This window comes from uncultured Roseivirga sp. (assembly GCF_963973945.1).
In the GTDB taxonomy this organism is placed as follows: Bacteria; Bacteroidota; Bacteroidia; order Cytophagales; family Cyclobacteriaceae; genus Roseivirga.
Genome location: NZ_CAXBBV010000005.1, coordinates 1 through 115,343, shown reverse-complemented (window position 1 = coordinate 115,343; position 115,343 = coordinate 1). Strand labels below are relative to the sequence as shown.

112 protein-coding genes, 1 tRNA gene and 1 riboswitch (1 of these 114 running past the window's edge) are annotated in these 115,343 nt (G+C 38.3%); of the genes, 69 read left to right on the top strand and 44 right to left on the bottom strand.

All coding sequences use genetic code 11. The features are described 5' to 3' along the window. The 9 genes from AAC026_RS10335 to AAC026_RS10295 form a co-directional block, all read left to right on the top strand. Window positions 1–370, top strand: partial view of a hypothetical protein gene (locus AAC026_RS10335; RefSeq protein ID WP_339608039.1) — the 3' portion only. The gene continues 65 nt to the left of window position 1, outside the view; 370 of the gene's 435 nt are visible here — the last part of the coding sequence; its start codon lies beyond the left edge, outside the window; the stop codon is at window positions 368–370. A gap of 178 nt (window positions 371–548) precedes the next feature. Next, window positions 549–1,190: a DUF6266 family protein gene (locus tag AAC026_RS10330; protein WP_339697608.1), complete on the top strand. Its 642-nt coding sequence runs from the start codon at window positions 549–551 to the stop codon at window positions 1,188–1,190. Window positions 1,191–1,900: 710 nt separating this feature from the next. After that, window positions 1,901–4,963, top strand: a complete 3,063-nt coding sequence (locus AAC026_RS10325; protein WP_339697606.1) for a type I restriction endonuclease — start codon at window positions 1,901–1,903, stop codon at window positions 4,961–4,963. Beyond that, window positions 4,960–6,588, top strand: coding sequence for a class I SAM-dependent DNA methyltransferase (locus AAC026_RS10320; RefSeq protein ID WP_339697604.1), 1,629 nt, complete (start codon window positions 4,960–4,962; stop codon window positions 6,586–6,588). The genes AAC026_RS10325 and AAC026_RS10320 overlap by 4 nt, the downstream gene beginning before the upstream one ends. Then, entirely contained in the window at window positions 6,578–7,957 is a 1,380-nt protein-coding gene (locus tag AAC026_RS10315; RefSeq protein ID WP_339697602.1) for a restriction endonuclease subunit S, read from the top strand. Before AAC026_RS10320 ends, AAC026_RS10315 begins: the two co-directional genes overlap by 11 nt. Before the next feature lie 11 nt (window positions 7,958–7,968). Further along, complete coding sequence (locus AAC026_RS10310; protein ID WP_339697600.1) at window positions 7,969–8,661, top strand: hypothetical protein; 693 nt, start codon at window positions 7,969–7,971, stop codon at window positions 8,659–8,661. 6 nt (window positions 8,662–8,667) lie between these two features. Beyond that, window positions 8,668–9,192, top strand: a complete 525-nt coding sequence (locus tag AAC026_RS10305) for a hypothetical protein (protein ID WP_339697598.1) — start codon at window positions 8,668–8,670, stop codon at window positions 9,190–9,192. An 81-nt stretch (window positions 9,193–9,273) separates the two neighbouring features. After that, window positions 9,274–9,633, top strand: coding sequence for a hypothetical protein (locus AAC026_RS10300; protein WP_339697596.1), 360 nt, complete (start codon window positions 9,274–9,276; stop codon window positions 9,631–9,633). A 4-nt stretch (window positions 9,634–9,637) separates the two neighbouring features. Further along, window positions 9,638–10,636: a type II toxin-antitoxin system antitoxin SocA domain-containing protein gene (locus AAC026_RS10295; RefSeq protein WP_339697594.1), complete on the top strand. Its 999-nt coding sequence runs from the start codon at window positions 9,638–9,640 to the stop codon at window positions 10,634–10,636. A 141-nt stretch (window positions 10,637–10,777) separates the two neighbouring features. Here the strand turns inward: AAC026_RS10295 and AAC026_RS10290 are convergent, their stop codons facing one another. Continuing rightward, window positions 10,778–11,764 (bottom strand): hypothetical protein, encoded by a 987-nt coding sequence (locus AAC026_RS10290; RefSeq protein ID WP_339697592.1) that lies wholly within the window; start codon window positions 11,762–11,764, stop codon window positions 10,778–10,780. Next, window positions 11,751–12,356 carry a nicotinamide riboside transporter PnuC gene (gene pnuC, locus AAC026_RS10285; protein ID WP_339697590.1) on the bottom strand — a complete coding sequence of 202 codons (606 nt, stop codon included), beginning with the start codon at window positions 12,354–12,356 and terminating at the stop codon, window positions 11,751–11,753. The genes AAC026_RS10290 and pnuC overlap by 14 nt, the downstream gene beginning before the upstream one ends. A 47-nt stretch (window positions 12,357–12,403) precedes the next feature. Beyond that, window positions 12,404–12,512: riboswitch (TPP riboswitch) on the bottom strand. A gap of 440 nt (window positions 12,513–12,952) precedes the next feature. Between pnuC and AAC026_RS10280 the strand changes: the two genes are divergently transcribed. Continuing rightward, on the top strand, window positions 12,953–14,005 hold the full coding sequence (locus AAC026_RS10280) for a hypothetical protein (RefSeq protein WP_339697588.1): 1,053 nt from the start codon (window positions 12,953–12,955) through the stop codon (window positions 14,003–14,005). Window positions 14,006–14,035: 30 nt separating this feature from the next. Next, a complete protein-coding gene (locus tag AAC026_RS10275) occupies window positions 14,036–14,419 on the top strand; it encodes a hypothetical protein (protein WP_339697586.1) in 384 nt (127 codons plus the stop codon). Between the two features lie 3 nt (window positions 14,420–14,422). On the opposite strand, the gene AAC026_RS10270 is transcribed toward AAC026_RS10275, so the two are convergent. The 3 genes from AAC026_RS10270 to AAC026_RS10260 form a co-directional block, all read right to left on the bottom strand. Then, on the bottom strand, window positions 14,423–15,718 hold the full coding sequence (locus AAC026_RS10270; RefSeq protein WP_339697584.1) for a type II toxin-antitoxin system HipA family toxin: 1,296 nt from the start codon (window positions 15,716–15,718) through the stop codon (window positions 14,423–14,425). Between the two features lie 2 nt (window positions 15,719–15,720). Continuing rightward, a complete protein-coding gene (locus tag AAC026_RS10265; RefSeq protein WP_339609274.1) occupies window positions 15,721–16,029 on the bottom strand; it encodes a helix-turn-helix domain-containing protein in 309 nt (102 codons plus the stop codon). 533 nt (window positions 16,030–16,562) lie between these two features. Then, a complete protein-coding gene (locus AAC026_RS10260) occupies window positions 16,563–17,465 on the bottom strand; it encodes a hypothetical protein (RefSeq protein ID WP_339697582.1) in 903 nt (300 codons plus the stop codon). A gap of 375 nt (window positions 17,466–17,840) precedes the next feature. Here AAC026_RS10260 and AAC026_RS10255 point away from each other — a divergent pair, with 375 nt between their 5' ends. Then, a complete protein-coding gene (locus AAC026_RS10255) occupies window positions 17,841–18,557 on the top strand; it encodes a DUF4397 domain-containing protein (RefSeq protein WP_339697580.1) in 717 nt (238 codons plus the stop codon). Window positions 18,558–18,630: 73 nt separating this feature from the next. Here the strand turns inward: AAC026_RS10255 and AAC026_RS10250 are convergent, their stop codons facing one another. The 5 genes from AAC026_RS10250 to AAC026_RS10230 all read right to left on the bottom strand — a co-directional run bounded on the left by AAC026_RS10250 (window position 18,631) and on the right by AAC026_RS10230 (window position 23,145). Beyond that, on the bottom strand, window positions 18,631–18,951 hold the full coding sequence (locus AAC026_RS10250; RefSeq protein WP_339609268.1) for a hypothetical protein: 321 nt from the start codon (window positions 18,949–18,951) through the stop codon (window positions 18,631–18,633). A gap of 80 nt (window positions 18,952–19,031) precedes the next feature. Then, on the bottom strand, window positions 19,032–20,081 hold the full coding sequence (locus AAC026_RS10245) for a hypothetical protein (protein WP_339697578.1): 1,050 nt from the start codon (window positions 20,079–20,081) through the stop codon (window positions 19,032–19,034). Window positions 20,082–20,219: 138 nt separating this feature from the next. After that, window positions 20,220–21,536, bottom strand: a complete 1,317-nt coding sequence (locus AAC026_RS10240; protein ID WP_339697576.1) for a hypothetical protein — start codon at window positions 21,534–21,536, stop codon at window positions 20,220–20,222. Between the two features lie 202 nt (window positions 21,537–21,738). Next, a complete protein-coding gene (locus AAC026_RS10235; protein ID WP_339697574.1) occupies window positions 21,739–22,662 on the bottom strand; it encodes an SRPBCC family protein in 924 nt (307 codons plus the stop codon). Window positions 22,663–22,749: 87 nt separating this feature from the next. After that, window positions 22,750–23,145, bottom strand: coding sequence for a hypothetical protein (locus AAC026_RS10230; protein WP_339697572.1), 396 nt, complete (start codon window positions 23,143–23,145; stop codon window positions 22,750–22,752). 208 nt (window positions 23,146–23,353) lie between these two features. On the opposite strand from AAC026_RS10230, the gene AAC026_RS10225 reads away from it, so the two are divergent. From AAC026_RS10225 to AAC026_RS10215, 3 genes are read left to right on the top strand one after another with little or no spacing between them, the layout of a single operon-like run. Continuing rightward, a complete protein-coding gene (locus tag AAC026_RS10225; protein ID WP_339697570.1) occupies window positions 23,354–24,100 on the top strand; it encodes a YHYH protein in 747 nt (248 codons plus the stop codon). A gap of 5 nt (window positions 24,101–24,105) precedes the next feature. Beyond that, window positions 24,106–24,702 (top strand): toxin-antitoxin system YwqK family antitoxin, encoded by a 597-nt coding sequence (locus tag AAC026_RS10220; protein WP_339697569.1) that lies wholly within the window; start codon window positions 24,106–24,108, stop codon window positions 24,700–24,702. Then, the gene (locus AAC026_RS10215; protein ID WP_339697567.1) at window positions 24,668–25,330 is read left to right on the top strand and encodes an SCO family protein; all 663 of its coding nucleotides are present in this window, start codon (window positions 24,668–24,670) and stop codon (window positions 25,328–25,330) included. The genes AAC026_RS10220 and AAC026_RS10215 overlap by 35 nt, the downstream gene beginning before the upstream one ends. On the opposite strand, the gene AAC026_RS10210 is transcribed toward AAC026_RS10215, so the two are convergent. Continuing rightward, window positions 25,305–25,763 carry a hypothetical protein gene (locus tag AAC026_RS10210; protein ID WP_339697565.1) on the bottom strand — a complete coding sequence of 153 codons (459 nt, stop codon included), beginning with the start codon at window positions 25,761–25,763 and terminating at the stop codon, window positions 25,305–25,307. The genes AAC026_RS10215 and AAC026_RS10210 overlap by 26 nt on opposite strands. Window positions 25,764–26,140: 377 nt before the next feature. On the opposite strand from AAC026_RS10210, the gene AAC026_RS10205 reads away from it, so the two are divergent. Together AAC026_RS10205 and AAC026_RS10200 are read left to right on the top strand one after the other, a co-directional pair. Further along, entirely contained in the window at window positions 26,141–26,722 is a 582-nt protein-coding gene (locus tag AAC026_RS10205; RefSeq protein WP_339609528.1) for a TIGR00730 family Rossman fold protein, read from the top strand. Between the two features lie 147 nt (window positions 26,723–26,869). Beyond that, window positions 26,870–29,359: an ATP-binding protein gene (locus AAC026_RS10200; protein ID WP_339697563.1), complete on the top strand. Its 2,490-nt coding sequence runs from the start codon at window positions 26,870–26,872 to the stop codon at window positions 29,357–29,359. Between the two features lie 28 nt (window positions 29,360–29,387). Here AAC026_RS10200 and AAC026_RS10195 read toward each other — a convergent pair whose 3' ends face one another. Then, window positions 29,388–30,038, bottom strand: coding sequence for a CoA pyrophosphatase (locus AAC026_RS10195; protein WP_339610051.1), 651 nt, complete (start codon window positions 30,036–30,038; stop codon window positions 29,388–29,390). A gap of 138 nt (window positions 30,039–30,176) precedes the next feature. Here AAC026_RS10195 and AAC026_RS10190 point away from each other — a divergent pair, with 138 nt between their 5' ends. The 3 genes from AAC026_RS10190 to AAC026_RS10180 all read left to right on the top strand — a co-directional run bounded on the left by AAC026_RS10190 (window position 30,177) and on the right by AAC026_RS10180 (window position 32,628). Beyond that, entirely contained in the window at window positions 30,177–30,839 is a 663-nt protein-coding gene (locus AAC026_RS10190) for a DUF4159 domain-containing protein (RefSeq protein WP_339697561.1), read from the top strand. 109 nt (window positions 30,840–30,948) lie between these two features. Then, on the top strand, window positions 30,949–31,317 hold the full coding sequence (locus tag AAC026_RS10185; RefSeq protein ID WP_339610047.1) for a BlaI/MecI/CopY family transcriptional regulator: 369 nt from the start codon (window positions 30,949–30,951) through the stop codon (window positions 31,315–31,317). Window positions 31,318–31,329: 12 nt separating this feature from the next. Further along, complete coding sequence (locus AAC026_RS10180; protein WP_339697559.1) at window positions 31,330–32,628, top strand: M56 family metallopeptidase; 1,299 nt, start codon at window positions 31,330–31,332, stop codon at window positions 32,626–32,628. Here AAC026_RS10180 and AAC026_RS10175 read toward each other — a convergent pair. Continuing rightward, a complete protein-coding gene (locus tag AAC026_RS10175; RefSeq protein WP_339697557.1) occupies window positions 32,625–33,095 on the bottom strand; it encodes a hypothetical protein in 471 nt (156 codons plus the stop codon). The genes AAC026_RS10180 and AAC026_RS10175 overlap by 4 nt on opposite strands. Window positions 33,096–33,164: 69 nt before the next feature. Here AAC026_RS10175 and smc point away from each other — a divergent pair, with 69 nt between their 5' ends. From smc to AAC026_RS10120, 11 genes are all read left to right on the top strand, one after another. Further along, the gene (gene smc, locus AAC026_RS10170) at window positions 33,165–36,695 is read left to right on the top strand and encodes a chromosome segregation protein SMC (RefSeq protein WP_339697555.1); all 3,531 of its coding nucleotides are present in this window, start codon (window positions 33,165–33,167) and stop codon (window positions 36,693–36,695) included. A gap of 37 nt (window positions 36,696–36,732) precedes the next feature. Then, entirely contained in the window at window positions 36,733–37,434 is a 702-nt protein-coding gene (locus AAC026_RS10165; protein ID WP_339697553.1) for an SGNH/GDSL hydrolase family protein, read from the top strand. Beyond that, on the top strand, window positions 37,431–38,285 hold the full coding sequence (locus tag AAC026_RS10160; protein ID WP_339697551.1) for a cyanophycinase: 855 nt from the start codon (window positions 37,431–37,433) through the stop codon (window positions 38,283–38,285). Before AAC026_RS10165 ends, AAC026_RS10160 begins: the two co-directional genes overlap by 4 nt. Window positions 38,286–38,424: 139 nt before the next feature. Continuing rightward, complete coding sequence (locus AAC026_RS10155) at window positions 38,425–39,255, top strand: DUF6503 family protein (RefSeq protein ID WP_339697549.1); 831 nt, start codon at window positions 38,425–38,427, stop codon at window positions 39,253–39,255. A 169-nt stretch (window positions 39,256–39,424) separates the two neighbouring features. After that, window positions 39,425–40,045 carry a sigma-70 family RNA polymerase sigma factor gene (locus AAC026_RS10150; RefSeq protein ID WP_339697547.1) on the top strand — a complete coding sequence of 207 codons (621 nt, stop codon included), beginning with the start codon at window positions 39,425–39,427 and terminating at the stop codon, window positions 40,043–40,045. Window positions 40,046–40,064: 19 nt separating this feature from the next. Next, window positions 40,065–40,808: a hypothetical protein gene (locus tag AAC026_RS10145; RefSeq protein WP_339697545.1), complete on the top strand. Its 744-nt coding sequence runs from the start codon at window positions 40,065–40,067 to the stop codon at window positions 40,806–40,808. Window position 40,809: 1 nt separating this feature from the next. Next, the gene (locus AAC026_RS10140) at window positions 40,810–41,418 is read left to right on the top strand and encodes a hypothetical protein (RefSeq protein ID WP_339697543.1); all 609 of its coding nucleotides are present in this window, start codon (window positions 40,810–40,812) and stop codon (window positions 41,416–41,418) included. Between the two features lie 25 nt (window positions 41,419–41,443). After that, entirely contained in the window at window positions 41,444–42,772 is a 1,329-nt protein-coding gene (locus tag AAC026_RS10135; protein WP_339697541.1) for a hypothetical protein, read from the top strand. A gap of 562 nt (window positions 42,773–43,334) precedes the next feature. After that, complete coding sequence (locus AAC026_RS10130) at window positions 43,335–44,522, top strand: MFS transporter (RefSeq protein ID WP_339608809.1); 1,188 nt, start codon at window positions 43,335–43,337, stop codon at window positions 44,520–44,522. Continuing rightward, window positions 44,515–45,600, top strand: a complete 1,086-nt coding sequence (locus AAC026_RS10125) for an aminotransferase class V-fold PLP-dependent enzyme (RefSeq protein ID WP_339697539.1) — start codon at window positions 44,515–44,517, stop codon at window positions 45,598–45,600. The genes AAC026_RS10130 and AAC026_RS10125 overlap by 8 nt, the downstream gene beginning before the upstream one ends. A 104-nt stretch (window positions 45,601–45,704) precedes the next feature. After that, complete coding sequence (locus AAC026_RS10120; protein WP_339608807.1) at window positions 45,705–46,628, top strand: universal stress protein; 924 nt, start codon at window positions 45,705–45,707, stop codon at window positions 46,626–46,628. Window positions 46,629–46,701: 73 nt separating this feature from the next. On the opposite strand, the gene AAC026_RS10115 is transcribed toward AAC026_RS10120, so the two are convergent. Next, window positions 46,702–47,112 (bottom strand): heme-binding domain-containing protein, encoded by a 411-nt coding sequence (locus AAC026_RS10115; RefSeq protein ID WP_339608806.1) that lies wholly within the window; start codon window positions 47,110–47,112, stop codon window positions 46,702–46,704. Window positions 47,113–47,229: 117 nt separating this feature from the next. Next, the gene (locus tag AAC026_RS10110) at window positions 47,230–47,691 is read right to left on the bottom strand and encodes a MarR family transcriptional regulator (RefSeq protein WP_339697537.1); all 462 of its coding nucleotides are present in this window, start codon (window positions 47,689–47,691) and stop codon (window positions 47,230–47,232) included. 158 nt (window positions 47,692–47,849) lie between these two features. Here AAC026_RS10110 and AAC026_RS10105 point away from each other — a divergent pair, with 158 nt between their 5' ends. The 8 genes from AAC026_RS10105 (at window position 47,850) to dapA (ending at window position 54,483) form a co-directional block, all read left to right on the top strand. Further along, window positions 47,850–48,389 (top strand): RNA polymerase sigma factor, encoded by a 540-nt coding sequence (locus tag AAC026_RS10105; RefSeq protein WP_339697535.1) that lies wholly within the window; start codon window positions 47,850–47,852, stop codon window positions 48,387–48,389. A 31-nt stretch (window positions 48,390–48,420) separates the two neighbouring features. Then, window positions 48,421–48,966, top strand: a complete 546-nt coding sequence (locus tag AAC026_RS10100) for a hypothetical protein (RefSeq protein ID WP_339697533.1) — start codon at window positions 48,421–48,423, stop codon at window positions 48,964–48,966. 10 nt (window positions 48,967–48,976) lie between these two features. Next, window positions 48,977–49,462: a hypothetical protein gene (locus AAC026_RS10095; RefSeq protein WP_339610167.1), complete on the top strand. Its 486-nt coding sequence runs from the start codon at window positions 48,977–48,979 to the stop codon at window positions 49,460–49,462. Window positions 49,463–49,523: 61 nt separating this feature from the next. Next, complete coding sequence (gene xseA, locus AAC026_RS10090) at window positions 49,524–50,861, top strand: exodeoxyribonuclease VII large subunit (protein WP_339697531.1); 1,338 nt, start codon at window positions 49,524–49,526, stop codon at window positions 50,859–50,861. After that, window positions 50,854–51,051, top strand: coding sequence for an exodeoxyribonuclease VII small subunit (gene xseB / locus AAC026_RS10085; RefSeq protein WP_339609953.1), 198 nt, complete (start codon window positions 50,854–50,856; stop codon window positions 51,049–51,051). The genes xseA and xseB overlap by 8 nt, the downstream gene beginning before the upstream one ends. A gap of 17 nt (window positions 51,052–51,068) precedes the next feature. Next, entirely contained in the window at window positions 51,069–53,123 is a 2,055-nt protein-coding gene (gene ligA, locus AAC026_RS10080) for an NAD-dependent DNA ligase LigA (RefSeq protein ID WP_339697529.1), read from the top strand. Beyond that, window positions 53,123–53,617 (top strand): hypothetical protein, encoded by a 495-nt coding sequence (locus AAC026_RS10075; RefSeq protein WP_339697527.1) that lies wholly within the window; start codon window positions 53,123–53,125, stop codon window positions 53,615–53,617. The genes ligA and AAC026_RS10075 overlap by 1 nt, the downstream gene beginning before the upstream one ends. Window positions 53,618–53,622: 5 nt before the next feature. After that, window positions 53,623–54,483: a 4-hydroxy-tetrahydrodipicolinate synthase gene (dapA, locus tag AAC026_RS10070; protein WP_339697525.1), complete on the top strand. Its 861-nt coding sequence runs from the start codon at window positions 53,623–53,625 to the stop codon at window positions 54,481–54,483. Window positions 54,484–54,556: 73 nt separating this feature from the next. Here dapA and AAC026_RS10065 read toward each other — a convergent pair whose 3' ends face one another. Both AAC026_RS10065 and AAC026_RS10060 read right to left on the bottom strand, forming a co-directional pair. Then, entirely contained in the window at window positions 54,557–54,733 is a 177-nt protein-coding gene (locus AAC026_RS10065; RefSeq protein WP_053224355.1) for a hypothetical protein, read from the bottom strand. Between the two features lie 98 nt (window positions 54,734–54,831). Further along, a complete protein-coding gene (locus AAC026_RS10060) occupies window positions 54,832–56,082 on the bottom strand; it encodes an aminotransferase class I/II-fold pyridoxal phosphate-dependent enzyme (protein WP_339697523.1) in 1,251 nt (416 codons plus the stop codon). A gap of 165 nt (window positions 56,083–56,247) precedes the next feature. Between AAC026_RS10060 and AAC026_RS10055 the strand changes: the two genes are divergently transcribed. The 4 genes from AAC026_RS10055 (at window position 56,248) to cls (ending at window position 61,117) form a co-directional block, all read left to right on the top strand. Beyond that, the gene (locus tag AAC026_RS10055) at window positions 56,248–57,738 is read left to right on the top strand and encodes an acetyl-CoA carboxylase biotin carboxylase subunit (protein ID WP_339698009.1); all 1,491 of its coding nucleotides are present in this window, start codon (window positions 56,248–56,250) and stop codon (window positions 57,736–57,738) included. 5 nt (window positions 57,739–57,743) lie between these two features. Continuing rightward, window positions 57,744–59,042, top strand: coding sequence for a DUF1015 domain-containing protein (locus tag AAC026_RS10050; protein WP_339697521.1), 1,299 nt, complete (start codon window positions 57,744–57,746; stop codon window positions 59,040–59,042). Continuing rightward, window positions 59,008–59,574, top strand: coding sequence for a Maf family nucleotide pyrophosphatase (locus AAC026_RS10045; RefSeq protein ID WP_339697519.1), 567 nt, complete (start codon window positions 59,008–59,010; stop codon window positions 59,572–59,574). The genes AAC026_RS10050 and AAC026_RS10045 overlap by 35 nt, the downstream gene beginning before the upstream one ends. Window positions 59,575–59,659: 85 nt before the next feature. Then, complete coding sequence (gene cls, locus AAC026_RS10040; RefSeq protein ID WP_339697517.1) at window positions 59,660–61,117, top strand: cardiolipin synthase; 1,458 nt, start codon at window positions 59,660–59,662, stop codon at window positions 61,115–61,117. Here the strand turns inward: cls and AAC026_RS10035 are convergent. Next, window positions 61,114–61,878 (bottom strand): MerR family transcriptional regulator, encoded by a 765-nt coding sequence (locus AAC026_RS10035; RefSeq protein WP_339697515.1) that lies wholly within the window; start codon window positions 61,876–61,878, stop codon window positions 61,114–61,116. The two genes, cls and AAC026_RS10035, sit on opposite strands and share 4 nt — an antisense overlap. Before the next feature lie 148 nt (window positions 61,879–62,026). On the opposite strand from AAC026_RS10035, the gene AAC026_RS10030 reads away from it, so the two are divergent. From AAC026_RS10030 to AAC026_RS10010, 5 genes are all read left to right on the top strand, one after another. After that, entirely contained in the window at window positions 62,027–63,835 is a 1,809-nt protein-coding gene (locus tag AAC026_RS10030) for an acyl-CoA dehydrogenase (protein ID WP_339697513.1), read from the top strand. A 138-nt stretch (window positions 63,836–63,973) separates the two neighbouring features. Then, window positions 63,974–64,546, top strand: a complete 573-nt coding sequence (locus AAC026_RS10025) for a hypothetical protein (protein WP_339697511.1) — start codon at window positions 63,974–63,976, stop codon at window positions 64,544–64,546. Window positions 64,547–64,846: 300 nt separating this feature from the next. Beyond that, window positions 64,847–66,091, top strand: a complete 1,245-nt coding sequence (locus AAC026_RS10020; RefSeq protein WP_339697509.1) for an ectonucleotide pyrophosphatase/phosphodiesterase — start codon at window positions 64,847–64,849, stop codon at window positions 66,089–66,091. Between the two features lie 41 nt (window positions 66,092–66,132). After that, a complete protein-coding gene (locus AAC026_RS10015; RefSeq protein ID WP_339697507.1) occupies window positions 66,133–66,684 on the top strand; it encodes a hypothetical protein in 552 nt (183 codons plus the stop codon). Between the two features lie 80 nt (window positions 66,685–66,764). Beyond that, a complete protein-coding gene (locus AAC026_RS10010; RefSeq protein ID WP_339697505.1) occupies window positions 66,765–67,817 on the top strand; it encodes an aromatic ring-hydroxylating dioxygenase subunit alpha in 1,053 nt (350 codons plus the stop codon). Window positions 67,818–67,823: 6 nt separating this feature from the next. Here AAC026_RS10010 and AAC026_RS10005 read toward each other — a convergent pair whose 3' ends face one another. The 3 genes from AAC026_RS10005 to AAC026_RS09995 all read right to left on the bottom strand — a co-directional run bounded on the left by AAC026_RS10005 (window position 67,824) and on the right by AAC026_RS09995 (window position 69,650). Next, window positions 67,824–68,351 carry a hypothetical protein gene (locus tag AAC026_RS10005; RefSeq protein ID WP_339697503.1) on the bottom strand — a complete coding sequence of 176 codons (528 nt, stop codon included), beginning with the start codon at window positions 68,349–68,351 and terminating at the stop codon, window positions 67,824–67,826. Between the two features lie 94 nt (window positions 68,352–68,445). Next, window positions 68,446–68,916 carry a DinB family protein gene (locus AAC026_RS10000; protein WP_339697501.1) on the bottom strand — a complete coding sequence of 157 codons (471 nt, stop codon included), beginning with the start codon at window positions 68,914–68,916 and terminating at the stop codon, window positions 68,446–68,448. Window positions 68,917–68,942: 26 nt separating this feature from the next. After that, window positions 68,943–69,650, bottom strand: coding sequence for an SDR family oxidoreductase (locus AAC026_RS09995; RefSeq protein ID WP_339697499.1), 708 nt, complete (start codon window positions 69,648–69,650; stop codon window positions 68,943–68,945). Between the two features lie 153 nt (window positions 69,651–69,803). Here AAC026_RS09995 and AAC026_RS09990 point away from each other — a divergent pair, with 153 nt between their 5' ends. Further along, window positions 69,804–70,538 (top strand): ABC transporter permease, encoded by a 735-nt coding sequence (locus AAC026_RS09990; RefSeq protein ID WP_339697497.1) that lies wholly within the window; start codon window positions 69,804–69,806, stop codon window positions 70,536–70,538. Next, window positions 70,535–71,284, top strand: coding sequence for an ATP-binding cassette domain-containing protein (locus tag AAC026_RS09985; RefSeq protein ID WP_339697495.1), 750 nt, complete (start codon window positions 70,535–70,537; stop codon window positions 71,282–71,284). Before AAC026_RS09990 ends, AAC026_RS09985 begins: the two co-directional genes overlap by 4 nt. Before the next feature lie 23 nt (window positions 71,285–71,307). Here the strand turns inward: AAC026_RS09985 and AAC026_RS09980 are convergent, their stop codons facing one another. Continuing rightward, window positions 71,308–71,973: an RNA polymerase sigma factor gene (locus AAC026_RS09980; protein WP_339697493.1), complete on the bottom strand. Its 666-nt coding sequence runs from the start codon at window positions 71,971–71,973 to the stop codon at window positions 71,308–71,310. 103 nt (window positions 71,974–72,076) lie between these two features. Between AAC026_RS09980 and AAC026_RS09975 the strand changes: the two genes are divergently transcribed. From AAC026_RS09975 to AAC026_RS09915, 13 genes are all read left to right on the top strand, one after another. Then, window positions 72,077–72,493 (top strand): hypothetical protein, encoded by a 417-nt coding sequence (locus tag AAC026_RS09975; RefSeq protein WP_339697491.1) that lies wholly within the window; start codon window positions 72,077–72,079, stop codon window positions 72,491–72,493. 169 nt (window positions 72,494–72,662) lie between these two features. Continuing rightward, on the top strand, window positions 72,663–73,097 hold the full coding sequence (locus AAC026_RS09970; protein WP_339697489.1) for an Rrf2 family transcriptional regulator: 435 nt from the start codon (window positions 72,663–72,665) through the stop codon (window positions 73,095–73,097). Between the two features lie 42 nt (window positions 73,098–73,139). Then, window positions 73,140–74,945, top strand: a complete 1,806-nt coding sequence (locus AAC026_RS09965; RefSeq protein ID WP_339697487.1) for a cbb3-type cytochrome c oxidase subunit I — start codon at window positions 73,140–73,142, stop codon at window positions 74,943–74,945. Window positions 74,946–74,956: 11 nt separating this feature from the next. Then, entirely contained in the window at window positions 74,957–75,967 is a 1,011-nt protein-coding gene (locus tag AAC026_RS09960) for a cbb3-type cytochrome c oxidase subunit II (RefSeq protein WP_339697485.1), read from the top strand. 3 nt (window positions 75,968–75,970) lie between these two features. Next, entirely contained in the window at window positions 75,971–76,240 is a 270-nt protein-coding gene (locus AAC026_RS09955) for a hypothetical protein (RefSeq protein WP_339697483.1), read from the top strand. After that, window positions 76,224–76,664 (top strand): cytochrome C, encoded by a 441-nt coding sequence (locus tag AAC026_RS09950; RefSeq protein ID WP_245620824.1) that lies wholly within the window; start codon window positions 76,224–76,226, stop codon window positions 76,662–76,664. The genes AAC026_RS09955 and AAC026_RS09950 overlap by 17 nt, the downstream gene beginning before the upstream one ends. After that, a complete protein-coding gene (locus AAC026_RS09945) occupies window positions 76,664–77,050 on the top strand; it encodes a group III truncated hemoglobin (RefSeq protein WP_339697478.1) in 387 nt (128 codons plus the stop codon). The genes AAC026_RS09950 and AAC026_RS09945 overlap by 1 nt, the downstream gene beginning before the upstream one ends. After that, window positions 77,047–77,505 carry a hypothetical protein gene (locus AAC026_RS09940; RefSeq protein WP_339697476.1) on the top strand — a complete coding sequence of 153 codons (459 nt, stop codon included), beginning with the start codon at window positions 77,047–77,049 and terminating at the stop codon, window positions 77,503–77,505. Before AAC026_RS09945 ends, AAC026_RS09940 begins: the two co-directional genes overlap by 4 nt. Next, window positions 77,489–78,214: an iron-sulfur cluster repair di-iron protein gene (ric, locus tag AAC026_RS09935; protein WP_339697474.1), complete on the top strand. Its 726-nt coding sequence runs from the start codon at window positions 77,489–77,491 to the stop codon at window positions 78,212–78,214. Before AAC026_RS09940 ends, ric begins: the two co-directional genes overlap by 17 nt. 3 nt (window positions 78,215–78,217) lie before the next feature. Beyond that, window positions 78,218–78,541 (top strand): cupin domain-containing protein, encoded by a 324-nt coding sequence (locus AAC026_RS09930; RefSeq protein WP_339697472.1) that lies wholly within the window; start codon window positions 78,218–78,220, stop codon window positions 78,539–78,541. Window positions 78,542–78,612: 71 nt separating this feature from the next. After that, window positions 78,613–79,077 (top strand): hemerythrin domain-containing protein, encoded by a 465-nt coding sequence (locus AAC026_RS09925; protein WP_339697470.1) that lies wholly within the window; start codon window positions 78,613–78,615, stop codon window positions 79,075–79,077. 100 nt (window positions 79,078–79,177) lie between these two features. Next, window positions 79,178–80,596 carry an aminotransferase class V-fold PLP-dependent enzyme gene (locus AAC026_RS09920; protein WP_339697468.1) on the top strand — a complete coding sequence of 473 codons (1,419 nt, stop codon included), beginning with the start codon at window positions 79,178–79,180 and terminating at the stop codon, window positions 80,594–80,596. Between the two features lie 144 nt (window positions 80,597–80,740). Continuing rightward, window positions 80,741–81,664: a hypothetical protein gene (locus AAC026_RS09915; protein ID WP_339697466.1), complete on the top strand. Its 924-nt coding sequence runs from the start codon at window positions 80,741–80,743 to the stop codon at window positions 81,662–81,664. A 2-nt stretch (window positions 81,665–81,666) separates the two neighbouring features. On the opposite strand, the gene AAC026_RS09910 is transcribed toward AAC026_RS09915, so the two are convergent. From AAC026_RS09910 to AAC026_RS09815, 20 genes are all read right to left on the bottom strand, one after another. Then, window positions 81,667–82,800, bottom strand: a complete 1,134-nt coding sequence (locus tag AAC026_RS09910; RefSeq protein WP_339697464.1) for a PQQ-dependent sugar dehydrogenase — start codon at window positions 82,798–82,800, stop codon at window positions 81,667–81,669. A 61-nt stretch (window positions 82,801–82,861) separates the two neighbouring features. After that, on the bottom strand, window positions 82,862–86,260 hold the full coding sequence (locus tag AAC026_RS09905; protein WP_339697462.1) for a hypothetical protein: 3,399 nt from the start codon (window positions 86,258–86,260) through the stop codon (window positions 82,862–82,864). A gap of 56 nt (window positions 86,261–86,316) precedes the next feature. Further along, window positions 86,317–90,003: a HAMP domain-containing sensor histidine kinase gene (locus AAC026_RS09900; RefSeq protein WP_339697460.1), complete on the bottom strand. Its 3,687-nt coding sequence runs from the start codon at window positions 90,001–90,003 to the stop codon at window positions 86,317–86,319. Between the two features lie 34 nt (window positions 90,004–90,037). Then, window positions 90,038–90,421: a DUF983 domain-containing protein gene (locus AAC026_RS09895; protein ID WP_339697458.1), complete on the bottom strand. Its 384-nt coding sequence runs from the start codon at window positions 90,419–90,421 to the stop codon at window positions 90,038–90,040. Continuing rightward, entirely contained in the window at window positions 90,381–90,647 is a 267-nt protein-coding gene (locus AAC026_RS09890; RefSeq protein WP_339697456.1) for a hypothetical protein, read from the bottom strand. The genes AAC026_RS09895 and AAC026_RS09890 overlap by 41 nt, the downstream gene beginning before the upstream one ends. Before the next feature lie 26 nt (window positions 90,648–90,673). Continuing rightward, a complete protein-coding gene (locus AAC026_RS09885) occupies window positions 90,674–91,216 on the bottom strand; it encodes a DUF420 domain-containing protein (RefSeq protein WP_339697454.1) in 543 nt (180 codons plus the stop codon). Then, on the bottom strand, window positions 91,209–91,811 hold the full coding sequence (locus AAC026_RS09880; RefSeq protein ID WP_339697452.1) for a hypothetical protein: 603 nt from the start codon (window positions 91,809–91,811) through the stop codon (window positions 91,209–91,211). The genes AAC026_RS09885 and AAC026_RS09880 overlap by 8 nt, the downstream gene beginning before the upstream one ends. Before the next feature lie 75 nt (window positions 91,812–91,886). After that, window positions 91,887–92,258: a cytochrome C oxidase subunit IV family protein gene (locus tag AAC026_RS09875; RefSeq protein WP_339606194.1), complete on the bottom strand. Its 372-nt coding sequence runs from the start codon at window positions 92,256–92,258 to the stop codon at window positions 91,887–91,889. A gap of 15 nt (window positions 92,259–92,273) precedes the next feature. Beyond that, complete coding sequence (locus AAC026_RS09870) at window positions 92,274–93,038, bottom strand: cytochrome c oxidase subunit 3 (protein WP_339697450.1); 765 nt, start codon at window positions 93,036–93,038, stop codon at window positions 92,274–92,276. Between the two features lie 16 nt (window positions 93,039–93,054). Further along, complete coding sequence (locus AAC026_RS09865; protein WP_339697448.1) at window positions 93,055–93,639, bottom strand: cytochrome c oxidase subunit 3; 585 nt, start codon at window positions 93,637–93,639, stop codon at window positions 93,055–93,057. Then, window positions 93,639–94,541, bottom strand: coding sequence for a heme o synthase (gene cyoE / locus AAC026_RS09860; RefSeq protein ID WP_339697446.1), 903 nt, complete (start codon window positions 94,539–94,541; stop codon window positions 93,639–93,641). The genes AAC026_RS09865 and cyoE overlap by 1 nt, the downstream gene beginning before the upstream one ends. A gap of 4 nt (window positions 94,542–94,545) precedes the next feature. After that, window positions 94,546–95,595 carry a COX15/CtaA family protein gene (locus AAC026_RS09855; RefSeq protein WP_339697444.1) on the bottom strand — a complete coding sequence of 350 codons (1,050 nt, stop codon included), beginning with the start codon at window positions 95,593–95,595 and terminating at the stop codon, window positions 94,546–94,548. Further along, window positions 95,576–97,450 carry a cbb3-type cytochrome c oxidase subunit I gene (locus tag AAC026_RS09850; protein ID WP_339606189.1) on the bottom strand — a complete coding sequence of 625 codons (1,875 nt, stop codon included), beginning with the start codon at window positions 97,448–97,450 and terminating at the stop codon, window positions 95,576–95,578. The genes AAC026_RS09855 and AAC026_RS09850 overlap by 20 nt, the downstream gene beginning before the upstream one ends. Window positions 97,451–97,472: 22 nt before the next feature. Then, a complete protein-coding gene (locus tag AAC026_RS09845; RefSeq protein ID WP_339697442.1) occupies window positions 97,473–98,507 on the bottom strand; it encodes a cytochrome c oxidase subunit II in 1,035 nt (344 codons plus the stop codon). Between the two features lie 18 nt (window positions 98,508–98,525). Beyond that, entirely contained in the window at window positions 98,526–99,947 is a 1,422-nt protein-coding gene (locus tag AAC026_RS09840) for a quinol:cytochrome C oxidoreductase (RefSeq protein ID WP_339697440.1), read from the bottom strand. 19 nt (window positions 99,948–99,966) lie between these two features. Then, on the bottom strand, window positions 99,967–100,584 hold the full coding sequence (locus tag AAC026_RS09835) for a cytochrome c (RefSeq protein WP_339606186.1): 618 nt from the start codon (window positions 100,582–100,584) through the stop codon (window positions 99,967–99,969). Window positions 100,585–100,597: 13 nt separating this feature from the next. Then, window positions 100,598–101,131 carry a DUF3341 domain-containing protein gene (locus AAC026_RS09830; RefSeq protein ID WP_339606185.1) on the bottom strand — a complete coding sequence of 178 codons (534 nt, stop codon included), beginning with the start codon at window positions 101,129–101,131 and terminating at the stop codon, window positions 100,598–100,600. Window positions 101,132–101,133: 2 nt separating this feature from the next. Next, on the bottom strand, window positions 101,134–102,498 hold the full coding sequence (nrfD, locus tag AAC026_RS09825; protein ID WP_339606184.1) for an NrfD/PsrC family molybdoenzyme membrane anchor subunit: 1,365 nt from the start codon (window positions 102,496–102,498) through the stop codon (window positions 101,134–101,136). Window positions 102,499–102,517: 19 nt separating this feature from the next. Continuing rightward, window positions 102,518–105,634, bottom strand: coding sequence for a TAT-variant-translocated molybdopterin oxidoreductase (locus AAC026_RS09820; RefSeq protein WP_339697438.1), 3,117 nt, complete (start codon window positions 105,632–105,634; stop codon window positions 102,518–102,520). A 37-nt stretch (window positions 105,635–105,671) separates the two neighbouring features. Continuing rightward, the gene (locus AAC026_RS09815; RefSeq protein ID WP_339697436.1) at window positions 105,672–106,913 is read right to left on the bottom strand and encodes a cytochrome c3 family protein; all 1,242 of its coding nucleotides are present in this window, start codon (window positions 106,911–106,913) and stop codon (window positions 105,672–105,674) included. A gap of 610 nt (window positions 106,914–107,523) precedes the next feature. On the opposite strand from AAC026_RS09815, the gene AAC026_RS09810 reads away from it, so the two are divergent. Both AAC026_RS09810 and AAC026_RS09805 read left to right on the top strand, forming a co-directional pair. Next, window positions 107,524–107,597: transfer RNA gene (locus AAC026_RS09810), tRNA-Pro, on the top strand. Between the two features lie 238 nt (window positions 107,598–107,835). Further along, entirely contained in the window at window positions 107,836–109,854 is a 2,019-nt protein-coding gene (locus AAC026_RS09805) for a hypothetical protein (RefSeq protein WP_339697434.1), read from the top strand. A 48-nt stretch (window positions 109,855–109,902) separates the two neighbouring features. On the opposite strand, the gene AAC026_RS09800 is transcribed toward AAC026_RS09805, so the two are convergent. Continuing rightward, on the bottom strand, window positions 109,903–110,136 hold the full coding sequence (locus AAC026_RS09800; RefSeq protein WP_339697432.1) for a helix-turn-helix transcriptional regulator: 234 nt from the start codon (window positions 110,134–110,136) through the stop codon (window positions 109,903–109,905). 307 nt (window positions 110,137–110,443) lie between these two features. On the opposite strand from AAC026_RS09800, the gene AAC026_RS09795 reads away from it, so the two are divergent. The 4 genes from AAC026_RS09795 (at window position 110,444) to AAC026_RS09780 (ending at window position 113,575) form a co-directional block, all read left to right on the top strand. After that, window positions 110,444–111,097, top strand: coding sequence for a tetratricopeptide repeat protein (locus AAC026_RS09795; RefSeq protein WP_339697430.1), 654 nt, complete (start codon window positions 110,444–110,446; stop codon window positions 111,095–111,097). Window positions 111,098–111,777: 680 nt separating this feature from the next. Further along, window positions 111,778–112,713: a hypothetical protein gene (locus tag AAC026_RS09790; protein ID WP_339697428.1), complete on the top strand. Its 936-nt coding sequence runs from the start codon at window positions 111,778–111,780 to the stop codon at window positions 112,711–112,713. A 7-nt stretch (window positions 112,714–112,720) separates the two neighbouring features. After that, complete coding sequence (locus AAC026_RS09785; protein ID WP_339697426.1) at window positions 112,721–113,266, top strand: hypothetical protein; 546 nt, start codon at window positions 112,721–112,723, stop codon at window positions 113,264–113,266. A gap of 36 nt (window positions 113,267–113,302) precedes the next feature. Next, window positions 113,303–113,575: a hypothetical protein gene (locus tag AAC026_RS09780; protein ID WP_339697424.1), complete on the top strand. Its 273-nt coding sequence runs from the start codon at window positions 113,303–113,305 to the stop codon at window positions 113,573–113,575. Between the two features lie 85 nt (window positions 113,576–113,660). On the opposite strand, the gene AAC026_RS09775 is transcribed toward AAC026_RS09780, so the two are convergent. Then, window positions 113,661–114,935 (bottom strand): tyrosine-type recombinase/integrase, encoded by a 1,275-nt coding sequence (locus AAC026_RS09775; protein ID WP_339697422.1) that lies wholly within the window; start codon window positions 114,933–114,935, stop codon window positions 113,661–113,663. Between the last annotated feature and the right edge of the window lie 408 nt (window positions 114,936–115,343).

Below are 115,343 nucleotides of genomic sequence, written 5' to 3'. Positions count from 1 at the left end.
CCTGAACAAGGGATTGAACAGCGGAAAACCGCTCAACCAAGCTTGCCCGAATTGCTTTGTTTGCCTCACCGACAACCAAGAGGACAGGGAATTTCTCTTTTGGCTATGCTTTGGATTGTGGAGGTCAAAATCATTTCACTATCTCCTGAAAGGCTCCGTGATTCCATTTGTGACTATTGATGAAATCCGAAAGCTGATTCGGGAAAGCTCCACCAAAGCAAGCTGCAAAGACCAGGCATTTCAGAAGGCAATTCAAGCCCTTCAACTACTCGATACCAACGAGCAAAAAATCAAGGTCACACTAAAGATGATTGATACTGCCAGACAAGCCATATTTTATGACTTGATGAAAGAAACAGGAGCAGGATAGAATCCTGCCCTGCCAAAAAAACAGGGCAACAAAAGCAAAATAAAGTACACTACCGCAACAGCACCCAAGAGAGAACTACTGCCTAATTCTTGAAGTAATTTAGTTGGCGAAGGGCAAATCCATGGTAAGTCCGTGTCAAGTCCAAGCAAATGTTTAACTCCTTAAAAATCGTAAAGAGATGGGAAAAATTAATCAAGGTATTCTCGGTGGCGTATCAGGCCAAGTAGGGAATGTAATCGGTGGAACTTGGAAGGGCATCGATTACCTGCGCATCAAACCTTCCAGTGTAGCGAATCCAAGAACGGAAGGTCAGGTTGACCAGCGTTCGAAATTCTCAACTGTCCTAAGGTTCTTGCAGCCAATGACAGACTTCCTGAGAGTCGGTTTCAAGTTGTATGCAAACCGTATGACCCAATTCAATGCGGCTATGTCCTACAACCTGAACAATGCAGTTACTGGAGCTTATCCAAACTTCATGATTGACTATGCAAGTTCATTGGTTACTCGTGGTAACTTGACAGGTGCGGCCAACGGTGCAGCTACTTCTCCAAGTGCTGGAAACGTAGAAGCAACCTGGACAGACAACTCAGGAAGCGGAAGTGCTCAAGCAACAGACAAAGCTCTGATTGTTCTTTTGAACACTACCCGAGGAGAAGCAGTGTTCACCACTGCGGGACCAGCAAGGTCTGCTGGATCAGCGGCCATTCCAGTGCCTTCTGAGTACTCAGGAGAAGACGTTGAGGTATTCTTAGGGTTTGTATCAGAAGACGGAACTAAAGTCGCTAACAGCGTTTATTTAGGCTCTGTAACAGTTGCGTAAAGCGATTGGTATTTTCCTTGAAAACCGCTTCCTTTGTGGAGCGGTTTTTTTATGCCCGTACCCCTCGATTTTTCCTTTATTATCGCTTAGTTTGACATTCCTAAGCGTTTTTTGTTGCTAATGCGTTTCTACACTTTTAGCAACATACTGATTTACAGTAATTTAAAAGCATTTAAAATATTTTGTATCGGAAAGTAACCTCTTCTTTCTCTTCCTTTAGCTGCGAAGAAGGTTCTAAGTATAGTTCCTTCGCTACACTCAGGATAAAAAGGTCGTTATAGCAAGAACCTTCCGTTTATTGGTGAAAAACGCACAGCAAATGCGAGCTTTGGATGGAAAGAACAGCCTAGCCTCTCTTTAAGGCTACAAATGCTGTTTTCCTTCCCTGAGGCACGAAGGGTCTAAATACATTTTTACTACATTCAAGATAAAAACATGGAATGGCAAGCACCATCAATTTATTGGTGCAAACACACAACAAAGGCAGGCTTTGGGTAGAACACTCTGAGTAATCCCGAAATCCAACTAATCTGCGATACAGACGGAATGAACTGCGGTGCCGACCGTTTAACGCTCCATTTCAAAAACCACTCAACAGCGCTAAAGCATTCTTATATAATTCACATACTTCAATAAGCCAATTATAAATACATTCACTTATATTGTTGAAGAAACTACCAAAATATTATTTTTTGATATAGGTGCTCTTGATGAAATTCAACGAAGACAGCAGAGTAAAAATACCAGCCATTCTCCATTTGATGAGATTAGGCTATAATTACTTATCCCTAAAAACTAACAGTTGGGATCATGCAACCAATATTTTTAAAAGTATTTTTGATGAAAGCATCAGCCGAATTAACGCTAATAATTCAGAACTAGACCTTGAGGGCTTATATAATCAAATAGCACTAGACCTTGAAAACGAAGACTTAGGGAAAGCCTTTTATGAAAGACTGATTGACCGTTCTGGGGTTAGGCTCATTGATTTTGATAATTTCGAGAACAACAGCCTTCATGTAGTAACCGAATTACCTTACGAGAAAGATGACGACAGTTTTAGACCCGACATCATCATACTGATCAATGGTATGCCGCTTTCATTTATTGAGGTGAAAAAGCCCAATAACCTTGACGGCATACAAGCAGAGCACAAACGAATGAAGACGCGCTTTCAGAATAAAAAATTTCGAAAGTTTGTCAACCTTACGCAGTTCATGGTCTTTTCCAATAACATGGAATATGACGATGAAAATCCTATTCCAATTGAAGGAGCATTTTATGCCAGCCCTTCCTATCAAGAGTCAGTGTTCAATTACTTTCGTGAAGATGAAGGATATAAAGTAACTCCTGACTTCCGAGAGCTAAGTAATGAGCAAGAGCTTTTCATCTTAAAAGACAATAACCTCTTAAGCATAAAGGATTCATCTGAATTTGCGCTGAACAAGGATACTAATACGCCTACCAACAGAATCATTAGCTCTTTATACTCCAAAGAGCGACTTGCTTTTATTCTTGAATTCGCTTTGGCTTATGTGAAAGAGTCAACAGGAATTCAAAAGCATATTATGCGTTATCCGCAGCTATTTGCGACTCAAGCAATTGAGCGCACGCTCGAAAATGGTGGTAAGAAAGGCATTATTTGGCACACACAAGGAAGCGGAAAAACAGCACTCACTTTCTACAATGTTAAATATCTAAAGCATTATTTCGGCAAGAGAAACATTATTCCAAAATTCTACTTCATTGTGGATAGAATTGACCTCTTAATTCAGGCAGGCCGAGAATTTAAAAGCAGAGGATTAATTGTTCATACAATTGACTCAAAAGAAGAGTTTGTTCAAGACATTAAGGCAAACATTGCCTTACACAATGACACCGGCAGAGCAGAAATTACCGTTGTAAACATTCAAAAGTTCAAAGATGACCCATCGGTAGTCTCCAATAAAGATTATCAACTGAATGTACAACGGGTTTACTTTTTGGATGAAGTACACAGAAGTTATAACCCTAAAGGCAGCTTTTTAGCAAACCTTAATCAATCAGATGCAAATGCCATTAAAATTGGGCTTACTGGTACGCCACTTTTGGGTGACGATTACAACTCTCGCTCGCTCTTCGGGGGCTACATTCATAAATACTACTACAACTCCTCTATCGCTGATGGCTACACCTTAAGATTGATTAGGGAAGAGATTGAGACTTCTTATCAATTGGCTTTACAAAAGGCATTGGAAGACATTAAAATTTTGGAAGGTGAAGGTAAACGCAAGTTCGTTTATGCACACCCGAAGTTTGTGGAGCCAATGCTTGATTACATCATTGAAGACTTTCAAAATTCTAGGCTTCGCTTTGATGAGAATTCCATTGGAGGAATGGTGATTTGCGACTCTTCAGATCAAGCCAAGGAGCTTTTCAGAATTTTTCAGGAAAAGTATGAAGTCACGGAACAGTTAAACCTAGCTGCTGATGACCCTGAAAGCTATGGCAAGAAAAAAGCCCACGAGCGAAAAGTAAAAACCGCTGCGCTTATACTTCACGATGTGGGTACTAAAGACGATAGAAAAGCGAGAGTTGAAGAGTTCAAAGAAGGTAAAATTGATTTTCTGTTCGTTTACAATATGCTTTTGACTGGCTTCGATGCCAAGCGACTAAAAAAGCTTTACATCTGCCGAGTAATTAAATCGCACAACCTTTTGCAAGCCCTCACCCGGGTAAATAGAACCTACAAAGACTTCCGCTATGGCTATGTGGTAGACTTTGCCGATATTCAAAAAGAGTTCGACAAGACCAATAGAGATTACTTTAATGAACTACAGAGCGAACTGGGCGATGAAATTGAGCATTACAGTAACCTGTTTAAATCGAAGGAAGAGATTGAGTCTGACATAGAAGAGATCAAGGACACGCTCTTTTATTTTGACACCAACAATGCAGAGGCTTTCTCAAGGCAAATCAACCAGATCAACGATCGGCAGGAAATGCTGAATATTGCCAAAGCATTGAATACGGCCAAGAGTCTCTATAACCTCATTCGCCTCACAGGCAATTATGAGCTTTTGGGAAAGCTCGACTTTAAACTGTTGCACAAGCTTGCTACAGAGGCCAACAATCGACTACAGTTGATTAACCTGAAGCAGAACCTAGATGCTAACGAGGAAACCACCAACCTGCTGAATGTAGCCTTAGAAGATGTAATCTTCGCCTTTACTAAAATTAAGGAGGAAGAAATGGTTTTGGCGGATAAGTTGAAAAACACATTACAGCGCACACGTGAAATGTTGGGTGGCAACTTCGACCCAAAAGACCCTAACTTTATCAGCTTGAAAGAGGAATTGGAACGACTCTTTAAAAAGAAAAACCTGAGCGAGGTAACCAAGGAAGAAATGGAACAAAACATTAAAGCCTTGAATGCCATTTATGACTCCGCCAAAGAAATGGAGCGTAAGAACCAGCTTTTACGGGCCAAATATGCCAATGACGCTAAATACGCGCGCATTCATAAACGGCTTATGGAAAAAGACCCTTTAACTGATAAGGAAGCAAAACTTTTAGAGGTTTTGCAAAGCATAAAATCAGAGGTTGACAATCACATTATGCAAAACGCCAATATTTTAAGCAACGAAAGCTTTGCAGAGAGAATGATGGCGCGTATTGTTGTCAATCAAATCAGAAATAAGTTTAATATGGAGATCAATGCAGAACAATCAAAACGCATTTATCACATGATCGCCAAAGAATACCTCAATGAGTTTAACGGAAGAGCAGCATGACAGAAACTATCGCTTTTGAAAGCAAGACAAAGGCATTAATAGATAATTTAAAAAGCGTTTGCGCCAATTATGGCTTGGGCAACGATGGCAATGAATTCAAAATCATTACACAGACTTTCTTATATAAATTCTTAAACGACAAGTTCATTTATGAGGTAAAACAGCTCGATAATTCCATTGCCGATGCGAAAGACTGGGAAGAAGCCATTCGCAATTATGATGCAGACGAATATGAGTTGTTGATGCTACAGCTGAGCGAAAGCACAGCCCAGATAAAGCCAGATCAATTTATCTCTTCCCTATTTGCTAGGCAGAATGAGCCCAACTTTGCAGATTTATTTGATAATACCCTCATAGAAATTGCCAGAGAGAACAGCGATATATTTTCGGTAATTACAGAAGGCGGACAAAAGATTGTGCTCTTTGAAAACATCAGCAAATATGTAACCGATAAGCGTGACGATTTTTGCCGCGCCATCATCAACAAACTGGTAGGCTTTAGTTTTGAGCGCATCTTCAATGAGAAGTTCGATTTCTTCGCTACCATTTTTGAATACCTGATTAAAGACTATAATACCAACAGTGGCGGTAAGTATGCAGAGTACTTTACACCCCATGCCGTTTCTAAAATTATGGCGCGCTGCCTTGTACAAGGCGAAGTGAGTAACGCGACTTGTTACGACCCTTCCGCAGGATCGGGAACGCTGCTCATGAATTTGGCCCACCAGATTGGCGAAGACAAATGCACCATTTACTCTCAAGATATTTCGCAGAAATCTTCTAACCTGCTCAGGTTGAACTTAATTTTGAATAATCTAGTGCATTCCATCCCCAATATTGTGAAGGGCAATACCATTTCCGACCCTTTCCATAAAGAGAGTAATGGCAAACTAAAGCAGTTCGACTATATCGTTTCCAACCCGCCTTTTAAACTAGATTTTTCTGACTACAGAGATGACCTGGACAGCAAGGCCAACCATGAGCGTTACTTTGCAGGCATACCCAATGTGCCCAAGAAGAAGAAGGAATCAATGGCCATTTATCTGCTCTTTTTGCAGCACATTATGTTCTCGCTCAATGATAAAGGCAAGGCAGCCATTGTAGTGCCCACGGGCTTTATTACTGCCCAAACAGGTATTGAAAAAAAAATCAGGGAGAAAATGGTGAAGAACAAATGGTTGGCCGGAGTGGTAAGTATGCCAGGAAATATTTTCGCTGCTACCACTACCAATGTGTCAATCCTTTTTATTGATAAAGATAACAAGGAAGAGATAATACTAGTAGATGCCTCCAACCTAGGCACCAAAGTTAAGGTGGATGATAAAAACCAGAAAACCTTGCTTTCTTCCGAGGAAGAAGACAAAATCATTAACACTTTTAACAATAGAATAGCAATCGAGGATTTCTCTGTTGTAGTAAGTTATGATGAGATAGAAGCCAAGAACCATAGCCTTAGCGCTGGTCAATATTTTGAGGTGAAAATTAAATATGAAGACATATCACCGGAAGAGTTTAATGTTAGGCTTGATTCTGCGAAGAAAGAATTGAATAAACTATTCGAAAAATCTAAGGAACTTGATTCTGAAATCTTAAATAACATTACTACTCTTTCCTATGATTTATAGATCTGTTCCAATTAGTGAATTAGGGGACGTTGTGACTGGGAAAACTCCAAGTACTAGTAATGAAAATTACTATGGTAGTGATTATATGTTTCTAGGACCTAAAGATCTTCATAAACACTTTAAGATTACTGAATCAGAAAAAATGATTACTGAATCAGGTCTAAAATCTATTAAAGGAAGCATGTTAAATGGATTGAGCATTTTAGTCGGTTGTATAGGTTGGGATATGGGCAACGTTGGACTGGTTGAAGCCAACTGCGCAACAAATCAACAGATTAATTCTATTACAAATTTCAAGAAGGGAGTAAACCCATTCTACGTTTACTATTGGCTAAAGGGAAAGAAGGAGCTACTCTTTCAAAAAGCTAACGTCACACGAACTCCGATTTTAAACAAGACGGAGTTCTCCAAAATAAAGATAAACTTACCAGAGCTTTCTTATCAGAATAAGGTGGCCAATGTTCTATTAAAAATAGACTCCAAAATCGAGCTGAATAATAAAATCAATGCGGAGTTAGAGGCCATGGCCAAACTGATTTATGACTATTGGTTTGTGCAGTTTGATTTCCCTATCTCCCCTGCTACCGCAGCTTCGATAGGCAAACCCGAGTTAGCAGGTAAACCTTATAAATCTTCTGGTGGGCCAATGGTTTATAATCAAGAATTAAAGAGGGAGATTCCTGAGGGTTGGGAGGTCGACACAATATCTTCTTGGTTTGATCATGATAAAAATGGGGATTGGGGAAAGGAATCTGCTGAAGGAAACTATCAAACTAAAGTTGCATGTGTTAGAGGTGCAGATTTAAATGGATTGAATGGTACAGGTGACCTTAAATGCCCAACACGCTATATTTTGGAAAAAAATGAGCACAAAATTTTAAGTGAAGGAGATATTGTGGTTGAAATTTCAGGAGGAAGCCCAACTCAATCAACTGGCCGAATGGCGTTTATTACGAAAGAGACATTAGAGCGCTTCGAAACGCCTTTAATTTGCTCCAACTTCTGTAAGGCAGCTACGCTAAAATCAAATGAAGATCTCTTTTTCTTCGCCTATACTTGGCGTAGAATTTACGATAACGGAATTCTTTTTGGATGGGAAGGTAAAACAAGTGGCATTAAAAACCTGCTTTTCGATTCATTCGTTACGAACCATACTATCGAAAAGCCTAATAGCGAACTAATTATAAGTTTTCAAGAGTTTGCAGAACCTATGCAAGCGCAAATTCAAAAGAACCTAAAACAAAACCAAGAACTCAGCTCATTGCGCGATTGGTTATTGCCCATGCTAATGAATGGTCAGGTAACTATAAAAGAGGCTGAGGAGCAGTTTAGTATGGCTGCGGAGGCGGAGGTGGGATATGGTAAATAATTAAGTTAGACATGAAGAGATCGAACATCATTATACTCATACTTACATCAACCACTGCGGCTTTCATATTTCTTTGGCTGAAATCTCCAGAACAAAATTGGGAACCTTGGGCAACTTTGCTAAATGCAGTTGCTGTTCCTTTGGTTTACATGTTTAAAGGCAGTTTAGATGGAATTGAAAAACCAATAGAAAAAGCCAATCTAAACCTTGAATTAAAATCGGCTCAAATCAAATATTCTGAATCACGAGCTGATTACATGGCTCAGATAAACATCTGGATTGTCTCTCATAACCATAGTTCAACTATCCATTCTATATACTTGAAAAAGAATGGAAGTTTCTTTAGTGGTAATGATATAGATCCATACTCAAAGAAAGGTCAAAAAGTTAATGTGGTATATCCCGAATTAACTGACCAATTGACAGTCGATCTTGGGACTTTCATCAAAAAGGAAAAAGATAGAGAAAGATTTAATGCTTCTGCTCTCGAAATCAGTCAAGACAAGGTATTCAAGTTCAGTTTACTACTACTTATCACTGCTGAAAGATATATGGATGGTTTTGAAGAGTTTCATCCTAATGACTGGAAGCTTGTTTTTGAGTATAACCTAAATAAACAATTAGAACTCCCTTTGACTTTCGATATTCACGATTCGAATCCCAAAAGAGCCATTAAATGGGAACCTGAGGGCTTCTCTAAATAATTAGTTATGAACATACACGAATTAAAGAATGAGCTAATAGCGGATATTCTCAATATTAAGGACAAGGATTTACTTTTAAATCTCCAACATCAAATCAAGAAAAAAACGTCACACAAGAGGCTTGTTCAAGTCAGCCTTTCTGAGATACTTCAATATGATGTAAAAGACACAAATCCAGAAAAGGTATCATTGGGTAAGCACCAGTGTGAGGTCAAATCATGGAAAGATCTTTATACTACTGTTATCATTTGGGTTTTAGATGATAGAAATATCGCAGAGCTAAAAGCACCAATTCATGATCATTATGGACGTACTAAGTATGCTGTAAGCAATAGTCCTACCCATGCAGAGGGTAAGCATTTTACCTCTCAGGTACAACATGGCAAACTTTATATCGAAGGACATGGAAATACAGAACACCATCTTAAAACGTTGGTTTCTATTTTTCAACTTTTTGGAATTGCCTCAGATGATTTGTCTATTAGTTTTTGGATGAATGAAAGTGACTATGTAGTTAGTGTTACGATTTAAACACAGCACTGTATAGTTTAAGATTGATCATTTAAAATAAATTAACACAACTATATAGTTTGATTATAAAAACAATTAACTTTGCAATCCGTTACACAAAGAGAAGATGTTGAAGCTTTCCTCAAAAGCTTTAAAGAGAAGAAACAGATTTGGGGAATCTTGTTTTTAGATAGCAGGGCGAAAAACTTCAATACCTTATTAGCCCTGGATATACGACCTGTCGATAGAGAGCAGGTTTTAGATACACTTACTGTTAAAGATTACAGTCAAGGTCCTTTAGATGAAGATTGGCATGGTGGCAAAGAAATGTGGGTTTTCGGTACAAAAATGAAAGACACAGAAATCTATATTAAAATTACATTGGGTGCACTTGGCACTCAAACCATCTGCATTTCATTCCACACTGCCGAACACCCTATGCAATACCCTTTCAAAGATTAGCACTATGAAAAGCCCTATCACCGGAAAAGAGATGAAACTTTCTAACGAATGGAGAACTGTTCCGTTTCGCAAGGAGGAGTTTGAAATCAAATTTCAGTTTTACCTATGTGAAGATAGTGGGGAGCAATTCACCACCACAGCATTAGATGAGTTAAACATGCGGATGGTGTATAACCAATACCGCGTAAAACATCATATCCCCCAGCCTGATGAGATTAAAGAAATAAGAGATCAATATGATTTGTCCGCAGTACGAATGGGCGAAATATTAGGCTTTGGGCCCAACACCTATGGCCTCTACGAAAAAGGAGATTTACCGAGCTTACCCAATGCCAATTTGCTAAAAATGGCAAGTGATCCTGCTAAGTTTATGGATTTAGCCAAAGATTGGAATACAAAGTTTGTTAAAGCAAAAGAAACACTTATAAAGAAAATAGAAAGACTAACTGAAGAGCAAGAAGACGGCTTTATCAACTTTGACAACTACTTAATGGGCGGCTCAGAAGCAGATGAATTTACTGGTTATAAAAAACCCAGCCTCGAGAAACTCACAGAAATGGTGGTCTATTTTGCTCACAAGACACCGAGCTATAAAACCAAAATGAATAAGCTTTTATTTTATGGTGATTTTTGCTCCTTCAAGGAGACTGGAATGTCAATAAGCGGTTCGAAATATAGAGCAATATCCTATGGCCCGGTACACAATAAATTTGAGACCCTCTTTGAACATCTTGCAGAGAGGGACGCACTAGACAAATATTATGATGAATTGCCAGACGGAGGACAAATTGCTTTCCTAACAGCCAGAACTGATAGACCCTTTAAAAAGGAATTGTTTTCTGAAAAAGAACTGGAAATATTAGAACGAGTAGCAGATAAGTTTCAAGAGTTTAATACTAAACAGATTGTAATTGAAAGTCACAAAGAACTTGGCTGGCTTGATAACCAAGATTCTAGATCTTTAATCAGCTACCATTACGCCATAGACCTAAAAGGGGTTTAATAATAACAGGTAAAATAGCCTCTTGTAATAAACCAATCAAAATCATTCTCGGTCAGCCTCAAAACACACAACAAAGACGGGCTTAGTATCCAAATCAGCGCAATCCCTAAATCCATTCAATCTGTGATACCCACAAAAAAATCACCTCGTAAATATATGGTGCTGGGTAGCAGTAAAGTAATCTCGGAAGATCTGGTTGAGTACCGCATCCTCTCTGCTTGCATTCACCCCTAAATAGGGATGTAAACCAATAATGACTGCGGATAAGCCTTTAACTGAAGCTGAAGCGGCTTGGTGCACTTCCTGAATAAAGGATTCTGCAAACTCTGCATCATTCTCCGTCTTACTTTCCACCTGATTGGCGATTTCATAAAGCTGATCATTTGCAGAACTGGTCACTGATTTTAACTCCGCTAACCGAGATTCATCTTTTACTTGTGCCTCCTCTAAAAAATGCTCTGCCATACCAATGTAGTTTACCCAAAGGGTGAGGTCGGCAAATACTGAAAAGTGCGTTTTAAAAATGGGTTGCGGAAGATGAAACTGATTATAAACAAAGCCGTATTCTTCTCTGACTAATACATCCTTCACTTCGAAAGAATGCGTAGCTGAAGCTTTTAGCCCCATGGTGTTCCAGTCATTGATAATGCGCACTTCACTTGCTGGTATTACAAAGGAGAGAAATTTAGGCGAACCATCTTCATTCTTCTGCTCAACGCCATTTTCTACAATTTTAGCATTTAAGGTAAAGTGCGTTAAATACGGAGCGCCAGTTGCATATCGCCAGGTACCGTTCAGTCGGTAGCTGCTCCCCTCCTTTTCTGCAGTACCAAACATGCCTCCACTTCCGCCAAAAATTGCAGGCTGAGCAAAGAACTCTTTTGCTACTTCGGGTTGAAGGTTTCCAATAAAGAAATTTGCTCCGCTGCAAAGTGTAACGGTCCAACCTAAACTACCATCAGTTCTGGCCAATGATTGAAGTTGCTTTAGTCCTTCGGTTAAAGACATTTCTCTTCCCCCAAATGCCTTCGGCACCCAAATATTCCATAGGTTTTCTTTGGCAATCCAGTCAAGCACTTCTTGTCTGAAAACAGGTGCATCGCTACACCATTCTTTAAGCTGTTGCATATGCATTCCCATTTTCTTCATTCATTAGTTTGCGCCATTTCAAATAACCCGATGTACCCATGATAAACAGAAACACCGACATACCTGCATAGATATAGAGGTCTTTATAAATCAAAAGGGGAATTGAAATAATGTTGCTGATATTCAAATAAATCCAGTTTTCAATCTTGCGTTTGGCCATCAGCCACATACCCGCCCAAGCAAAAGCACTTACAGTTGCATCCCAAATCGGCACATCAGAATCCGTATGAAAATTCAGCCAATAACTCATGAGGGCAAAACATCCTAACACTATTAAAATTGCTTTTAAATGTTCTTGCTGAGAAGAATTACTAATTGGGGCTTCTGCTTTCTGTTTGCCATATTTCCAGTACAGCCAGCCATAAATACTCATAACCAAATAATACATATGCAGCAAAATATCGGCATACAGTGCGCTCTGGTAGAGTACCCACATACTCATTAGTATGGCTACTATCCCAAACAAATAGGTATTGATGTTATTCTGGCGAGCAAGTATCACCTGCACAATGCCAAAAAGTGTTCCTAGGCCTTCAAGCCAAGTAAGTTCTGTTAGAAATTCCTCTATCATTGTTCTTTATTTTCAATGAAATGAGGAGATGAACCGGGTTATTACAGACCGTAATAACCTTAAATCCCTACGCCAGCATTATCTGGATCAGGTGCGGAGCAAAACTCCTGGGTATCATCTCAGCCTGCCACTTAGCAAGCACCCCATTGAAGAGCAAATGTAGGGCTCCACCTCCAAGCAGAAAAGGATTCATGAGTTTTTATTAAGGGGGGCAAATCTACCAGTTCGGTTTTCACTTGGTTGGTAAATAACACACAACAACGGCAGTGTTTCGATATAAAAACCCGAGAATCCTTAACTATTCAACCTGTGATACTCACAGTTAAGCTACCTCCATCATATTCTTACCGCTTTGATTTAATCCACTAGTAAAAAAATTTACTCAAATTTTTATTCACAACCTAAGGGTTGAGAAAATTAATATTAAACAGTCACTAACTCTATCAAGTCGTGGATACTTATTCAGAACACAGTGGTTCTTGATCATAAAAACGCTATAACTAACAGATAACTTTCAATAAAATATTTATAACTTTATTCACTTAAATAATCCTTATTTCACAAATAGAGATAGACCATCATTAAGAGCAACAGCAATGAAAAGACTTATAGCAATATTAATCGCCATCATTTTTACTTTTAGTTGCTCTGATGAGGATAAGCAACCTAAAAATGTTGACCAAATCTTAATTCTGGGAAGGTCAACAGTTTCTCCAATGCACTCATACTATTGGAGAAATGATTATTTGGAAGAAGTTATTCTCAGCAATGGGTATGTTAATAATATTGTTGCCAAAAGCTACAGTTCTAATCAACTTCATTTACAACTAGTGGATAAAACCATCGAGGGAAATCCCTTTCGCTATGCGTTCTACAAAGATGGAAAGCAGACTGAGATAGAAGACTTAAAAGGAAGTATATTAACTGGCTATCGTCAAATAGATAACAAAGATTATATTTTCTCTTTTCGATTTGGCACCCCATTTCAATCTTTCTATTGGAGCGGTAATGAAATAGAATATTTAGCAACTCAAGACAATAATTACGCTACTGATTTAACTATCGATAATATTGGAAACACACATGTTATAGGAGCAAAAGGTATATTTAAAAGTGAGGGCAGTGTTTGGGAGCCAATTTATTGGATAAATATGATCCCACAGTCTCTAAATTTTGACTACCCATTAAATGGAGAGTTTGTCAGAATCGAGAACATTAATGATGAAATTCATATTATTGGAATTGCATATGATCACGATAATGAAAAGAGAATTATTTTCGATATAGTTAATGGGATAACAAATATCTTAATGGAAACTTCCTTTTCTGACGGGGCTCTTTCTCTAAATAATGTCACAGTTGAAGGAAACGACTTATATATTTGTGGTGCATTTAAGTCTTATAATGGAGACAGTTATGGGTTCTATATTAAAAATAATGAAGTTGTTAAGGTAACAAATCCATCTAGTAGTTATGTATTCTCTGACATAGCCGTTATCAATGACCAGATTCACCTAATTGGGTACTCTTACCCAAAAGGCAACGAAAATGTAATCTCCTCTTTGTATTTAATTGATGGCATCACACAAAGCAAATCGGGGATTCCGGATTTAGCTTTAAATCAAATTAAATTTCTTCCAAAACAATAAAAACTCAATTCATAGGCACTATTCACCCTTATGATCAATATCCCTATCCTCACAGTGAACGAAGATTTTGTTACCGTTTTTTCTGAAGAAGATTTTCCACAGCATGTTCGAGGCGGAATGAATTTAACTGAAAGAATTGATGCCTTAAACCTAAGAATCCGAACCAGTGAGGTCGGCTATGAAAGCGATTGGCATGTGGCAGAAGACCCTACGTTAATTGTAGTGCAAAGTGGTATTTTAAGGGTTACACTTAGGAATGGAGAACGTAAAGACTTTGGTGCTGGCAGCATGTTTATTGCGAAAGACTATCTACCAAAGCATCTTCCTTTCGACACGAAAAAGCATGGCCATTGTGCCAAAGTGGTGGGCAACAAAACTTTATTAGCTGTGCATATTAAGCTAGAACAAATCTAAATCCTATTTCAGCTTTCGGTGGGTTTTGCCAATTATTGAAATCCTATTTTTATCTACCCCAGTTTGGGCAGCATATTTTGGCCAATCCATCACGATGGAAGTCACTTGACCTATCATCTCCTGAGGTTTCTTGATGGAGTTTTCTTTAGCGAAAGCCAGTAGATCATCCATCGTAAAATTATCACGCTTTCCTCTAATCGACATTTGATGTTGACTAGTCCAGTCGCCCTGTGGGTTATACGCCCAATTGACATCATAAGCAGGAGAAAGCCTCCACTCACCCCCTTGAGGCAATAAAAAAGCAATGTTCTTGGTATGATCATCTTGATTTCTGGCGATTACGTTGAACACCATACGCAAATACTGTTGCTCAAAATCTTGATATGGCAACCTGAGTTCACGCATATCAGCAAAAGCATCTTCATAACCATATAGTCCCGGCATCATAAAATCGTAATGCGCCATGGCGCACAAAGTCTGCATGTGCAGCTTCTCTCCTTCTTCTCCCCGATCAAAACGCTGCGTCATAAAGTGTGCCCGGCCATTCTCTTCCAAAAGCCGACAAGGCATCATATCAATTCCGCAATCTTTCGCCATTAAATGATAGGCCATTTCTATGCGCCCATAACCAGCTGGGTCACCCAAACTTCCTTCATTTACCCCATCAAACTTCAGCATGTAATATTCAAAACCCTTCGGCAAAGTAAACTGCCCCGATTTAATCGCTTTCGTTTTGGGATTGAAACCAATAATTGCCTTAGGTCGCTGTCCACCAGCCGAAGTACCTACCCGAATCAGGTCAGTCATGGCCTGCTCCTCATCTACGGTCAGGTTGAGATTTACGGCTTGCCTTTCTTCGAGCACTTTATTGGTTAGCGAAAGCAAAGATTCTACTTCAATATCCTTTACCTGCGTTCCGAAAGGCGTAGTAGCGGGTTCAAACTCCAACGCGCCCATACCGCGAATACCTACATAACCTAATTTTTCAATGGGGTTGATTGAATTAACCGCTCGACCCTGAGAAGCCAGCCATGAACGGATGATTTGATTACCAAAAGCATCAGGTAGAGAATCAGAAAGTAGACCCGGTAAACCATTGTAGGTGGCTTTACCTAAATTAGGGAATGAAAAAATACGCTCTCCTCGCTTAATATCTTCCAAAGGCATGGTCAATGGAGCTAAGTCGGTAGTGCTTTCTGCGAATTCAGGAGCAAATTCAAAAGAAGCCAACTGCCTTTGTTCATTCCAAAGTACAGCCCCTACCAGTTCACCCCAAATCTTTACTCTTAACACTAACATGGTTATTTGTTTTTGGACTTACGTACCCGTTGCATAGGTTTGAGTTCACGCTCCATTACCATCATTGGGCTTTCTTCTACTTCAGGAATAAGGTAATCGAGCTGATCGAGAGACTTGAGCGCACGGAGTACTTGAATTAAAATAGAAAGTGTTACCGAACGGCCATATTCCAAATTTTGAATCGTATTAATATTTACCCCAGCATTTTGAGCAAGCTCTTTCTGAGTATACCTTTTCTGCAACCTTAACTGTTTGACCCGCCTGCCCATCTCATCGACAATGGCCTGATCTGTCATTCTTTTCCAGTTCATACACCTTAATTTATAGGTTTTAAGCTATCAAATAACCAATAAAACCTAAATACATAGGTTAAACAATCTAAACAAAGATAAGGTTCATTTTAACAAAACCTATTATAAAAGGTTTTAAACGTAAAAAACACACATAAAACCTATAAATATAGGTTTTATGTGTGTTACAACGAGAGGATTCATTCAGCAACTCAACGCATGAAAAACAGAAAACTAATAAAACTCAACAAAAGCGCCCCTGCAATTAAGTACCAGTTAAACTTCGTCAGTCTTATGTCTAATTTTTTATGTTTCGCCCAAAAGTTAAGCACTATAGCAAGTAACAGTGTAGGCATACTAAGCACTAGATTAAAAAGATAAAACCACATCCAGCTAGTAATCAATGACCAAATGGCCAATACAGCTATAACAAAAGGAATTGCTCGATGAATTTTGTTAGTAGCCTTTTCTGGTGCTCGAAAATAATAAACCAGCAACAGTAGTACTGAAAGCCCAACTAAAATCAATACCCAAGAGAGTATACCAGACATATCTTATTGATTAATAAGGTTTGTCTTCTTGATAAATGTATAGTCTGGTTCTAAAGAACCCGTAGGTTCCTTTCGCCATATTTTAGTTTTCTTAAAGCCATAAAGCTCTTCAATCACACTCCCTTCTTTATCTAACCTTTTACGATATACTTTGACCCAATTGTCTTGCTCATCATATTCATAAATACTCTCGGAGTTGGTGTATTGGTTTTCACCAACTTCCATCACTGATTTAACAACAGCATTATGCTCATCTCGAAATAATGTTTCCTTCCGCTCTCCAATTAGTTCATAGCTCTTTCTATATCCATCTTCATCAAACTCTATCGCTTCAGCACCAAGCTTTCGGTCGCCTTCGAAATGAGTAATATTAATACTACTCAGAACAGTACTGTTAAGATAGTACTTATGGTTTTCTACCCTCTTTCTTACCCCTTTTGAATCCAACACCATCAGCATCTTTGGGGTTTCTGGCGATCCCGTTACATACTGATATACCTGAGCAGTATCGGTACCTGATACTTCATAAGTAATCCACTTACCAGCCCTTCGTACATGATTGAATTTAGTGAACCGACTATTCTTCTCCCCTTCAAAACTGACATCATTGAGCATCTCACTTGGCGAGCCATCCACATTCCATGAGTAACTATGTTCAGTCTTTCTATCATCCGACACCTCAAAAGTCTTGTCTTGCAGTTGCCTCCCCGCCTCATCAAAAAGTGCATAAGTTTCTCTTATTTTCGTGATGGTTTTAGTCTCCTTGTCGTACCTATACCAGTGAATTTGGCTTTCCACCACTTGACCATTCAGAGAAAGGTCTGCTATGGATTTTGAAAATTGAGCAAAAGTAGGATTAGCAGCTATTACTAAAATTACTACTATAGAATTCAGTGTTCTTCTCATCTTATCTACTTAATAAATAGCCACTCCTTAATCGCAATGACCATTGTTTTATGATAGACAAACCTACAGTCCATACCCATGCACTTCAATACCAGCCCAAGGGCATTCACCATACCCTCTAGAGGGTATGGTGAATGCCTGCGACATAAATACTCCTGTTCTATTCCAACTTTTGGTTGTTGAATAATGTCTATAAACACTGTAGAAAAACCTACACGAGTTGATGTCTTCTTCTACAAAGGAAGTGGGCTCTAAATGTATTGACCTGCAAAAACATCAAAAGTCAGGTGGCATTAAACTTGTGGGATTTAACACTGAAATTCAGCTCAATACACCATTGAGCTCAACTTTATAAATAAACTAAAATTCAGAATTATGAAATTAAATGCAAAGCAAAGGATTCCATTGAGTTGGATGAGGAGTATGATGATGTTGGTTGCCACAGTATTTATACTTTCAAGCTGTAATATGGATGACGGGGACAGCCTTCCTGAAAACGTGGCATATGTATCGCTCTATCAAGCATCTCCAAATGCTCCAGCCATGGACATTCAAATTGACAATAGACAATTGAACATCTACCCTTTTGACTATACTGATTACACAGGGTATTTAAGATTCTTTACAGGGAGTCGTAACTTTAAATTCACTCCTGACAATGCTAACAATGTAGTTGCTGATACTACTTTAGCCCTGGGCGCTGGTAGAACTTACTCCATATTTACCGTAGGTGATTATAGTGACCTAAAGGTACTCAAGCTAGAAGACAACGCAGATGCTCCAAGCGATGGAAAGGCAATGGTGAGGTTGGTTAACTTATCTCCTGACGCGCCTACTTTAGAAGTTTCGGCCAGCGGTCAAAACGACCCATTATTTAGTGACTCAAACTTTATGGATGCTTCTGATTTTATGGAGCTTACAGCTACTGAGTATGATCTAATTGTTACTTCTCCTGATGACAATAGTATCCAACTCAATGTGCCTGACATCAAATTCCAGAATGGGTATTATTACACCATTATTCTGAGAGGCTACCATACTCCGCCAGCAGGAAACAACAATAATTTGAGTGCAGAAATTATAGTAAACTAAATTAGCGCAGCTAAATGAATATAAAACAGAAAAGCAATCCGTTTGGATTGCTTTTCTGTTTTATAGCTATTGCTTAAAGTATAATAATCAGTAGGAGAATGATAATAATTGCTCCAGAAGAGATGTAAAGACCTCCTCCTCCACTATCACGAATATCTCTTTTCATGGTGCGCACTTCTTTACGCAATTCTTTTCTTTCTTCTCTTGTCAGGCTGGACTTATCCATGTCCTTGATTTCATTCAACCTAACCACCATGGCTTGCATTTCTTCATGTGTGAGTTTTTCGGCTGAATCCGTAGTAACTGGATCATTTACTGGTGCTGCATTCATTTGGCTTGGAACAAACATTAACAGTATTATCCCAAAAGTGATATAGACAGATAACTTCTTCATTGCTTAAAATTTAATGTTTCAAGAATAACCTCAAAGTATCTTAAAATGTTTGCAATCGCAATTTTGTAACCTCCCAAGCTTTATTTTTTATTCAGTTTCGCTTCACTCTTTACCTCATAAAGCTGATTATCGGAAGTCATAAAACCAAACACCCACCCCGTAGCTTTACCCTTAAACACCATAATTAAATCACCAATCTTCATTTGTTCATAGCTATCTTCTCTTATGCTGATCAATTGATTATTCGTACGAATCATAAAACCTCTGGTATTCCCAGTTTGTCTAAACTTATCTAATACCAATTCAGAATAAACCACTTTCAGCCCAGAGTTAACTTCCTTTCTATAGGCTAGCAAATATTTTATCATTTTTCTCAACACCGCAAACCACCATATGGTAAAAGGAAAGAGCATGATTGGCAAAAACCAAAGTCCCGAAAATAAAGGGCCTATAACCACCCACCCTAAAATAACAAGTACCCAAATACGATTCTTTATAGCACGATTCCTGGCTTTCTTAAGCAGTTCAAAATCATCTTTGGTCATTTGTAGTTCTCGTTCCTTCGGTATGAAATTTTGGTTCTTGTCAACATCAGGAACAATGGCCTTGATTTTATCTTCGCTGATTTCCGCTTCGGCAATTATCTCACTATGAAAAATAGATTTAGAATACTTAGAGTAATGAATTTCTACCTCCATACCCACCGACATACGACCATATATAATTGCATCAACTGGTAACTTTTTATCATCAAAATAAAGGTAATACGTTCTCCGCGTAGTGGTCTTACTCCCATTGCTGCCTCTGCTCCCTCCGCTAGAACTGTGCGATGTGGTAATGTCTATTTGCTTGTCTGTAATCGTACCAGTAAGAATTTGCTTCTTCTTTTTAATAAAATCCAAAATGAAGCCTCTCATTATATAGCCTAATACCGCCAAAAACAAGAGGAAGAACACCCCAAACATAATTATCGGGATCATTTCATCAATATCAGAAAGCAGCTTATCCCAAAAAAAGAACTTAATGAACGCGAAAAAAATGAGCATAAAAATTAAAACCCCTATTAAGTTGGTTTTAGCTTTCTTTAGTTCTGCTGGAAGTAAGTCCACTTCCACTTCTGTATAAGCCATACGTTCTTTTTTGGGGTTCAATTTCTTGAAACTACACCCAAAACACTATACCATGCTGCGGGTATATTCTTATACCCTTAAAAGCAAAAAAGCGCATTCAGATCACTCTGAATGCGCTTTTTTTAATAGATTTTACTTTTATAAAATCACCTGACCACCAAGTACAACTCCGTGACTAAATGAGCCTCTTACACTATGTGTTTCCCCTGGCGCTAAATTTCCGCCACTCACAAAATTCAAAGGCACATAACCATCCGTTCTGAATGCTTCGAAAAATAGTTTGCAAGAACGATTGATCATACCAGCAAAACCAAGAACAAATTGATTCTGTCTTTCCCAAGAGGCTCGTTCAGGCCCAGCAATATATTTAGAAAACTCACCAGAAACTGTGTAAACCACATTGCTCTCTGGATTGAAATTATATTTTGCGCCAATGTCAAACGCAGAAACTTTAGATGCTGGAAATGCATCTAACGGAGGGTTTGGGTTGAAAGTACCTGGCCAAACTTTCAGAGTTTTAGCAAAACTACCTTGTACTACAAATTTATCGCTCACTTTTAGGTTACCATAGGCAGCATACGCTGGGTTATTATCCTGACATGGGTTGAAGTGCGTTACAGGGTAAGCATGACAGTAAGCACTGCCAAATACAAAAGATCCTCCTACATTGAGCTTGGTTTCTTCGGTCAAATTCATTGTGTAATTAACGTCCGACACAAAGTTGTTGATTTTAGAAGGTACATTAGAGCCATTTCCCACTGGAGTGGCCAAGGCACGAAATTGGCTACCGCCTTGTACAGCCATGAATTTGGCATGAAGTCCGCCTTTTCTATAGCCTACCTGCAAACCATAACCTAAACCTCCGAAGGCATGCCATGTGGTAGAATTAGAAAATGGACTAACACTTCCCACCTGTCCAAAAGGCGCATCCATTTTACCAATAGCACCATACACCGGAGACTTGTTTAAGTCGCCCAATACTAAAAATGCTTTGTAAAGTTGAATCTGATTCCTTGTTAGTGTAGTAATAGTTCCGGCACCGAAGCTTTGTTCTGGATTGTACAATAGTTCAGCATGTACCGTAATCCAATTGTTAATGGCTCCTGTAGACGAAATTTGAAATGAATGTATTACCGCCTCAGTAACGGTTTTTCCAATCTGATTAGATGAAGTTGGATGACGCATGAGGTAAGCAAACTTCGAATCTTCATTCGATCTTTGGTAATCAAATATTGAAATGAGAGAAGTGCCTATTGTTAAGCTTCTGTCCTTTAAAGCCCCTTTTTGTCTTTCTTCCAATAGAATATTTACTTTCCTTAAATTCTGGCTCGGATCGAGCATTTTGTAGGAAAATTGGGAATTGATTCCAATTGTTCCTTTAGGCTCTTCTTCAATACTATTTTGAGCAACAGCCCAATTACACAATAGCATCATTGCAAAAAATACTTTCTTCATGGTTCTTTTTGAAAATTATGTAAAAACGAAAACTAAGTGGGAGGTCTATAAATAAGGCAAGTCAGTTACCTGACTTAAAAAATCATGCAAGGTTAACGCATTCACTTAAAAAGGCCAAACCTGATAGGCATTTTTACTCCATGAAAACAAAAAAGCCAAATCAACATTTCATCGATTTGGCTTTTTTGTCACTTAAGAACGGTTACTTCACCGCAAACTTAATATCGGTAATCAATTCATTTTCTGGAACTTGACCTGGCACATTAACATATTCTTCAAAGGGATGAATACCCTTAACTATATTAATAGCTTTGGCCCTGTGCATATTATACATGGCCGACCAAGCATTGCCTAAATGTTTATAAGGTCCTGTATGGCGAAGTGTATACACCTTGGTTGCGGGTATCTCCCCTACTTTAAATTCAGAAGGTAAATCATTTGGAACTGACTTTACGGCAAGTCCAGAAGTATATTCGACTTTACCGTTTGCAAAATCCCATTTATGATAAATCGAGAACATCTTTCCAGCAATGATATCTTCCTTTCCTGAAATGAACTCACCTAATTTACCAAAATCGCGTTTCATATCTTGATCGATGTCGGTGATTGTCGAGTGGGAATGTATACCTATATATTGAATCTTTGACAACGATTGTTCTCCTACAAATTCGAGTTTAGAGTGTACCTCACCATCTTCAACATAATCTTTTAATAGGTTTAAACCTCGCTCATAATCCATACCTATAAAGCCAAGCATCATTTTCTTCATCCAAAACATAAAGAAAGGCAAGCTGCTGTCCATAAACCAAGTCAGTTTGGTTCCATCTGAAGTGGGGATTAACTCAAAACGCACTTTAGCTCTGGATTTCCAAGGTTTAAGAAAGGTTAAGTCAAGGTTTAGAGATTTGTTTTCTACTTCGCTGGTAATACGCATATTTCCAGAGCCAATCCTGTTGCCTTCCCATTCATAGTATTTAGCATCCGGAGCGACTTTCACCACGGTTTCGGGTTCTAGAATAAGCCAAGGCGACCATGCCGACCAATGATTGAAATCATTTAAGACTTTAAAAACCTTATCGGGAGATGCATTGATTTCAATGCTACGATTTAACTCAATTTTAGGCATGGGTTCAGTAGTGTTGGTTTACACTTCTGAATTTAATTAAAATGCGTGAAAAGATGGATGTATTGTTAAAGAAGAAATAAAACGAGGTTAATTAATCTCATAAGAGAAGCTTACCTCTTCAGAAACAGCCACATCTTTACGAATACACTTTGCATCAATCTCTTTATTAGCTTTTAGTGCTTCTTTTAATTCATTCAAGCGATAATACGTTTCGGAAACGTAACCTATTTTGTTGTTATTAAGCTCAATTGAAATTCGGTCAGACTCTGTATCAAGGTATAACTCCACTGATTCACCAGGTTGTAATAACATAAAATTAGGTTGCTCTAAGTTAAACTCAGTCAAACTAAAAGTACCAAAACCTGATATTAAAGCCATTTGCCTTTCTTCTTTAAGGTTTCGAACGGCAGTTGCATCTTCTTTGTGCAAATCTTTTTTTAACAACAGAGCATTCGATAAAAAACCAGCTACTTCTAAAATCATTAGTCCATATTTAGATATAAAGGCAATACGCCATTGTAATTGTATGGGTTACGTAAACGATGATACTCCATTCCAAACACAAAACTGAATGAATTAGTGTTAATCGGTTCATTCAGAAGGGTGAAAACGTGATAGAAAAAAACTTGCCCCAAGCGCAAGTTATTTCGCAAGCTGGCATCAAAGCTATTACACTAATAAACAAAGACTCATGAAATCGATGATCCTTAAATCTGGAATGGCGCTTTTCCTTCTTCTCAGTTTTAGTTGTGGCGGAGACGACTCACCTCAAGAGGAAGAAGAACTAGACCAAGAATTGCCCGCAGTTTTCGAAAACTTTACTGATAATGTAACGGTATATGTTGACGGCTCATTTGTAGTTATTGAAACAGATGATATACCAAATCACCCGAGTCCTTACTTTGCGCAATCAGATGCTAGATACGAGGCTTACAATGGTAGCAACAGTAATTTCAAAATAAATCCAAACAGTATTGTTGCGCAAAGCATAACAATACGCATTCCGTTAAACCCAACAGAAGCGAGCAACAAGCAAGCTACCCCTTTGGGAGCTATTGGAGTTTCCTTGAATGGCGTGGTTTTCTTTAATCAGTATGCAGGACCAAACCAACCACTTACCAACGAGATTGACTCTTTCGATCAATACCTTGGCCATCCGCAGCAATCTGGTGCTTATCATTATCACCAAGAGCCCGTTTATCTAACTGCTACACTTGGCAGCGATAAGCTTTTAGGTTGGCTGCTAGACGGTTTTCCAGTATATGGCCCAGTAGAAAATGGAGCAAGAGTAACCAATGCAGATGTAGATGATTATCATGGACATAGCCATGCAACAACTGAATATCCAAATGGAATTTATCACTACCACATTACAGATGCCGACCCTTACATTAACGGAAGTGGCTTTTTTGGTGTAGCAGGAACAGTCTCTAACTAGTCGAGATGAAAAAGCTTATCCTTTATATGGGGCTCTTGCTCTGTACTTATGAGGCTACCGTGACGGACTTTAAAGACAGTCCGGTAATTCCAGATATTACTATTAACACCAATAAAGCAAATCTGAAAAGAAACGGTGCGCTCATGCTTTTAGATGACAAGCCGTTTTCGGGTCACTTAGTTAGCTACTATTCTAATGGCCAATTGGAGTCGGAAAACACTTATTTCAAAGGTTTCCGTGAAGGAAAGTCCAGCCAGTTTTATAGTGACGGAAGCCTTAAAGAGGAAAGATGGTATAGTAAAAATCAGAAAACAGGCAGCCATTACGGCTGGTGGCCCAATGGAAATCTGAAATTTGAATTCCATTTTGTTGACGGACTTCATCATGGAGAGGCGAAAGAATGGCAAGCAGACGGGCAGCCCTATAAATTCTTCAACTATACTATGGGAAAGGAAGACGGATCTCAAAAAATGTGGGAGTCGGACGGCAGCATTCGGGCCAACTATGTAGTAAAAGACGGCCATCGCTATGGTCTTATTGGATTGAAAAATTGTAAATCAGTGAATAATGAAACAGGAACATTTAGCGCTTTACCTTATTAGTTTCGGTTTTTTGTTTCTTTTTGGCTGCGCGAACCAAAACAAGGAAACTAAAGAAACCCCACTCCCCTTTTACAATTCAGCAGACTTTACTCCCGAATGGGTAAATAAAGAAGATGAGCAGTTTTCGCAAATTCACACCATTGCCGACTTCAATTTTGAGAACCAAAGTGGAAATATGATTAACAATGAAAGCCTCGCTGGAAAAATATACGTGGCTGACTTCTTCTTTACCATTTGCCCTAGTATATGCCCAAAAATGACTTCGAACTTAGAGAAAATTCAAGCTGAATTTATCAATGACGAATCGGTAATGTTGGTATCTCATACAGTAATGCCTTGGGTAGATTCAGTTTCTGTTCTAAAGACTTATGCAGAAATGCATGGGATTGACAACAGCAAATGGCATTTACTTACAGGGGACATGGAGAAGATTTACCAACTAGCACGTCAGTCTTACTTTGCAGAAAAAGAAATTGGTTTGGATCGAGATTCTGACGAATTTCTTCATACTGAAAATTTTATTCTAGTGGATGGTTTGGGTAGAATTCGAGGCGTGTATAATGGCACTATTCCTCTAGAAATGAATCGTTTGATTACCGATATTAAAACATTGAAGCAGCTTGATTAAAGAGCCAAGACAAAGCCAACCCTGACCATATGATTAACACCCCTATTCTAGATTTTAGTTTCTTTCTATGGTTATACCAATGATAACCAAAGCCAATAAAGAAAAGAATCAGAAAGGGCCAGTCAATTATGTACACATCTAATGGAAGTACAGAAGCCAATGAGAATACAAAAAAGCCAAAACCACTAAGCACAAAGAATATTATCTGAGGTCTTTTCATTGAAAATGAACTCGTAGATTCAAAACTAGCTAACAGCGAAAAAAAGCCTATTGCCACTGGGGCATAAGTAGAAATTTCGTAGTAATTAACCGCAGTAGCTATTGCACTGAAGCCCAGCAAAACAATAACAAGTTTAGTGAACTGACTTCGAGACTTCTTAACATTAAGAAGTCCCAAAAAAACCGCAAAAACAACTATTAAAGATGGAATCATTTACTGAGTAAAAGTAGCAGTCGTCTGCTGATTTAGATAAAAAATACAGTTATTGAAATGTGAACTTTATGGTTTCATTAAAACTGAAAGCCAATATGTTTATGACAGATCATTCTTTGCAAACCCCTTGAAGTCAGTTCCATAATAATCAACACCCCATTTCGCTTGTCTAAATCTCTGAATAAAAACAGTGATATGATCTACCCCTTTAGGGTGGTTTTGACAAAACAACATCTATTGAGAGTCCCTTCCTTTCAACGCCCATTCAAAACTGGTTGATCACTTAAGCATTGTTCAAGTCAAATTTTCAATTACACCTACATTCTTTGAGTTACGATTTATCTTCTCCAAATTGCCTAACCATTAAACTGCCAATAATGCAAAAAATCAAAAAGGTTTGTGTCTACTGTGCCTCTAGTGAAAATATTGACTCAAAATATTTTGAAGCAACCGAAAAGCTAGCCCGCGTTCTAGCAAAGAACAACATTACAGTAGTATATGGTGGTGGCAGCAGAGGTTTAATGGGCAAGCTTGCAGATACCATTCTTTCTGAAAAAGGACGTATTGTAGGAATTATGCCTCATTTTATGAAGGAGGTAGAGTTCCATCATAAAGATGTTAATGAGTTCATCTTTACGGCCGACATGCACGAAAGAAAGAAGCAATTTATGGTGGGGGTAGATGCCTTAATTACCTTACCTGGTGGGTGCGGTACAATGGAAGAATTGTTGGAGGCTATGACCTTAAAAAGGTTAGGCATTTTTACAAAACCAATTGTAATTCTAAATGCCTTCGGTTACTATGATCACCTAATCAAAATGCTAGAGTTCTCCATTGAAGAAAACTTCATGAAACCCATGCATAACGATATATGGAATGCGTTTGAAGACCCTGAAAAAGTACTTGAAGCCATACATCAATCTAAGCCTTGGAGCAAAGACGCTCTGAAACATTCGTAATTCAAAAACACAATTCCCCCATTGAAATACAGTATTACGCTTGTTATCATATTATTCAATTTTAAGCATATTGATATTTAACAAAGCAGGAAATTATTAGCATTTTTGAATACCAATTTACCGAACCATTCCCTTGTTTAAGACTTTATGCTTAGGGTTTTTATTCTCATAATTCTAATTGTTAGTGGGCAACCTCTACTAGCAAACCCCGATAGCATTGCCGATTATTGGTATCAGCATAGAATATATAATAATGAAACTCAGTATATACCTTCCTCGCAGGTTATGGTATTCAGAGACGATAGTAACAGTCTTAGTTATGATCAAGTTAAAGACTTTGGCGCTAGTTACTTTATTGGCTTAGATGAAATTGATCTATTTGAAAAGAACAAAACTTATTGGGTTAAACTTGTACTTTCAAACTACTCAGAGCGCTACCAAAACCTAGTAGTATATACAGGCGACAACGCTTACTCTACTATTTACATTGAAAAGAACGGTGTTCTGGATTCTCTTAAAACAGGCTACTTTGTCCCTGTTAGTGAGCGAAATATCAAAAAAGGGTTCCAGTCTCAGTTTAAACTAGATTTAAAGGAAAGCGAAAGTGCCTCACTCTTAATCAAAACAAAATCATTAGATAACTACCCTCCACGCTTCGATTTCAGAACAATTCAACTTGAAAAATGGAGTAGACAGGTTGAAAAAAGAGCTCTTCTTGAAGGGGTTTTCACAGGCTTACTGATTATTCTATCCATTCTAGGAATTTCGCTTTACCTATATATAAAAAGAATCGTCTTTCTGTTTTATGCATTCTATGCAATTTCTAACACCATTTATTTCTTATTCTTTCATGGGTTTTTAGACCCCTATATTTTCCCTGAACACCCAGAAAGACTATCGCTACTTTGGCTATTACCCAATCTTTCGGCTGTATTCTATTTTTCGTTCGCTCGCCATTTCCTTAACACTAAAGAGCACTACCCTAAATGGGACAATTATTTTAAGCTATTTATAGGCATTATGTTGACTGCCTTTGTGGTCAACTCTATCTACATCACCATTACGAAAGATGTATACAATGGGCTGATTGTGCACAACCTCTTTAATATAGGTATTTCTGCAAGCGTAGTAGTTTTCATACTAACGCTTAGAAGACTGAACAGCCTAGAATTAAGATATTTTGCGATTGCATCCGTATTCTTAGTAACCATTGCCTTATTTGCTTCAGCTCAATATGTGCTAAATCTGGACGCAAAAATTGTCCCTTACGTTCAACTTGGAGTAGGAATTGAAATTATATTTTTTGCCTTAGGGCTTGGTCATAAAATGAGAAAGCTGGTTGAAAACCATGCCATTACTCAAGAATCATTGATTATTCAATTGGTTGAAAATGAGAAGTTGCAAGAAAAGACCAATTCTGAATTAAAGGAAAAGGTAGCTGAACGCACCCATCAAATCAATGTCCAGAACATTGAGTTAAAAAAAGCAAGAAAAGAAGCCGAAAGAGCAACAAAGTCCAAATCAGACTTTCTTTCTGTAATGAGCCATGAAATTAGAACACCATTAAATGCTATTATAAGCTTAAGCCATTTAATGGATATTGATAACGAGAATGAAGAAACTCAAGAATACATCGATGCCTTAAAGTTTTCAGCCGAAAACCTCAGCTCTCTAATTAACGATATATTAGATTACAATAAAATTGAAGCAGGCAAGCTTAAACTTGAGGTTATTGATTTTTCATTAATTGACTTACTAAGAAACATCAGAGAGAGTTTCAAATTTAAAGCACAAAGCAAAAATATATCATTAGACTTTCACCTTTCTGAAAACACCCCTAACAGACTGATTGGAGACCCCACCCGACTGACTCAGATCTTCAATAACCTGATGAGTAATGCTCTGAAATTCACGGAAGAGGGAAGCATTGAAGTAAGCGCTGTTTTATTGGGTATTGAAAATGAGAAAGTAAGTATTGAATTTACCGTAACGGATAGTGGTATTGGAATCCCGGAAGATAAAATCAACGAAATTTTTAATGACTACGAACAAGCCAGTAGTGATACTACGAGGAAATATGGTGGTACGGGGCTTGGATTATCGATAACTCAAAAACTATTGGGTCTACACGATAGTAAAGTATCTGTTTCGAGTAAAGTTGGGGAAGGCACCTCCTTTAAGTTTGTAATACAATTTAAACTTCCAGAGACTTTTGATTTATTGGCTGCAAATAAAGCAGACACCATCTACGACCTAAAACAAGCCAAAATACTTGTGGTGGATGATAATTACATGAACAGGATGGTACTTAATCGATTGTTTCAGAAGTGGAATGCTGAATTTCATGAAGCGTCAAGTGGCAACAAAGCATTCCAAAAAAGTAATGAAGAGCAGTTCGACCTTATCCTAATGGACATCCATATGGATGAAATGGATGGATTTGAATGCACTTCTTTAATTCGAGAAAAGTCTGTATTTAATAAGAAAACCAATATTATTGGCATGACTGCCTTTTCTAAAAACGATCTTCAAGAAAACCCAATGCGCAATGTATTGGATGAATTTATTTCTAAACCTTTCGACCCAAAAGAGCTACTTAATAAACTGGTGCTATACCTAAAAAATGAAACTGCCTAAGAGGCTTAATCAACATACCTTCAGCAGATCATACATCAGTTCCTATATCATCCATCACCGCCAGTAGCTCACTGAGCATCATGGCTGTTGCCCCCCAAACTAAATGCCCTTCTACATTAAAATAGGGCGACTGAATTACATATTTCCCAAACCTCATTTCTTCCACTCCTCTTTTTTCCAAATCATAGAATTGAGAAATAGGTACTTCTAAAATGGCTTCTACCTCGTAAGGATCAGGAACAAATTGAGGGGTATGATAGAGTATACCCACAGTAGGTGAAACCTTGAAATTGCTTGCAATAATAAACAGGTCAGATAATTGCCCCAAAACTGATACTTCCTTCGACTTTACCCCAATTTCTTCTTCTGTTTCTCTTAATGCCGTTTCAATTAAATTAAGATCTTCCTTTTCTGCTTTACCACCCGGAAAGCTAACCTGTCCACCGTGCGCTCCATTATACCCAGGTCGCTTCATCAATGGCAAGTACAACTCTCCATTTTTAGGATAAAGCAGCACCATAACACCCCCAGGTCTGGCAGGTCTATTTTCCATTTCAGTAAAGCGGTTCTCATCTACTGGGGTTGGAGCCATTTTTATCTGAGCGTCTCTACCAGGCAAAGTCAACTTCAACCTTTCAGTTAAACGATCTGCTACTGCTTCAATGTTAGAAAACCTCATTTAATTGCTTTTGAATGAACTTCGTTGAAAATATAGCGTACTTGTATAAAAGTTGGTTCAATTATAAGCCGCTTTCTTCATTTCATATAGAATTTTCCCTAATATGTTCCTTTAAAGAAAACAAGCATAGCTCAACTCATGAAAGCCAGTCGAATTCTTTTTTCATTTACCTTTTTATTTATAGCTGTTTTAGTTTCGGGCCAACAAAGCAAACTGAAAATAGCAAAGCTAAAATACAATGGAGGTGGCGACTGGTATGCGAACAAAACAGCACTGCCCAACTTGGCTACTTTCTGCAATGAAAACCTTAAAACGAATATCGACACCCAAGATGCTGTGGTAGAAATTGGAAACCCCAGTTTGTTCGAGTATTCTTTCGTTTATATGACAGGCCATGGCAATGTCGTATTTTCGAATCAAGAAGCTGAAAACCTAAGAAACTACCTTACAGCTGGTGGCTTTTTACACATTGATGATAATTACGGACTAGATCAATTCATTCGGTTAGAAATGAAAAAAGTGTTTCCTGAATTAGAGTTTATCGAATTACCCCATGACCACCCCGTTTACAATCAAAAATTTAAATTCGCAGAAGGCATTCCAAAAATCCATGAACATGACGGGAAATCTCCTCAAGGTTTTGGTTTAATATTCGAAGGTCGTCTAGTTTGCTATTACTCCTACGAAAGCGACTTGGGTAATGGATGGGAAGATCAGCGCATCTACAATGACCCAGAATCTGTTAGGCTTCAGGCTTTAAGAATGGGGGCCAACTTGATTTCATACGCTTTCACTCAATAATTAATTAAGACCATATTTTAGAATCAAAAAACTATTGCATTAGTTGGAAAACTAGTGCAATAGTTTTATTATTGATATTAGAATAACCCGAGTGTTTTAATTTACAGATATGAAAGAATTAACGAAAGCAGAAGAGCAGGTGATGCAAATTTTATGGCAGATTGAAAAAGGCTTCGTAAAAGATGTGCTTTCAAAAATGCCAGAACCTAAACCTGCATACAATACAGTATCAACAATCATTAGAATTCTGGAAAAGAAGGGTTTTGTAGGGTATAAAGCCTATGGGAAAACACATGAATATTTTCCATTAGTAGACAAAACCAGCTACAGTAACTTCTACCTTAAAAACTTTATTGGAGGCTACTTTGGAGGCTCATTCCAAAAGTTGGTATCATTTTTCGCACAAGAAAATGACATGGATATTAAAGAATTCGAGTCACTAGCGAAGCATGTTGGAGATGATTTAAAAGAAGACTAAAAGCTATAGGTTATGTCGAAACACCCCGCTTTAGTATTGTTAGATTCGCTAAATAATGCGCTTCTATATGCATTAGAAACTGCCACATGTTTGGCTGTATTTTACTTGCTATATCATTTTGTTTTGAGAAAAGAGAGTAGCTTTCAATATAATAGGTTCTACCTATTGGCAGCCATATTAATCTCTTTATCATTTCCATTACTCAAAGTGGGCTATAACCCTGAAAACACACCCAGTGTATTAAATTCATTGCACAACGTGAGCAATGAAGTAAGTAAAGAGCCCATTATAGAACCTAAAGGTTATTATTCTGTAACAGTAACAGCCAATTCTGAAAAACCCTTCATAAGATGGTGGGAAGCCGTCATTCTTGCATACATGATTGGGATGATCGCCTTAGCCTTAAGATTATTTATCCAGATGAGGTCGTTCAAGGATTTTCTCTGGTACAAAAGGCACAATACTCGATTTAAAGACGGCTATTTTATGGTGAAAACTGAAGGTTCAATGCCCACCTTTGCCTTCTTTAAATACCTAATGTGGGACGATAGCTTGAATCTTTCTGAAGGAGAACAAAAGCAAATACTCGATCACGAGAAAGTGCATATTCAGCAGAAACACTCTTATGACATTATGCTGATGGAGGTTTTGAAAGTGTTTTTCTGGTTCAATCCGTTCATTTATTTATATAGAAACCTACTAGAAGAAATCCATGAGTATGAAGCAGACAGAACTGCTGTAAAAGCCAATGGACAAGTGGCTTATACTAAGCTTCTCGTAAAACTTGTATTCCAAAAAATGGGTATCCCTCAAGGAAGTTTCTTTGCCAAAAGTAAAACCTTGAAAAGGGTTAATATGATCACTTCTCAGAAGAGAATCAATTGGATCAAGCTACTTGTACCAATTCCAGTGGTAGCACTGCTCTTCTTTATCTTTTCATGCGATGCCAAAGTAAAAACCGATGCTGTAAGCATTGCGGAAACGGCTTATATATATGCCAGCTTTGGTGAGAAAGATGTAAAACCTACACCTCAAAGTGGTTTTTCGGAATGGAAAAAATACTTACTCGACAACATCAAATACCCTGAAAAAACCATTTTTGGAAAGTTAGAAGGTAATGTAACCGTATCTTTTATGGTCAATGAGTCAGGAGAGATCAAAGACGTTAAATTGGTTGAAGGAATTGGAAGAGACTTTGATGATCAAGTATTGAGTGCTATAAAAAAATCACCTAAATGGGATCCAGGAGTAAAAGGTGGATTTGCAATTCCTACCAAGATTGAGATTCCTGTAACGTTTAGTGCTTCTTAATACTTTCGGTTAAAAATCTCACCCATTACAAAAGCTTTTCTAGCTCCATCTGTATCACTCACAAGTGCAGCGTAGTTAGTTTTTTCTACTTCTTCCTCTTCAGGCTCGTGAAATACCACTGCTGGGGTTTCGGTACGTTTTTTAGTTCCGTAAATTTTGTTGGCCTCGCTGTAAATGGATTTCCTTGGGTTGATAGATTTAACTTCCTCTATTACTTCGGGAGCAGCGTCTTCAATAACAAATGGCTTTGGCTCCTCCTTCGCTTTCCTTTGTCCGGTAAACTGCTCAAGTAGCTCCTCAAAAGTGGGCTGCTGATTAGTCGGAACTGGCCCCACGGTACCTCCCCTCCTATCTGGCGATGCGGATGGTGTACCCGGTTTTTTACTTTGCCCTTTCTTTTTTGCTGTAAAAACAAAGTAAAGAATAGCAAAAGCGATATAGAGTAAGTTACTGATGTCAAAATCCATGCTATTAGCAAATCTAAGAATTAATTCTAATTTTGCTTACTAAGGTCGATTTTTCGCAATCCCCACTTAATGCAGCTTACAAAATTAGAAATCAAGGGCTTTAAAAGTTTTGGTGATAGAATAGTCATCAATTTCGATGAGGGTATTACTGGTATTGTAGGCCCTAACGGTTGTGGCAAGTCCAATGTGGTAGATGCCATTCGCTGGGTGTTGGGCGAGCAAAAAACAAGGATGTTACGTTCCGAAAAAATGGAGAATATTATCTTCAACGGAACCAAGAAAAGAAAACCAACTCAGCTGGCCGAAGTTTCATTGAGCTTCAAAAACACTAAGAACCTCCTTCCTACAGAATATACAGAAGTAACCATCACCAGACGTTACTACAGGTCTGGCGAAAGTGAGTACCTTTTAAATGGGGTTAGCTGCCGACTCAAGGACATCAATGAATTATTCATGGATACTGGCATCGCATCAAACAGCTATGCAATTATCGAGCTTAAAATGGTCGATGACCTTTTGAATGATAAGGAAAACTCTCGAAGAGACCTTTTCGAGGAAGCGGCTGGGATTTCAAAATTCAAAAAGAGAAAAAGGGAAACACTTAAAAAGCTTAAAGACACCGATGACGATTTAGATCGTGTAGAAGACTTGCTTTTTGAGATCGAAAAGAACTTAAAATCTTTAGAAAAGCAGGCCAAACAAGCCATAAAATACTACGAGTATAAAGAAGAGTACAAAGCATTAAGCGTACGACTAACAAGAAAAACTGTTGAAACACAGAACAATAAGCTTAAAGTTCTAGAAAAAGAAATTCAGCAACTGAACGACAAAAAAGTTGAGATCAATCAAATGATGTCAACACAAGAGGCGGCCATCGAAAAAGGAAAAGCCGACCTTATTGTGAAAGAAAAGTTACTTTCTACCCGCCAACGAACCCTGAACGAACACGTAAATAAAATCCGTCAGTTTGAAAGCGACAGGAAAATCAAAAATGAAAGGCTCACCTTTCTTCAAGATAAAAGTGACAACCTTCGCGAACAGCTCGAAGCCGATAAAAAAAGTAACGAGCGTGCGGCTTTCAGTTTAGAAAGCTTAAAAAACGAAAAAGAAATAGCCGAGAAGGATTTAAAAGCTGCTACAACTCAAATTGAAAGCTTAAAAGCTGCTTTTGAAGCACAACGCACTGCAGCTCAAGAAGCACAAGCCAGTTTTGACCAAAAGAGTAAGGCCTTTAACGAAAAGCGTGAGACACTTTATAACCTTAAAAAGGAAATAGAAATCAAGGAGATTCAGCTCCAAACCTTAAATAGAGAATTAGAAAAAACGACTTCCGATACTTCTGAACAATCTGCTAATCTTGAATCTTTTGATTCCAAACTAGAGGAAATCGGGGTAATTCTTGAGCAAAAGAAAAAAGACCTTGAAGCGAAGAAAAATCAGGAGGAAAAGCAGCGCACGTCCATTGAAAGTACTGAAGAAACAATCAATGTAGTTCGCGAGAAATTAACGAAATTGAGCCGTAAACTCGATTCGCAGCGCAACGAATACAACCTGACCAAAAGCTTGGTTGAAAATCTTGAAGGTTTTCCGGAAGCTATAAAATTCTTAAAAAAGAAAGCCAGTTGGAGCAAAAACGCCCCACTCCTCTCCGATATTCTTACCTGTGACGATCGCTACCGAATTACCATAGAGAATTACTTAGAGCCTTACATGAACTACTACATTGTAGACAATGAAAGGCAGGCTTTTGAAGCCGTGAATATTCTTAGCGATGCCGCAAAAGGCAAAGCGAACTTCTTTATTCTCGATGCTTTTGACAGATACGAAGCTCCTCAAGCCAAGCTCTATCAAAACGCAATACCAGCTACCGAAATCGTAGAATACGAGCCAAGATACAAGCGCCTAATCAGCCATATTTTAGAAAACGTGTTTGTAATAGCGGGCGGTCCAGGTGAAATTCCTATTGATGAAGATGCAGTTTTCATTACCGAAAGTGGCAAATACACTAAGCGTAAATTCAGTATTTCGGGAGGTTCAGTAGGCCTTTTTGAGGGCAAGAGAATTGGACGTGCTAAGAACTTAGAAAAGCTTCAAAAGACGATTAAAGAGCTAGAAACTCAAATTGCCGAGGTCAAAGAAAGGCTTGATGAGAAACAGAAAGAACTGGCCCATTTAAAGTCGAGCAGTTACAGAACTGAAATAGACAGCCTACAAAAAGAATATAGCCAGGTAAACGAAGAGTTCATTTCTGTAAAAACCAGAAAGGAACAGCTTGGCCAGATGTTGAGCAGTAACGCCAACCGAAGAGAAGACATCACCAGAAACATTGATAATATTTCTGCTGATTTACTTGAGTTAAGACCAGAAGTAAAAGATGCTGAAAGAAGTTACATAGAGCTACAACAAGGCATTGGTGAACTAGAGGTTACGGCCAAAAAAGAAAATGAACTACTTTCTGAAAAATCGCAGAAATACAACGAAATAAACATCCAATTCCATCAAAAACAGAATAAGCTTCAGTCTGTTACCCAAGAGATTGACTACAAGCAAACTGCCTATGACGGAAGTAAGTCAAGAATTGAAAAGAATCAGGTAGAATTAGAGAGAAACGAAACAGAAATCAAGCGTTTGATCGATACCACCGAAAGCAATGATGATGAACTCATTGGGCTTTACGATGAAAAAGAGAGCATCGAAAAAGGTGTAAACGAATCGGAAAAGGAATATTATGCCCAGCGCGGCAACATTGATGTGTCGGATAAAACCTTACGTGAATTGCGCCAAAAGCGCGACCAAGCCGATACAGTTTTAATGGAGTTTCAATCTAAACTGAATGAAACCAAACTTGAACTTAGTGCTGTAAAAGAGCGATTGTCTGTAGAGTTCAATATAGATTTGAATGCTCTTCTTAAAGAAGAAGTTGAAGAGGAAGACCATACACCTGTTGAAGAACTTCAGGCCTTAGTTCAAAAAATAAAAGACAAAATAGAACGAATTGGGCCAATTAACCCAATGGCCATGGAAGCCTACGAAGAAATCAAAGAACGCTATGATTTTATCACCGTTCAGAAAAATGATTTAATTGAAGCCAAAGGCTCACTACTGCAAACCATCGATGAAATTGATACAGTAGCTAAAGAAACCTTCCTCTCCGCGTTTGGCCAAATCAGAGATAATTTCATCAAAGTTTTTAGATCATTATTTACCGATGAAGATGATTGTGAGCTAAAACTGGTCGACCCAAGCAATCCGCTAGAATCTGCCATTGAGATTATGGCCAAGCCAAAAGGTAAACGTCCGCTGAGTATTAATCAGCTTTCGGGTGGCGAAAAAACACTAACAGCAACAGCGCTATTATTTTCCATTTACCTGCTCAAACCAGCTCCATTCTGTATTTTTGATGAAGTAGACGCTCCGTTGGATGACGCCAATATTGATAAATTCAACGAGATCATTAAGAAATTTTCCACTGATTCTCAGTTCATTATCGTAACCCACAATAAAAGAACCATGCTCAGCACCGATGTTATTTACGGTATTACTATGATTGAGCAAGGCGTTTCTAGAGTTGTACCTGTAGACTTAAGAGAGTTGGTGTAGTCACTAGTTTTCTTAATTTTATTGAAAAATAGATATTATGAAACAAAGGCTCCCATTCTTAGCATTGTTACTCATTTTCATTTCCTTTTCAAGCATGAACATTTCATCCGAGCAAAAAACAGAACCTCAAGAGCAGTCGAAAACCTACTTAGCCCTTGGAGATTCATACACCATTGGTGAAAGTGTAGCCGAATCTCAACGTTGGCCCATCCAGCTTGCAGCACGTATGGTTCATGAAGGAATCCCTATGAGGGACCCTAAAATCATTGCTAAAACAGGTTGGAGAACTGATGATCTAAAAGCTGCTATTGAAGCAGACACTGAACTTCTAGAAACTTATGATTTAGTATCGTTATTAATAGGTGTCAACAACCAATACCAAGGGAAATCAGTGGAGAGTTTCGCTCCTGAGTTTGAAGAGTTGCTTCAAATCGCGATTAAGTATGCGGGGGGCAAAAAAGAAAACGTATTTGTAGTCTCTATTCCCGATTATGGCAAAACACCTTTTGGTGCGGCAAAAGAAGAGCAAATAAAAAAGGAGTTAGACGCCTATAACAAAGTGAGCAAAAGTATAGCTAAAAAGTATGGCGTAGAATATTTTAACATTACCCCAATTTCGCGAACCGCTAAATTTCACCCAGAGCTAATAGCAAACGATGACCTCCACCCTTCTGGTAAAATGTATACCAAATGGGTTGAATTGATGGAGAAAAAAATTGAAAAAATGTTGAAGAAATGAGAAGACTAATCATAGTTCTACTTTGTGCATTCATCTCAGCTTCATTGTTTGCTCAAACCACAGAAGGCCCTAAAAACGGACATCTAATTATTGCCGGAGGTGCTTTAAAAGACCCGAGCGTATATGCCAAAATTATTGAATTGGCAGGCGGTGAAGGAAAAGCACATATGGTGGTGATTCCTACAGCAGGAGGAAATGAGATAACTCCAGAAATAATAGAAAACTTAGAGAAACAATGGAAAGGCTTTGGTGCGGCAAAAGTTTCTGTACTTCATACTACTGACCCCAAAGAAGCTAATACGGAAGCTTTTTCTAAAGTATTAGACGAAGCAGGTGGTGTTTATTTTCTGGGCGGTCGCCAATGGCGTTTGGCAGATTCTTACCTCAATACCAAAGTGCACGAAAAACTTTTCGCCCTACTCAAAAGAGGGGGTGTTATTGCCGGAAGCTCTGCTGGCGCTACAATCCAAGGCTCATACTTAGCCCGTGGCGACACTAAAGGCAGTAATATTATGATCGGTGATCATGAAGTAGGTTTAGGCTTTATTTCAAACATTGCAATAGACCAACACACTTTGGCCAGAAACCGTCAGTTCGATATGTTTGAAATTTTAGCCAAGTACCCAAAACTACTGGGTGTCGCTTTAGATGAAGATACCGCCATGTTAGTTTCTGGAAACGAATTCGAGGTAATTGGCCAAAGCTATGTAATGATTTATGATGGCACACATTGGAACCAAACTACTGGTAAATATGAAGCCAATGCCGAGGGAGAACAGAAATTCCATGTGCTCCGCTCAGGCAGAAAATATGATATGGCTGAAAGAAAAGTAGTAAGAGGAAGTCGATAGACTTGACTTACCTCCCCTTCAAAAATTTCATAATTCGTAGTCCTATTTATAGATTCTGCAGAAACCCGTATTTAGTCCCGAAAAACCATAACATTCTGTTTTCAAGCTGGTTGACTTTATGCAATCAACAGAATGAAAGATGAAAAAGACACTTGTAATATTATTGAGTACTATCTTGATTTTTGGTTGTTCGAACGGAAAAAATCAAGAAGAGAATACACAAACAGCAAACAATACCCAAAGTAAAGCACCAATGGCTAAGGCTGAAAAAATCATCACCGAAATGGTCGATGAAATTGGTGGGCAAAATGCTTTAAAAGATTTATTTGATGTAGAATACACTTATATCTATGAATCGCCAGAGGGCCATAGAGACGTATCAAAAGAAAGATACATTTTTGATGGTGAACTTTCTTGGGCCGAATATCTTGAGCGGAGTGATAAGATGATGCCCAATTATCAAGGAACCATTATTCAAAGTTACAACGGTGACTCTACGGTAACTACTGTAGACGGTAAACAAGTAGACACACCAGAAATAAACAAGCGATCTGATTTTTTAAGGAAAACCAATTTTTATTGGTTTGTGATGAACTTCAAGCTACTCGATCCAGGTGTAAACCTAAAATACAATGGAGTTAGACTTTATAATGGCATTAACTACGAAATGGTTGAAGTCAACTTTGATGAACAAACTGGCGATGTTCAAGATAAATATCTGCTATATATAAACCCCAACACTAAATTGATTGATCAGTTTTTGTTCACAGTAAAAGATTATGGGCTAGAGCAACCCTTTATGATGCGAGTTAAGTATGAAGAAATAGAAGGTGTAAAACTTACTACCTATAGAGAGTATGCCCTTTCTAATTGGGATGGAGACATAGTTCAAGATCAGTGGACAAAGGAATGGTCCGAAGACATTTCTTTTAACAATGGATTTACTGTAGACGATTTTAGATTAAAATAAAATCACCTCTATTCTTCAAAAAAGCCTTTAGCAACCCACTAAAGGCTTTTTTTATTCACTAGTGAACATGCACAGGTAATCCAACTCACTTCAAACCTCAAATCTTCTTAACTTCCTTCAAACTTTTTAAAAGCTTAGTTCATCATAAGTTCGGGAACACGATAATCCAATGAAGGAAATCAACCTGATGCCACAAACCAACTTCTTGATTACCGCTGCAAAACAGGGGGACGCCATTGCGCTGAACCAACTTGTAAAGCAATGGTATAAACGTATATACAATTTCGCCCTAAAGTATTTTGGCGACCATGATCAAGCGATGGAGGTGACTCAGAAAACCTTTATTTCGATGAACAAGAACCTGAAATCCTTACAAGATGAGGCTAGATTCAAACCCTGGCTCTACAGGATTGCTTCAAACTACTGTCATGAAGAAGCCCGAAGACAAAAGGCAAAATGGGTTTTCCCTTTTATGAAAGTACAGTCGAAAACCGACCAAGACTTTATTCAGAACACTGAATCGACAGATAGAAACAGCGACCCTGAAAAGGAATTTGGTAGTATGGAGTTAAAGCAGTTATTGAAAAAGGCATTGGCCGAACTACCAGAAGAACAACGACTGGTAGTGATTATGAAAGAATATGAAGGACTGAAAATAAGAGAGATTGCCGAGGCGATGGACATTTCAGAAAACACAGTCAAGTCTCGCTTGTATTATGCCCTAGGCTCCTTAAAAAAGCTACTGGCCCAATGGAATATTAACCAAGAAACAATTCATTATGAGCTATAAACCAACAAACGAAGATCTTATGGACTATCTCTACGATGAGATCAGTCCTGAGAAAAAAGCTCAGATTGATGATTATATAAAATCTCATCCTGAGGTAAAAGAAGAACTGCAAGCGCTTGAAGCCACAAGAATCGTGATGGCCGATTTGAATGATGAAGAACCAGAGTCTATTCCTTTTATAATGCCACAAACGAATAGCGAATGGCTCTACTGGAGGAAATATGTAGCCATAGCCGCTACAATCTTGCTCATCATTACAGCAGGTTGGGCTTCTGGTTTTTCAATTCAGTATAACGATGATGGGCTACAAATGGCGTTTGGCGATATTCAAAACGGACTCACAGAACAGCAAGTAGCTGATATTGTAAACAATGATCGTCAACTGATGCTGAATTACATGCAAGCTAGCTTAAAGTCTGTGCAAGATAGTATTGGAAACGAAATACAAATTCTTCAGGCTAGCATGAGTTCCGAAGAGATCATCCGAAAAGTATTTGAGCAAGAAAAGAACACTCTCATGTATCAAATGGCTTCGCTGAATGACAAGTTGGGAGATAACTATAGAGAAATGCTGAGAGAAATTATTCTGAATTTTTCAAACAATTGGGATACCCAACGCATCGAAGACTTAAGAAACATTCAAGCCGCATTTACCAACCTTGAAGATGCAACCATCAACAAGCAACTGGATTTAGAAGATGCAATACTGACACTTTCTGAAAAAGTAGACATCGTTGCCGCAAACAACCCAAACAAAAAATAAAATGGTCAAAAACTCAAAATATCTGATTTACCTCCTTGGTCTGGTGGTAAGTGTAAATGCTCAAGCCCAACTTCAACAAGAAGGTATGAGCCCGATCAAAAGAGACACGGAAATTACCCGAGTTACTTTTGAAAACTTCATCAAGAATTATGACGATGCAGTGCTACTAAACAACATACGAGAAAGTAAAGGTGATTATAAAAGCGGAAAAGGTCTTGAAATTAGTTTTGAAGCCACAAATGCAAACATCTATATCAATACAGCATCAGCAAGGTTCGGTAATCACGACTATGAAGTACTTGACACCTTCTACACCGATGAGGTCATCAGTCTTCAACAAAAAAGATTAGAAGAGGCCACTAAGAAGTTCATCAGGGATTTTCACTCCTACCTACCTCATCTTAAATCAAATGAAGAATTCAGGTTTGTGTTCAACATTAAAGACAGCAAAATAAAAGTAGACGGAAAAGAACTCCCTCCATCTCCCAAATCAGCAAAACGAACCTATAAGCTTGAAGCCATTTGGAAAATGAGTGACTTAGATGCTTTTAATAAAGGAGAAATCAACGAAAGCCAATTATCAGACAGAATCAAAATTGAAAAGAAATAACAATCAAAATATCAAAATCATGAAAATGAAAACAACAATCAAAGTACTCGCCTTAGCATCGCTTATGATGTTTGGCGGCTTATTAAACGCACAACAATTCGTTAGTACAACTGGTGCAGCAGTAGTTGGTGGATTTCCTTCAGGAGAGCAAGACTTATCTAAACTCCCTAAAATGGAGCGTGACATCATCATTCTTCAAAACGTGCTGAGCGATATGTTTCGAAATTCAGACAGCCCATTTTACACATCATCTTCAGACGACATTAAGGGAATTCACATCCCTGGAAAAGGTGTGATTTTCAATGTAGCTGATAACAGTCTACACGGAAGAATTATCTTTTCAGAGAGCTTTAACTTAAGCGTTATTAAATCAACTGATGAAAAAAAAGAAAGTGACAAAAAAGAAATCGATACAGATCAATCGAATAAGGAAAGAGAGAATGAACTCAAAGAACTCTCTAAGGAATTCTTACTAAACTATGGCAGCATTCTTTCTGATCTAAAAGACAGTGAGCAAATTATGCTCAACGTAAAGTATGGCTTGACTGGCAATATTGAGTCAAAAGGCTCTATGGATGTAAACCTTGCTCGCTATGCAATAGGAACAAAAGGTACTAAAAGAATTTCTTCTTCTATTCAATTTAAAGATTTGAAGGATTTATTAAGTGGTAAACTTTCTTTCGAAGCCGCCAAAGGCAAAATAACTACCAAAGTAATAGATGACGATACCAAAGAGTCTTCCGACACTAAAATCATGGCAGGCATTTTAGACGACCTTTTTAGATCTACTTTTGATGGGGTTTATAGAAAAACAAGTAACACAAGCTGGACCTATTTTGAAGGCTTTGGCTTAATGTACAACATAGGTTTGTCATACAATTCAGGAGGAAATAATGCCAGAGTTGCTTTTTATAGTGGTCAGCGTGTAGACGTTGTAAAAGCAGATACTGAAGAGAAAAAGAAAGATGAGGAGGAGCTCAATAAAATTGAAGAGTCCTTTGATGACTTAATTGAAATGGCAAAAGAAAGCCTTATTACTTACGGGCGTACTTTACGTAGCGTAAAAAGTGATGAAGTAATTATTCTGAACTTAAATTTCAATACGTTTTTCAGCAAAAGCACCCTTCCAAAGTCTGTTCGTATCTCAGTCAACAAAAGCCAGATCGATCAATTCTCGAAAGGCAGTATTAGCATAGACCAACTAAAGAAAGATATTGATGTAAAGAAGCTCACTTCAAGCATTAACTCTTCTTCTAACGGTCTTTATTTTCACGAGCCTAGTGCCGTTGGTACAGGAATAATTTACGATAAGGCCAGAACAATTATTAAAGGACAAGCAGAAGGCAAAAATTAGATTTAATACATAAGAAGGTCAAGGTCAGTAAATAAGTGGTGTGATAGAATTTCACACCACTTATTTCTTTTTAGGCCAAGGCGACTTCAACAAACCAACCTAGGTGAAAAGCAAAAAGCCCCGATAAATCGGAGCTTTTCATAAACCCTTTAGAACTCGGAGGTTTTTGAACCTCCTTAATAGACAGGATTTGGGCTATCCCTTTGCCCGCAACAGTCCACTGTTATCCTGCTCTTTCGAACGAGGCCCTGTGCCGAAAAACGGAACAAGGTGAGGCCTTGTTTTGTGCGAGAATCACCCGGAATTTTAGTTTAACTTGTAAAGTTCAAAAATGTGTCCGAGCCCCTTAGGGAATATACATACAAAGCTACGAAGCCAATTGTTCCATAAAAACTAAAACCAGCCCTTTTTATTGGTTGTTACCTAAACTTAAAATGTTACGTCTCATCTATAATGATCAACAAAAAATGCGTTTGCACGCGTTTCTGTTTTCATTCGTGATAATTTATTCATTGTTTTGTCAAATGCCATTGAGGCAATTACCCATTTAGAGATTTAGCTTTTGCAGACTGATAAGATTTTAACAAGGGATTTCGTCCTTCACTTCATTTCCTATTTTTTAATGGCAACAGCTTTCTATTTTCTGCTGCCTACCCTTCCCGTATACGCTGTAGATGTTTTAGGAGCAAATAAAAATCAAGTAGGTTATATCATTGGAGTGTATGCCCTTTCTGCATTAATCATCCGTCCTTTTTGCGGTTATGCGCTAGATGCCTACGGAAGACGCTCCGTTTACCTCTGGGCTTTAGCCATTTTCACAATACTATTTGGGCTATATCACTTCTCTTCCACCTTCTTTATTCTTTTAATACTTCGAGTATTTCATGGTTTTACTTGGGGCACAATAACAACCAGCGGAAGCACAATAGCCGCTGACCTTATTCCCGAAAATAAAAGAGGTGAAGGAATTGGCTACTTTGGGCTTGCAATGACTTTTTCTATTGCTTTTGCACCCTATGCTGGTGACCAAATTATGGGGCAAGGCAATTTTACGAATCTTTTTAATATTGCCTTTGCAGTTTGTTTTGCATCACTTGTACTCGCCTTAATAATTAAAGTACCCAACATTAAAACAGGCGAAACCAAAATCAGTCTTAAAAAAATGTTTGATGGTCGCGTGAATCGCATTGCAGCAGTAATGTTTATGGGTGCTTTCCCTTATGCTGCCATCATATCTTTTATTCGAATTTATAGCGATGAGCTCGGCCTGAATCAAGGTGCACTGTTCTTCATTTTTATGGCCATAGGGGTAGCCGTAGCCAGGCTATTGGTAGGCAAGGTAATGGATAGAAAAGGCCCTACGGGCATTGTTGTAATTGGCCTACTCGTTACCATTATTGGATTGATTTGGCTTAAATATACCGACAGCTTTTGGCCATTTATGATGTGTGGCGTATTGGTAGGAATGGGCAACGGGTTAATTATGCCTACAGTTCAAACCATGGCCCTAAACATTGTTCCTATTGAAAGACGAGGCGCTGCAAATGCCACTTTCTTCTCAGCTGTTGACTTAGGTATTGGTGCTGGGTCTATCGCCTTAGGCTATGTCGCAGAATATTATGGCATCGACACGATGTTTTTCATCTGCGGCTTAATACTTTTGCTTCCGTTAGCATTTTATTTTCTTTTTGTACGTAATCATTATTACCGACAGTTGGAATTGCTAAAAAAGGAAGAACACAATGGCTAGAAAAATTTTCTTTACTCCAGGTCCATCTGCTCTCTATTTCACAGTAGAAGAACATCTAAAACAAGCGGTTAAAGACCAAGTAATGGAGGTTAACCACAGGAGTAAGCAAGCCGCGGCATACTATCAGCATGCGGCAGAAAACCTAAAAGTGTTAATGAACATTCCTGAAGATTACCACATCTTCTTTCTTAGTTCAGCTACAGAAATTTGGGAAAGACAAATCCAGAATTTGGTAGTGGAAAAATCTTACCATTTCTGCTATGGTGCTTTCTCTAACCGATTTTATGAATTCGCTAAAAGCTTGGGCAAACAAGCCCTAAAGAGTGAGTCTAAGTTCGGAGCTATTCCAGAGGTAAATCAGCAAGACATTCCTCAAGACACCGAATTGATAAGCTTTGCACTGAACGAAACCAGCACAGGCGTTACTTTTCCCGTGGAAGAAATTTATAAAGTACGGGAATCGCATCCCGAAGCCCTTATTGCCATTGATGGTGTTTCCGCATTTCCAGTAATAGATATTGACTTCACGAAGATCGACAGTGCTTATTTTTCGGTACAAAAATGCTTTGGACTGCCAGCTGGTTTAGGAGTATGGATAGTGAACAATCGTTGTATTGAAAAATCCTTAAAAAAAGAAGCCAATGGTTATTCAATAGGCACTTATCAAACGCTGCCCAACTTGCTTAAAAATGCAAGTAAGTTTCAGACCACTTACACCGTTAACGTACTCAATATCTTTCTACTGATGAAAGTAACCACAGATATGCTCAATAAAGGCATTGATGTGATTAGAAGAGAAGCCAATTATAAAGGTTTGCTCCTTCAAAAGTTGATTACCGACCACCCTTCTTTTAATCACTTTGTTGGAGACGAAAAGCTCAGGTCTAAAACAGTTGTAGTAGCAAATACATTAACCCCTTCTCAAGAATGGATCGATGAACTTTCATCTAAAGGATTTATCCTCGGAAATGGCTATAGTGAGTACAAGGGCAAACAAATTAGAATCGCGTCATTCCCAACTCATTCAAAAGAACTAATAGAATTACTCTACGATACCATCAATGGAATGAAACTTTAATACCTTCAAAAAAAACGTGTTAGAATCCGTTTAAATTTTGCCTATATTCATGGGTACATCTACCTTTTAAATCTTTAATTTTGCCCTAGTTTTATATTAGAATTATGCCCAAAAGAGAAAAAATTTTGGTGTTAATGGACACCAGCGATGTTGACAAAACACTTCTCAGGTTTATTGAGATAATTGCCACTGCGCATGAAACCAAGGAAATCCATTTCTTCAATAGCATTAGCGAAATGAAGATTCCAGAGGCTGTTCTTAAAAACTTCCCTGAAATCAAAGACAAGTCTATTGAGGAAAGGAGAAAGATGATCCAAAATTTGGTATCATCTACTTTGCCTGAGAAGTTAGTCGCCATTAGTGAGGTTCATATCAAAGAAGGATCTCCTGCCAAGGCCATCCTAAAGTTTGTAGAAAAACACGATATCGATCTAATCATGATGGGACGCCACAAAGATTTTGTTGGTGGTGGCATACTTTCAAATCGATTAGCGCGAAGAGCCGACTGTGCTATTTTCATTATACCAGAAAATTCAGGATCAAATTTAAACTTGATTCATGTGCCTTGCGATTTCTCTGTGCATTCTAAAATTGCTATGGAAGAGGCTATCGGTATTTCTAGAAAATACGATAGTGATATAAAAATCATTTGTCAAAATGTATTCACTGTACCTGGAGGCTACCATTATTCTGGAAAAACTTATGAAGAGTTTGCTGAAGTAATGAGAGCAAACGCTGAAAAAGACTATAACAAATTTATGTCTGAGATTGATCATGAAGGCTGTGATATCGAAGTAGTTTATTCGCTTGACACCAACGATAACCCTGTAAATGACATCATTGACTTTGCGAACGAACACAAGCCTACTACAATCATTATTGGAGTTAAAGGGAGAACCGCTACAACTGCTTTATTTATTGGAAGCAGGGCCGAGCAGCTCATCCAAATCAATAATAACATACCTATGATGATAGTAAGGCCTAAAGGAAAAAATGCTGGCCTTATGGACTTAATTCGAGAGATTTAAGTCAATTACACTTTCATAAAAAAGCCTTTCATTCTTACGAGTGAAAGGCTTTTTTATGCTCTCAGAAATATAGTTATTTCCCTTTAACTCTTTTTTCTTCAACTTCCATCCAAGCTAACAAAGCTTTCGTTTCGTCTTCTGTCAATTTAATCTTAGGATTTCGTTCTACCATTCTTGGAGGAGGCATTTTACCTTCTTCTAGTACTTCAAACATCTCTGCAATAAAATCAGCTTGTTCCTCTTTATTCATTTTAACTACCTTTTCCCATTGAAGCTTTTCTTTGGCCTTTTCATTTCTTGCGTCAGGCTTGTGGCAGTTCATGCACTTAATGTCAATAATTGTTTTAACATTCTCAGGGATGGTAATTCCGTCTTGTTGAACTGCTAAAGGAGTATCTTCAGAAGCTTTTGGTTTACTTACAAAAGACATAGAAATGGTTAGAAGAGCAAAAAGTACAGCGCTCGATTTAAGATTTTTCTTCATAGTCAAAATAGTTTTACCCGAGTAAGATGAAAAAAACACACAAAGGTTTAAACATTAAGTTGTTAGACAGCGAAATAATATACTTCAGCGGTAACCAATTCAACCTTCAAACTAGGCCTAATCCTGTAAAGACCTTAACTCATCTAGCAAGTCATTGGCCTCTTTAACCCTATGCTCTGCAATTTCTGTAAACTTCTCCATCCACACCTTGGAATTCACCTCTATCTCATCCAACAATTCAAGTCCTTTCTGGGTAATGAGTACATCTTTAGCCCTTCTGTCCACAGGGCAAACTTCTCGCACTACAAGCTCCTTTGCTTCAAGTCTATCTACAATTCGAGAAGCATTGGACATCCTATCAATCATTCTATCTATTATAGTGTTAATAGTACAAGGCTTAGGGTAATGCCCTCGAAGAATTCTCAGTACATTATATTGAGCAGACGAGATGCCAAACGGCTTAAAAATATTCAACTGCTGCTCCGAAATCCAACTGTTAGTATAAATCAGATTTACGATGAGTTTCTCGTACTGATTTGAAAACTTCCTTCCTTGTTTTATATCCTCTTCTAGGCCCACGGTGTCTTCGTTGTTTATTTACAATAAAGATAGAGAACGAAAATCAAACGCCATAAAATGCTTCTGCTTTCAAAAATTTTTTAATCAACCAAAACCGCTTAACTTTCAATTAAACTTATTGGTGCTGCCAATATCTAACTAGCTGTAATCATTTTTTTTTGGAAGATCATCAAATCATAGAAGAGTTTAAAAAGCCAGTAACTAAAAACAAGGCTTTTGGCGTCCTTCTGGAAAAGTATCAGCAGCGTATTTATTGGCACATTCGAAAAATTCTCATCGACCATGATGACACCGATGATGTAGTTCAAGAAGTATTCATTAAAGTTTTTAAAAACCTTGATGGATTTAGAGAAGCCTCTCAGCTTTATACCTGGATTTATAGAATAGCGACTAATGAAGCCCTTACTTTTTTAAAGAAAAGGCAGCGCAAGCAAGCTTGGTCAATTGATGAAGCTAGTTATGATCTGGAAAACAAACTTACCAGTAGCTCTTACATTGACGGTGATCAAATACAAGTTAAGCTTCAGAAGGCAATTTTAACGCTGCCCGAAAAGCAAAAACTAGTGTTTAATATGAAATACTTTGATGACATGAAATATGAAGACATTTCAGAAATTATAGGTACAAGCGTGGGGGGACTCAAAGCAAATTACCATTTGGCTGTTAAAAAAATAGAAGAGTATTTAAGCGAAGATTAAACCTTATAACCCTTTGATAATCAAAGCATCGATGTCGGATAAAACTCCATATAATAAACTTAAGGAACATCACCTCAAAAAGAACATTTTTGAAGTACCAGAGGGCTATTTTAGCGATCTGACAGAAAAATTGATCCGAGAAACGAGTAATGAAAATGAAGGGTTTCTTCATAAAAATCTAGAGCTTAAGGAAAATATATTCTCAACTCCAGAAAATTATTTTGAAACACTCAGTTCAGAAATTCTTTCAAAAGTTAATACAGAAACAAAGGTCATTCCTCTATATCAAACTACTTGGTTTAAGTCGGTGGCTGCTGCAATTGCTCTTATTATAGTTGCTTGGTTAGCCATACCAACAAAGCAGGTTAATGAAACTGATCTATTAAGTGAAATATCAGACGAGGCAATTATTAATTATTTAGAAGAACGTCAAGCCATTGAGTACGAGCTTCTATCTTCAGTAGAAGGTTTAGATGCCATGCTTGATAATATGATCTTCGAGGAAACTTCAAGCTATAGTTTCGCATTAAACGAAAACCCTGAATTAGATTACGACTTTGAATACTTCGATCATTAGTACAAGAATTATGAAAAAAATTATTTTCTCACTTTTCATTTTAGCCAGCTGCCTTTCAGTTTCTGCCCAAAGTGGACGATCCTCACAGGATGAGAGGGATAAAATCCAGAAAGCCAAAATTGCTTTCTTGACCAATCGCTTAGAACTTAGTGTGGACCAAGCTAAATTATTTTGGCCCTTATTCAATGAATATGACTCTAAGAAAATAGAGCTATCTAAAGAATACAGTAAGAAAAAGAAGGCCATTTATGAAAAGTACGAAGATTCAAGAAACATGAAAGAAGAGGACGCAGATGAGCTACTTTTTATTTACTTGGATCAAAAACAAGCAGAGTTAGATGTAGAAAAAACCTACATGAAAAAATTTAATGAGGTACTGAACTCAAGACAAGTATGGAGAATGGTTTCTTTCGAAAGCGACTTTAGAAGGTCTTTATATAGACAAATGAGTCGTGAAGACAAAGAAGAACCGAAACGAGGTGGTAATCGCCATTAGTACTCAATACATTCATAAAAATTTAAATCCTGCTCATGCAGGATTTTTTATTTAAACCCATTTGATCAAGAATGGCATTGATGTAATTTGCGCTATGACTCACCTCTCTCTTTTTGAGTTAACCAGCCTCATCAAATCAGAACTCGAGAAAAATCTCGAACCCTCCTACTGGGTTATTGCTGAAATCAGCGAAATGAGACTAAACCCAAAAGGTCATTGCTATATGGAACTGGTTGATAAAGAAGGCCAGTATGTAACTTCTAAAATCAGAGCAAACATTTGGGCCTACACTTACCGTAATCTTAGTGCTTGGTTCGAATCCATTACTAAAACACCGCTTCAAGCAGGCATAAAAGTACTGCTCAATGTTCAAGTACAGTACCATGAACTGTACGGAATGAGCCTGAACATAAAAGATTTAGACCCTAATTTCACTCTTGGAGAACGCGCCAGAAAACGGCAAGAGGTAATTCAGAAGCTTCAAGACGAAGGCGTTTTTGACATCAATAAAGAACTTGCTCTGCCTTCAGTTCCTCAGCGCATAGCCATCATCAGTTCCGAAACGGCTGCTGGTTATGGAGATTTCAAAAATCAAATTGAGCAAAACACCAGTGGCTACTCTTTCAAAGTAAAACTATTCCAATCGCTAATGCAGGGCGATCAAGCACCCAAAACTATCATTTCGGCCTTACATCAAATCAATGATCAGATCGATGAGTTCGACTTGGTGGTAATCATTCGTGGTGGAGGGTCTCAGGTAGATTTAGATTGTTTTGACGATTATGAGCTTGCCTCTCATATTGCTCAATTCCCGCTCCCTATTATTACAGGAATTGGCCACGAACGTGATGAAACGATTGCCGACTTAGTAGCCAATACTCAAATGAAAACACCCACTGCCGTGGCTGAATTTCTTATTTCAGGAATAGAACGTTTTGACGATAGCCTCAATGAAATCATTTACCGGTTAGAAAAAGCAGGCAAGCAGGCTATTCAAAGCTCTACTCATGAAATGACTCACTTAGTGTATAATTTACAGTCAGCTACAAAAGGCATTGTTCACCGATCAGAAAATAGGTTGACGCAAGAAAAGCTCAGGTTAAAATACGCTACCAATGAATTTCTAAAGTCAGAAAATAGAAAAGTAGATCACTTTAAAAACCCATTGAACAGGGCTATAAATCAGCGATTAAAAGTTGCAGAAAAAAAATTGGAAGGTTTAGAAAAACAACTCAATTTACTAGACCCAAAGTCGGTTCTAAAAAGAGGTTATTCCATCTCACTTATCAATGGTAAATTTATTTCGGAGGAACAAAAAATTGAAGCAGGCGAAGAATTGGAAACCTTAACTGCTCACTACAGAATCAAAAGTACAGTAAAATCAGTCAACAATGAGTAAGAAGAAATTGACCTACAAAGAGTCGTTAGATAGAATTGAAACAATTGTGGATATCATTGAAAATCAGCAACCTGATATCGATGATTTATCTAATTTGGTAAAAGAAGCCACTCTACTGATAAAAGACTGTAAACTACGTTTAAAAAACACAGAAGAGACACTCACCAGCTCATTAGAAAACCTTGAATGATCTTTAATAACACACCTATGACTACCGATCAAGCTCAAGAACAAATCAAACAACTGACCGATCAAATCAATTACCACAGTGATTTGTACTATCAAAAAAGCACTTCTGAAATTTCAGATTTCGATTTTGATCAACTTTTGGTAAAGCTAGCCGCGCTAGAGGCTGAATTCCCCGAACTAAAATCAGAAGATTCTCCTACTCAAAGGGTTGGCGGCACCATTACCAAAGAGTTTGATACTGTGATCCATAAATACCCAATGCTTTCTTTGGGCAATACTTACTCAGAAGAAGACCTTATTGAGTTCGATAAACGAGTAGCTAAAGGCTTGGAAGGTCAAGAGTACGAATATTTCTGTGAACTCAAGTTTGACGGTGTCGCGCTTAGCTTAACCTATGAAAACGGAGTCTTGAAAAGAGCTGTTACCAGAGGTGATGGTACTCAAGGCGATGACATCACTACAAATGCGAAAACCATACGTTCCATCCCTTTAAAACTAAAGGGTAATGTACCAGCAGAGTTTGAAGTAAGAGGAGAAGCCTTCTTCCCTATCAAAGAATTTCAACGGGTAAATTCCGAACGGGAAAGTATTGGTTTAGACTTATTGGCTAACCCAAGAAATGCAGCCTCTGGAACGCTCAAAATGCAAGACTCTTCAGTGGTGGCTCAGCGTAGGCTCGATTGTTTCCTATATTATCTACTGGGTGAAAACCTCGGCTATAGCACACATTCAGAATGCATGAATGCTGTTGAAAGCTGGGGATTTAATGTCTCTCCTACCTATCGAAAATGTGGTTCTATTCAAGATGTACTGGCTTATATTCACGAATGGGAAGAAAAAAGGCATTCATTACCAGTAGAAACGGATGGTATTGTCATAAAAGTCAATGATTTAAATCAGCAAGATCAATTAGGCTTTACCGCTAAAAGTCCACGTTGGGCAATATCATATAAATACAAAGCTGAAAGTGCTGCTACAGTTCTAGAAAGCATTTCTTATCAAGTAGGCCGAACTGGCTCCGTTACTCCAGTAGCAAACCTAAAGCCTGTACTTTTAGCTGGAACCACCGTTAAAAGAGCTTCGCTTCACAATGCAGATCAGATTGAAAAACTTGATTTACGTATTGGAGATACAGTTTTCGTAGAAAAAGGTGGTGAAATAATACCTAAAGTAACCGCTGTTAACCTCCCTTTAAGAAAAGCTGACAGTCAACCTATTACCTATATTACCAATTGCCCCGAATGTGACACTCCTTTAGTGAGGCAAGAGGGCGAAGCGAACCATTACTGCCCAAATACAGTGGCCTGTCCTCCACAAGTTTTAGGTAGAATTGAACACTTTATTCAGCGAAAAGCAGTAGATATTGATTCGCTTGGACCAGAAACTATAAGGGGCCTACTCCAAAATAATTTAATTGAAAACTATGCCGATTTGTATAGTCTGACATTTGATCAACTAAACGGTTTAGAATTCCGTACTTTCTCAGATAAAAAAGGAGATTATACCGTTAGAAGCCTTCGAGATAAGTCTGCTGGAAACATAATTAAGGCAATAGAAGCATCTAAACAAGTACCTTTTGAACGCGTTCTATTTGGTTTAGGAATTCGCTTTGTAGGCAAAACGGTTGCGGAAAAATTAGCCTCTCATTTTCAAAATATTGACGCTTTAGCGCAAGCAAGTTTTGAAAACCTAATCGCAGTAGACGAAATTGGCGACCGAATTGCCTATAGTGTAATTGAGTTTTTTCAGAACGAAGAACATATAAAAACCATTGAGAAATTAAAGCAAGCTGGAGTTCAGTTAGAAACGGATCAGTCGCAAATACTAGCGCCAGAAAGCAATATTTTTGAGGAAAAGACTTTTGTTATTTCGGGAGTTTTCACTCAGTTTTCTAGAGATGAACTTCAAGAGAAAATTAAAGCAAATGGAGGGAAATTAGTTTCTTCTATTAGTAAAAAGTTGGATTATTTAGTTGCAGGAGACAAAATGGGACCATCCAAACTTGAGAAGGCTACCACCCTTGGAATTAAAATAATTTCGGAAGAAGAATTTATTCAAATGATCAATAATTGATGTCGTTATTCGAAAAATCATCAACCCACAATAGAAACTCTCGAGGTAGTTTCAAGTTGTTTTCAGAATCAGTAAAAATAGGAATACTATACTCTTGGGAAGACAACCAGAAAGAGAAGTCTATTCGTGAATTTGTAGCATCAATAGGTAATGAAAAATCAGTCAGCTTTTTATGTTTCAACCCAATAAAGAAAATTCAGCCGGCCACAGAAAATCCTACATTCAGTAAAGCTGATTTCAATTTTTTTGGGAAAATGCAATCGCAGGCTGCTCTTTCATTTATAGAAGAGCCTTTCGATTACTTATTTCATCTCGATTTTGAAATCAACCCTTTGATCAAACCCATACTTACAAAATCAAAAGCCAACTGGAAAGTAGGTTGCCATTCTGACGATGGAGAAGGGATATACGACTTAATGATAAAAATCAATAAAAGTGCAGGTTTGAAGAACTTATCAGACCAAATGCTTATTTATGTAAACGCATTGAAGTAAAGAATATGAAAGCATTAAAAGGTACGGGGGTGGCTCTTGTCACACCGTTTAACGAAGACTTAAGTATTGATTTTGATGGGCTTTTGAAGCTCTTAGAACATACAGCCAAAGGAGTAGATTATTATGTTGTTCAGGGCACCACTGGTGAATCTGCTACTACAACTTCAGCAGAAAAAGCTGAGATACTCTCATTTATAAAGCAAAATAATAAAGCGAAACTCCCTATTGTTTATGGCATTGGTGGAAACAATACGCAGTCAGTTTTAGAGAATATTAAATCCACCGATTTAGAAGGTGTATGTGCTATTCTTTCGGTAAGCCCTTATTATAACAAGCCAAGTCAAGAAGGAATTTATCAGCATTTTAAAATGATTGCAGACGCTTCACCCGTTCCTGTAATTTTATATAATGTACCTGGAAGAACGCAGTCGAATATATCAGCAAACACTACATTACGTTTGGCTGAACATAAAAATATTGTTGCAATCAAGGAAGCTTCTGGCGATTTAACTCAGTGTATGGCCATTTCAAAAGATGCTCCGGAAGACTTTTTATTAATTTCTGGTGACGATTTATTGACAACTCCGATGATGTCATTTGGTGCGGTTGGAGTTATTTCTGTATTGGCAAATGCCTTTCCAGAAACCTTTAAACGCCTAACAAAAGCAGCGCTTTCGAATGATTTTGAGGCTTCATCTCAAGCTACTTTTGAACTGATTGACATTAATCCACTGATGTATGCTGAAAGCAATCCTGTAGGAGTAAAGCATGTACTTGAGGTCTTTGGTGTTTGCAAAAATTACGTGCGAATGCCTCTATTACCCGCCTCTGATGAGCTTAAAACAAAGATTCAGGCGTTATTGTAACCAACCTTACTTGCAAAAATAAAGGCCAGTCGAATGACTGGCCTTTATTTTTATTTCTCAAAAGATATAATTATTATCCTTGGTTCTTAATGTTTTGAACATCAATACGAATTTCTTGAGCTAAGTTCTTAAGGTCTTGCATCCCTTTTCTAACTCTAGTACCCGCAGCTTGATTTTTTTTGTCGTAGAACTTTTCGAAATCACCCTCTAAAGAGTCAATTAAGTTTTTTACTTCGCTAAATCTGCTCATATTATTTGTGCTTTTAAGGTTGTTGAAAAATGTTTGTTTGGATAGCAATTTAAATCAAAATACTCTATTTGCAACAGTCAGGGCACTTTTTTTTAACATTACTCACCAAAGGCTGCGGCCAACTCGGCATTTTTATACTCACCGCTAGTTAACTTACCCTTAATTGCCTCAAATGCAGCAATAGTTTCGTTTACATCTTCCATACTGTGTGATGCGGTTGGAATTAATCTTAAAATGATCATTCCTTTAGGCACAACTGGATATATAACTACCGAACAGAAGATATTAAAATTCTCCCTTAAGTCTTTACTGAGCGATGCCGCCTCACCAACAGTTCCATTCAAAACCACTGGCGTAACACATGATTTAGTAGTACCAATGCTAAAGCCTTTTTCTTGCAACCCACCCTGAAGTGCATTAACTATTTTCCAAAGCTTTTCTTTATGTTGAGGCTCATTTTTTATGATCTCCAATCTTTTCAGACCACCAATCACAAATGGCATAGGTAATGCCTTTGCAAAAATCTGAGACCTCATATTATACTTAAGGTAATGGATGATTTGCTTATCTCCTGCTACAAATGCACCAACTGCAGCCATTGATTTGGCAAAAGTTGAGAAGTACAAATCTACCTCATCTACACAGTTCAAATGTTCGTGAGTTCCTGCTCCTGTAGCTCCCATAGTACCAAAACCATGCGCATCATCCACAAACAGTCTAAAATCAAACTTAGATTTTAAGGCAGCAATCTCGTTCAATGAACCAAGATTACCAGTCATCCCAAACACACCTTCAGTGATTACTAAAATTCCACCACCGGTTTCTTTAGTCAAGCGTGTAGCTCTTTCAAGTTGTTTTTCAAGATTTTGGATGTCGTTATGAGGAAATACAAATCGCTTTCCCATATGTAATCTTACACCATCAATAATACAGGCATGAGATTCACCATCATAAACTATAACATCCTTACGGTCTACAAGCGCATCTATAATTGACAATACACCTTGATATCCATAATTCAGTAAATAACCAGACTCTTTGCCCACAAAACTGGCCAAACTCTGCTCTAGTTCTTCATGATAATCTGTATTACCAGACATCATTCTTGCGCCCATTGGATAGGCTAATCCCCAATCTGCAGCAGCTTTAGCATCTGCTTCTCTAACTTCAGGTAAGTTTCCTAGGCCTAAATAGTTATTCAAACTCCATGTAAGGACTTCCTTGCCCATAAACTTCATTCGCGGAGCAATTTCACCTTCCAATTTTGGGAACGTAAAGTACCCTTCTGATATCTCTGAGTGCTTCCCTAATGGGCCGTTGTCAGCAAGTAATTTTTCAAATAGATCCAATTCCTTTAGACTTTAAGTTGATTAACCTAGGTAATAAACGAAGGTGCAAATGTAATACTATAAACGCCATTTATCAAAAAACCACATGTATATATCACAAGAGCAAACTTAGATTTTAGCAGATTATTAATTAGCATTGTACGGAAAATTTTGAAGGGAATGGAAATCAGGAAAATACAGAAAATTCTAGTAGCCAATCGCGGTGAAATTGCCATTAGGGTAATGAAAACTGCCCGCGAAATGGGAATTAAAACCGTAGCCATATATAGCGATGCAGACAGTCTCTCTCCGCATGTAAGTTATGCGGATGAAGCCGTAAATGTAGGCCCCCCTCCTTCTGCTCAGTCTTATTTAATGGCAGATAAGATCATTAAAACCTGTAAAGAACTGTCTGTAGATGCCGTACACCCAGGTTATGGTTTCCTTTCTGAAAACGCCTCATTTGCCAAAACCATTGAAGAAAATGGCATATTATTTATTGGCCCGTCTGTAAAAGCCATAGAGGTAATGGGTGACAAACTCTCTGCAAAAGAAGCGGTGGCAGAGTACGATGTTCCCATGGTACCTGGTGTTAACCATGCCGTAACTGACCCAGAAGAGGCCAGAAAAATTGCAGAACAAGTAGGTTACCCTGTTTTAATTAAAGCCAGCGCAGGTGGTGGCGGTAAAGGTATGCGGGTTGTTGAAAACCCAGAAGAACTGGAAGAGCAGATGAAAAGAGCCATCAGCGAAGCACAGTCTGCTTTTGGTAATGGCGCTGTTTTCGTTGAAAAGTTTATTACTTCGCCCCGTCATATCGAAATACAGGTTTTGGGCGATAAGCACGGAAACTTGGTTTATCTTTTTGAACGCGAATGCTCTATTCAGAGAAGACATCAAAAGGTAATTGAAGAAGCCCCCTCAGCTGTTCTTACCCCAGAAAAGAGAAAAGCCATGGGAGAAGCAGCATTGGGCGTTGCTCGATCATGTGACTATTACAGTGCGGGTACGGTGGAATTTATTGTAGATGAAAACCTAGATTTCTTCTTCCTAGAAATGAATACACGTTTACAGGTAGAGCACCCTGTTACCGAAGAAATCACAGGTGTAGATCTGGTAAAAGAACAAATTCTAATTGCAGAAGGCCACCCATTAAGCTTCAAACAAGAAGATCTCAAAATAAAAGGACATTCATTAGAAGTAAGGGTTTATGCTGAAGACCCCACCAATAATTTCCTTCCAGACATTGGGTATCTAAGTACATACAAAAGACCCGAAGGCCCAGGTGTTAGAGTAGACGATGGTTTTGAGGAAGGAATGGACATACCTATCTATTATGACCCAATGATCTCCAAACTCATTACTTCCGGAAAAGATCGTAACGAAGCCATTGAACGAATGGTGAAGGCCATACAGGAGTATGAAATAACAGGGTTTAAAACCACATTGAATTTCTGTGAATTTGCCATAAAACATGAAGCATTTACTTCAGGGAAGTTCGACACCAAGTTTGTGGAGAGGTACTATAAGCCTGAGTTGCTTCAAGAAGTAAATCCAGAGCACCATGACATTGCATTGGTTTTAGCAGCCTTAGTTGTTGAAGAAAAAAGCGACAGCAACCTCAAAGTAAGAAGCAATGGCACTTCAAGTAACTGGAAACTCAGAGTACGCGATTAATCATTATGGCAAGAATCAAACCTTTTCGCGCTTGGCGATATAACCGTGATTTATCAACGAAAATTGAAGATTTAGCCTCTCCTCTATTCGATGTTGTTTCAAAACAGCAAAGGGAATCACTCTACACCAACCCTTATAATAGCATCCATATCAGTGTGCCTCGAAACATTGATGAACAGAAAAAAACGGTTGACAAATGGAAAGTAGAAGGTATTATTGAACAAGATCAAATACCTGGTATTTATGTTTACTATCAACATTTCACATTACCAGGAAGCAAACGCCAATACACTAGAAAGGGCTTTGTATGTTTTATTGATGCTACCGACTGGAACAGTGTTGACTCTGATATATTGAGACATGAAAACACTATGCCTCATTCTGTGAACGATAGAATAGAAATTTTAGCGCAAAGTCAAATGAATATAAGTCCTACACATGGGCTTTACTTTGATCCAGAATTCACTTTGGAACAATACATGGATGAGAGTATGAAAAACCCTATTTACGATAGGGAAGATTACCAAGGCGTTCGTGATGTATTAAGCGTTATCCATGATTTTGAAGTCATTAAAAAGTTTGTAGCTAAACTGAAAGATCAGCAAGTAATTTTGGCTGATGGTCATCACAGATATGAAGGCTCTTTGCTTTACAAGCAGCGAATGCAAGCTGCAAACCCAAACCATACGGGCAATGAGGCATATAACTTTCATTTAATGTATCTCACCAATGCTGAGGCTGATGATTTGAGAATTCTACCTACCCATAGGTTACTCTCTGGCTTAAAAAATTTCAACAAGGAAGAGCTACTCAACAAACTTTCTGAAGACTTTATCATTAAGCCACTTGATAACCCTAATGATGTAAATGAAATCATATTGGGTAAAAAATGGGCCTTTGGTTTGTTGTTTGGAAAAGAAGCCGTGAAAGTAAGGCTGAATCCTGAAAGGATTGTTGAACTCAAATGGAACTTTCCCCAAGTAGTTAAAGACCTAGACCTTACAGTAATGCACTACTTCATTATAGAAAAAGCATTAGGAATTCTAGGTAAAAACCAACGCAGTTCAGAACATATTTCCTTTGAGAGAAACTTCTCAAACTGTTTAGAAAAAACCATTACTGGGGAAGTTGATTTTGCCATTATTACACAAGACATCAGTATGGAAGACGTGAAAAATGTCTGTCATTCTGGTTACACATTACCGCAGAAATCAACCTATTTCTACCCCAAAGTAATTAGTGGCTATTTATTCGGATCAATTAAGGAAGATGAATTTACCTTACCATTTGATATTGGCTTCTAAATCACCCCGAAGACAAGAACTGCTTCGATCTTTGGAAGTGGATTTTGAAATCAGAACGAAAGAGGTAGATGAGTCTTTTCCTGCAACAATACCTGTAAACGGAGTAGCTGAGTACTTAGCAGTTAAGAAATCACAGGCTTTTGAAGATTTGAAAGGTAGCGAATTGGTCATTACTTCCGATACCACAGTACTAAACGATGGCCAAATCTTAAACAAAGCCGAAAATGCTCAAGAGGCATTTGAAATGATTCAGTCGCTTTCTGGCAAAACCCACCAAGTTATTACTGGCGTCTGTCTTCGTTCTTCCAATAAAAAAGTGAGCTTTTCAGAAACTACTAAAGTCACTTTCCGAAAATTAGAAAAGGCAGAAATCGAGCATTACATCCAAAACTACAAGCCTTTTGACAAAGCTGGAGCCTATGGCATACAAGAATGGATTGGAATGGTAGGGATTGAGAAAATTGAAGGTGACTTTTATAATGTAATGGGCTTGCCTCTGCATAAATTATACAAGCATCTTTTGAGTTTTTAACTTCATCAAACAATCCTTTAAAAACTGTTTGAAATCAATTCTGAACATTATTAACTAGCAAAGGGTTAAATCACTAATTTTAATCATGCTTGATTTTTGGTTCACGCTTTCACCTTTTCTCTTAGGCTTATATTATCTGGCTATTTTCATTGTAGTTATTAATATCCTGCTTGAAAACCGAAATCCGCTAAAAACCCACTCTTACCTTTTACTGCTATTATTGCTACCTGTTTTAGGTTTAATCATCTATCTCTTTTTTGGGCAGCACATCAGAAAACGAAGAATTTTCTCTAAAAACCAGCTGATCAACTCTGCGTTTGGCCAAAAATATATCGATGAATACCTTACACTTGAAAATGTAACCCCTATTCATAAAGCTTTAGTCAGTGAGCAATTTGATAAGCTAATTCGCTTTCTAAGCCGCGATCTTTCACCTCTTTCTCAAAACAACAAAGTCACCTTATTAAAAAACGGAGAAGAGAAGTTTCCTGCCTTATTGGAAGCTTTAAACAAAGCAGAAAACCACATTCATATTGAGTATTATATTTTCACTGATGACGAAATTGGAATACAGATCAGTGAGGCTTTAATGGCTAAAGCAAAGCAAGGTGTTCAGGTAAGAATGATAGTAGATGGTGTTGGAAGTCTGGCATTGCGCAAACTTTACTTTGAAAACATGAAGGCCGCAGGGGTAGAAATATATGAGTTTATGCCAGTGCTTTTTCCCTCCTTCACTAGTAAAATCAATTACCGTAACCATAGAAAAGTGGTTATTATTGATGGAATCACCAGTTTCACCGGAGGAATAAATGTTGATGATCGCTACGTAAACAATGGTAAGTACCCAACTTACTGGCGCGACACTCATATTAAACTTGAAGGCACAGCTGTAAAAACGCTTCAATTTCTTTTTATTCTCAATTGGCAATTCGTTTCCAAGCAGCCATGGCGCCCTACTGAAAAACACTTCCCTAAAACAGAGCCTTCATTTGGCTCTAGCTACGTTCAAGTAAATGCGAGCGGCCCCGATTGGGATTTGGCCAGTATTATGGACTCATTCTGTTTGGCAATAAACTCTGCTAGGAATAGCCTCAAAATTGCCACTCCGTACTTTATACCGAATGAAAGTATAATGAATGGAATCACTACCTCTGCCAAAAGTGGGGTTTCGGTAGAAATAATGATTCCCTATACTTCCGACTCATGGATTGTTCAAGCAGCCTCTATGTCTTTTATGAAACAACTTTTACGGGCTGGCATAAAGGTTTACCTCTATAAAAAAGGCTTTCTTCATTCAAAAACGCTAACGGTAGACAACTCCATCTCAGTTGTAGGGTCGGCCAATATGGACCACCGTAGCTTTGATTTAAATCACGAAGTAAACACCTACATTTACGACCCAGCAATAGCCCGTCAGCTGAATGAGAATTTTGATGCAGACAAAGCTGATTGCATTTTATTGAATGCTCAAGATTGGCGAGAACGTAGCATTAAACAAAAACTACTTGAATCGATATGTAGATTACTTGCTCCTCTGCTTTAATCCTCAGTTTTTATCCCATTGTCGCAGAAAACTTGAATCGCGCTATTGAGGAAAACAGCTAAGCCATCCTTACAAGACTCGTAATAAACCCTAAATCGCTCATCTTCTACATACATTTGTCCTAAACACCTATAAAGGTCTGCTTCAACTTTGTAAAATTTATTTAAGTGCTTAAAATGTTCTCCAACTACCTTTTGAACTTCACTTGATGCGGGGTTCAAATGCATTAGGTTGGCCAACCAACGATTGATTTCATCCGCCTCTTGTTTGGTATCAGCCCATTCCGTCTTACTCATTTTACGAATATTGCTCTCGGATTCTTCCAACTTGCTCTTCCCCCATCGATCAACTACCTCTTGTCTAATTTGCGGAACTTCCTCTTTAGAAAACCCAGCGTACATTTCTTCATCTGAAATCATGTCATTCTTACTTTTAAGTGTTTGAATAGTTTTATCAATGGTTTCCAACAGTTTCACAAACCTTTCAGATCGCCTTAAAAGTGCCTCACGATGCTGTTCCAGAGACTCCATCAAATCAAAATCTGGTCGATCTAAAATTTGCTTTATCTCCTCTAAAGGAAAATCGAGTTCTTTATAAAACAGAATTTGTTGTAGTCTATAAAGTTCTGCTTTTCCATAGTAGCGATACCCTGATTCTGAACGCTCTGCTGGTTTCAGAATCCCTATTGCATCGTAATAATGCAAGGTTTTAGCAGTTACACCTGCTAGCTTAGAAAGTTGTTTGACTGAATACTTTACCATTATGATTTCAAATAAAGGCTATGACCTAAGGTAAGAGTCAAGCAAAAATTAAGATATTTTTAACAATCTCAAATCCACTCTATCCAGAGAGCTTTTGTTACGCCCCCTTTGTTCGTTTTGGTTATATTGAAGAACAAATCAATATACCATGCCTAATCCATCACAGTATACTAACCTGAACACCATCAAGTTTTTAATGTACAATGTACATCAAGCAGAAAAGCTTCTTGAAACCAACCGTTATGCTGCTTACGACAAGTCATCTATAGATCTTCTGTTAGATTCGATAAAAACCTTCTGTGATAAAAGCCTCCATCCTTTTATTAAAGAAATGGATGAAAAGCCTTCCTCATTCGCAAATGGAGCAATAACGATTCATCCACAGTTCGGAAATATTTTAAAAGAATCTGGAGAAATGGGATTGGTCGCTGCCATGTTCGAAGAAAAGGATGGCGGTTTACAACTGCCGAATATCGTTTTTCATACGCTCTATTTTATGATGGAGGCCGCCAATAACCATGTTACGGGTTACTTAGGTTTAACTGTGGGTGCTGCCAATCTTATTGCTTCTTTCGGAAGCGACCTGTTGAAAGAAACCTATGTGCCAAAAATGATGTCGCTAGAATGGACAGGCACCATGTGTCTGACCGAACCGCAAGCGGGATCCTCATTATCCGATGTAAAAACAACCGCCAGCCTTCAGGAAGATGGCACCTATAAAATCAACGGTCAAAAAATCTTCATTTCATCGGGCGACCATCAGTTTGCAGAAAACATTATTCATTTGGTATTGGCCAGAACTGAAGGATCTCCTTCGGGCACAAAAGGTGTTTCTCTTTTTGTAGTGCCAAAGAAAAGGGTAGCCGCTGATGGTAGTTTTGGTGATCAGCAGGTGATTGTGGCCGGAGAATTTGAGAAACTGGGGCAACGGGGCTATTGTACCTCGCATTTAGTTTTTGAAGACAGCATTGGCCATATGATTGGAGAAGAAAATCAAGGCTTAATTTACATGTTTCAAATGATGAATGAAGCCCGAATTGCAACAGGCAGAATGGGAGCAGGAATTGCTTCTGCAGCGTATTACGCTTCACTTCAATATGCCAAAGAAAGGCCTCAAGGTAGAAGATTAACTTCTTCTGGCAAAAAAGATTTAGACGAAGAACAAACCTTAATCATCAATCATCCAGATGTAAAACGGATGTTGCTCTTTCAAAAGGCAATTGTTGAAGGCTCTTTAAGCCTAGTAATGCAGGCTGCGCATTATGTGGATTTGGAACATATTTCTGAAGGAGAAGAAAAGGAACGCTATAATTTACTACTGGAACTACTTACGCCTATTGCTAAAACCTATCCTTCAGAAAAAGGGCTTGAAGCAGTAAGTACAGGATTGCAAGTACTTGGCGGTTATGGTTTTTGCATGGACTTCATTCTTCAGCAATACTACCGAGACATCCGAATTATCTCCATTTACGAAGGAACAACAGGCATTCAGTCTCTTGATTTACTAGGTCGAAAAGTGGGACTGAAAAATGGGAAAGTACTCGGATGGCTAGCCCAAGAAATTCAATCCACAATTAAAGAAGCCAGCGCACATGATTCGCTTCAATCCAATATTAGGGTTTTGGGCGAAAGTCTTAATTCAGTTCAACAAGTTTTAGGAGTTTTGATGCCTCATGCCCAAAGTGGTAACTTCGAACGTTATTTGGCCGATGCCACAGCTTTTATGGATATATTCGGAACTGTAGTGATGGGTTGGCAATGGCTTAAAATTGGAGTTTCTGCACAAATCGCTTTAGATACAAACGATAGCACTTACGCCACTGATTTTTACGAAAGTAAACTCCATACGCTCCAATTTTTCTATAAATATGAAATGAGCCGCTGTAAAGGCCTCTCAAAAACCATTATGAATGAACTGGCCTTGACTGTTGATATGAAACTAAGTTACTTTGACTAAAGGCTCAACTACCCCCCCTATAAGCAAAATACAACAACTTAAAAAAACACTTGACTACATAAAAAGCCATTTTTATTAAATTAATATTCTGATTATAGTTGTAATTATACATGCACTATATCCATATATTACATAATAATGAAAAAGATAATACCCTACATATTATGTATTAGCTCACTTACATTAAGCAGTTCGAGCAACCCTTACCAAGTTTCAGACTTAGAGTGGCATGTTTTGAGGTATGGGATCAATGAAACTTTACCTCTTCACCCTAACTCAAAAGAGAGAATGTCTGTTCAAGATTTCTATCTGCTAGATGAGTTTGACGATATCCATTGGTACCTCAAAGACACTATTAAATTCTCTGAAAAAATTGAAGCCCAATATTTTGAACATAATCGATTCATGAATAAAAAAAAGTTGATGCTACCAGAAGCCAGTCAAGTAAAAATGATTACACCTTCTTCAATAGACTCAATTGCAGACGTAACGTCAGGGGGAAGCGGTTTTTGGGAATTATTTAATAAAACTTTTGAAAAAGCTGGGTACTTAGAGATTACACGTCCAAAAATCTCAATTAATCAGACAGACGCCTTTTTCTGCTACGGATACTCGTATGGTAGTCGTCAAGGTGAACGCCTTAAAATTTGGCTAAAGAAAAAAAACAGCAACTGGTTTTTATACAGAAAAGAACTCATATCAACTCAATAACATGATTTGCTGTTACTTTTGACTAACCTCTCTATAAAGTGCAAATGCCTTATCTAAACACTTAAAAGTCAAAAGAAAGCAGCAAAGGCTAAATTGCTGTGGTAAACACCAAAAGCGTGTAAATAGTACAAAGTTGATTCTCTAGTTCAACCATTAAATTAGATAGCTTACTATACTTTGCGTAATCAAAAAACCGATTAAATAGTATCGCAGCCAGTCCAAAATATTAATCAAAAAGTAACAGTTTCTTTCTACAACTCTAAAAGAGAGTTGCTAGCTTTACACCCAATAACTGGTGTTATGAAGAAGTATTTCGAACTCATTCTATTAATTGTAGTCCTTACTTTTGTATCCATCGCTAAGGTGAATCAAACCAGTGAGGAGCCGCCTTATGTTATCATGATTTCCTTTGATGGCTTTAGACATGATTACGTAGAAAAGTATGATGCCCCTAATTTTAAGAAGTTTATAGAATCAGGCGTTTCTGCCGAAGCTATGCTTCCCTCATTCCCTAGTAAAACCTTCCCAAACCATTACAGTCTGGTCACTGGACTTTACCCTGGAAACCACGGTTTGGTAGATAATAACTTTTACGATCGGCAACTTGATTTGCAATACAGCATTGGTAACCGTAAAGTAGTAGAAAACCCAGCTTTCTATGGGGGTCTACCCCTGTGGCAATTGGTGCAAAAAAACGGAATGAAATCGGCTTCTTATTTTTGGGTGGGCTCAGAAGCCCCTATCGCGGGTAGTTTTCCTGACTATTATGAAATCTATGATGGAAAAGTAAAAAATGAAGACCGAATTTCAACTGTTATGGAATGGCTAAAATTACCTAAAGTTGAACGCCCAAATTACATTTCATTATACTTTTCTATAGTGGACGATCAGGGTCATGCCAATGGTCCAAATGGCGCTAAAGAATCTGTTTTAGAAGCTGATCGACTTTTGGGTTTAATCATGCAGCAACTCAAACAAATAGACTTACCAGTAAACGTGATTGTCACTTCCGATCACGGAATGAACGAAGTAGCCAATACAGAAGAAAGTTTGATTAACGTTGATAAAGTACTGGAAGGAATAAATAAAGCTGATTATAGGTTTGTTAATAGCGGAACTCTCGCTCACATTTATATCAACGACCACTCGAAAATTGACCAAATATATAAGGCTATTAAAGAGAAAGAAAAGAACTTCAATGTCTTCAAAAAAGAAGACTTCCCTAAAAATTGGAATTATCAAAATTCGCGAAGTGGCGAAATGATTTTAGTGGCCAATGCAGGTCACTCTTTGAGCTCGAAAAGCAACAGAGAAAGAATGATTGCCAGAGGCGGAGTACACGGGGAGCATGGCTTCGACCCTTATGTAACCGAGGACATGGCTACCATTTTCTACGCTAAAGGCCCAAATATTAAGCCTAATACCAAATTACCAAAATTCGAAAATATTCATGTTTACCCATTTGTAGCCCATATTTTAGGTATTAATGAGTTGCCTAAGATTGACGGAAAGTTGGAAGTATTGAAGAGTGCATACATAAAGTAAGAAATGTATATTTGGCTTTTTAATCAGACACCAAGTACGTAATGACGGAACAAGAAGCCAACGAACTCCTCACAAGTAAGATTCTTAATAAAAAACTGACCAGTATTAAAGTATACAATCACCACCAGCCCTACCCTTTTGTAGAAGAAAATGAGGCAGTGGTGGTTTCTGCTGCTGTAGCCTTCGTTTTTGAAGATGAACCGATTACTTTCTATTGGCATCTTGAAGACAGTATTTTTAATTTCTCTCTAGCTCAGGTAGAAGTAGATGAAGATTGGGATGATATTGAAATCACCAACATCGACACCTTCAAAGGTATGGAAGGCGATGTAGTGAGTGAAGTAACCATCAACTGGACTTACTTCCAGAAACTTGATGAGAATTTCGAAATCCTAGAAGAGAAACTCTATGTACCTCAAGAAATGGTTCTAAGCTTTTCTAACAGAAGTCAACTGCAAATTGCCTGCGTAGATTTCAACATCGACCCAGTTTCAAATGATCTCGTAAACCTCAGTTATCATATGAGTGGCGGTTTATTGGTGAGTGCTGTTCCCTATAAAGAAATAGCAGCACCAGTATATAACGACCTTTAGCGGCCTTCTTAAAATTTCTGCCCACTCTAAAAATAGATGCGGTTGATAATCATTATGTTTGTGGGTGCAGATCTGATTCAATGAGTACAGCAAAGTCAAAAAACTTACAGAACATCTGGTATGTAGCCTGCCATGGTAGCCTTTTGAAAAAAGGAAAGACCATTGAGAAGGAAATAGACAGTGAAAAAATTCTTTTGGGCAGAGATAAACAAGGGAAGGTTTTCGCGCTTCGCAACCAATGTCCGCACCGTGGTATTCCATTAACCTATGGCAATTTTGACGGCTGCGAAATTGAATGCTGTTATCATGGATGGAGGTTTAAAACAGACGGCACTTGCTCAAAAATACCTACGCTCCCTCCTTCTTCTAAATTAGATGTAACCAAAGTAAGAGCGCCTTATTATCCGCTGCGCGAAGTGCATGGGATTGTACTGATTTACTTACCCAAAGACATGCGCAAACCTGAGGATATGGACGAAAGTCTTTTCCCTCAATTCCCTTTAAAAGAAGAGGCGAGTTTCGATTTTGTTACCGCAAAACCTATGTCTTGCAGTCTAGATCATTCGGTAATTGGTTTGATTGATCCGGCACATGTTCCTTTTGTGCATCAATCTTGGTTCTTTAGAAAAAAGACCAATCTAAAGCTCAAGACAAAGAATTTTGCGCCTTCACACCTGGGTTTTAAGATGGTGCGACATGAACCTTCTAAAAACTCAGCGGCTTATAAAATCCTAAAGAAAGAGCAGACGACAGAAATCAGTTTTCAGTTACCAGGCATCAGAATTGAGCATATTAAAGTGGGCGAAAATGACATCGTCATTATGACAGCCCTGACTCCTGTGAATGAAAAACAGACAGAACTCATTCAGTTCATCTATACTGACATAAGCTGGTTCAAATACTTAAAGCCCATTTTTTATCGTTTTGCGAATACCTTTATTCAGCAGGATGTAGATGTGTTTGAAAAACTAAAGGAAGGCCTTCAGAACAATCCTCCACTAATGCTCATGGGCGACCCAGACATGCAGGCGAAATGGTACAATGCCATTCGAACCCGCTACGAAAAATGCCAAGAGGATAAAACCCCTTTCGAAAACCCAATCAAGCCACAAACTTTACAGTGGCAGACTTAAATACTTTTAAGGTTTGATTACCCTTTTAGGGATTGGAAACATCTGCTTTCTCCTTTCATTTTCATAACCAAAAAATTCATCACTATCTAAAAGCATACAAGACAGTGATAGTAAAGTCTCATCTACCAACGTAACTTCCCAATAATAGAAGTATCCAAAACCAAGAAAATCTCTTCTTCTGTCATACTTTGGTGGTGACATAACTTTAACAACTCGTTTGATTTGGCTTGTATTAAAAGTCAGGTCAAAATCACATTCTTTATATTGGTACTCCCAATTTGTAGTATCTATTACAAATGATGTACCCTTACTTGCTTGCAGATGGCGTATTGCTAAAATTAGTAGGGGTAATACATGGATCAAGCCCACCCAAGACCATGTGACTCCTACAACAAAAAGTAAATCTTTGTGATCAGTATTAAACCAATAAATAGCTATTAATGTGAATATCACAATGGCAGTTAATAGCTTCGCCAGTGGTACAATAAAATATTTTTTGCGCTTAGAGTCGCTTAGACTATAATTAACAATCATTTGTCACCATCTATAATTTACCACTGTGAATAAGCAACGTAGCACCCTTTTTAGTTAGAACACCAACAAGAGCAGCAGTAGCAAGCTTAAAACCCTAATCCCAAACCTGAGGTCTATCGACTTTTAGTTGTCGTAAATAGTTTAGCATTTGACCTGTATGAACAGACTCGTGGTAGGCAATTCTGTTCAAGTAATCTCCAAGTATTTTGCTTTGGCCCACTTCCTTTCGCTCAATTTTTATCTCCGACAAGTCCGACTCACCCAAGCCTTTAACCATGGCTATAAATCGATCGTGATATTCAGCAGCGATATCCAATTCATGCTTAACGTCAATGTATTCCAACCCTTCCCATGGAGACTTGTAATCGCCAAGGTTTCCTCTGTTCTCAATAATTCTATGAAAAAGATGTTCTCCTTCCAAAACATGACGGATCATTTCAATAATTGAAAAAGCTTCATTATCAGGCCTCCAGTTTAAATGCTCTTGCGGAATGCCCATCCAAACCTTTGTGCTCCTTCTTCTTATTTCAGAAAAATTAAGCAAAATCACATCTATGGCGTTCATTATATATTATTAAAAAGTGCGAAGTATTAAATATCTCCCAATTGCGGGCGTAAAATTATCTCTTCCACCACGGTATTTGGCGACAAGGCATGAGCGGCATAAATAGCATCAGCAATGTCTTCAGCTTTCATAAACCGTTCTACAGGAAGCTCTACTCCTTCCCAGCTTGATGTGTAAGTTGCTCCTGCTAAAATAGAAGTAACACGAACCCCATGAGGCTTCATTTCTTCACGCAAAGCTTTTGTAAAACCCAGTAAGGCAAACTTTGAAATAGAGTAACTTCCTCCATTGGCATAAGCTTGAATTCCAGCAATTGAGCCTGTAGTAAAAACATGCCCAGATTTACGTTCCATCATTCCAGAAATCAAAACGCGTGTTAAGTGATACGCGCTGTACAGGTTTGTCTCAATCATCATTTCCAAATTCCCATCCTCCTCGTTGTGTACAGATCCAGGAATAAATGTACCAGTATTATTTAGCAACATATCTACAGGGCGGTCAAGAGATTTAACCACTTCTGCAAACTTAGCTACCTCATTTTTATTAGATAAATCGGCCTGAACAGCATATATTTCAATAAAAGGGAATCTCTCATTTATGTCTTCTATCAGTTGTTCAATATCTTTATGGTTACGTGCGCAAGTGATTATATCGAAACCCTCTTTGGCAAATCGCTCAATGGTCGCTCTCCCTATTCCCTTTGTCCCTCCAGTAATTACCGCTAGTTTTTTCATGTTTGAATAATTGTTTCAAAAATTTACGTTGTACCAATGGCTTGAAATTAGATGAATTTGTTCAATTAAGATGGGCAAGCCGAATCTTTTGTCTCAAGTTTTGTTATTTTACCACCCTATGAATTTAGTCACCCCGTTTGAAATGGTTTTTTAATGAAGAATCTCGGCAGATATTTAATATTTATAAACTCTCTTTTCAAAAATCGTGAGTCGTTCAAAACCTATGTTAAGCTTACGTTTGAAGAATGTATGCTTGTTGGTATTAACAGTATAGTGCTAGTGGGATTGGTTTCGCTCTTTATTGGAGCGGTATCTACCCTTCAAACGGCATATAATCTTGTCAACCCACTAATTCCTGATAGTGTTGTAGGGCTCGTGGTTAGAGACCTCACTATTTTAGAATTAGCTCCAACAATTACCGCTATCATTTTCGCTGGTAAAGTTGGGTCTAGCATTGCAGGAAACCTTGGTACCATGCGAATTACAGAGCAAATTGACGCGCTTGAGGTTATGGGCATCAACTCAGCCTCTTACCTAGTGCTACCCAAAATAGTAGGCACGCTTATCATGTATCCACTACTAGTAATTCTGGCAGGCGTTTTAGCCATTTTTGGAGGTTATTTAGCGGCAAAATTTGGAGGAGTAGTTTCCACAGCCAATTACTTCATGGGGTTAAAAATGGACTTCAATCAGTTCACGGTTTCTTTCGCATTAATAAAATCTGTCGTTTTTGGCTTTCTAGTTTCTTCCATATCTTCTTACATGGGTTTTTTCACCAAAGGAGGAGCCTTAGAAGTAGGTCAAGCCAGTACTCGGGCTGTAACCGTAAGTTGTATTGCCATTTTGTTCAGTGATTTCATCCTCGCACAATTGCTTTTAGTAAGATGATAGAAGTTAAGAATTTAGTAAAGTCGTTTGATGACAAGGTTGTCTTAGATGGTATTAGTACTACGTTTAATAAAGGAAAAACAAACCTGATCATAGGAGCTAGTGGATCTGGAAAAAGTGTAATGCTTAAAAACATTGTAGGCCTTTTTAAACCTGATTCTGGTGAAATTCTTTATAACGGACGTGATTTCATCAATGCTCATCGAGACTTGAAAACGGAAATAAGGAGAGAAATAGGAATGCTTTTTCAAGGAGGCGCACTTTTCGATTCAATGACTGTAGAGCAGAATGTCAAATTCCCATTGGATATTCTTACAGATATGCCTGAAGACGAAAAGCTCGACAGGGTTAACTTCTGCTTAAAACGGGTAAAATTAGAAGATACCAATAAGCGAATGCCCTCAGAAATTAGTGGTGGAATGCAAAAAAGAGTGGGGATTGCTCGGGCGATTGTGAACAGTTCACAGTATCTCTTTTGTGATGAACCCAACTCTGGATTAGACCCAATTACTTCGATCAAAATAGATCGTTTACTAGCGGAAATTACTGAGGAATATCAAATCACTACGGTGATCGTAACTCATGACATGAACTCAGTAATGGAAATCGGAGAGTACATTATGTTTCTAAGCAATAGTCGTAAACTCTGGGAAGGTAACAGTGATGAAATTATGCATTCTGGTGTTCAAGAACTTGACGAGTTTGTATTTGCCAACAAAATGATGCGCAAGTTTAGGGATCAATAGTCTTGGTTGGCCTACAGCCTAGACTAAATACGATCCATCACAAACTGTACGATTCTATCGCAACGGCTGTTCCCGAATTCAAAAGCTGATACATCTACGGATTGCTTAAATAATTCCTCTTTCAGCATCTTCTTGGCTCTGTGTAGCCGCACTTTCACATTGCTTTCTGTTAAATCAAGCGCGGCTGCAATTTCGGTATTGCTCATACCCTCCACTTGATGTAACATGAAAATCACCCTGTATTTCTCTGACAATTGGTCAATGGACTTCTCCACCATTAATCGGGTTTCGTGCTTAATTACATTCTTCTCAGGATTCATTTGTCCGTTATCTGGGAGTTGAATAATTCGACCAGACGCCTCCACCTGCTCGTCAATAAAAAAAATCCGTTTGTTCTTTCTAATTCTCTGCAATGCCTCATTCATCCCAATTCTTACCAACCAAGTTGAAAAAGCGGCATTGCCCCTAAATTGATCTAATTTTTCATAGGCTTTAAGGTAGGCCTCTTGCATTGCATCTTCCACGTCACTTTCAACAGTCATATAGCTCCGAATCACCCGATAAAGTGTTTGGTTATACCTGCGCATTAAGATTTCAAAGAGCTCCTTTTCACCGCTTAATATCCTCCTGATTACCTCCGTATCAGACATCTTCCCTACTGTAATTTCATTTAGTTTAATTGCTTCCATTCTAAGAGAGTTTGGGCATTAGATACATTGTTAAGCGTTTGGTTACAAAATCTGTAACCAAAATGCGACTTCATGATCTAACGAGAAAACAAATCCTAGAATCATGACAAATCAAGAAAACCTTATTTCATTATCAAAAGTACAACAGTTACTTAAGTTCACTTTTGGCTTAGTACCCATTGCTGCTGGAGTAGACAAGTTTCTAAATCTACTAACAGATTGGACCCAATACCTATCTACTGATATGGTTGACATGCTACCTTTTAGCGCTTCCACTTTTATGATGATTGTGGGCATAGTAGAAATAGGTGCTGGTATTTTGGTATTGACCAAAACAGAAATGGGCAGTTATGTAGTCGCTGCTTGGCTTGTTCTAATTGCGTTAAGCCTATTGCTCACTGGCAGTCATCTGGACGTGGCCGTACGCGATATTGTAATGGCCATTAGTGTGTTTTCATTGGCGAGAATCACCCGAATTATACAGGCTAGCGGCACAGTAAAAGGCCAGTCTGCTCAGTAAAATGCTTCAGTCTTCATTAGGTATACTATTACCCTAATGAAGACTGACTGATACATATTCATTCTGAAACCTTCATGAAAAAAAGTTGAAAGAAAGTTTCATTTTTAATTCGGATAAATTTGTCCGAATTAAAAACCTGACTTATCTTTGGACAGAAAATAAGTCAAGTATGTTCTCAAAAGCATGTGAATACGGAATTCGAGCAGTGATTTACATCGCACAAAAATCTCTTAATGAAGAGCGTGCGAGTTTGAAAGACATTACTGCGGAAATCGACTCTCCCGAAGCTTTCACTGCCAAAGTTTTACAACAGTTGGCCAAAGCAAAAATCATCAATTCAATAAAAGGCCCAAATGGTGGTTTTGAAATTGATAAAGATGAAATCGACTCTATAAAACTTAGCGAAATTGTGAACGCCCTAGATGGAGACAGTATTTATAAAGGCTGTGGTCTTGGTTTAAAAGTATGCAATGCCAACGAACCCTGCCCTGTTCACGATAAGTTCACTGCCATAAGAAGTGAATTGAGAAAAATGCTTGAAAACACAAGTCTTTTTGAGTTGGCCACGAGTTTAGAAACTGGTTTGACTTATTTGAAGCGTTAAAATTTACTCTATTAAAGGATATAAAGGTATTAATATCTTATAATGAAACTAACTTCTACATTTATCACAGCATTACTCTTGCTTCTCCCTTTTGCACTAAATGCGCAAACTGAACCAACCGACACAGTTAACTGGCTCAGTAGCCCTGGTGTAATTGGCACCATCGTACTTATCGTTATCGTGTTGGTCGTTGCTATTGTTATTTTAATGGCCAAGCTTTCAGGCATTATTGGAAACTACCGACACCAACAGATAGTAAAAAAGGACTTGGCCTTTAATGAAGACCTTATCAAGTTAGATGATGATGAAATTGATGACATTCTAGCCAAACGAAAAGCAGCCTTAGCCTACAAACTCAAAGGTGATGAACTAGGAAGTGGCGCAACGGCTACAGATAATAAAGGGCTGCTCAGAGAGATTAGTCACGAGACCAACAACCCTTTCTTTGACGAAAAAAAAAAGACAACGCTAGGCTTTGACACCCCAGCTCCTCTCAAAAAGATTGTTCTTTGGTATGTTGGCGCCTCCGTTTTCTGGCTCATATTCGGAACATTCATAGGTCAATATTTGGGAATGAAGTTCATTTGGCCAGAACTGGATAGTATTTCATGGCTATCCTTTGGTCGCTTGAGACCAGTGCACACCAACACTGTGTTTTGGGGATGGGCTTCTTTGTCCATGATTGGCTTGGGCTACTTTGTAATTGCCCGTACTTCTAACACCATTATCTACAGTTATAAATATGCATGGCGTGCCTGGGTGCTTATTAACCTTTCTGTGCTCTTAGGTAATATCTGTCTCATGGCGGGCATTAACAATGGAGGTGGCGAATACCGAGAATACATCTGGCCAGTGATGGCACTTTTCGCCATTGGCTTGATCGTTACCTTTCGTAATTTTTATAAAACGGTAGCGCAAAGAAAGATTTCGGAAATCTACATTTCCAACTGGTTTATTCTTGCCTCTTTGGCATGGACCATCATTCTATCTATTATCGCTTACATTCCTAGCTATCAAAATGGTTTGGGAGAAACCATTATTCAAGGTTATTACATGCATCAAGGCGTAGGTATGTGGTTCATGACTTTTACCTTGGGGCTTATTTATTACTACCTTCCTTCAGCCCTTAACAAACCCATTTACTCATACTCCCTAGGGGTGCTCGCATTTTGGACGCAAATGCTGTTTTATACACTAATTGGCACTCACCACTTTGTGTTTAGCCCTTTGCCTTGGTGGCTACAAACCGTAGCGATTGTATTCAGCGCAGGCATGTTCATTCCCGTAGTTTCTGGTACTACTAACTTTCTGATGACCATGAAAGGCAGTTGGAGCCATATTTCTAAAAGTTATGTACTGCCTTTCTTTCTCGTAGGGGTTATTTACTACTTCGTTGGGTCTACACAAGGAAGCTTTCAGGCCTTTAGGTTCACAAATTACATCTGGCACTTTACTGATTTCAATGTGGCGCATTCACACATGACCATGTACGGTATTATTTCATTCATTCTTTGGGCTTGTATTTATACGCTTCTCCCAAAGTTGACAGGAAAAGAACCTCCTCAGATTTTTGTGGGAGCACATTTCTGGATGGCATTCATTGGCCTTTTCGCTTACACCATTTCATTGATGGCTGGCGGTACTTTAAGAGGACTGAGTTGGTTAGAAGGAAATGCCTTTATCGACTCTGTTATTCTAATGCAGCCTTACTGGGTTTGGCGCGCAGTAGGCGGTTCGCTCATGTTCTTATCGCACATCATTTTTGCTTATAACTTCTATTATATGGCGAAAAAAGACCCTGTTGCACAAGTTGTAAGATTAAAGCAAAACGAAACATTAACTGCATAAAAACAACCAAGATGTTCGACTTTCATAAAAATCATAGAATATTAGTCAATATGGCCATCGCTGGCTTTTTGATACTCAGTTTATTGATTGCTGTTATGCCCGCATCGCAAATGCAGAAAACGGCACCGCTATCCAATCAAATGGTCTTTACGGAAATGGAGCAAGAAGGACTCAGGCTCTATATTGCTGAAGGTTGTGTTGCCTGCCATACCCAGCAAGTGAGAAGCATTGAAATGGACAACGTTTGGGGCGATCGTCCCTCAATGCCCTCTGATTACTATTTCAGTAAACAACGCCTGGATGTGTGGCGGCAATCACCCTCACTATTGGGAAGTGAACGAACTGGCCCCGACCTCACCAATATCGGGAAACGACAACCTGTTAAAGATTGGCACCTGATGCACCTTTATAACCCACGTTCTGTGGTAAAAGAATCCATCATGCCGTCATATCCATGGTTATTCGAAGAAAAAGCTACCGATAAAGTCACACCAGAAGATGTGATTGTTCCTGTGGGCAGTCCTTTCCTTAATAAGCCCAACACAAAGATTGTGGCCTCCACCAAAGCTCTGCAACTGGTAGCCTATCTACAGTCTCTAAAACAAACAGAAATGCCTGGCAGCAGCCCTACCTTTATTCCCCAAAACAAAAAAGAAGTGGTGACCACAAGCGCTACCGACCCTAACCAAGCATTGCTTCCTGATGGTGCTAAACTGTATGCAAATGTTTGCGCAGCCTGCCATCAAGCCAACGGTGAAGGAATTCAAGGTGCTTTCCCTTCTTTGGTGGGAAGCCCAATTGTAACTGACCCCAGCCCAGAAATGATGATCAAGGTGATTCTTATGGGTTATGATGCACGCAGTGAGTTTGCTCAAATGCCACCATTTACTGATCAATTGAGCAACGAAGAAATAGCGGCTATCGCCAACCATGAGCGAACCAGCTGGGGCAATGATGCCTCTACCCTTTCGGCTGAAGACGTGAAGAAAATAAGAGACATGGTCAACCAACAAAACCCATAAGAAATGAGAAAGCTAAGTTTCATTTTCATGTTAACCTTCATCGCTCAACAAATGGCGAATGCCTGTGAGCTGTGCAAGGAAAAACAACCTAAGGCACTGACCGGAATTACCCATGGTGCTGGCCCAAATGGTACACTTGATTATATCATCATATGGTCTGCTGTAATCATTGTAAGCTTGACGCTGTTTTACAGCATTAAGTACTTGGTTAGGCCAGAAAAAAAGGACCCTCATCACATTAAAAATATTGTAACCCATGAATACTTCGGATAAAATGGAAGACCAACGAATTATAAAGGTATTTCTGGATGAAGAAACGGTTCCATTCGGAGAATTTAAACCTCCAGTGAAGTTTACCATGGACACGACCAAAATACCCGATGGTCAACATAAGCTAAAAATAGTAGCCAAATCCAGCAATGGTGTTGAAGGAGTAAAAACCATTCCTTTTGAAGTAAGGAATGGCCCTGAAATAGCCGTGGTTGGCTTGCGAAAAAACGAGGTGGTCGACACTCAAGTGTCCATCACCATAAACGCTTATGGTAGCGAAATAGAAGACCAGTTTATCATTAAAGGCTCGGAAACTCCAAAAGCAATTCCAGCTTGGGTTTGGGCTTTGGTGATCTCTTTTGTGGCTTTTGGCCTCTTCTATTTAATAATGAACTGGAATCCAGACTTATATAAATCATTCTTTTAATGAAGCAAATCTTAAGCATCACGGACATCAAACTATTGGTCGACTCCTTTTATAAAAAGGTGAGGGAGGACGAACTCTTGGTCGATATTTTCAATGGTGTGATCAAAAATAAATGGCCACAGCATTTAGAGAAAATGTACCGTTTCTGGCAAACCATACTTTTAGGTGAACACACTTATTACGGAAGTCCATTTGCTCCTCATGCTCATTTGCCTGTAGAGGCAAAGCACTTCGAGCGATGGATTGAGTTATTCTATGCCACCATAGATGAACTTTTTGAAGGTGAGAAGGCTGATGAAGCCAAATGGCGTGCTCAAAAAATGGCAGAAATGTTCTTACTCAAAATCGAATATTATAAAGATAGAGACTCAAAACCTTTGTTATGACAGCACAAGTAAAATCGCCAATCACAGTAGTTTCCGTTTTCCTATGGATCGGCTTTATATGCGCCATTAGCTTTATGGAAGCTTGGTTGAAATTTCAAGCTCCAGGCATTACGCTGTCTTTAGGCTTAGGTATCGGACGATTAGTTTTCGGTACTCTGAATAAAATAGAATGGATATTCGCCATCGCAATAGGCATTCAGCTTGTCATTCACAAAGCACCCCTATTGAGTACAAAAACCGTAGCCTTCTTACTCCCACTCTTACTTCTATTTATTCAAACAGTTTGGTTACTCCCTGCGCTTGACGCTCGGGCAGAAATGTACATTCAAGACACTATACCACCTGCTTCAAACCTTCATTTCTATTATGCTGGAGGGGAAGTTATCAAGGTGATATGCTTACTCATTTATGGTATTACCCAATTTAAAAAGACAGATCATGGAAAATCTAATTGAAAAAACGATCGGGGAAATTGTAGCCGAAGATTACCGTACCGCTGCAGTGTTCGAATCCTATGGCATTGATTTCTGCTGCAATGGCAACCGCAGTATAAACGTAGCCTGCGAAGCAAAAAACATTAATCAAAGCGAACTCATGGAGAAGCTTAATTCTTCAATCACTAAAACGCATCCCGGTGGAAGCGACTATAAATTCTGGCCAATTGATTTGCTGGCAGACTATATTGAGAAAAAGCACCATCGCTATGTAGAAGAAAAAATGCCTGTGATAAAGCAGTACCTCAATAAGATCAGTGAAGTACATGGCAAACACCATCCTGAATTATTAGAAATAGAAGCCCTTTTCAATGCTTCTGCTGGTGAATTGGCCATGCACATGAAAAAAGAAGAACTCATGCTCTTCCCTTTTGTAAGAAAAATGATGAGTGCCCAAAGTGAAGATGTAAAAGTACACCCTCCACATTTCGGCACCGTAAGTAACCCTGTACAGGCCATGATGCACGAGCACGATACTGAAGGAGAACGCTTTCGTCAGATCAGTGAATTAAGCAACCAATACACACCACCAGCCGATGCTTGTAATACTTATAAAGTAGCCTTTTCTCTTTTGAAGGAGTTTGAGGATGATTTACACCTTCATATTCACTTAGAAAACAACATTCTCTTCCCTAAAGCCGTAGCCTTAGAGAAGAAACTAACAGCCTAAGTCATGAATCACCAATTCAAAATCAATGCGCTTGAATATACCGAAGGGAAAGTCAAAGGCTTTGCTGGATCGCCATTATTAGCCTTAGAAAATGGCGCTGTAAAAATGGTGAAAGTGGCAGCTCATTCTGAATACCCTGAACATGTACATCCGCAAAAAACAGAATATGCTTTTGTAGTGGAAGGAACACCTGAATTTGAAATTGACGGCAACACTTATCAATGTCAGCCCGGAGAATTCTATGTTTTCCCAACCCATACAAAGCACAAAATTGTAAACAAAGGCGATAGTGAATGTGTATTGCTGATTGGCTCAATAAACAACTGATTTAATAATGGCCTTTATTTCTCCACTATTACTGAGAAATAAAGGCTTCTTTTCACACTAGCCCCAAAACTATGGAAGAAAGAAAACCTCTGAAACGACACAAAGCACTTCAACCATTCAGCCGCGAACACCATCATGGCTTATTGCTCTGTTGGAAAATACGGAAGGGATTTCTTTCTAAAGTTGACCCAGAAAGGATTAAGGCCTATTCTGACTGGTTTTATGAAACTCACCTCATTCCTCATTTTTCGGACGAAGAGAAATACATCTTCCCAATTTTGGGAGAAGAGCATGAGCACATCAAAAAGGCCATGGCGGAACACAGAAGGCTTGCTCGACTTTTTGACGACCAAGAAGACATTGCCCGCAACCTTAACAGAATTGAAGAAGAACTGGAAAGGCACATCCGTTTTGAAGAACGAGTCCTATTTCCTGAAATTCAAGACATAGCAACTCCTGAACAAATGGAGCAAATGACCGAAATGCATGATTCAGTTTTATTCAAGGAGAACAGTGAAGATCCTTTTTGGTTGTAAGTTGGTTTAAACTGCGTTGTATTAAGGTCACTCAAAAAGCTTCTAAGTCTACCATTATAGCCTTACTTTAGCGCCAGCAATACTAAGAGAACCATCGGCAATGAATTTAACTTCTTTAGAGACCAACGCAGCCCAAAGACTTTCTTTACAAAAATCGGTAATTGAATATGCCGAAGGTTTTCTGAATAGCCTTGAAAATCGAAAGGCTTACGAATACGATAGCTACAAAAAAGAGAGTCAAGACAGCTTCTTTAATATTGACGAGCAGAACCACCCTATTGAAGATATTCTCCCTTTTATTGGCGAAAGAGTAAATAAACCGGGCCTGAACCCAGCTTCTGGAGGTCACTTGGGCTATATCCCCGGGGGCGGAATTTACGAGTCCGCTTTGGGCGATTATCTAGCCGCAGTTTCTAACCGTTACGCAGGCGTGTTTTACGCTTCTCCGGGAGCGGTGCGTATGGAGAATGCACTGATCGATTGGGCAGGAAAGCTTATTGGCTATACAGGGAGGTTTGGAGGTAATTTAACTTCGGGCGGGAGCATTGCCAACCTCATTGCTATTTCGACAGCGAGAGAGGCTAAAAAGCTAAAAGGGAAAGACCTTGAGTCAACGGTGATCTATACCACCCAACAAACGCATCACAGTTTGCAAAAAGCCATTAAGCTTTGTGGTTTGGGCGAGTGCATTTTGCGCATCATTGATTTGGATGAAGACTATCGGATTATTCCAGAAAAATTAAAAGCTCAAGTGCTTGAAGATAGAGGGCAAGGCCTTCAGCCCTTTCTGGTCATTGCCAATGCAGGCTCTACGGATGTTGGTGCCGTTGATCCACTGAACGCCATTGCCAGTATTGCCGAAGAACATCAACTGTGGTTTCATGTGGATGCTGCCTATGGCGGTTTCTTCCAATTGACAACGCAAGGCAAGGAAGTAATGAGCGGCATTGAAAAAGCCGACTCCGTGATTCTCGACCCACATAAAGGTTTGTTTCTTCCTTATGGCTCAGGCATTGTGCTGATTAAAAATATCGAGCATTTGGCTGTGGCCAACAGCTATGAAGCCAATTACATGCAAGACACTAAAATGCATCAGGATGAAATGTCGCCAGCCGAGCTTTCTCCAGAATTGAGCAAGCATTTCAGAGGTATGCGCATGTGGTTACCACTTAAGCTTCATGGTATCGCCCCATTTAAAGCTTGTTTGGAAGAGAAAATGGAATTGGCGCAGTATTTCTATACCAAGATTAAAGCAATGGGCTTTGAGGTTGGGCCAGCACCAGTACTTTCAACCGTCATTTTCAGGTTTCTGCCCAAGGACAAAGAAGCCAATGAATTCAATGCAGCAATAGTCAAAGCCATTCATCAAGACGGAAGAATTTTCATTTCTTCCACCACGCTCAATGGCCAATTTTACATGCGTGTAGCTGTGCTTTCATTTAGAACCCATAAAAGAGAGGTTGATTTGCTTTTAGAGATTATTCAAAATGAGTTAATCATATTAGCTCCGAACGAATAGCCACTCATCAACCTCATTTTTTTTAATAAATAACTGACCACCAGCAAGATTGATTTTTTATTTTTACTAAATTGAAGCACATGCTACTATTTACATCTAACTAGCGATAAGTTATTAAGGCATTATGCTTAAACTCTGAAAGCTATGAAACACATAACAATTTTGTTATCTATTTTTTTGGGGAGTCTATTCCTTTCTTCAGAGGTCAAAGAGAATAAAACGGATCTTTGTAAAGAAAACTTGAAAGGAAAAGTAAAATCCGTTCATAGCTTGACTTATTACGCTATTGAAAGCAATGGTGAAGTTCAAAAAGGGAGAAGAACTAGAACTAACCTTTATGAAATGTATACAGAAAATGGATACCTAAAAGAAGTTAGAAGCCATAGGGCAGAAGTTGGTGGAGCCCTAAATTTCATTAGAACCCTTTCCTATAATGACAAATCAGAGTTGATTGAAAACATTAACTATTTGCCAGGAGGTAAAATAGGTTACAAAGAGGATTTTAAATACAATTCTAAAGGCCAGATCGTAGAAAATAATCGGATTACAGAAGCTGATGGTTACTCTTATAAAAAGGCCTATCAATATGATCAAAGCGGAAACCTTTTAGAAATAGTTAACACTCAAACTAAAGCTACATTAAATACCAAAACCGTTTACTCTTATAATGAAAATAACCTTCCAATTGAAGAGATAACTTTCGATTATAAAGGTAATGTTGAATTCAGGACAGTAATGAAGTATAACGAACGGAATACCTTAATTGAAAAATGGGAATATTTAAGAGATGGCACACGTGAACACTATAAGTTTAATGATAAGGGTCTGCCTGTAGAAAACTATACCTACTATGAGGAAGGAGACATCTACGATTATAAAGCGACCTATAAGTACGATGCCAATGGAAACAGCATCCAATATATTACTTATGAATATGATGGCGCTATACATGAGAAGTCAGAATACAAATATTTTTATGATGATCAGAGTAATTGGATCAAACAGATTGAATATAAGGATGAAAAACCGTATTTGATATATGAAAGAGATATAAGGTATTACGAATAGACTTACTTCTGTACCAATCTATAAAGCCCTTTTCCTTCTACGCCAACATACAAATAGCCATCGTTGCCCATTTCTACATTACGCACACGGCCAATGCCTTCCGCAATCTTTTCTTGTCTTACTACTTTGTCATTTTCAATTACACAACGTACCAAGTAGCTAAACTTCAATGAGCCAACAATCAGGTCACCGTCCCATCCAGTGTATTTAGCATCCTGAACAAAAGCCATTCCACAGGGAGCAATTGACGGCACCCAATAAGTAACGGGCTGCTCCATTCCTTCCATGGCCGTTTTGTCTGTAATAGCGCCACCTCCATAATTTTCGCCATAGGTAATCACTGGCCAGCCGTAATTCTTTCCTTTTCCAATAATATTTACTTCGTCTCCTCCTTGTGGGCCATGTTCATGTTCCCAAATGTCACCTGTTTCCGGATTGGTAGCCAAGCCTTGGGGATTTCTATGTCCGTAAGAATAAATGGCGGTTTTGGCATTAGCGGTGTTTACAAATGGGTTGTCTGAAGGAATTGAACCATCATCATTTAATCGATAAACCTTACCACCATCACGCGTAATGTCTTGAGGGTTTACATCGCGGTTGCCACGGTCGCCAATCGAAAAGTAAACATGATTTTGGGCATCAAAGGCTATTCTACTTCCGAAATGCTGACCTGCTCTAGTATTGGGCGAACCCTTGTAAAGTACCTCATGACCATCAAAAGATGATCCATTCCATTTTGCTCTTGAAAGGGCTGTCATTGCTCCGTCCCCCTCTCCTTCAGCACTGGCAAAAGTAAAGTACACCCATTTATTCGAGTCAAAATCTGGATGCAGTTCAATGTCTAGTAAACCACCTTGTCCTCTTGTCGTGCTCTGGGGGCCACCTGAAACTTCCTTATTCACTACCCTATCATTTTCAATCAGAACAATAGTTCCTGCCTTTTCAGTAACCAAGATTTTACCATCAGGAAGAAATACCATTCCCCAAGGGTTACTTAATTCGTCAGTGACTAACCGAGGCACTAAATCACTGGTTTGTGTAGGCTCAGTAATTTCAATTGGGCCACTTGTAGTTTGAGCATCACATGAAAATGTAAAGAACAGGGCTAGTGCGAAAAGGGGTTTGATAGTTGACATGTTGATTTGTTTTTAGGCCTATAACATTAAAAATAGGGTATTTTGTTTTGAAAACTAAGCACTAAAACAAAGCCGACACCTGCACCCTACCTAAATGTACTACTGGATTGCCTTCTGATTTACGGGCATCATAGCGGAGAAGTAATTGTAGTCCATTGCCAATTTTTTGTTGCCAATTGAGGTTCCAAGTAAGGTTGCGGCCTGGCCGAAGCGCTTCTAGTAATTCGTAACCAGTGGGTGAGTTTTCTTGCCCATTAAAATCAATATTAATGTACTTGAAATTAGCACTCAAGGTAGTTTTGGCTGCTTTTGAAAAACGAGTGTCGATTGAGAATTCGTTAATGGAAGAGCTTTCATTACTGCTTTCAGCAAAAACATTTTTCTTCTCTTTGTTGGCATAAGTTGCCGTAAGCCTGAAATAGTTGGTTGGCTGCCATGAAACAGCTGGTTGGTAAACCTTACTCTGTATCAGGTAATTTCTTTGGGTCAGTACATCCGAACTACTTGCTCTTTCGCCAGAGATAAAAGTCAGATCTAGGTTAGTTTGGTGATTCACATTCCAACGGACATGCGCTCTTAGTTCGTCATTATCAATACGTTCAAAACCATTCAACAATAGTTGTCGATTCTCTTGCTGGGCAAAGCCTAAATCGGCAGCAAAGGCGGCTCTAGACTGATTGAAAAAGAGGGTTGAACGAAGGGTTTGTCTGGAAGATAAAATCATATCATCTGCCACGCTTATAGGCCAAAGTCTGGCAGCAAGATCATCGTCTGTAATTTTAGAGTTCAGCGTATAGGCCGTTGTATTGGTGAAACGCGCGAGTAGTTTTTTCAGTCCTCCATCTTCAAACCAAGTATTGGGTGTTTTCATTCTTAGGCGATAGCTGATATTGGTATTAAAAGCCTCTTCATAGTTGTCGGTAGGAACGAAAATCTTGGCGTAATTCTTTTCATCGGGGTTTACAGCAATGTAAAATTCATTCAGGTCTTGCACTCCGTCACCATTATCATCACGCCAAGTATGTGTTCCTTCCCCAGTAGGTACTTGAATAAAGATAAACTCTCTGCGCAGTTCGCGGCTATTGGCCAGATTATACGATAGCTCTGACTGGATGGAGCGATCAAAGAAGTTCCCCAACCAATCTACTCGCCCCATAATAGTGCGGTCATTCCTGTCTTCTCCTGTTTGGTTTAAATTTTCTAAATCTCGGTAAGTAAAAAGGGTCCGTAGGGTTTGTGTTTCATCAATTTCGGTATTGAAAAACGCAGACCATGTTTCTGACCTATTGCTGTTAATCAACTCCCCGTTAAATGGTGTTCTGTCTTCTCGAACTTGATATTCAATTCCATAGTTTGTGGTAAGGCTTTCATCATTCTTTAAGTAGAAAGTGTGGGCTTCAAAATTCATGGCAGACCGTACAATTTCATCGGTAGTGGTATTGAAAACCTCATTTCGATCTACATTATAGCGATAGCCGGGAATTAGCCATTTGGAGCGGATTGATAAATCAGCAGCTAATCTCTGCCATTCTGAATATAAGACTTGCTGATCATTAGTCATGTTAAAAGCATCTACTTTCAACCTAAAAACACTGAGTTCTTTTATTCCTTTAAAATACTGCTGAACCCCATCTACAGCCTCTCCTCTTTTCCTTCTCACCAAACGATAATCTATATTATTGTGGGCATCTTTCTGTAACCCAACTTTGGCTTCCAGAATATTCTCTGCAAACTGCTCTTCAAAATCGTTTGAGTTAAAACTCCAATCGCGATCAAATTCTATGTAACGTACACGGTCTATAAATGAGAAGGCATCATTGTTAAATTCGTATGAAGCACCTGCATTGAACTTGTAATCTTCTAGCCCTTTTACTGGTCGGTTTACAGATTCATAGATGAGCTTATAAGCCATTCCTCGATCATCATCGGCATCTAAATCTGAGAATAAATTGAGGTCGTTTTTAGAGAAAGCTACTTCGCCACTGAGCTTATCGTATTGATTTAACTTGGCGCCAGCACCTAGCGTAACCATTTGCTTTTGGTTAGGAGCATTCAACAAGGAAAGAGGCTCATAATTACCTTGTAATTGGCCATTGACTGGAGCTGTCCATTTATAAATTCGTCCGTTAGTAGTGGAGTTTGTCAACACATAATTTCCGCTACCTTGACCCACCAAAGTAAACTGAACATTGAAGAAAGCACTGTCGGGATTTGTAGAGTATTGAAAAATATCGAATTCATTCCCCAAGTTATCCGTGCCAATGGTTTTTCTATAAAGCACAAAATCAGGCCTATACTCTATACTATCCACTCGCGATGTAAAGGCCTGATCTAGGTCATCGCCAGCATCGGCCAAAATTCGTTTTTCTTCTAAGCTTAAATCAAAAGCCAAGGGCTGATTTCGATTGTCCTTCTCTCCATAATAGTTGAAGGAGAAATCGAGTTTATCGTTTGACTGATAATGACTGGCCTGTAAAATAGAACGTGAATAGTTTTGGTCTGAAAACTCAAAATCAATCCTGATTCTGCTGAATTTCGTGATGAGCACTTTGTTGGTGAAAGTAACTTCACCCAAATTATAATCAATCACATAATCGTTATCGAAACCACGCGTCAGTTCTTCTCCATCAACAAACACTTTTTCAGAACCTGCAATTACAATAATGAATCGTTCATTATTTGGCCCTCGAACCCGATAAGGGCCGAGCACTCCTTCTATAGGATCGACATTGATCGAGGCAAATCGGCCTTTGGCTACAGAGGCCGCAAAAGTTGTTTCTGCTTTAAAGCCATTCGCCATTTCATAAGTTGTTTTGAATTGGGCTCCTTGCACATTCTTGTAATAGCGCAAAAAGTTGGATGCGCCATTTTTGAGTACAACGTCACCAGCCGTTAATGACCAGTTATCGTTATAAAGTTGAATGAAAATATTGTCGAAATCTTGTAATTGCTGCGTGTTTCCTTCTGGTTGAAAGGGCACATTTCTATCCGTAATTACCGCGCGTAAATTTACATTTTCTGTCAGTTGCCCTTCCATTTGGAGGTTTAGGGAAGAGTTTACAAAAACATCCTGCTTATTCCCGAAGGAAATACCCCTAGTTATACTTCCTGTTTTCGAAATGTTTTGGGTTGAAAAGGCTTCTTCACGTTTGGGCATTGCCAGCGTTTGTTGGTAGCGAATGGCATCTTTGAACAGCGCGGTAGAATCGTAAATGGCCAATGTTTTATTCGCACGTTTGGTATGTAAATCATAAGGCAGCGTGCGATAACATACGATAACAGAATCCAATGCAGGATATGAGATACTGATCGTATTGGTATTTAATTGAAAATCGAATTGAATATTCTGCCCCTCTAGTTGTGCTACTTTTATAGATTCGGGAATGGCAGTAAGGGAATCTAGTATGGTGGGTTTTCCATCAGTTTTCACCCATTTACACCGCTCTTCGGTTTGAGCCAAAACTGTCTGACTCAGAAAAATTAAGCAAGTAGAAATAAGTAAACCACGCAGCACAATTAATCGGTTAATGGAAACTCTAAGAAGAATGTGGTGCCTTCGTTTGCCACGGTTTCGAACCATATACTCCCACCTGCATGTTCTACCCCACGTTTGGCAATGGCCAAGCCAATTCCAGAGCCTTCTACTTTTGTACTAAATTTAGGAATGAAGATTTTGTCTTGAATCTCCTCAGGGATTCCGAAACCGTTGTCTTTCACACTAATAATGGCTTTGGTTTGGGTTTCTTCTAAACTAATCTCCAAGGCAGGAATACGTCCTTCTGGCATGGCTTGAAGCGCATTCAAAATTAGGTTGTTGAAAATTCTACCTAAAAGATTGGCATCTCCTTCTACCCACACTGGATTTCGGGGAATGTTCGGAGTAATTTTCACTTCATCATCGGCCTTAAACAAACGAACCACTTTACGGAGCGAATCTGCCAAATCAAGTCGTTCGTTTCTCGGAACTGGCATTTTTGCAAAAGAAGAGAATGAAGTGGCAATATCGCTTAAAGATTCAACCTGATTTAAGATACTATCAATTGGCTTATTGAAGTCCTGCTCTAGCCCCTTTCCTTCAGTCAATACCCTTTTAAGGTGTTGAAGCTTAAGCTTCATAGGTGTGAGCGGGTTCTTAATTTCATGGGCTACTTGTTGGGCCATTTCACGCCAAGCGCTTTCCTTTTCGCTCATGGCCAATTCCTTTTTACTTCGTTCTAAATTCACCAACATACGATTATACTCGCGTACCATGAGGCCAATTTCGTCTTCGGCACTCCACTCTAAAGGCTCATTAATATTTGAAAAAGTGGTAGCCTTAATTCTTTTGGTAAGGTAGGTAAATGGATAAGTAATGATTTTCGATGCCATAAATGACAGCAATACAAATACGATAAAGATGAACGTAAATGAATTAAGGATATTGGAAACTATTGATGTTTGTTGGCGCTTGAGCTGAGTTTGCGATTCAAAAAACGGCATGCTCAAAATGCCAAGCAGTTCATTGTTTTGCGACCTGATTCCGACATAAGTTGATTGGTATTCAAGCTCTCCCACCCTTTCGCTATATAACTTTTCACTTGATTTATTCTCAATAATTTCGGCCATGGCCTTAGGGTTTACAAAGGGTGAAAGCACTTGATTCTCGAAAATCATTCGTTGGTTGGTGGCAATAAGCACCCCACTTTCATTGTATAAATTAATGTCTGCCCTAGAATATTGACTGATCTCACCTACTCTATTTTCCAGAGTCTCGTTATTTTCACTTTGGCTATCTAAAAACTCCTTTAAAGTAATGGTCAGGTTTGAACCTGCACTTTCGGCTACATCTAAGTAGTTTTCTTCAATGTTCTTTCTAACGGTTTCATTCACCAGCCTAAGTACCACTATACTTACAATTATAAGCGGAAGGAAGAAGGCGAAATTGAGTAGAATCTGGACTTTAGCTGCTATAGTAACGGTTCGTTTTCTAAGGTTATAAAACAAAGCGCTCACCAAAAACACCAAGATGATCATTCCGACAATAAAGAGGAAAAAGAGAGAGAAATTGGTGATCATGAATCGGTTTGGGTAACGGGGGCTACTGATGATAAAATACTCAGTGGCGTCTCGGCCTTGCACACCCAAATGCATATAACCATTCCCAAAAAGGCCCTTATCAAACAATCTTGGGTCATCCTTCCACTCGTTAGGGAAGTCTTTAGCATAGTTAAAATCGCCTACATTACTCACCATATCACCGTTTTGAAAGAGCGCATAATCAAAGTGGCCATTGTCTGTAACACTGCTGCTTTCGTCAAAAAGTAAACGCGGCAGAATGCTGTTATTGAGCTGTTCCTTTTTAACGAGTTGAATGATAATATGCCCTACCACAGTATTATAGCGCTTAATATCCATGAACACATAATAGTGGTTCGAAATAGTAGGGAAGCGAAAACTCAAAAAGTAAACACCCTCTTGGTCAGTTGCGTACTGGTCTTGGCTATACAAACTGAAAGAAGAATAGTCATTCGGTAGCGTGTTGTTAATAGGGCGACCATTACCATTAAAAAGCATGATTTCAATGTCATACTTATCGAAATATTCACCCAAATAGGTTCTTCTAATTCTTTGCCGTATTAGCTGTTTGGGCGAAAATAGGTTTGAAATATTAGTCTGAATTAAGATGTCCTTTTCAATTTTCTTTTTGGCTTCAGAAAGCAAGTACTCAGCCGTGGCATCTTTGCTTGTGAGCAATTCTGTAGCAATACTCACTTTGTCTTGACGGTCTACTTTCTTAATGTCTTCACCTAAAACCAAGGTACTTACCAAGGCTACAGCAAATGAGGCCGTGAAGAAGTAAAGGAAGGTATTGTAGCTTAGCCTTTTTATTTCGGAAGGGAATTTCAGGCGAACAATCAGTACCAAGTAAATAATATAGATGAGCAAATAAGCAAATAGGCTCTCTGTAAAAATCCAGCCCAACACAAAAGCAGCCACAAAAACTAAGGCTAAACTTATGTAGAATGGTAACTTGTTTTTTAGGTTGATAAGCCTCGTAGCAGTCAGTTGAGTTAGCAAAAAGAACATTACACCTTGCACAAAAATCACAAAATAGTTGATCAGCTTATAAATGGTTAGGCTATTGTCCTTGGCTATATCAAGCTTCCATTGTGAGTTACTGAGCATAGACTGCAACTCATAAGTGAGGTAATAAAATGAGAAGATTGACAACAGGAGTATGCCAAAAAACTTCCAGTCGTACTTAGTATTGCTTTCTCGGTTATGAAAATGTAAAAAGCCGTACACTACCACCACCAAAAGACTGATTTGGTTCAAGAGCAAATCTCCCAAAGATGGTTCTATGTAGTTTGCTGCAAAATTGGAAGGATCGAACAAGCCATAGGAGCGCACGCTGTATGGTAGCTGAAACCGAATCATAAGTGCTCTTAGAATGAACAGCATTAAGGTAAGTAAGCCTAGGGCGTACATGGGTTTGCCCCTATTATTGAGCAAAGCCGAATAAAAGAAGGCCGAGCGCACATAGAAAAATATGCTGAGCGCAAACATGAGAATAATAATAGAAGAATAGACAGGGTAGTCTATTTTCATTAAATCAGTACCGGTAAATGAAAACAGATAAACACCTTGTTGAGATGTAATCTGATTCTTGCTCGGTAGACTCTCGTCAGAACTTAGTACATAGTTAGATTTACCAAAAATCTTTTGATTGAGGCCCGTACCAGCAAAGTTTTCTGATATTGGCACATTAGATTTTAGCGGAAGGAAACCATAGATTTCTACAATTCTATTTTGCGCGCTGTTAATTGTTGTCTTTTTAACGATAAATTTATCGTTTCCAATTTCTAGGTAGCGGTATTGAAATAGGCCTTCAAGAGTTCCATACTTGGGTACAAAGCGGTTAGTGGACCAATAAATGATCTCTCCGTTTTCATAAATAAAAACAGGAAACGCTTCACTTACTTCTAGGCGGTTAAACAACCTGCTTAAGTCAACTATGGCCTTACTCTCTACAGATTTTACTTCTTGGTCTAGAACCGAAAGTTGCTCCTTGATATTGGCAGAAATGGTTTCTTGGGGCTCAACCCTTCTCTTTCTATCCGAAAAAATCACTTCGTCTATTATCAGCGTTATTGCCAATAAACCAATACACAAGAGTAGATACTTGTGCTTACGAAACTCAAATCTTTTTTCTTTTACCAACAATCCTTTCCTATTCTTTTAGAACAGGCTTAAAGTACTAATTATTTTGCTTAGGAGTGTACTTAAATCCCCCAAAGGAGTAAAGGAAAAAAACACGACTGTAGCGATACATTAGAGGGTAAAGCAAAATCACCTCGGTGATAATAGCAATTAGGTAGGTGTTCTCGTTTGCCTCTTCTATTGTGTAATTAATAATAAATGCACTTACTAAGAAAAGGCCAACGGACATGGCGTAACTAATGTACATGGCACCATCAAAAAAACGAGGTTCTTTTTCAAATCTGGCACCACAAGCATCGCATTCCTTTTTCATTAAAAGGAATTTCTTGAGGTTATAAGCTTTTGATATAAATAGTCTGCCTTCTCGGCATTGTGGACATCTACCCTGCAATACTGCTGAGAGCTTTGTTCTTTTCGCCATTTCGTTTGCTAGTTCTGTACCAAAAGTAGCCTAACACCCCAAAAAGAATATAAGGAGCAACAAAAAGGTAAAGTATCCCTATGTTTAAATTAGAAGCAGTTGTGGTATCACCGCCAGCCACAGATGACTCTAAGGTTCCTCTACACATGGCACACTGTGCGTGAGCGGTAACATTAAAAATAGTTAGTAAAATTGCCGATAAGATAATTTGTTTAACTCTTCTCATGATGCATCAAAGTTAATGCTTTTATACTAAAACTGATAATAAGGACTGATCATTAGGTAAACGATAACTCCGGTTACTGACACGTACAACCAAATGGGATAAGTGTACTTCACTATTTTTTTATGCTTGTCTATCATATTACTCCAAGCATAGAAAAAAGCCAAAAGCACTAGGGGAACTACCCCAATCGACAATAAAATATGACTAATAAGGAAGAAGTAATAAACTGACTTTATTGCTCCTTCTCCCCCAAATGTAGTTGAAGGTGCAGAAGCATGATAAGTTACATAACAAAGTAAAAACAGCGCTCCTAAAACGAGGGCCGCGGTGTTCAATTTCCTGTGTAAGGCGATGTTCTTCTTTGCTTTAATAGCAATAAAAGCAAAAATTAAGCAGAGCGAAGTTAATGTGTTTATCACTCCAATTACATGAGGAAGGTTATATACCCAGTCTCCCAAGTCAAGCTTCTGTGGCAGCCCCAATAATACTGCTACAGCCAATGGAATTGCTACAGAAAGAATTCTGATCCATAGCATAGACTTTTTCTGCTTCAAGTCAACTTCATTCATTATCTAAATCTATTGTTTGTAAAATCCTTATTTCAAGGATTAACCTGTCGGTCTCTTCTCTTTCCATAATGTTGTAGTAGCCTCTGATTCTATTTTCAGCATCTACTAAAATTACTCTGTTATCGAGGTCTGACATGACCATACCGCAGTACTTCAAATTGCCCCAACTTGCAGAGTCTAGTTCCTTAAAATGCCAAAACTGATCCATAAACGTAACCCTTTGATTATAGCCTGTAATCGCATCGGTTTGAATAGAAGCACTATTCAAGTACGAAGTCATTTGTACGTTTGGATGACTGTAGAAAACATCCTGAACCTTTTCTAATTCTTCAAGCCTTGTTTTGAGTACAGGGCCATCCATCCTTTCAAAATGAATTACCTTGGTTACACCTACTTTAAGTTCAGGGCTTTTCACAATGTATTGTTCGGTGTTCCTCTCTAAACAAGTTACTTGACGCAAAGTATCTCCTCCTATTCCATCGGTATAGTAAATTGGTATCTGGAATTCATTCTTTCCAAAGCCTTTCAAAAACAGAAAGATTAACACTGGCAGTAGAATCAATAAGAATAAGTAAAAGCCCTTCTTGTTCTTCATAATACTTTGTTCAATAAAAAATCAGACCAATTGCTCAGTCTGATTCTATCATATTCTCAAATATAGTTTCTATTGCTAATGACTGTCATCGACTTGCTCAGACCCAGTAGGGTGGTAGTCTACAGTTCCTCTACTACTTTTTACCGCACCACCTTCTAACTCAACTAGAGCTACAATCAGCCACACGATAAAAATCATAGGAAGTAAAACAGAATATATTAAGCCTTTCACTTCATGACCTAAGTGCATAAACTCACTTACAATATAAAATGCTTTCACAATGGTTAAGCCTACGAAGATCACATTTCTAAGTGTACCTGCATCCATCATAAAGGCAAATGCATATTCAATTAGGGTAATGATCGCAAGTATACCTGCAATCTTCCAAATACCTCTGATTTTATTCTTGTCTACTGGTTGTACAACCACGTTTGATGTTTGTTCCATAGTATATAAATGTCCTTAGATCAAATAGAAGAAAGTGAAAACGAAGACCCAAACTAGATCTACAAAGTGCCAATACAAACCAACTTTTTCAATCATTTCATAATGGCCTCTCTTTTCATACATACCATTGGCAGCGTTAAAGAAAGTAATGATATTAATTACTACTCCTGAGAATACGTGGAAACCGTGGAAACCAGTAATAAAGAAGAATAATGCGGCAAATGCGGGAGGTCCATATTGGTTGAAGCTAAGTCCTGCTCCCATAATTTCATAGTTCTCTACCCATCTGCCATTTATGAAAACGTCACCGATAGTAGCTACACCACTTCCGCTAATAAAGTGAGACCACTCCCAAGCTTGACAGCTCAAGAATGCGATACCACCAATAATAGTCCAAAGCATCCACTTAACCACACCTTTTTTATCCATTCTCTGACCTGCCTCTACAGCCAAAACCATAGTTACAGAACTCAGAATTAGAATAAAGGTCATTAAACCCACGAAGAAAAGTGGAGCTTCAACCCCATGCAAGCCAGGGAAAGCATCATACACCTTTTCAGGAATTGGCCAATATTCAGTTGAGAACACAAAATCGCTAGGGTCTCCTTTATAAGCAGGAGCACTCCATCTTAGAAATGCGTATGTGATCAAAAGGCCAGAGAAAGTAAAGGCATCTGAAAGCAGGAAAAACCACATCATGAGTTTTCCATAGCTCGCCTTAAGAGGCGCAACCCCACCTGCCCATAAGCTTTTGTTGCCGACTGTAGCTGTAGTAGCCATAGTTAATAGGTTCTAGTTAATGGTTAAGTAATAAAAATATAAACAAGTATATCCAAAGTCCGCCTAAGAAGTGCCAAAACGTTGAACACATTTCCATGTTCAACATATTCTCAGAATTCACCTTTAACTTGAAAGACGAAATTAATAGATATAAAAGATAAATCACAGCAGCTACTAAATGTAGACCGTGCAAACCTGTAAAGATGTACAAGAAACTTCCAGCAGGATTACCCACGAAGAATACACCTGCATCAACCATTTGTCCCCAAGCCATAAACTGCCCAATAAGGAAAGCCATACCCAGAACAAAAGTGATACTCAAAGCTATTCGTACTTTTACAAAATCGTTCTTTTTAGCAGAGAGATATGCCCAATGCATAAAACCACTGCTTACAATTATAATTACTGAAGTAGACCAAAAGAGAGAAGGCAAGTCATACTCTAACCAGTTTCCACTGGCCTGCCTTACAATATGAGCGCTAGTAAAAGCAGCAAATATCATTACCACGGTTACGATGAACAACCACATCGCAAATTTCTTTGGATGCATTGAAAGCGGTTGTTCCACTTGGCTATCTACAAATTGATAATTCTCTGTCATTATTTCACCATGTCCAATAGATAAGCAATTTGCACGATCGGTAAATAGAGAAATGAACCAAACATAATTCTCAATGCTGATTTTCTCGATGGATCGCGCATCAACTTAATCGTCTGCGCCAAAAACAAAACCCCACAAATGGTAGCCACTACTCCTGAATTAATTCCGGTAATTCCAAAATAGGTTGGTAATAAGCCCAACGGAATCAGAAATAGCGTGTATGTCATTATTTGAAAAGCCGTCTTCATGTCCTTCTCTCCTTTTACAGGAAGAAGCTTAAAGCCTGCTTTTTTATAGTCTTCATCGGCCACCCAAGCAATCGCCCAGAAATGCGGGAACTGCCAAATAAATTGAATACCGAAAATTATCATTGCTTCATGGCTAATCACTCCCGTAGCGGCTACCCAACCCAATAACGGAGGTAATGCACCAGGGAAAGCTCCCACAAAAACAGCAATTGGGCCAACTCTTTTCAACGGTGTGTACACAAAGCTGTATAACACCATAGATAAAACAGCCAGACCTGTAGTTAACAAGTTAGTAGATATGTAAAGCACAAAGACGCCAGCTACAGCCACTATCGCAGCAAACCACAAGGCTTCATTATTCGAAAGTCGATTAGTAGGTAAAGGACGATTCTGCGTACGTTTCATCATTGCATCATAATCCTTTTCAATTACTTGATTGATTGTGCAAGATGCTCCAGAAACTAACCAGCCCCCAATAAACAACATTGTCAACTGAGTCCAGTCTACATTGCCGCCCATGGCCAAAGCATAGCCAAAGGCAGAAGAGAAAGCTACCAAAAGCGATAGTCTCATTTTAACCAACTCTAAATAAGCCTTGGCTTTTTGAGCGATTAACTCTCCTATTCCAATATTTGCAGAATTACCTGATATCATTCAGTTAACTAGTTTGTACTCTTTTATTTCCTAGCAGCAACAGCACATAGTACTGTACTCCGATAATTAATGTTCCTAACAACAAATGTATTGGCTGAATAGCCGCTGGCATTCCAAAGTATGCCATGATCACTCCACTTAAAACTTCTGCGCCCACTATCCAAAGGATAATCGCTCCATAGAGTTTTAATTTTTTAGGAGCATCCTTTTTCAACTTCAATAACCATATCAAATAAAGGTGCAAACCCAACAGTAAAATAGAATATGACCTATGAACTAAGAACTCCATTCCAAGTTTCGATATCCATTCTGACCTAGCAAAATGATCTGATAAAAGATCTATGCTTTCTCTTACCTGCGTGCCCATTACTATTTGAGGCAATGTAGCTATAAGACAAATCATTAAAACAGCTCTAAGCTTACCAGTTCCTACTAGGTTTAGATTAAGGATTTCTCTCTTCGATCTGAAATAAACATAGATCAAAAGACATACGATCAATAAAGCGAGTAACATATGAACCGTGATCATCCAGTGTAGCAAGTTTGTACTTACCACAATAGAGCCGATCCATCCTTGAAACCCTACCAATACAAATGCAATAAAAGAAAGAACGGTAATGGTTTTATCAGATTTCCAGTATCGGATTGACATTACAAATGTTCCGAAAACCAAAAGGCCGATAACCGCACCAACTAAGCGGTTAATGTATTCTGTTAATGTTTTTGTAGCATTAAATTCCTCTTCAGTCAGAATATCAGGATCATTTAAAATCTGATCAGCCAACTCGTCAAAACCAAATGCCGTGAGGTAACTTACAAACCTCTTATTCTTATCTGCCCTTTGTTGGGCATAAACTTCTTTGTAATCAGTTGGAAGTTGGCTAACATCCGTTGGTGGCACCCAACTTCCAAAACATTTGGGCCAGTCCGGACATCCCATTCCCGACCCAGTGGTTCTTACAATTCCTCCAATTAAAATCAAGAGATAAACCGCAATTACCGTAACGGCTGAAAACCGTCTAAAAGCTCGTCCGTTAGTGACCTTTTGATTCATCAATTACGATCTCACTAGCCATCTCCTCTTTCTCAATTGCGATCATATCATTCTCATGCGGAAGATTTGAATCCATAGTTTCTGAGAAAGGTACGGTTTGAAGAATGAAATCTTCAGCTGCACCTGGCTTAGAGTAATCGTAAGGCCATCTGTATACTGTTGGGATTTCTCCTGGCCAGTTGCCATGCCCTGGAACTCTCGGTGTTGTCCATTCCAATGTGTTAGACTTCCACGGGTTAAGTGGAGCTTTCTTACCTCTAAATATGCTGTAGAAGAAGTTGAAAAGGAATACAAACTGACCAAAGAATGTCAATATAGCGGCCACACTAATGAAAGCATTCAAGTCTGTAAACCCGCTGAAAGCCTCAAAGTTGGTGAACGAATAGTATCTTCTTGGGAAACCTGCAATTCCAATATAGTGCATAGGGAAGAATACAGAGTAAATACCAATAAACGTAAGCCAGAAGTGAATGTAACCCAGTTTTCTATCCAACATTCTACCAAACATTTTTGGGAACCAATGGTAAACCCCAGCTAGTAGTCCGAAAGAAGATGCCGCTCCCATTACCAAGTGGAAGTGAGCTACGACAAAATAAGTATCGTGTAATTGAATATCAATTGCCGAGTTACCTAAGAAAATACCTGTAATACCACCCGAAATAAATACCGACACCAAGCCAATAGAGAATAGCATTGCAGGTGTAAATACTATGTTTCCTTTCCAAAGTGTTGTCAAGTAGTTAAATACTTTTACCGCAGAAGGAATCGCGATGATCAATGTTAGGAACATAAAGATTGACCCTAAGAAAGGGCTCAATCCAGACACGAACATATGGTGTGCCCAAACTACGAATGATAATACTGTAATTCCCAACATAGAAATAATCATGGCCTTATAACCGAAGATTGGTTTTCTAGAATTGGTTGCAATAATTTCAGATGTAATACCTAAAGCAGGCAACAATACAATATATACTTCTGGGTGACCCAAGAACCAGAATAAATGCTGATAAAGGATTGGGCTACCACCTACATTTGGAAGTGCCTCACCTCCAATATAAATTTCTGATAAGTAAAAAGATGTACCGAAACTTCTATCGAACACCAATAATAAAGCTGCAGCAAATAGTACTGGGAACGATAAAACGCCAATTACGGCTGTAAGGAAGAAACTCCATATTGTAAGAGGTAACCTTGAGAAGGTCATCCCTTTAGTTCTTAAGTTGATAATTGTAGTGATGTAGTTAATACCACCCAACAATGAAGAAACGATAAAGAACACAATTGCAGTAAGCCACAAAGTCATTCCAAGTCCAGAACCGTCCATTGCTTGAGGCAATGCACTCAGTGGAGGATAAACTACCCAACCACCAGAAGCAGGTCCTGTTTCTAGGAACAAAGAAATAAACATGATTACACTGGATAAGAAAAAGAACCAGTAAGAAAGCATGTTCATAAAGCCTGAGGCCATATCTCTCGCTCCAATTTGTAATGGAATAAGGAAGTTACTAAAGGTACCACTCAAACCAGCCGTTAGTACAAAGAATACCATAATGGTACCGTGCATTGTTACCAAGGCCAAATAGAATTGAGGATCTAAACTACCTTCTGGTTGAATCCATTTACCTAAAAGCGGTCTTAACCAAGATAAGTCTGCTTCAGGGAATCCCAATTGCAATCTAAAAATCGCAGAAAAACCTGCTCCAATTATTGCCCAAATAATACCCGTAATCAGGAATTGCTTGGCAATTGTTTTATGGTCAAGTGAGAAAATATACTTTGTGATGAACGTTTCATGATGCTCGTGATCGTGATCATCATGCGCGTGTGCATCAATATGTGTTGCTGTTGCCATCTTAATATATTGGTCTTATTAATTACTCGTTAATGCCCGCTGTAACTACGGCCAACTCTTTCAAATTCTCAGGTACCTGAGACATGTAATCTGGATGTTTTGACAACCAAGATTTCTGTTCAGCTTTCCATTTATCGTATTCTTCAGGTTCTAGAACCGTCACAACTTTTCTCATTGCAAAATGAGAGGTACCACAAATTTCGGCACAAGCCAGTTCAAAGTTGAATTCAGGATTGTTTTCCTCAATTCGCATTTCTTCCGTTGTTTTATTCGGAACAAACCAGAACTGAGTAGGCATACCAGGAACAGCATCCATTTTCAACCTCATATGTGGCATATAAACACTATGTAATACGTCCTTTGCTCTAATTTTCAATAATACAGGTCTTCCTTTAGGAAGTACAATTGAATTGTTTTCGAAATCGTCAAAGTTGTTTTTATCTGTAAAGTCAACCCCCAATTGATTCGTAGCATCGATTAAACGGTAATCATAAGCTCCAACTTCATTGTCCATTCCACCGTAGCGAATTAACCATGTAAATTGTTGTCCTGTGATTTCAATTTGCTCTGCATCCTCAGGTGCATTACTTGTAATGTCAGACCAAGCTGCAAAACCAGAAATTACTAACCATGTCAAAACAATGGCTGGTACGCCAGTCCACAAAAGCTCTAACTTATTGTTATGCGGATAGAATTCAGCTCTATTACTTTCTCTATATCTATACTTATAAGCAAATACAAAAAGTAAAATGTGTGTGATTACAAATACAATTCCCGTAATCCACATTGTTCTCCAAAACAACTTATCGGTAATGATACCGTGATCAGATGCTACAGGAGGATCATAAGAATCAAAATATGCATATGAATACCATGCCATTAACCCAAAGAATAACACCATGAACACCACCATAAGAATGGCGTTTACATTATTACTCGCAGTTATTGATTTCTCCTCAGAACCTTTAACAACACTGATCAATCTACTTACTCTGAAGATCAACAACAGGATCGCCAGTACTAAGAAAATCGCTAAAACTATATAAAACCCGAACATATCTTTAATTTACTCTTATTAAATATGATGATGTTTTGCCTCTTCAAGCATTGGATGATTTTTAGCCACCAACGCAGACTTTGATAAGGCTGTTAAGGTGACAAAAACAAACGCTACTCCGAATACTAAGAACAAGCCAATCTCTGTAAGACCAAATGCTCCATTTTCACCTAAAGTACCTGGTGTTACCATTAAGTAGAAATCGATCCAGTGGCCACCTAGTATTACAATACAAACGATTTTCAAGAATACATTCAATCGTTTTGCATCCCTTGTCATAAACGTAAGGAGAGGGAAAATAAAGTTCAATCCTAGATTAATGAAGAAGAATGGTGCGTATTTATCGCTTAATAATCTTTCTACAAAGTATACTGATTCTTCAGGAATGTTTGCATAGTAAATCAATAGGAATTGAGAGAACCATACGTAGGTCCAGAAGATACTGAAGGCAAAAATAAATTTACCCAGATCGTGTAAGTGATTAGCTGTTACTTGCGACAAGTAACCTGCCTCTTTCAATAGAATGGTTACTAGTGTAATAAAGGCCAAGCCTGTTACCCACCAGCTAGCAAACACATACCATCCAAACATGGTTGAGAACCAGTGAACATCGATTGACATGATCCAGTCCCAAGCTGATACTGATGAACTCACGGCAAAGAATACTAAGAAAATTGCTGAGAATTTTCTGATTTTAAACCAGTAGCTATCTCCACCCAATTCATCTTCGGCCAAAGCCAAAGACTTAATTTTTTTGAACAACCAAAACCAAACTCCGAAGAACAACACCATTCTAAGGATAAAGAAAAGAGGGAAAGAACCTCCTTCTAATGGAAGGAAGAAATAACTGCTCTTTCCAGCAATCAAGGCATCGTAATGAGGATTCAACTCTCCACTTGGTAGAAACTCATTGTACAAGTCGCTATGCGTCCAGTGGAATATATCATGACCAAAAATCATGAATGTACCTATCATCAATAAAAAAGCATAAGGTAACCAGCTTCCCATGGCCAACGGAACTCTTAATAAAAAGGCCGACCATCCCGCCTGTGAGGCATATTGAAGGGTAAAGAAGAATATTCCTATAATCGCTAATCCAGCGAAGTAAACATTGTTGATCCAAAGGTTAACACCAAGCCTTTTCAACCAACCACCACCGTGATCTGCCTCTCCTGCTTCGTGCCCATCACCAGAATCGTCTGATATCATTCCGCCATGAGCGTCATTGTTATCACCATTATGATCTTCGCTAGCGTTTGTCTCGTGATCTCCAGAAGATGGAGCATCATGCTGCTCTGTTCCTTCATGGTCTCCGGCTTCAGCCTCATGACCACCACCCGGAAATATTGCACCAACAAGCAGCAATACAAACCCAATGATGGCTACGATATATAGCTTCTTTTTTAAGCCTGTCGTAAATTCAAATCTTTCTTTTGCCATTTTTTAAAAAATTTGGGGGTTACTGCTTTTGCAATTGTTTAACATACTTCACAATCTTCCATCTTTTTTCAGGGCTAATCTGAGAACCATGAGCTCCCATTCTTCTTATCCCATAAGTAATTACATGGAATACATGCCCTTCTGAAAGACCTCTCTGAGCTGGTGCTGTGTAAGGTGGAACACCTTGAAAAATAGGTGATACCTTCCCATCGGCCTGGCCGCTTGGGCCATGACAATGGTCACAGTACAGTTCGTATAGTCTTTTACCTTCCGCTAATATTTCTTCTGTTTCAGGAAGTGGATTTTCAATTAGACTAGCTGCTTCGATGTCGTCTTTTCCTAAACGATAAGGAAGAACTCCGTCAGCAGTACGTCTTACTGTTCCAGCTACTGGTAACTTGACATTCTGCTCGTAAGCGTTGTTTGGGTTAGAGTTATAAAACTCTCCCAATCCATCTTCTCTATTACTCAACCATTCGCCTCTATCTTTATCCTTGATTTGCGTCAATGGCTCGTAAGGTATTGAATGATACATTTGAGGTGCATATTCTGTACCTGGGTTATCGCCACTAGCATTACAAGAAGCCAGAGCAAAGATCGCTATGAGTGGTAAAAATGCTTTCAATCTATTCAACATGATCATCTTTAGCTTAGTCTTCAACTTCTTTATCGTTCACTTCAACAGCTCCTGAATCTTTCAATACGCTATTGATTGTTTGAGCATCCACAGATTTGTTTTGACCTAAATCAATTGCCATTACATGCTTATCATCTGTAATTCTCAAATCAAGCATTTTAGGGTCTTTCCATGGTTTTAAATCACTACTTACGAAGAATGTACCTACCATACCAAAAGCAGCCAGTAAAACCGTTAGCTCAAAAGTTACAGGGATAAAATCTGGTAGTGGAGTAAAGTCTTTACCACCAATAATCATTGGCCAATCTACACCTAGCATCCAAAATTGCATGGTTAGTGCCAAACTGGTTCCTAGTATACCAAACATAAAGGCCGCAATAGGAAGTCTAGATCTTTTATAACCTAACTCTTCATCAAGACCATGCACAGGGAATGGAGAATATACTTCGTCAATCTTGACACCAGCACCTCTCACCTTTCGTACTGCACTTAATAATACGTCCTCGTCATCAAAAACCCCGAGAACAAAGTTTCTAGAATCGCTCATAATTATGCAGTCTGTTTTTCTGATGAAGATTTCACAATACTTTTAATTTCAGCCATGTTCACCACTGGGAAGAACTTAGCAAATAACAAGAAGGCTGTAAAGAATAGCCCGAATGTAAACAAGTACACTCCCATATCATAAATCGTTGGGTAGAACATAGCCCATGAAGATGGTAAGTAATCTCTATGTAATGAGGTTACAATAATTACAAATCGTTCGAACCACATCCCAATATTTACAATAATGGAAATAATGAATGTAGCTGTTATGCTTGTTCTAATTCTCTTAGACCAGAACAGTTGTGGAGAAATCACATTACAAGTCATCATAGACCAGTATGCCCACCAGTAAGGCCCTTGCATTCTGTTAAAGAATGCATATTGTTCTGCAGGAACGCCAGAGTACCAAGCCACAAAGAACTCAGTAATGTACGCGATACCTACAATTGAACCTGTAATGGTAATTACAATATTCATCAAGCCAATGTGCTCAATAGTAATGTAGTCTTCTAACTTAAATAGTCGTCTGGTTACTAGCATCAAGGTCAATACCATTGCAAATCCAGAGAAAATCGCTCCAGCCACAAAGTATGGAGGGAAAATCGTAGTGTGCCATCCTGGTATTACTGAGGTTGCAAAGTCAAATGATACAATTGTATGTACTGAAAGTACGAGTGGTGTTGCCAAACCAGCCAAAATCAAAGATACACTTTCGTATCGGCTCCAAGCTTTAGCAGCGCCATTCCAACCAAGGCTTAGTGCTCCGTAAATTTTCTTTCTTACTCCTGTAGCTCTATCTCTAATGGTAGCAAAATCAGGTACAAGACCTATATACCAGAACACAAGAGATACAGAGAAGTATGTAGAGATTGCGAAAACGTCCCAAAGTAGAGGAGAGTTAAAGTTTACCCAAAGCGAACCAAATGTGTTTGGTAGAGGTAAAGCCCAATAAGCACCTAACCATGGTCTTCCCATGTGAAGTACAGGGAACATTGCGGCACATATTACGGCAAAAATTGTCATGGCCTCGGCAGCTCTGTTAATTGCCATTCTCCACTTCTGACGGAAGAGTAAAAGTACTGCGGAAATCAAAGTTCCAGCGTGACCAATACCTACCCACCATACGAAGTTGGTAATATCCCAAGCCCAACCTACGGTTTTGTTCAGTCCCCACATTCCAATTCCTTCCCAAACGGTAGCGGCTACAGCGATGAAACCAATGCCAAAAGCAGTTAGCGCCATACCCATACCCAATAACCACGATTTGGTTGGTTTGCCTTCTACCTGCCTGCAGATATCCTCGGTAACGTCATGGACAGTCTTACCGCCTGTTATCAAAGGTGTTCTTACTGATGAAGTAACCTGCATAGTGTATCTCTTTTAAAAATTAAGCTTCAGTTGATTGTTTTTCCTTATTCCTGATTTTGGTGAAATACCAAACGTTAGGGTTAACGTTGATCTCTTCCAACACGTGATAAGCTCTGTCTTCTTCCACTACACGCTCAGTTGCTCCTTGACCATCTTTTTTCTCTTGAATTTTCAAAGCTTTAGAAATTCTAGAGTTTTTGTCGTTCAAGTCGCCAAAGATTATTGCATCTGCAGGACATGCCGAAGCACAAGCCATGTTGATTTCTCCATCTTTAGGTCTTCTATCTTCGCGTTTAGCAGCAAGTTTGCCAGCTTGGATTCTCTGCACACACATTGAGCATTTCTCCATCACACCTCTTGCACGAACAGTTACATCTGGGTTCAATACCATTTTACCCAAATCGTTGTTCATTGAAAGGTTCTTATCAAACTTCGTATTGTCGTGATATTTGAACCAGTTAAATCGTCTTACTTTATAAGGACAGTTGTTAGCACAATATCTTGTACCGATACATCTGTTATAAGTCATTTGGTTAAGACCTTCTGTACTATGCGTGGTAGCTGCTACCGGACATACAGTCTCACATGGAGCATTATTACAATGCTGACACATCATTGGTTGGAAAGTAACTTCAGGATTCTCAGAAGCTTTTTCCAAAGCAATCAAATCATCAACTGGAGCATCAGAGCTATAGTATCGATCAATTCTGATCCAAGCCATTTCTCTTCTGTTCAATACTTCTTCTTTTCCAACTACAGGAATATTATTCTCTGCCTGACAAGCAACGGTACATGCTGAACAACCTGTACAAGAGTTCATGTCAATAGCTAATCCCCAGTGGTGATTATTATATTCATGTCCTTTCCAAAGGGTGATTTTTGAAGGTTGAATGTACTCTCCTTCTTTGTAAATCTTTGGATACTCTCTACCTGCCTTAGTGTCTTTTTTATAAGCACTTAATGTAGATTCCTGAATTACATTAGTTCTACCCATGTAAGTCTGGTGTGTTTGCGTTTGTGCGATTCTATATGATTCGCCAGTTTTCTCAACAGAAACTCCCGCAAATACTTCATAAACATTAGCACCATTCAATTTGGTAATGAAAGGATAGGCATTTACACCCACTTCGTTCCCTACTCTACCTGCACTAGTTCTTCCGTAACCTAAGGCTAAACCTACAGTTCCAGCAGCTTGTCCTGGTTGAATCAACACAGGTAAGGTTACTGAAGTATTTCCAACTGTAAGATTCACTTTTTCAGTAGTGCCATCATCCATTTTGATGCCCCACTCTTCGGCTTGTGCCTGAGATACTGTTAAATAGTTATCCCAAGTTGTTTTTGTAATTGGGTCTGAAGCCTCTTGCAACCAAGGGTTGTTGGCCATCGATCCATTTCCAATTGTAATTTTCTCGTAAAGCGCCAATTCAAGGCCTTCTCCGTTTCTCTTATAATTTTGAGCTATACTAGTTCCTGCAGCAGGAACAGCACTAAAGTCAAAAGTATATGCTTGAGAGTCTCCTCCTGTTTCAAGTACACCATCAAATAAAGTCTTGTCCCAGAAAGTCTGGAAATTAGAAGTATCTGATTGTTTTGTAAAGAAGTTCTCTCTCCAGTTATCTTGTAGATATGTATAATACTCAACGGTTTTACCAGACCACTTTAAGAAAGTTTCTGGAGCCTGACGAGTATCGAAAATCGGTGCTATTGTTGGTTGAACTAAGCTGAAATGACCAGTTCTTATCTCTACATCATTCCACTGTTCTAAGTAATGGTGATCAGGAGCAATATAATCTACCAAAGCAGCTGTTTCGTCCATTCTATCTGATGTAGAAACCTTCAGCCCTACTTTAGATAAACCAGCTTGTAATGCTTTACCTTCAACAGAATCGTAAACCGGGTTACAGTTAAAGAAAACTACAGCACTTACTAAACCAGCATTAACGTCTTTTACAAAAGAGCTCATTGCTTGATCATCTCCTTGACGGAAGTGTAGTGGTGCATTCACATTAATTGTAGCACCATAGTTACCAAGCATGGTATTGATACCATTTACTAATACCTGAACAACAGGATCATTAGAACCAGAAACTAAAAGTCCTGCTCCTCTGTTTGTCCAAAGTTCGTTGATCACTGAATTTAAGTGAGCTACATCACCAGCGTTTCCACCATTCACTTTTTCTTGTCCGGCTTTAGCTGCAATACCATTATATATGGCTGCTACTAACGGCCCTACTTGTGAAGGTCTAATGCCTGTTCTATAATCTGCGTTTGCTCCTGTTAATGAAAGGTTAGACTCAAATTGGTAGTGTCTAGACATTTCACGGTGCTCCGCGCTAATTTTTCTTGTTTGTGAATATTGCTTCGTGAATTCAATTGGTGAAATCCAAGTACCTAAGAAGTCAGCACCTACACTTACAATTGTTTTCGCTTTGCTAAAATCATATGAAGGAACCATTGAAGTTCCGAATGATCTTCTATTTCCTTCAGAAATACCATAAGCTGAAGATGAATCATAGCTTACATGCTGTGCTGTAGGATAGGTAGTCGAAAATTCGCCAATAGCTCTTTTTGTAGTAGGACTCAAAACAGAATTACTAACAATTCTAATCTGACCACCTTTGGCAGAAATTTCATTCAATTTGGCAATTACTTCTTTGTCCAAAGTATCCCAATCCGTTTTCGATCCAGCCTTTTTAGGCCCTACAAGTCTTTCTTTATCGTACAATGAAAGTACAGAAGCTTCTACCTGAGCATTGGTTCCTCCTTTGGTCATTGAAGAAAACTTATTTCCTTCAATTTTAATAGGACGACCTTCTCTTGTTTTTACTACTACACTCACAGCGTCACCGCCATTTACATAGGTAGATGCATAATAATTAGGAATAGACGGATCTACATCAACAGGCTTGTTCAAGTAAGGAATTGCCTTCCTTACTGGAGCCTCACAAGCTGCTAAAGAAGCTGCTGCGATACCAAAACCCATTAATTTTAAGAAGTCCCTTCTGTTACTGCTTCCTTCACCATTTTCGTTGATAGGAAGGTATTCTGGAAATTCCTTCTCGGCATTCTTAACAAACGAAGGTTCGTTAGTTAACTGCTCTATCCCTTTCCAGTATGTTTTTTGATTTTCTTTCATTGTATATCAATCAGAAATCGAAATTCTATTCAATAAATTAATAGTGACATTTAGCACATTCCAAACCACCGATATCGGCTACTTTCATTGGTGTTTTTGAGGTTGCATTGTGCATCTCTACCAACTTATCATAGTATCCGTTACCCTGCGTATTTACATCTGTATTTCTATGGCAGTCAATACACCAGCCCATTGTTAATGGAGCAAACTGTTTAACAACCTCCATTTCTTGAACCTCACCATGACATGTTTGACACTCTATTTCTCCTACTGTTACGTGTTGTGAGTGGTTGAAATAAGCCAAATCAGGTAGGTTGTGAACACGTACCCATTCTATCGGCCTTCCGCTCTCTTGAGCAGCATATAATTTTTGAATCTGAGGAGAATCTGTTTTAATCTCACTGTGGCAGTTCATACAGATGTTCACAGAAGGGATGTTTGCATTCTTTGCGATTTCAACTCCTGTATGACAATACTGACAGTCAATTTCATAAACACCAGCGTGCAGCTCATGTGAAAAAGGAATTGGTTGTGTTGGTGCGTAGCCTTGCTGTACTCCTACTGTATAAAGACCATCAATTACATTCTTAGCAGCCAAGGCTACCACAAGGAAGGTAATAATACCAATAACGGTTGGGCTCTTTAAAAAAGCGGTAACACTAAATTTTTCGTTTACGATTTCTTCATCGTCACTGCTAAGCTCTTTTTTATCTCTTAAATAACGACCAACAAAATTGATGATGATGACCAATACTATTAATAATAGTACCAACACCACAATCAAAGTAGCCATGATTACATTAAGGTATTCAGAAGGAACACCACCTGATTGAGCAGGCACCTCACCATTTGTCGGATTCTCAACGACCTCGACAGGAGGATTTTCTTCGGTATGTCTTACATAAGACAGAATAGCTAATATCTGATCATCAGCAAGATCGAAGGACTGCATTACAGCACCATTATACTCTTTAATAAGTGATACGGCTTGGGCATCCCCACTTTCAGCTAAAGCTTGAGAATTTCTTACCCACGAATAAATCCAGTCAAGTTCTCTTCTATCATAAACACCAGCCAATGCAGGACCGACAACCTTCTTGTCTACGGCATGGCATGAATTACAGGCGTATTCTTTAAAGAGACCTTCTCCATTTTTGATGATTGCTTCATCGGTTGGAATTTTATCTCTCTGGGCAAGGGTTTCTTGGCCAGAAAAAACAAAACAACATACAAACAAGCATGCTGTAGTGAAGCGGACTAGTAGTTTTTTGGATAACATGTAATCAATAGTTAGAGTCACAGATTGTCTCATCACGTAAAATCGAGACAAAGGTAGTATCGGAATGCCTTATTTCAAACTAAAGTTTAGATACCGCACAAGTGGTTAAAACCAATTAACAGCACACTTACTTCATTCATTAACAGTTATTTACGTGCATAACGAATGGCATCCATTTATTTAGAACTATTATAAATAGCTTCAATGAAGAAAATTAACGTAACCCTGTAGACAAAACGGTTTTTACAAGCAATATCTAAAGATTTAACTAAGCTATTATTTATACTAATAAACCTCCACTATTCATTCTATTCGCTGATTCAGCTATCTGATTGGCTTTCAGTCTAATTATCAATTCAAAGCTCTAAGCCCAATGCAGCACTACTTCTGAAGATAGCTATTGACCTTATTTTTAAGGGGCCAGAGGCACTTACCAACATTTCTTTACAACTCTATAAAAAAAGTAACCAGACGTATTGCCTAATAAAAATTATCTCTATATTTGCACTCGCAATTGAGACAACGGCCTCAAAAAGCAGCTAAAAAAGGTCTTGATTTACTAAAAAAGACTAAAAGAAATTGGGGTTCGAACTCCCTTAAAACAAAAGTTCGGGGTGTAGCGTAGCCCGGTATCGCGCCTCGTTTGGGACGAGGAGGTCGTAGGTTCGAATCCTGCCACCCCGACATTAAGAGCCTTGCAAATTGCAAGGCTCTTTTGTTTTTAGACCTTTCAGTTCCCTGAAAGTGCTTTTCTCTCCTTTTCCATGAAGTCACTTGGTACTAAAAATCTTAAGTAGTACCACTTTTTACGTGGCACTCCTCTAAGTTAGGCAAAACTATGTTGGGTACAAAGGAAGATTCACCACCAATACTTAACCTATTTATCATTTGAAATAAAATTTGATATAGTACATTAGATACTATGGTTAAGAAATTAATAATCCCTAAAGGTGAAGAATATCTAATAGCGGCATTAGATGAACTCAAACACCCCTTCTTCAAAAAAGGTGATGGCCTGCCTCATGGCATAATAGATAAAAGATACACTGGCATTGGAGCTACTACCCTACAATTAACCTCTAATACAAATACAATCCTTGTCCTTCCCTTTGTGAGACTTGCTGAAGAGAAAGCAAACAACCCCGACTTCAATGCTCATTATTGCAAAGCTGGATATGGCTTTGAAAAAAACATTCAGAAATATATTGAGTCAGATATTGAGCCCAAAAGACTAATAATTGTAGCGGATAATCTACATAAGCTTCCTGAAGTTCTTGGGGAAGACATCTACGATAAGTACCAAGTGGTAATTGATGAATGTGAAATTCTACAAACACAGTCAGGGTTTCGAAATGTACTACCAAGATGCATAGATGAATTTTTGAAATATTCGAAAAAGACTTTAGTCTCAGCAACACCTATTTATTTTACAGACACCAACCTTGATAGTCTTCCTAAGATTGAGGTTCAGAGGGAAAATGAGGCTAAGAAGAATCTAATTCTTATCAAGGCAGTAGACCCATGTCACTTTGTATCAAAAAAAATAATAACATCCACTAATAACAATAAGAATGAGAAATTCTTGATTGGCTGTAACAGTACAAAAGGCATTAAAAATATTATTGAATATTTAAGTACATCAGGTTTTGATAAAGTTAAAGTATTGGCTTCCGATTACACACTAAAAAAACTTAAACCAAAGTATAGTGGAGAGCTTAAAAACTTCAAATTACCTGCTCAGGTGACCATCTGTACTTCGGCATATTATAGTGGACTTGATATTAAAGACAAATTCCATTTAGTTGGTGTGAGCTTAGATGAAGAGATTCACCAAAGTTTCTCTGTTGAATCATTTGTTCAGTTTGAAGGAAGAGAAAGAACGGACTCTATAATAAGTAGGGCTCTCGTTGTAAAGTCTCCATTTGACCACTCTTGTTTTGAATCAATCCCTACAAAGGAACAATTGAATGAAAAATTCAAAAGCTTAAATAATGTGGTTGACAGTGTTAACAAAATCGAAGGTTCATTAGATAGAAAAGCAATAGCTGAAGCCATAGTCAAAGCAGAACTCGACATTGATGGACTTTATTACTTGAAAGAAGGAAGTTTACTAGCCAGTAACCATCTAATTTATGACTTGCTCAAACATGAAAAGGGAAAGGATCTAGCATTCAAAGATGATTATCGTGAATTAGAAATAAAGCTAGCCAGTAGATTTACTATAACTAAAAAAATCAGAGATAAAGAAATTGGGCCATATCTGAATTTATCAAAGTCCTTAACCCTTAATGAATACTTAACTCATATTACTGAGTTAATTCCAAGCCAGCCTCACACTCTATACTCAATAGCTAGGGCAAATAACTATGACAGCAAACTGAGAGGTATTTGTTTATCATTTTTTATTGGTTTTCATGAGTATGGAATCAATGGGCGAATGATAATTCAATTCCTCAAAAATTTAATTAAAGAATATAATGACAATCATGCCAATGTTAGCTTCTTAAGATTCATTGAGATAATAGGTTTAGCTTTCTCATTGAATAAGACGGGGAAATTAAAATCTATTTTATCTAAGCTTCAAGGTTTGAAAAAGCCTTTATCTGCAAAGGATATTTGGTTAGTTTTTTCAGAAGTTATTGAAACGAATGAATTAAGTTTTGGCACAAACTCCAGTCCGAAATACAATGAAGTATTATGCCTTTTTAAGATTGCTTTTACTCATGAAATTAAATCAAAAAAATATATCGTAAAAGGTGGTTTTTTTCCCTTCTTCCATAAGTATGAGGTAATCAACCATCGTTTAGAAAAAGATAGAGACTTAAAACCAACTGTTTACTTTGGAACTAGATTTATCTCCCGTTTTATTGGTGAGGTGGAAGAAGGTATACTTATGGATAAATTAGGATTAGATGTTATAATCGAACTTTCAAAAAGTTAAGAGAGGGGTGAATTTATAACTTAATGAAAACCACCCCCCCCTCTATTTTCAATCATTATCCCGATTGAAAAGCTCCACCACTTTAATCTCTAGAGCATCACTAATAATAAAAATGGTGTTTAATGTTGTATTGATTGCCCCAGTTTCTATTCTGGCAATCTGAGAAAGTGACAGCCCTGATTTATGAGAAAGCTCCTCTTGAGTGATGCCTAGACTTTTACGTACCCCTGCAAGTTGCTTTCCAAACCTTATTAATCTCTCTTGGTCTACATTACTTCTCACCCAGCGAAACTGGATAATCAGAGTTTATAATGTTATCGCATTTATGCTATATTTGAACGTAGAAGTGGTTAAACACCTTATTAATAGACCAATTCAGTATTCAGATTAAGCAGAGCCTACTATTAGGTATAGCACTTTCTATAATATTTGAGAGCATGGACTTATTCTTAATCATACCCCTCCTAACATTTAGATGGGGAAAGCCCCCCGCGAGTTCACTCACAGAAAATCTAAAACAGATATGAAAAAAATTAAAATTAGCTATACGAAAAAACTGAGCCTCTCAGCATGTTTTTGTATTTTAATAATGAGTCAAGTAGTATTTGCTCAAGAGCTTGAAATTGAAAAATCAGCAAAAAAGGAAAGTAAGGAATACCAATACTCATTAGGACTTAGCTTTTATCATGGAAGGTATGGCCTAGATGTAAATAAACAGAAAGCCCTTTACTGGATAAAAGAATCTGCCAATAGTGGTTATTCAGAAGCCTGTCTTGAATTAGGAAGGTTTTATAGTAAAGGAGATATTGTTACTCAAGATTATTATCAAGCCTTTGATTGGTTTAAGAAGTCTTCAGAATACGGTTCTGTAGAGGGGCACTATCAATTAGGTATTTGCTATCAACTGGGAGAAGGAACTTTAATCAATCCCAATAAAGCTTTTGAAAACTTTCTAGTAGCAGCCAAAATGGGATATGATAAAGCAGCCTATAATGTCGGGATCTACTATTATCGAGGCTTGTTAGGCAATAAGAGTTACTCTTCTGCTTTAGAATGGTTTCAAAAAAGTTCTGACTCCTTCCCTGATGCAAAGTACATGCTAGGAGTAATGACTTTCTATGGCCACGGCACTAATGAAAGTAAGTCTAAGGCAGCAAGCTTAATAAAGCAATCATATGAGGAAGGATATTTAAAAGCTAAAGAGTTTTGGGATGAGAATGAACTTTGGAGGTACACCAATTAGACCTTTATGTTGTTCCTGTTGGTCACAAGTAGACTTCAATCGTTAAGACACTTTAGCAGGTAATATGGCATAAAAAAGTGTCCTCAGACAGGCTACATTCATAAAAAGACAAATCCCACACCTTAAACCATTTCATAAAATAAAATAGTACAGTGAAGTATTTTTATCTCCTTTTGCACTCATGAAGTATTAGAGCGGAATTGGTGTCACAGTACCATTTTATTTTCTTCACTATTTAGCCCACACACAAAGTCCATTTGCTTTTTATTCCATTTGCTGTCTTGTGGGGACTTTTTTATAGCTACTCCCTTTTCTCTTTAGTTTAATTTATTGCCTCCGGCAGATGGGATAAAGAAAAAACCGTAGCTCATAATTTTTGCTCGCCTGCTGGCTCAAATCCAACCTTCAATCATCTTGCTCACGCAATCTTCCTCTTGAAGGAGTATTTTCACACTCGCAGTGGCTTCGCGTGCTAGTATTTAAGATTTCCACTAGAAATTCCATTAGACTCCAAAAGGCTCAAGGCCAACGCTAGAATGAATAATATTCATTGCCAATGTTTTGGAGCCATTACATAATGGCTATCCCATTTAGAATGGGACATTGACTCATTGGAATAATGAGAACTATTATAATTTTTTATCAAAAATAATTTATATTTAGAAATAACTTCGAACCTTATGAGTCATAATCTTTTTTTAGGCATGTATACTTTTGCCATTAAACAATTCAATACTTCTAATTCTGATAAAGTAGAAGTAAATCAGTTTTTAAGTGAGGCCTACCCTAATAAGGAGCCAAAATTCTCTAAGGGTTTTGTTCAAGATATAATCAACTTACTTGAAGAAAAGGCTTTCAAGAACACGAGGAATACTCACGGTGCTACTCTTGCTGACAAGAGCCTAAATAATGAGTCTAGAATACTTGATCTCTTAATAGATGGTGGATTAACAGGTATAAAGCAATTTATAATTGATGAATCAGGTAATAGCGAACCCTTGTCAGACAGTGACATAATTGGTCCTAAATTCTATTGCCGCATATGGCTTCCTGCTAAATCATATAATGGATACCTCTTTATTCAAAAATATGGTTCATTAAGCATCAAACCTATTTTTGATGATATTTTGAAGAAAGTATTAAAGCGACATAACTTTAACCTAATTAATTCATCCATTCAGCCCACAACGACAAAAGCTAGAATGAAAAAGTTCTACAAATACTCAACTCTACGAGATGTTATAGTTGTAAGTAATCAAAGTAGTAACTCTACAGGGCCAGCAAAAGCTTCTAGTGCAGTTTTAAGGCTAAATAATTTCCAATCAATTGGGAATAAACAAATTGATAGAGCAACAATAAATGCTGCTATGCAGGAACATGGCTTCTCAATGGGCAACAGGCATTATCAAATTAAAGCAACCTACGAGAATAAGTCTGAAGATTTCAAAGAAGAAAGAACCGTTATACTAGATTCTAGTGATGAAACAATCAATGTCATTCCTAACATCAGAATACCAAAGGATTGCATTGACAAAGATAACTATCCAGACTTTCAGAAAATGAAGGCTTTTGTGGATCAAGAAATGTTACAAGTAAAGTTAGAGGCCAAACTATAGGTTGATAATGTTAGATTTCCGTGTCATTCTCGATATTAGAAAAGATGCCCTAAAAAGCATGAAGTGTGATAGTGATGACGTCAAAATTTCATCACACTGGAAGAGATTTATTTTTATATCTGTATTCCACTTAGTCCCAGTAATGATTTGTGTTATTGCTTGGACTCAGGAGCTAAAACTAACTACATTAGAAAATTACATTGGGTCTGGAATAGCTATTTTCACTGGACTATTCTTTTCTCTCTTATTGAGTATAGGAGCTAAAATTAGAGATGAAAAAAACAATCCTGACAAGGATGATAATAACTTCATGAAGTTCAAGAATAACATGAAACAGATAGCTAATATTACCTTATACGTAATAGAAATCGGAGTTCTCATTTTCATTATTCTATTGTTAAATTCACTTTTCAAAACTGATGAGTACCCAATAGTAGAAAGGATTTTCACAATGCTGGCTTTGTTTTTCTTAGCTAGATTTCTCACTTCTCTATTCTTTATGATCCAAAGGTTCTATCATGTAATGAGTGATGAAATCAATAATATTTTATAAAACATTAATAACACTATAAAAGTAAATAATTTAGAAATGGGGAGAATAACTATTGAAAGAGAATTACCAATAGAGGATGATGGTTTTGATTACAGAAATCATCTATTCAGTTTACTCACTGAATACCTAATAAAGCACACAAGTGAAGCTTGTAAAAATCTTCCTGAGGAAAATGAACTACACCCTCAATTTCAATCTGACTCTTTGTGGAAAGATGAAGAAACACAAACATGGATTGCCTCTGAAATGAAAATGATAGAGCAAATAGCTGTTAAAGTAATTGAGGATATGAATACCCCAAATATCTGACTTCAGTATATCAATACAATTCAAGCTCCAATAGGAGCTTTTTTAGAGATATTTACTTCAGAAGTAGAGCATTATTTTACTTTAACTAAAACCTACTCATAGACTCAAACAAATGATTGTCATCTAGTTTAATATACTTCTTCATCGTCTCATATTTAGTATGCCCTGTCATTTCCATTATAACAGGAATGCTTACCCCTCTTTTAATACACATTGTGATAAAGGTATCTCTGGCATTATGAGAAGATAGTAATTGATGCTTCGGTAGGTTTTTAACTAAAGGAGAACCCAAGCCCGAATATTCTTTAACTTCTGTTATTTGATTAAACTTAAGAAGGTTAAACAACTCCTTAAGTCTTCTATTATAGACTTGATTACTCAATTTCAATGACGCTGTTGACCCTCCATACTTATTCAATATTTCCTTGCTAATATGATTGAGTGGAATTCTACAAAGATTATCTCTTTTAGTGTTCTCAGTCTTTGAGGGGCTTACAATAATTAGATTTTCTCTAATATTAGCTTCGCTAACATTAAATAAGTCAGAATACCTCAAACCCGTTACACAGGCAAAAAGAAAGGCATCTTTTACCTTCGTTAATGATGGTTTAGCTATCAATAGATGTTCACAATTACATAGTACCACAAACTCCTTATCACTAAGAGGCAATGGGGGTGATGAATGAGTACTTACTTTACCAAATTCAGATTTCAAGTAGTCATTTGTGAACTCAATTTCAGGGTATTCAGAAGCTCTGTTATAATAATGATTGACAAAGGTTTTAAGAGTAATGAAATGCTTCTTTATAGTATTAGGGTCATACTTGCAGCTTGACATCCATAATATCAAATCATCGGAAAACCTAAGAGTCAAATCATTAAAACGTAGTCTTTTAAACCCTTGAGAGAGTCTAAACTCCTCAAACCTCTCCATCCTATTCTTTATGGTAATAAACTCTTTGTAGGAGGTTCTTTTACACCCCAGCATCACCCTAAGCTGAATAAACCTATCCAAGTAATCCAGTAATTCAGAGTACTCTTTAACTTCTTTCTCTTTAGTTGAAGAAGGTACGAGAAGCAACTCTTGATATTTATTATCTAATAATTTATTTTTCAAGGTTGCGCTGGGGTCAGATTTTAAAACCTTAGACTTTACCTTTGACCAATTTGATGGTTTTACCTTTACAGCAGAAGAAACTCTTCTTCTAACTCTTTTACCTCCATCATAAGTAGTAAGCTCAAAATAGATAGAACAATAACCTTCCTTGTTCTTTTGCCTTGGGATAATGATGATTTTAATGTCTCTCATTTTAATACAGAAATCATGTTGAACATGATTTTCAGTACCAAAAACATCCATTTAACTAGGGTTTAAAGCCCTATGCGAATCCTGCCACCCCGACAACAAAAGCTTCTGAGAAATCAGAGGCTTTTTTGTTTTTAGGCCTTCAATATTCTAGTTAAGAGGTCATAGGTGCGCTCCGAAGTCTCGGAGCTGCCACACCGACAACAAAAGCTTCTGAGAAATCAGAGGCTTTTGTTGTTTTAGGCTTTCAATATTCTAATTAAGAGGTCGTAGGTGCGCTCCGAAATCTCGGAGCTGCCACACCGACAACAAAAGCTTCTGAGAAATCAGAGGCTTTTGTTGTTTTAGGCTTTCAATATTCTAATTAAGAGGTCGTAGGTGCGCTCCGAAATCTCGGAGCTGCCACCCCGACAACAAAAGCTTCTGAGAAATCAGAGGCTTTTTTGTTTTTAGGCCTTCAAT

Bases quoted from the DNA above. Each gene is read 5' to 3' on its own strand.
- AAC026_RS10330 (WP_339697608.1), top strand. From the start codon at position 549: ATGGGAAAAATTAATCAAGGTATTCTCGGTGGCGTATCAGGCCAAGTA.
- AAC026_RS10325 (WP_339697606.1), top strand. From the start codon at position 1,901: ATGAAATTCAACGAAGACAGCAGAGTAAAAATACCAGCCATTCTCCAT.
- AAC026_RS10320 (WP_339697604.1), top strand. From the start codon at position 4,960: ATGACAGAAACTATCGCTTTTGAAAGCAAGACAAAGGCATTAATAGAT.
- AAC026_RS10315 (WP_339697602.1), top strand. From the start codon at position 6,578: ATGATTTATAGATCTGTTCCAATTAGTGAATTAGGGGACGTTGTGACT.
- AAC026_RS10310 (WP_339697600.1), top strand. From the start codon at position 7,969: ATGAAGAGATCGAACATCATTATACTCATACTTACATCAACCACTGCG.
- AAC026_RS10305 (WP_339697598.1), top strand. From the start codon at position 8,668: ATGAACATACACGAATTAAAGAATGAGCTAATAGCGGATATTCTCAAT.
- AAC026_RS10295 (WP_339697594.1), top strand. From the start codon at position 9,638: ATGAAAAGCCCTATCACCGGAAAAGAGATGAAACTTTCTAACGAATGG.
- AAC026_RS10290 (WP_339697592.1), bottom strand. From the start codon at position 11,764: ATGCAACAGCTTAAAGAATGGTGTAGCGATGCACCTGTTTTCAGACAA.
- pnuC (WP_339697590.1), bottom strand. From the start codon at position 12,356: ATGATAGAGGAATTTCTAACAGAACTTACTTGGCTTGAAGGCCTAGGA.
- AAC026_RS10280 (WP_339697588.1), top strand. From the start codon at position 12,953: ATGAAAAGACTTATAGCAATATTAATCGCCATCATTTTTACTTTTAGT.
- AAC026_RS10275 (WP_339697586.1), top strand. From the start codon at position 14,036: ATGATCAATATCCCTATCCTCACAGTGAACGAAGATTTTGTTACCGTT.
- AAC026_RS10270 (WP_339697584.1), bottom strand. From the start codon at position 15,718: ATGTTAGTGTTAAGAGTAAAGATTTGGGGTGAACTGGTAGGGGCTGTA.
- AAC026_RS10265 (WP_339609274.1), bottom strand. From the start codon at position 16,029: ATGAACTGGAAAAGAATGACAGATCAGGCCATTGTCGATGAGATGGGC.
- AAC026_RS10260 (WP_339697582.1), bottom strand. From the start codon at position 17,465: ATGAGAAGAACACTGAATTCTATAGTAGTAATTTTAGTAATAGCTGCT.
- AAC026_RS10255 (WP_339697580.1), top strand. From the start codon at position 17,841: ATGAAATTAAATGCAAAGCAAAGGATTCCATTGAGTTGGATGAGGAGT.
- AAC026_RS10250 (WP_339609268.1), bottom strand. From the start codon at position 18,951: ATGAAGAAGTTATCTGTCTATATCACTTTTGGGATAATACTGTTAATG.
- AAC026_RS10245 (WP_339697578.1), bottom strand. From the start codon at position 20,081: ATGGCTTATACAGAAGTGGAAGTGGACTTACTTCCAGCAGAACTAAAG.
- AAC026_RS10240 (WP_339697576.1), bottom strand. From the start codon at position 21,536: ATGAAGAAAGTATTTTTTGCAATGATGCTATTGTGTAATTGGGCTGTT.
- AAC026_RS10235 (WP_339697574.1), bottom strand. From the start codon at position 22,662: ATGCCTAAAATTGAGTTAAATCGTAGCATTGAAATCAATGCATCTCCC.
- AAC026_RS10230 (WP_339697572.1), bottom strand. From the start codon at position 23,145: ATGATTTTAGAAGTAGCTGGTTTTTTATCGAATGCTCTGTTGTTAAAA.
- AAC026_RS10225 (WP_339697570.1), top strand. From the start codon at position 23,354: ATGAAATCGATGATCCTTAAATCTGGAATGGCGCTTTTCCTTCTTCTC.
- AAC026_RS10220 (WP_339697569.1), top strand. From the start codon at position 24,106: ATGAAAAAGCTTATCCTTTATATGGGGCTCTTGCTCTGTACTTATGAG.
- AAC026_RS10215 (WP_339697567.1), top strand. From the start codon at position 24,668: ATGAAACAGGAACATTTAGCGCTTTACCTTATTAGTTTCGGTTTTTTG.
- AAC026_RS10210 (WP_339697565.1), bottom strand. From the start codon at position 25,763: ATGATTCCATCTTTAATAGTTGTTTTTGCGGTTTTTTTGGGACTTCTT.
- AAC026_RS10205 (WP_339609528.1), top strand. From the start codon at position 26,141: ATGCAAAAAATCAAAAAGGTTTGTGTCTACTGTGCCTCTAGTGAAAAT.
- AAC026_RS10200 (WP_339697563.1), top strand. From the start codon at position 26,870: ATGCTTAGGGTTTTTATTCTCATAATTCTAATTGTTAGTGGGCAACCT.
- AAC026_RS10195 (WP_339610051.1), bottom strand. From the start codon at position 30,038: ATGAGGTTTTCTAACATTGAAGCAGTAGCAGATCGTTTAACTGAAAGG.
- AAC026_RS10190 (WP_339697561.1), top strand. From the start codon at position 30,177: ATGAAAGCCAGTCGAATTCTTTTTTCATTTACCTTTTTATTTATAGCT.
- AAC026_RS10185 (WP_339610047.1), top strand. From the start codon at position 30,949: ATGAAAGAATTAACGAAAGCAGAAGAGCAGGTGATGCAAATTTTATGG.
- AAC026_RS10180 (WP_339697559.1), top strand. From the start codon at position 31,330: ATGTCGAAACACCCCGCTTTAGTATTGTTAGATTCGCTAAATAATGCG.
- AAC026_RS10175 (WP_339697557.1), bottom strand. From the start codon at position 33,095: ATGGATTTTGACATCAGTAACTTACTCTATATCGCTTTTGCTATTCTT.
- smc (WP_339697555.1), top strand. From the start codon at position 33,165: ATGCAGCTTACAAAATTAGAAATCAAGGGCTTTAAAAGTTTTGGTGAT.
- AAC026_RS10165 (WP_339697553.1), top strand. From the start codon at position 36,733: ATGAAACAAAGGCTCCCATTCTTAGCATTGTTACTCATTTTCATTTCC.
- AAC026_RS10160 (WP_339697551.1), top strand. From the start codon at position 37,431: ATGAGAAGACTAATCATAGTTCTACTTTGTGCATTCATCTCAGCTTCA.
- AAC026_RS10155 (WP_339697549.1), top strand. From the start codon at position 38,425: ATGAAAAAGACACTTGTAATATTATTGAGTACTATCTTGATTTTTGGT.
- AAC026_RS10150 (WP_339697547.1), top strand. From the start codon at position 39,425: ATGAAGGAAATCAACCTGATGCCACAAACCAACTTCTTGATTACCGCT.
- AAC026_RS10145 (WP_339697545.1), top strand. From the start codon at position 40,065: ATGGACTATCTCTACGATGAGATCAGTCCTGAGAAAAAAGCTCAGATT.
- AAC026_RS10140 (WP_339697543.1), top strand. From the start codon at position 40,810: ATGGTCAAAAACTCAAAATATCTGATTTACCTCCTTGGTCTGGTGGTA.
- AAC026_RS10135 (WP_339697541.1), top strand. From the start codon at position 41,444: ATGAAAACAACAATCAAAGTACTCGCCTTAGCATCGCTTATGATGTTT.
- AAC026_RS10125 (WP_339697539.1), top strand. From the start codon at position 44,515: ATGGCTAGAAAAATTTTCTTTACTCCAGGTCCATCTGCTCTCTATTTC.
- AAC026_RS10120 (WP_339608807.1), top strand. From the start codon at position 45,705: ATGCCCAAAAGAGAAAAAATTTTGGTGTTAATGGACACCAGCGATGTT.
- AAC026_RS10115 (WP_339608806.1), bottom strand. From the start codon at position 47,112: ATGAAGAAAAATCTTAAATCGAGCGCTGTACTTTTTGCTCTTCTAACC.
- AAC026_RS10100 (WP_339697533.1), top strand. From the start codon at position 48,421: ATGTCGGATAAAACTCCATATAATAAACTTAAGGAACATCACCTCAAA.
- AAC026_RS10095 (WP_339610167.1), top strand. From the start codon at position 48,977: ATGAAAAAAATTATTTTCTCACTTTTCATTTTAGCCAGCTGCCTTTCA.
- xseB (WP_339609953.1), top strand. From the start codon at position 50,854: ATGAGTAAGAAGAAATTGACCTACAAAGAGTCGTTAGATAGAATTGAA.
- ligA (WP_339697529.1), top strand. From the start codon at position 51,069: ATGACTACCGATCAAGCTCAAGAACAAATCAAACAACTGACCGATCAA.
- AAC026_RS10075 (WP_339697527.1), top strand. From the start codon at position 53,123: ATGTCGTTATTCGAAAAATCATCAACCCACAATAGAAACTCTCGAGGT.
- dapA (WP_339697525.1), top strand. From the start codon at position 53,623: ATGAAAGCATTAAAAGGTACGGGGGTGGCTCTTGTCACACCGTTTAAC.
- AAC026_RS10065 (WP_053224355.1), bottom strand. From the start codon at position 54,733: ATGAGCAGATTTAGCGAAGTAAAAAACTTAATTGACTCTTTAGAGGGT.
- AAC026_RS10050 (WP_339697521.1), top strand. From the start codon at position 57,744: ATGGCAAGAATCAAACCTTTTCGCGCTTGGCGATATAACCGTGATTTA.
- AAC026_RS10045 (WP_339697519.1), top strand. From the start codon at position 59,008: ATGAATTTACCTTACCATTTGATATTGGCTTCTAAATCACCCCGAAGA.
- cls (WP_339697517.1), top strand. From the start codon at position 59,660: ATGCTTGATTTTTGGTTCACGCTTTCACCTTTTCTCTTAGGCTTATAT.
- AAC026_RS10035 (WP_339697515.1), bottom strand. From the start codon at position 61,878: ATGGTAAAGTATTCAGTCAAACAACTTTCTAAGCTAGCAGGTGTAACT.
- AAC026_RS10030 (WP_339697513.1), top strand. From the start codon at position 62,027: ATGCCTAATCCATCACAGTATACTAACCTGAACACCATCAAGTTTTTA.
- AAC026_RS10025 (WP_339697511.1), top strand. From the start codon at position 63,974: ATGAAAAAGATAATACCCTACATATTATGTATTAGCTCACTTACATTA.
- AAC026_RS10020 (WP_339697509.1), top strand. From the start codon at position 64,847: ATGAAGAAGTATTTCGAACTCATTCTATTAATTGTAGTCCTTACTTTT.
- AAC026_RS10015 (WP_339697507.1), top strand. From the start codon at position 66,133: ATGACGGAACAAGAAGCCAACGAACTCCTCACAAGTAAGATTCTTAAT.
- AAC026_RS10010 (WP_339697505.1), top strand. From the start codon at position 66,765: ATGAGTACAGCAAAGTCAAAAAACTTACAGAACATCTGGTATGTAGCC.
- AAC026_RS10005 (WP_339697503.1), bottom strand. From the start codon at position 68,351: ATGATTGTTAATTATAGTCTAAGCGACTCTAAGCGCAAAAAATATTTT.
- AAC026_RS10000 (WP_339697501.1), bottom strand. From the start codon at position 68,916: ATGAACGCCATAGATGTGATTTTGCTTAATTTTTCTGAAATAAGAAGA.
- AAC026_RS09995 (WP_339697499.1), bottom strand. From the start codon at position 69,650: ATGAAAAAACTAGCGGTAATTACTGGAGGGACAAAGGGAATAGGGAGA.
- AAC026_RS09990 (WP_339697497.1), top strand. From the start codon at position 69,804: ATGAAGAATCTCGGCAGATATTTAATATTTATAAACTCTCTTTTCAAA.
- AAC026_RS09985 (WP_339697495.1), top strand. From the start codon at position 70,535: ATGATAGAAGTTAAGAATTTAGTAAAGTCGTTTGATGACAAGGTTGTC.
- AAC026_RS09980 (WP_339697493.1), bottom strand. From the start codon at position 71,973: ATGGAAGCAATTAAACTAAATGAAATTACAGTAGGGAAGATGTCTGAT.
- AAC026_RS09975 (WP_339697491.1), top strand. From the start codon at position 72,077: ATGACAAATCAAGAAAACCTTATTTCATTATCAAAAGTACAACAGTTA.
- AAC026_RS09970 (WP_339697489.1), top strand. From the start codon at position 72,663: ATGTTCTCAAAAGCATGTGAATACGGAATTCGAGCAGTGATTTACATC.
- AAC026_RS09965 (WP_339697487.1), top strand. From the start codon at position 73,140: ATGAAACTAACTTCTACATTTATCACAGCATTACTCTTGCTTCTCCCT.
- AAC026_RS09960 (WP_339697485.1), top strand. From the start codon at position 74,957: ATGTTCGACTTTCATAAAAATCATAGAATATTAGTCAATATGGCCATC.
- AAC026_RS09955 (WP_339697483.1), top strand. From the start codon at position 75,971: ATGAGAAAGCTAAGTTTCATTTTCATGTTAACCTTCATCGCTCAACAA.
- AAC026_RS09950 (WP_245620824.1), top strand. From the start codon at position 76,224: ATGAATACTTCGGATAAAATGGAAGACCAACGAATTATAAAGGTATTT.
- AAC026_RS09945 (WP_339697478.1), top strand. From the start codon at position 76,664: ATGAAGCAAATCTTAAGCATCACGGACATCAAACTATTGGTCGACTCC.
- AAC026_RS09940 (WP_339697476.1), top strand. From the start codon at position 77,047: ATGACAGCACAAGTAAAATCGCCAATCACAGTAGTTTCCGTTTTCCTA.
- ric (WP_339697474.1), top strand. From the start codon at position 77,489: ATGGAAAATCTAATTGAAAAAACGATCGGGGAAATTGTAGCCGAAGAT.
- AAC026_RS09930 (WP_339697472.1), top strand. From the start codon at position 78,218: ATGAATCACCAATTCAAAATCAATGCGCTTGAATATACCGAAGGGAAA.
- AAC026_RS09925 (WP_339697470.1), top strand. From the start codon at position 78,613: ATGGAAGAAAGAAAACCTCTGAAACGACACAAAGCACTTCAACCATTC.
- AAC026_RS09920 (WP_339697468.1), top strand. From the start codon at position 79,178: ATGAATTTAACTTCTTTAGAGACCAACGCAGCCCAAAGACTTTCTTTA.
- AAC026_RS09915 (WP_339697466.1), top strand. From the start codon at position 80,741: ATGAAACACATAACAATTTTGTTATCTATTTTTTTGGGGAGTCTATTC.
- AAC026_RS09910 (WP_339697464.1), bottom strand. From the start codon at position 82,800: ATGTCAACTATCAAACCCCTTTTCGCACTAGCCCTGTTCTTTACATTT.
- AAC026_RS09895 (WP_339697458.1), bottom strand. From the start codon at position 90,421: ATGGCGAAAAGAACAAAGCTCTCAGCAGTATTGCAGGGTAGATGTCCA.
- AAC026_RS09890 (WP_339697456.1), bottom strand. From the start codon at position 90,647: ATGAGAAGAGTTAAACAAATTATCTTATCGGCAATTTTACTAACTATT.
- AAC026_RS09885 (WP_339697454.1), bottom strand. From the start codon at position 91,216: ATGAATGAAGTTGACTTGAAGCAGAAAAAGTCTATGCTATGGATCAGA.
- AAC026_RS09880 (WP_339697452.1), bottom strand. From the start codon at position 91,811: ATGAAGAACAAGAAGGGCTTTTACTTATTCTTATTGATTCTACTGCCA.
- AAC026_RS09875 (WP_339606194.1), bottom strand. From the start codon at position 92,258: ATGGAACAAACATCAAACGTGGTTGTACAACCAGTAGACAAGAATAAA.
- AAC026_RS09870 (WP_339697450.1), bottom strand. From the start codon at position 93,038: ATGGCTACTACAGCTACAGTCGGCAACAAAAGCTTATGGGCAGGTGGG.
- AAC026_RS09865 (WP_339697448.1), bottom strand. From the start codon at position 93,639: ATGACAGAGAATTATCAATTTGTAGATAGCCAAGTGGAACAACCGCTT.
- cyoE (WP_339697446.1), bottom strand. From the start codon at position 94,541: ATGATATCAGGTAATTCTGCAAATATTGGAATAGGAGAGTTAATCGCT.
- AAC026_RS09855 (WP_339697444.1), bottom strand. From the start codon at position 95,595: ATGAATCAAAAGGTCACTAACGGACGAGCTTTTAGACGGTTTTCAGCC.
- AAC026_RS09850 (WP_339606189.1), bottom strand. From the start codon at position 97,450: ATGGCAACAGCAACACATATTGATGCACACGCGCATGATGATCACGAT.
- AAC026_RS09845 (WP_339697442.1), bottom strand. From the start codon at position 98,507: ATGTTCGGGTTTTATATAGTTTTAGCGATTTTCTTAGTACTGGCGATC.
- AAC026_RS09840 (WP_339697440.1), bottom strand. From the start codon at position 99,947: ATGGCAAAAGAAAGATTTGAATTTACGACAGGCTTAAAAAAGAAGCTA.
- AAC026_RS09835 (WP_339606186.1), bottom strand. From the start codon at position 100,584: ATGTTGAATAGATTGAAAGCATTTTTACCACTCATAGCGATCTTTGCT.
- AAC026_RS09830 (WP_339606185.1), bottom strand. From the start codon at position 101,131: ATGAGCGATTCTAGAAACTTTGTTCTCGGGGTTTTTGATGACGAGGAC.
- nrfD (WP_339606184.1), bottom strand. From the start codon at position 102,498: ATGCAGGTTACTTCATCAGTAAGAACACCTTTGATAACAGGCGGTAAG.
- AAC026_RS09820 (WP_339697438.1), bottom strand. From the start codon at position 105,634: ATGAAAGAAAATCAAAAAACATACTGGAAAGGGATAGAGCAGTTAACT.
- AAC026_RS09815 (WP_339697436.1), bottom strand. From the start codon at position 106,913: ATGTTATCCAAAAAACTACTAGTCCGCTTCACTACAGCATGCTTGTTT.
- AAC026_RS09805 (WP_339697434.1), top strand. From the start codon at position 107,836: ATGGTTAAGAAATTAATAATCCCTAAAGGTGAAGAATATCTAATAGCG.
- AAC026_RS09795 (WP_339697430.1), top strand. From the start codon at position 110,444: ATGAGTCAAGTAGTATTTGCTCAAGAGCTTGAAATTGAAAAATCAGCA.
- AAC026_RS09790 (WP_339697428.1), top strand. From the start codon at position 111,778: ATGAGTCATAATCTTTTTTTAGGCATGTATACTTTTGCCATTAAACAA.
- AAC026_RS09785 (WP_339697426.1), top strand. From the start codon at position 112,721: ATGTTAGATTTCCGTGTCATTCTCGATATTAGAAAAGATGCCCTAAAA.
- AAC026_RS09780 (WP_339697424.1), top strand. From the start codon at position 113,303: ATGGGGAGAATAACTATTGAAAGAGAATTACCAATAGAGGATGATGGT.
- AAC026_RS09775 (WP_339697422.1), bottom strand. From the start codon at position 114,935: ATGGATGTTTTTGGTACTGAAAATCATGTTCAACATGATTTCTGTATT.